The organism is Ralstonia soli, from assembly GCF_023955655.1.
GTDB classification, from domain to species: domain Bacteria; phylum Pseudomonadota; class Gammaproteobacteria; order Burkholderiales; family Burkholderiaceae; genus Ralstonia; species Ralstonia soli.
In genome coordinates, this window is the sequence record NZ_JAMXHT010000002.1 from 112,943 (window position 1) to 228,285 (window position 115,343).

The following is a 115,343-nucleotide window of genomic DNA, read 5'->3' on the forward strand; positions in this document are numbered from 1 at the left end:
TCCAGGCTGCGCGCGTAGGCAGCGTTCTCAGCCAGGTAGTCGGAGAAATCGGCGCCCAGGTGTTCGAGATAGAACTGTGCCTGCGCCAGGGTGTGGTGGCGCGCCACCAGCGCTTCGAGCCGCGTGCGGCGCGTCACCAGTACCACCTTGCGGCCGTCGGTGCTCATGATGCCGCCTTGCCACTGGTCGTTGCGTTCATCAGCCCTTGCAGCAGGTCGGGCGATACGTTGAGCTGGCCGATGCGTTCTGCGCGTTCGGCAATGCCGCCGAAGGCCTGCGCGATGAGCTGGCCAGGCTGCATGCCGGCCGTTGCCAGCGCGTTGACGATGCGCGGGTCCGTCTTGCTCAGCGCGTCCATCACCGCGGCCACGCGGTAGGCCTCGGCTTCGGCCAGCGTGCGGCTGTTGTCGGCCTGGTCGGCCACGAAGGCCTTGCGCTTGTCTTCCAGTTCGATATCGGCGGCCATCTGTTCGTTGCGCAGTGCATTTTCCTTGCGCAGAAGCGTGGCCTTGGCCTCCATCTGTGCCTCGCTGATCTGCTGCTTCTTCTGCTCGACGGCAATGTCGGTGTCCAGCTCGTTCTGGCGGATCGCGCGCTCGTTCTCCACGGCCGACATGCGCCGCAGGTAGACCGCATCGTCCGCCGCCTTGAGGTTGGATTCGCGCGCCTCGGCTTCCAGCGCGCGGGCGATGTCGGGCGTCGGCTTGACCGCCATGACCGAGACCCCCAGGATCTCCAGCCCCAGCGCGGCAATCTCGGGCTGCGCGGCCAGCTCAGCCTGCGCCGTGCGCGCGATGACGGCCGACGCACGCAGCGCCTGCTTGAGCTCCAGCGCCTGCACCGCCTGCTGCACGATCACTTCCACCTGCTGGGCCACGCGATCACCCAGGCGCTTCGGGTCTTCCGACACATAGGTCTGCCCGTTTTTCGCCAGCGAGAAATCCATCATGGCGGCGGTGCGGCGCGGGTCGCTGATGCGGTATGTCACTTGGCCCTGCACGGTCACCCTCTGGAAATCGGCCGTCACCAGTTCGAGGATGAACGGGCGGTCCTGGCTGGCCACCGGCACAGCCACCAGCGTGGCCGTGGGGCCGTAATAGAAGAACGACAGCCCCGATCCCTCGCGGACCACCTTGCCGGCGCGGAACTGCATGAGGTGAACCGTGGGCTGCGATTTGATGAAGCGGATGCCGAACATGACGCCCTCCCGTTTTCATTTGGGTTGTACAGTACAACTTGCGTGAGTTGGACAATACAACTTACTATTCGAAGCGTCAAGAAAAAATGGTGATCTGCCATGGCTGCCCGACCTTCCCCCAAGACATTCCCGTTGCCGTTTACGACGGTCGACGTGGTCATCTTCACCGTGCTGGATGACATGCTGCGCGTGCTGCTCGTGCAGCGCCCGAACGCAGAGGGCGAGCCGTTTCCTGGCGAATGGGCCTTGCCCGGCGGGTTCGTCGACGTGACGGTCGATGCCACGCTGGAAGACTGCGCGCGCCGCAAGCTGCTGGAGAAAACCGGCGTCGACAGCCCCTATCTCGAGCAACTGGGAAGCTGGGGCGGTGCCATGCGCGACCCCCGCGGCTGGTCGGCCACGCATGTCTACTTTGCGTTGATGCCCGCGCAGGGCGTGGCGCTGGCCAAGGGAGCAAACGCCGCCGACGTGGCGTGGTACGCAGTGGACGACGTCTTGCGCGCGCCCAAGCTCGCCTTCGACCATGCGGAGATCCTGCGCGCGGCGGTTGAGCGCCTGCGCAGCAAAGTCGAATACACCTCGCTGCCGGCGTTTCTGCTGGCCGAGCCGTTCTCGCTACCGCAACTGCAGCGCATGTACGAAATCGTGCTGGGCCGGCCGGTGGACAAGAGCGGCTTTCGTACCCGCATGCTGGCCGCCAACTTTCTGGAAGAAGCGGGCGTGGCCGAAGGGGATTCTTACCGCCCGGCCAAGGGCTACCGCCTGATCGACCGCAGTGCGCCGGTCGTCTTCCCGCGCACGTTCAGCCCGCGCGGCAGCGATTGACGGGGGTGATCGGGCGATCAGCGCGGCGTGTCGGGAGCGTCGTCGTCTTCCAGCGAGAAGCGCTGCGCGGCGCGCGTGCCGTTGCGCACGGTCTCGTCGACCACGCCTCGGAGCACCAGCTTGTGCCCAGCTTCCGTGGCCACCGTCGGCTGCCCGTGGCTGCGTCGGCTGTCGATGCCGGCGATGGGCGCTTCAGGGTCGGGCTCGGGATTGGCGTTCACTAGTGACGCGTTGGAGTAGATGACGTTGTCCTGCCACAGCGATGGGTCCTTGGCGGCTTCCTGGCTCTTGCCGTCGGTATCGACGGTATTGCCGGACGCTTCGGTGCCGGAGGCATCGACCGAGCGGATGCGCTGTGATGCCCGCTGCACCGGATCGGCGGAGTGGGGGCCTTCAACATAGGTGGTGCCGCTGCCTGATGACGGGGAGGGCGGGCGTGCAGAGCGGAACTTGTCGGAGTGCATGACGGGGCTCCTGAAAGAGAGCAGACGGCAAACCTGCCGCAACCGTCATGCCTGTGACCGGTTTCAGATGCGCTTGCGCGCCGGGCGCCGCCCCGCCTCCTGCAGGAATTTGAGCGCACGCGGTTCCGTCGCATAGGCGCTGTTGATGCGCACCCACGGCGACACCTCCAGGTTGGGCCGGAAGTAATGGCCCGGGGCCAGCGTCACGCCGTGCTTTTCCGCGGTGCCCGCGAAATCGCGCGAATCCTCCACATGCGGCACACGCGCCCACAGGAAATTGCCCCCCGCCGGCTGATGAAACACCTCCCAGCCCGCGTCGCTCAGCACGTTGAGCGAAGCGATGACCGAGTCGCCCGCGCGCTGACGCAGCCGCTCCACATATTTGCGATAGGCGCCGCGCTCCAGCAACGTGGTGACTACGGCCTCTGCAAAGCGCGAGCCGCCGACGCTGGTGAGCATCTTCACATTGGTCAGGTCGTGCACCAGTTCGCGCTTGGCAATCAGGTAGCCCACCGGCAGCGAGGCCGACACCGTCTTGGAGAATCCGCCCACATAGATCACGTGCTCAAGCTGGTCCAACGTGGCCAGCCGTGCTGTCGGGTCGGCCTGCAGGTCGGCAAAGATGTCGTCTTCCACAAACACGAAGCCGTGGCGCCGCGCCAATTCCAGCAACCGAAACGCAACCGGCGGCGATAGCGTGGAGCCGGTCGGGTTCTGCAGCACGCTGTTGATGAAGAACAGCTTGGGCCGGTGCTCGCGCAGCATGGCTTCGGCCACTTCCACATCGGGGCCGTCCGCCTTGCGCGGAATGCCGACCAGCTTGACACCATGCAGCCGCAGCAGGCCGAACACGGTGTAGTAACCCGGGTCTTCTACAAACACCGTGTCACCCGGCTTGAGCAGGTGACGCATGACCAGGTCGATCGCCTGGCTCGCACCTGCTGTGCTCAGCACGTTGGCCGGCTCCGCGTGGATGCCGAGCTGGCGCGCCCGCATCACGATCTGTTGGCGCAACGCCGGGTTGCCGAGCGGCATGCCGTAGTCGATCACGGCGTGTGTGTCGGTGCGCGAGACCTGGCGGATGGCTTGCGTGAGGCCGTCCACATCGCGCCAGTCGGCCGGCACGAAACCGCCGCCGAGCTTGAGCATGCCGTCGGGGTAACTGAACTGCTCGAAGATGTGCTTGGACTCGGCCTCCGCGCGGCGCGGGTCCGACCAACCGCGTCCGTCGCGCCCCGTGAGGCTGCTTTCGGCCACGTAGAAGCCCGAGCCGTGGCGTGAATCCAGCAAGCCCAGCGACACCAGCCGGTCATACGCCTCGATCACCGGGAAGCGGCTGATGCCGTATTCGGCGGCCAACTGGCGGATGGAGGGCAGCTTGGCGCCGGGTCGCACGTCGTTGTCGCCGATCCATGCCTGCACGCCGGCCACGATCTGGTCGGCAATGGGCACGCGGGTGGTGGCGTCGATCTGGAGTTTCATGGCGCGGCGTCGTGTCGGTGGGGCGGAAGACAGCGAACAGTCATCGCCAACTGTTCGGCAGTGTTCGTATTGTAGTAGCGCCGGGCCCAACGGAAAGCCGATCGCCCAAGTGCGGCGCCGGGGCTCGCTTATGCGTTCCGCAACCATCGAAGGGCGGTTTTATTCGTTTTGGCAAATATCACCCACGGCTAGAGTGGCCTTGTCCGTCACGCATTGCGCACTCGTTGCGATTCCGCTGGAGATTCGATGTCTGCCACCACCGCTCAAACTGCCCCGCGCGATCCGGCTGTGCAAGCCGTGCTCGATAGCGTGCTCTCTACACCGTCGTCAACGTTGCTGGAGCGCGCACGCAGTCACGCCGCCGAACAAGGCCTGCGCTATGCGGGCGGATTGACACCGGCGGAAGCCTGGGCGCTGGTCAGTCGTGGCGACGCTGTGCTTGTGGATGTCCGCACTGCGGAAGAGCGCAAATTTGTCGGCCGCGTGCCTGACACCCGGCACGTTGCCTGGCAGACCGGCCAGGCCATGATCAAGAATCCACGCTTTTTGCGCGAGCTGGAAAAGGCCGCCCCCAAGGATGCCGTTGTGCTGCTGCTGTGCCGTAGCGGCAAACGCTCCGCAGCGGCTGCGGAGGCGGCAGCGGCCGCGGGCTTTGCCAACGTGTTCAACGTGCTCGAAGGCTTCGAAGGCGACCTGGACGAACAACAGCAGCGCGGCGATTCCGGCGGCTGGCGCCGCTGGGGCCTGCCCTGGCAGCAGGACTAAGCGCCACCGCACCGCTAACAACCACACCAACAGAACAGGGGAGCGACGATGAGCGATCGCGTCATCGCGGGGAGGCCTGCGCCCGCGCAAGACCCGGGCTGGCAATTGGATCGCATCGTCAGCGAGTTGCGTGCGGCCCGGGCCGATTGGCGCGCCCGCAACGGCCGTACCGAAGTCACGGGCCGCGAGTTGCCCTCGCGCGAGGCTGTGCGGCAAATTCTGGAGGCGTTGCGCGGGGCACTGTTCCCCATGCGGCTGGGCCCGACGGACCTGCGTGAAGAAAGCGAAGACTTCTACGTCGGCCATACGCTCGATGCGGCACTCAATGCGCTGGTGGCACAGGTCCGGCTGGAACTGCGTCACTCGGTGCGCCAGGCGCGTGCGGTGGATCGCGATCCCGATGCCGAAGCCGTGCAACTCGTGCGCGACTTTGCTGCGGCACTCCCTGCGCTGCGTCGCCTGCTCGATACCGACGTGCTCGCCGCCTACCACGGTGATCCGGCCGCGCGCAGCGTCGACGAGGTCCTGCTGTGCTACCCCGGCATCCTCGCTGTCATCCATCACCGCATTGCGCATCACCTGTACTGCGTTGGACTGCCGTTGCTAGCGCGCATGGTGGCCGAGACCGCGCACGCTGATACCGGCATCGACATCCACCCGGGCGCGCAAATCGGCAGCGGCTTCTTCATCGACCACGGCACGGGCGTGGTGATTGGCGAGACGGCGGTGATCGGCGAACGCGTGCGCATCTATCAGGCCGTGACGCTGGGCGCCAAGCGGTTTTCTGCCGATGCCGACGGTCACCTGGAGAAAGGCGCACCGCGCCACCCGGTGGTGGAAGACGACGTCGTCATCTATGCCGGGGCGACCATCCTCGGGCGCATCACCATCGGGCGCGGCTCTTCCATTGGCGGCAACGTGTGGCTCACACGCAGCGTGCCGCCGGGTAGCAGCGTCACCCAGGCAAACGTGCAGAGCGGGGTTCAGGACGGGCTTCAGAGTCCTCAGCCGCAAGCGCGCCGCGACAGCGAGGCACACGCCGCGCGCTGATCCGCCTGACGCGTCTTTCCCACCGGTTTTTTCCACCGCACCCGCCACAGAAGCGGGGGCATTTTTTCAAGTGAAGTTGGGAGTCATTGCATGGCAGAAGCAGATACCCAGGACGTGCGCACCGCGCTAGGCGACAGCGCCGCGCGCCAGTTGGCGAACGCGACCAAGACCGTTCCGCAGTTGTCCACCATCAGCCCGCGCTGGCTGGTGCACTTGCTGCAATGGCAGCCGGTGGAGGCGGGCATCTTCCGTCTGAACCGCGTGAAGAATCCGCGCGATGTGCGCGTCGCCTGCTCGCAGCGCGATGAGGCAGAGGCAGAGCTGCCGCAAACCTTCGTCGATTACGAAGACCAGCCGCGCGAGTACTTCCTCAACGCGGTGACGACGGTGCTGGACGTGCATACCCGCGTGTCCGACCTGTACAGCAGCCCGCACGACCAGATTCAGCAGCAGCTGCGCCTGACCATCGAGACCATCAAGGAGCGTCAGGAAAGCGAGCTGATCAACAACCCCGACTATGGCCTGCTGGCCAATGTGGATGAAACGCAGCGCATCTCCACGCTCACCGGCGCGCCCACGCCGGACGATCTGGACGAGCTGATCACCAAGGTGTGGAAAGAGCCGGCGTTCTTCCTGGCGCATCCGCTGGCGATTGCCGCGTTTGGCCGCGAATGCACGCGCCGTGGCGTGCCGCCGCCCACGGTCAGCTTGTTCGGCTCCCAGTTCCTCACGTGGCGCGGCCTGCCGCTGATTCCGTCCGACAAGGTGCCCATTGACGAGAATGGCCTCACGAAGATTCTGCTGTTGCGTGTGGGTGACAAGCGCCAGGGCGTGGTCGGCCTCTACCAGCCGGGCGTGGCGGGTGAGCAGAGCCCAGGTCTGTCGGTGCGCTTCATGGGCATCAACCGGAACGCCATCGCGTCGTATCTGATTTCGCTGTATTGCTCGCTGGCCGTGCTGACTGAAGACGCGCTGGCAGTGCTCGAAGACGTGGAGATCGGCAAGTACCATGACTACCCCGACACCTACAAGTAACGCACCCAGCGTGAGCGGCCTGACGCTGCCGGTGGGCGATGTGCCGGCGGGTTTGCCAGATGCGGCTGCGCTGGCGCAACTGGCCAACGCGTTCTTCACGGCGCTGCCCGGCCACGAGCCGGAGCCCGCCATCGACCTGTCGCCGACGGGCGCCACGCCGCAATTGAGCGCGTTGCCCGTTGCGGATGCCGCACCGATTGCGCCGCAGGTGCCCGTGCTGGGCGTGCCGACGCAGTACGCGGCGGCATTGCCCCAGGCGGCATCGGGCCACGGCTTGCCGGGGCCGGCGCATGCGGTGTCGGCTCCAAGTTCGCCGTACTACTTCCTGGGTGAGGCGAGCGGCTACCAGTCCGCCGTGCCGCATGCGGGGGTAGCGGCATCGGAGGCAGGTGTGCCGGACGATCGCATCTCGGCGCAGCCGTTCCACTTGCCCGGCACCGATGCATTGGCGCGGTTGATCGATGGTGCCGCAGGCACGCCGCCCGCTGGGCCGGCTGCATTGCAGCAGCCCGGTGGTGCGGCGCAGGCAGGGCAGTTCTACTTCCTTGCGCCGCCCACAGTGCCTACGTTGGAAGCATCACGTGACACCAGCCACCAGCCGCATCGCGCCACCACGTTTGACGTGCAGGCGGTTCGGCGTGACTTTCCGATCCTGGCCGAGCGCGTCAATGGCCGGCCGCTGATCTGGCTCGATAACGCCGCCACCACGCACAAGCCGCAGGCGGTGATCGATCGGCTGGCGTATTTCTACGCGCACGAGAACTCCAACATCCACCGCGCGGCGCATGAACTCGCTGCACGTGCCACGGATGCCTACGAGGGCGCCCGCAACAAGGTCGCGCGATTCCTGGGTGCGAAGTCGTCAAGCGAAATCATCTTCGTACGTGGCGCCACGGAGGCGATCAACCTCGTCGCGCAGACATTCGGCCGTCAGCACATCGGCGCAGGGGACGAGATCGTCGTCTCGCACCTGGAGCACCACGCCAACATCGTGCCCTGGCAGCAGCTTGCCGCGCAGGTGGGCGCGCGCATCCGCGTGATTCCGGTGGACGACAGTGGGCAGATCCTGCTGGACGAATACCGCAAGCTGCTCAGCAGCCGGACGAAGCTGGTGTCCGTCACGCAGGTGTCGAATGCGCTGGGGACGGTGACGCCGGTGCAGGAGATCATTGCGCTGGCGCACGCGGCAGGCGCGCGCGTGCTGGTGGATGGCGCACAGGCGGTCTCGCACTTGCGCGTGAACGTGCAAGCGCTGGATGCGGACTTCTACGTGTTCTCCGGCCACAAGATCTTCGGGCCGACGGGCATTGGCGTGGTGTACGGCAAGCAGGATCTGCTCGACACGCTGCCGCCCTGGCAGGGTGGCGGCAACATGATCGCCGACGTCACGTTCGAGAAGACGCTGTACCAGCCCGCACCTGCCCGCTTCGAGGCCGGCACCGGCAACATTGCGGATGCGGTGGGACTGGGCGCTGCGCTCGATTACGTCGAGCGCATCGGCCTGGAGAACATCGCGCGCTATGAGCACGATTTGCTGGTGTATGCCACGCATGGGCTGTCGCGCATTCCTGGTCTGCGGCTGATCGGCACGGCCGCCAACAAGGCAAGCGTGCTGTCGTTCACGCTGGCTGGGTACCGCACGGAAGAAGTGGGTGGGGCGCTCAATCGCGAAGGCATTGCCGTGCGCTCTGGCCATCATTGCGCGCAGCCGATTCTGCGGCGCTTTGGCGTGGAGGCCACGGTGCGGCCGTCTCTGGCCTTCTACAACACGTGCGAGGAGGTGGATGAACTGGTGCGCGTGGTCGGCGCGCTGGCAAAGCGCTGAGCGACTCGGCCCATCACACAAGAACGAAGTCCCGCAGGCCCGGTGCACCCGCACCGGGCCTTTTTGTTGGAGAAACGCGCCTAACCGAGGACATATTCGGAATCCGCCCAAACGCCTGCGACTGCGGCGATACTTGCGCCTTACGTCCGGCGCACGCATGCCGGGTGAAGCAGTACACCTACAAGGAGCGGAGACCGAATGACTACATTGTTCAAGCGTCGTGGTGCGGTGATGGGGCGGCTGTTGCGGCTCGTCATCGCGGTTGTGGTGGTGCTGACCATTGTTGTGGCTGTCAACACATGGCGGCATGGCTCGCGCCAGCTCGATGTGCCTGCCGTCACTCCAGTGGCCGTCGATGGCCCGGCGGCAGCCGCACACCTGGCCGAAGCCGTGCGCGCACGCACCGTCTCCAGCGCCACCGATGCACAGTTGAACGCCGACCAGTTCCGCCAGCTTCACGCCATGCTGGAAGCGCGCTACCCCAAGGCGCACGCTGTGCTGCAGCGCGAGCAGGTGGGCGACTTTGCGCTGCTCTACACGTGGAAGGGTTCCGACGCGTCGTTGCCGCCCATCATGCTGATGGCGCATCAGGACGTTGTGCCCATCGCCCCAGGCACTGAAGGCGACTGGACCGAACCGCCGTTCGACGGCGTGGTGAAGGACGGCATGGTCTGGGGCCGCGGTGCGTGGGACGACAAGGGCAACCTGATCTCGCAGATGGAAGCCATCGAGCTGCTGGCCGCCAGCGGCTTCAAGCCGCGCCGCACCATCCACCTCGCCTTCGGCGCCGACGAGGAAGTGGGCGGCGAGCGTGGCGCCAAGCAGATCGCCGCGCTGCTCAAGTCGCGCGGCGAGCGTCTGGACTTTGTGATTGACGAAGGGCTGCTGATTACCGAGGGCGTGCTGCCAGGGCTCAACAAACCGGCTGCGTTGATCGGCGTGGCGGAGAAGGGCTTCCTCTCCGTGCAGCTCAAGGTGGGAGCCACGCCGGGGCATTCGTCGATGCCGCCGCCGCACGGCGAGAGCGCCATCGCCATGATGAGCGCCACGCTCAAGCGGCTCGATGACGATCAACTGCCCGCTGGCATCCGTGGCGTTGCGCAAGAGATGTTCGCCACGCTGGCGCCCGAGATGCACGGTTTCAGCCGCGTCGCGCTGGCCAACCTGTGGCTGTTCGGGCCGATGGTGCAGAAGCAGCTGGAGGCGTCGGCCAGTTCCAACGCCATGCTGCGCACCACCACCGCGCTGACCATCGTGCAGGCCGGCAACAAGGACAACGTGCTGCCCGGCCGTGCCGAGGCCACCGTCAACTTCCGACTGCTGCCGGGCGACACCATTGCCTCCGTCACCGCGCACGTGGAAGACGCCGCCAAGGCCGCCGCGCCCAAGGGCAAATTCGAACTGAGCAAGCTGCCTGGCTCGAGCGAGGCGTCACCTGTGTCGCCCACGGAATCGGCGTCGTATCAGCTGATCAACAAGACGGTGCGCGAGCTGTTCCCAGGAACGGTGGTGGCACCAGGGCTGATGATCGGTGCCACCGATTCACGCCACATGATCGGGATTGCCGACCACGTGTATCGCTTCTCGCCGGTGCGCGCCAAGCCGGAAGACCTGCCGCGCTTTCACGGCACCAACGAGCGGATCACCGAGGCCAACCTGGTGGAGCTGATTCGCTTCTACCACCGGCTGGTGCAGCAGGCGGCGGGCTGATTCGCTTACGGCCCGGCTTGGGGCGGCCTGTTATTGCGCCGGCCGCTCGTCGAAATATTCGATCCGGTTCCGGCCGTTCTGCTTGGCGGCGTAGAGTTGCCGGTCGACGGCCTGGATGAATGCTGTCGGGCTGCTGTCCCCCCGCGGAACGCTCGTCCCCACCCCGATGCTGACCGTGACGTTCTGGCCGTGTGGCGATTGCGAGTGTGGGATGGCCAGCTTCTCTATCAGCCGGTGGCAGCGTTCGGCCACCTTGCGTGCGCCGGCAGCGTCCGTTTCCGGCAGCATCAGGACGAATTCTTCGCCTCCGAAGCGCGCGACCACATCACGCGGGCCGATCGCGGCCAGGCTCAGCGTCTGGGCAATGTCGATCAGGCACTTGTCGCCCTGAATGTGCCCATACAGGTCGTTGTACTGCTTGAAGAAATCGACGTCGATCAGGATCAGGGACAGGGGCAAGCCGCCGTTGCGTGCGCCGGCCCATTCCCGCTCCAGGCTGACATCGAACTGGCGCCGGTTGGCGATGCCCGTCAGCCCGTCCTTGAACGACAGCGCCTCCAGTTCCTTCTGCAGGGCGATCAGCTTTTCTTCGGTCTTTTTGCGCTCACTGATGTCGAACATGAAGCCGATCAGCGATTCCACCTCGCCGCTGTCATTGCGCACCACGTGAACGACGTCGCGTATCCAGACATAGCCGTTGTCCTTGGTGAGCGCGCGGTAGTCGGCCTCGTGATCCACCCCCGCCTGGGACTGGGCAATGCAGAAGTTCACCACGTAGTCCCGGTCGTCGGGGTGAATGCGCGTGGCCCAGTCCTCGGCCGTGACCCAGCTCTCCTGGCTCCAGCCGAGCAGCGGCTCGATCTGTGGGCCGATGTAGGCAAATGACATGGTTGACCAGTCGATCTTCCACGGAATGGCCTGGGTCGATTCCAGGAGCGTCTTGTAGACCGCGCTGTCGCTGCTAAGGTCGTTGATGCCTGACATGCTGCACTCCCCAATGTAACGGTGCTTCCCCAAGGTCAGCGGGCATGGCTGCGCCGCCGCGATGGCGCCCTCATCAGATTGGCGGGCGCCTTTTTTCTTTTGCAGCAGGGCGATTCTGCTTTGGAATCGGACTGCTCTACTGCTAGGACGACCTAACGGCAGGGGGCAAGGTGCGCTTAACCCCATGGTGCAGTCAGGTTTTTGCGGGCGTTCGCCGGCTGAACTGTTCGCGAAAGATGCTGAACAGTTCAGCCAAACTGTTCGCAACTGTTCATGTCCATGGTGTCGTCCGCCGCGCAAGATGGTGTTGTGCCGATCCGCAGTCCCCATAAAAATCCACCACGAACCCCGGCACAGGAGTCTCCATCATGCGCGAAATCAGGATCTTCGAACTTGACCGGCCGGGCGTGCCGGTGAGCTGGCGGTCGGCACGGGCCCAAACCATCGCCGCTCAGGCCGGGCTGTTGTGGGTCACGCAAGAGCATCAGCGGCAGGACATCTGGCTCAAGCCGGGCCAATCGATCGACGTGCCGGCAGGCGTACGGTTCTGGCTGTCGGGTGAGCCGGTGGAAGGCACGCCGGCGCGCTTTGCCGTGACCGAAGACATCAACGCACCGCGCCGTCTGTTGCGCTTCATCGGCTTGCTGGTCAGCGCGGCGTATCGGCAGGTGCTGCGTGACGACGGGCAAGATGCAGCGCGCACGCCGTCGGCATTGCGCATTGGTACCTGAGGGCACCTGAGCGCCTAAGCCGGAAACACCAGCCGGAACTCGGTCCGCCCGGTGTTCCCCTCGGGCGGGCTGCTGGCCTGCACCCACCCCCCGTGCAGGTCCATGATGGTCTTCACGATCGCCAGTCCCAGCCCCGTGGACTGGCTCGATTGCGCCCCGGATTGTGCTCGTGAGGGGTCGCCGCGGTAGAACCGCTCGAACAGCAGCGGCACACTGCCGGCCGGAATGCCCGGCCCTGGGTTGCGCACGGCAATGGCGATGCCTTGCGGCAGGCGTTCGATCACCACGTCGATGCGCTCGCCGGTGGGCGTGTGGCGCAGCGCGTTGTCGAGCAGGTTGTTGATTGCCCGGCGCAGCAGCGTGGCATCGGCGTGCAACTGCGCATCGCCGTGCACGTCGATGGTGATGTCGCGGTCGGCGGCCACGGCTTCGAAGTAATCGACCAGCACCTGCACCTCGTGCCGCGCATCGAGCGGCGCCACGGACAGCGCCACGCGTGCGTGATCGGCGCGGGCGAGGAACAGCATGTCTTCGATCATGTGCGACAGGCGCGCGTATTCCTCCAGGTTGGATTCGAGCACGCTGCGGTATTCCTCCACCGTGCGCGGGTGAGCGAGCGTGACTTCGGTCTGGCCGACGAGATTGGCCAGCGGCGTGCGGAAGTCGTGCGCCAGGTCGGCCGAGAACTGCGACAGCCGTGCAAAGCCGTCCTGCAAACGCGTGAGCATGGCGTTGAGCGAGGCCAGCAAGTCGGCCAGTTCACGTGGCGCACCTTGCAGCGTGAGGCGCGTGTCGAGCTGACTCGGCACCACGGCCGCCGCTTGTTTGCCGATGCGCTCCAGCCCCCGCAGCGTGCTACGCACCAGCAACAGGCTCAGCAGTGCCACCGCCGCCACACCACCGATCACGGCAAACACGATGTGGCGCTGATAGTTGGCCAGCAACGCCGCGCGGCTGTCGCCGTCCTGCGCGACCAGCACGATGACCTTTGCGCTGTTCTGCCCCAGCCATGCCTGCGCCGCCACCGCCCGCGACGCCATGCCCGTCATCGACATCCACGTGTGCACCGACGCTTCCGATGGCGGCGTCTCGGCCGGCACCACGGGCGGCATCGTTACCTGTTCACCTTCGGGGTTCACCTCCACCAGCGTGCGGCCTTCGGGCGTGGCAATGCGCAGGATCAGCCCGTCGTGGCCCGACACCACATCGGTATAGCGGTGTGCGGTGCGCGCGAGGTCATCGGCGCTGAGGGCCTCGCTGGCAAGGTGGCGCAGTTGCGCGATCTTGCCGAGCAGCATGGCGTCGTCATTTGCGCGCAGTTGCGCGTTGAGCGCGTAGTACAGATACGTGCCGGCGGCCGTGAGCGTGACGGATGCCACCACCACGAACGCCAGCACCAGCCGGCCAGCAAGCGATACGGGCCAGCGCATCAGCGTGCCCATCAGCGACCCACCGGATCCAGCACGTAGCCCATGCCGCGCAGCGTGTGGATCAGCTTGTGCTCGAACGGGTCGTCCACCTTGGCGCGCAGGCGGCGGATCGACACGTCGACCACGTTGGTGTTGCTGTCGAAGTTCACGTCCCACACCTGCGAGGCGATCAGCGATCGCGACAGCACCTCGCCCGCACGCCGCGCCAGCAGGTGCAGCAGCGCGTATTCCTTGGCAGTCAGGTCGATGCGCTGCCCTGCGCGCGTGACGCGGCGCTTGATGGTGTCGATGGTGAGGTCGGCAATTTCGAGGATCTCGTTCTCGCGCAGCGGACCGCGGCGCAGGATGGTGCGCACGCGCGCCACCAGCTCGGCAAACGCGAAGGGTTTGACGAGGTAGTCGTCCGCCCCCAGTTCCAGGCCTTTGAGCCGATCGTTCAGATCGTCGCGCGCGGTCAGGAACAGCACTGGGGTGCTCTTGCGGCGGCGCAGCTCCTGCAGCAGCTGCCAGCCGTCCATGCCGGGCAGCATGACGTCGAGCACGATCAGGTCGTAGTCGTGCTCCATGGCCTGGAAGAGGCCATCGGGGCCGGTGCGGGCGAGGTCGGCCACAAAGCCGGATTCCGTCAGGCCCTTGAGCAGGTAATCGCCCGCCTTGGGCTCGTCTTCAACAATGAGCAGTCGCATGATGAAAAGAGGCGGGGCGCTTATTGCTCCGCCGTGGCTGCGGTTGTTACCGATAGCGCCACGATATGCCAAAACCCCTGAACGGGGCGCAAAGATGACAAGTTTGTCATCTTCGGGTCATGCCCCCGTGGCGCACCCCTCCCTAGACTGGCCGCACTGACATCGCCGCTCCCGGTTTGCTGATGTCAGGCCTTTCAAAGGAGATGACCATGGCGATTCGATTCCAACGTGTGCTGCCCCTGGCCGCTTTGGCCGCAATGCTGGCCACCGGTACGGCAGTGGCGGGGCAAGACCACAATGGCGACTGCTGCGTCCCGCAAGTGAAGGCGATGGCAGGACCGCAGGCCAATGCCGGGCCTCGCGACCCGCACGCAGATGGCGCCAAGGCCGGCGGGCGTGACCCGTACGCCGACGGTGCCGCGCAAGCCGTGCTTGACGCCCGCGTCGGCCCGCGTGACCCCTACACGGACGGTGGCCTGGGTGACACCCGTGGTCCGCGTGAGCGCGATCCGTACACCGACGGCGCGATCGCGTAATGCGTCGTCTCCAGCCCGTTGGGGCAGCCCTCGCGTGCCTTCTGGTGGGCCCCTTGGCTGCCGCGGCGGCGGCTGACCCTGCCGCTCCGGCGGCGCTCTCCCTGCCCGGCGAGGCCGTCGCCGCGCCGTCCGTACGCGTGACGCTGCAGCAGGCCGTCGAGCGCGCCATCCAGACGCATCCCGCGTTGGCCGCCGCTGGTTACGAAGTGGCTGCAAGCGAAGGCGCGCTCGACCAGGCGCGCCGATTGCGCAATCCCGAAGCGGCCTTCACGAACGAAGGCGTGCGCCGCGACCGCGCCACGATGACGGCACAGCTGAACATTCCCTTGGAACTCGGCGGCAAGCGAAGTGCCCGCACACGCGCCGCCGAAATCACCCGCGACGCCACCGCGCAGGATGCCGCCGTGCTGCAGGCCGAACTGCGTGCCGATGTCACGCGAGCCTTCTTCGATCTGGTGATTGCGCAGGAGCGCCTGACGCTCGCGCAGGCATCGGATACGCTGGCCGCCCAGGCGAAATCCGCCGCCGCGCGCCGCGTGCAGGCGGGCAAGGTCTCGCCGGTGGAGCAGACCAAGGCCGGCGTCGCCCGTGCCGGCGCGGCGATCGAACTGCGCGATGCGCGCGCTGAACTGCAAGTCGCGCAGCGTGCGCTGGCGGCATTCTGGGGCGGCGCATCTGCCATGCCGGAAGCCGATGGCAGCGCCGAGACCCTGCCCACGGTGCCGCCTGAGGCGCGGCAGGGTGCGGGGTTGCTCGAGAACACGCCGCGCGCCCTCCGTGCCCGGCTGGAGATCGACCGCCGCCAGGCGCTCGCCAACGTCGAGCGCAGCAAGCGCGTGCCCGACGTCACGCTCACCGTGGGGGCCAAGCGCGACAGTGCTGCGAACAACAACATGGCGGTGCTCGGCATTGCCGTGCCGCTGCCTTTGTTTGACCGCAATCAGGGCAGCCAGCTCGAAGCGCTGCGCCTGGCCGACAAGGCGTTTGAAGACTACCGCGCCCTGCAACTCGAACAGAACGCCACGCTTGCGCAGGATGTCGCGCGGCTCGATGCCGCCCGCGCGGCGGTTCAGTCGCTGCGGCAAGACGTGCTGCCCGGCGCGCAGCGCGCTTATGACGCCGCCCGCATTGGCTTTGATGCCGGCAAGTTCAACTTCCTCGATGTGCTGGACGCCCAGCGCACGCTGTTCCAGGCGCGCGCGCAGTATCTGGCTGCGCTGTCGCGCGCGCACCAGGCAGCCGCGGGGATCGATCGCATTCTCGGCCGGTAGTGCGGCCTTTTTATTTCTGCTGACATGACACTTCCACCGCAACAACGGCGCGCCATCGCGCTCATCGTCGTGCTCGGCGCGCTGGCCGCTGCCGGGCTGTGGTTCGGCATGGGCGCGCGCCAGGTGGCGACCTCTGAAGCTGAAGCCGCGCCCGCCCCGGCCGCTGCAGAGCAGGCTGAGGCGCCCCACGCCGAAACACTCGCCATGACAGCTGACGCCATCGCCAACGCAAAGATCGGAGTGGAAACCGCAGGCGCTGCCGAGCTGCGCACGGAGGTCGTCCTGCCGGGTGAGATCAAGCTGAACGAAGACCGTACTGCGCACGTGGTGCCGCGCGTGGCAGGCGTAGCGGAAAAGGTGGCCGTGGAGCTGGGCCAGCGAGTTACGCGCGGGCAGTTGCTGGCTGTACTGTCGAGCCCAGCGCTGTCGGATCAGCGCAGCGCGCTGCAGGCCGCCCAGCAGCGCCTGGCGCTTGCGCAGGAAACGCACGCGCGCGAAAAACGCCTTTGGGAGCAGGGCATCGCCGCCGAGCAGGATTACCAGCAAGCCCGCACAGCGTTGCAGGAAGCGCGTATCGCCGCCAACAACGCACGCCAGAAGCTGACGGCCATCGGTGCGGCACCCGCCGGGTCGGCGTTGAACCGCTTCGAGCTGCGCGCGCCGTTCGATGGCGTGGTGGTGGCCAAGCACTTGTCGCAAGGGGAGGCCGTGCAGGCAGAGACCGCCGTGTTTACCGTGGCCGACCTGCGCACCGTGTGGGCAGATTTCTCCGTCACTGCCAAGGATCTCGAAGCCGTCACTGCCAACGCCGCCGCTACCGTGCGCGCCACGGCCACCGGCACTGCGGTGCAGGGCAAGGTCTCGTATGTCGGCGCGTTGCTGGGCGAGCAGACGCGCACCGCACCCGCGCGCGTGACGCTCGACAACCCCAAGCTGGCGTGGCGCCCTGGCATGTTCGTCAACGTGTCGGTGGAGTCGGGCCGCGCGCAGGTGCCCGTGGCCGTACGCGCCGATGCCGTGCAGACGGTCGACGACAGACCTTCCGTATTCGTACCCGTGCCGACCGGCTTTGAAGTCCGCCCCGTCAAGACCGGCCGCACCGACGGCACCTGGACGGAAATCCTCGAAGGCCTGCCCGCCGGCACACGCTACGCCGCCGCCAACAGCTATGTGCTGAAGGCCGAAGCCGGCAAGTCCGCCGACCACGGCCACTGACGGAGGCGCCATGTTCGAACGCCTCTTGCGTACCGTCATTGCCCAACGCTGGCTGGTGCTGTTGGCCGTGCTGGCGGCCGCTGCATTCGGCGCGTATAGCTACACGCGCCTGTCCATCGATGCGGTGCCCGACATCACCAATGTGCAGGTGCAGATCAACACGCCTGCGCCGGGCTACTCGCCGCTGGAGACCGAGCAGCGCATCACCTACGCACTGGAAACCGCGATGGCCGGGCTGCCCAGGCTTGAGCAGACGCGCTCGCTGTCGCGCTACGGCCTGTCGCAGGTGACGGTGATCTTCAAGGAAGGCACCGACATCTACTTCGCTCGTCAGTTGGTGAGCGAGCGCCTGCAGGCCGCCAAGGAGCAGTTGCCTGCGGGCATTTCGCCGAGCATGGGGCCGGTCTCCACCGGCCTGGGCGAAATCTATCTGTGGACGGTCGAAGCCGACGCCAATGCGCGCAAGCCCGACGGCACGGCATACACACCTGCCGACTTGCGCGAGCTGCAGGACTGGGTCATCCGCCCGCAGATCCGCAACGTGCCGGGCGTGACGGAGGTCAACACTATCGGCGGCTTTGCCAAGGAGTTCCTGGTTGCAACGAGCCCGGAACGCTTGGCGTCATACAAGCTCACGCTGGCCGATGTGGTGGCTGCGCTGGAGCGCAACAACGCCAACGTCGGCGCCGGTTACATCGAGCGCAAGGGCGAGCAATATCTCGTGCGCGCGCCCGGCCAGTTGCGCGACGCGGCCGACATCGGCAACGTTGTGCTCGCCAGCCCGAATGGCACACCGGTGCGCCTGCGCGACGTCGCCACCATCGAGAGCGGCAGCGAATTGCGCACGGGTGCAGCCACCAGCAATGGGCGCGAAGTCGTGCTCGGCACGGCGTTCCTGCTGCTGGGCGAGAACAGCAGCACGGTCTCGCAGGCGGTGGACAAGCGCGTGCAGGAGATTCGCAAGACGCTGCCCGCAGGGATTCGCGTGGAATCGGTGTACGACCGCACAGTGCTCGTCGACAAGGCCATCGCCACCGTCAAGAAGAATCTGCTGGAAGGCGCCATTCTGGTCATGGCGGTGCTGTTCCTTTTCCTCGGCAACCTGCGCGCGGCGGTGCTCACGGCACTGGTGATTCCGCTGTCGATGCTGATGACGTTCAGCGGCATGGTGTCGGCCAAGGTGAGCGCCAACCTGATGAGCCTGGGTGCGCTGGACTTCGGCATCATCGTCGACGGCGCCGTGGTGATCGTCGAGAACTGCGTGCGGCGTCTGGCCCACGCACAGGAGGCGCGCGGCCGGCCGCTCAGCCGTGCCGAGCGCTTTGAAGAGGTGTTCGAGGCCGCCCGCGAAGCGCGTCGCCCGTTGCTGTACGGCCAGCTCATCATCATGGTGGTGTACCTGCCGATCTTTGCGCTCTCGGGTGTGGAAGGGAAGATGTTCCACCCGATGGCGACCACCGTGGTGCTGGCGCTGGCCGCGGCCATGATCCTCTCCGTCACCTTCGTGCCCGCGGCCGTGGCGCTGTTTATTGGCGAACGTGTTGCGGAGAAGGAGAACCGCCTGATGGGCTGGGCGCGCCGCATGTACGCGCCGCTGCTGGAACGCGTGCTGGCTGCGCCCGCTGTGGTGCTCACGTTTGCAGCCGTGGCGGTGACGGTGTCGCTGGTGGCGGCCACTCGCCTGGGTGCCGAGTTCGTCCCCAACCTGAACGAGGGCGATTTCTCGATCCAGGCGATGCGCGTGCCGGGCACGGGCCTGGCGCAATCGCTGGAGATGCAGATGCAGATCGAGCGCACGCTCAAGGCGAAGTTTCCCGAGATCGAGCGCGTCTTCGCGCGCACCGGCACGGCCGAGGTGGCCACCGATGTGATGCCGCCGAGCATCTCTGACGGCTACATCATGCTCAAGCCTGAAAAAGACTGGCCTGCCGGCCCCGAAGGCAAGACTCGCAATCGCGACCAATTGCTCGCCGACATACGAACCGCCGTGGAAGCGCTGCCCGGCAACGCGTACGAGTTCTCGCAGCCGATCCAGCTGCGCTTCAATGAGCTGATCTCCGGCGTGCGCAGCGATGTGGCCGTCAAGCTCTTCGGTGACGACATGAGCGTGCTGGAAGCGCAGGCCAAAGTCATCGCTGCGCAGCTCGGCAAGCTGGCCGGCGCCGCCGAGGTGAAGATCGAACAGACCGGCGGCCTGCCGTTTCTCAACGTCGATATCGACCGCGACAAGGCCGCACGTTATGGCCTCTCCATCGGCGCGATTCAGGACACGGTGTCCGCCGCCATCGGTGGCAAGGATGCGGGCACGGTGTTCCAGGGCGATCGCCGCTTCGGCATCGTCGTGCGCCTGCCGGAGGCCGCACGGAGTGACCCGGCCGCACTGGGCCGCCTGCCGCTGGCATTGCCCAACGGCCAGGGCTACGTACCCCTGTCCGACGTGGCCACGCTCAATGAAGTGACCGGCCCCAACCAGGTCAGCCGCGAAGACGGCAAGCGCCGCATCGTCGTCAGTGCCAATGTGCGTGGGCGCGACATCGCTTCGTTCGTCGAGGAGGCGCAGGCCGTGCTCGATGCGCAGTTGCGTCTGCCCGCCGGCTACTGGATGACGTGGGGCGGGCAGTTCGAGCAATTGCAGTCGGCCACCCAACGCCTGCAGATTGTGGTGCCGCTGGCGCTGGCCATGGTGCTTACGCTGCTGTTCATGATGTTCGGCAACCTGAAGGACGGCCTGCTGGTGTTCTCGGGCATTCCGTTTGCACTGTCGGGCGGCATCCTGGCGCTCGCGTTGCGCGGCATTCCGCTGTCGATCTCGGCGGCGGTGGGCTTCATTGCGCTGTCGGGCGTGGCGGTGCTCAACGGGCTGGTGATGCTGAGCTTCATCCGCAGCCTGCGTGAGGAGGGTAAGTCGGTCGATGTTGCCGTGCGCGAGGGCGCGCTCACGCGCCTGCGCCCAGTGCTGATGACTGCTCTGGTGGCGTCGCTCGGCTTCGTGCCGATGGCGCTGGCCACAGGCACGGGTGCGGAGGTGCAGCGTCCGCTGGCCACGGTGGTGATCGGGGGAATCCTGTCGTCGACAGCGCTCACGCTGCTGGTGCTGCCGGTGCTGTATCGGCTGGCGTATCGACGCGATACCGGGCGGGAAGATGCCGCGGCGCGAGCGGATTCGGCTGTGTCTTCCGCTGCGCCGTAGGGAAGGGGCTTACTGGTCGGTCTGCAGTGCGGCGATGATCTTCTCGGCGTGGGCCTTCAGCTTGTCCGTATCGGCCTGCACGCGTGCGTGCGGCTGCAACGGGGTATCGCTGTAGCGCGGCAGCACGTGGAAGTGCACGTGCGGTACGGTCTGGCCGGCGGCCGCACCGTTGAGCTGGAAGACCGCGATGCCCGGCGGCGTGAACGCGGCGCGCACGGCGCGGGCCAGCTTGCGCGTGGTGCGGATGGCGGCCGACGCGGCCTCGTCCGACAGGTCAAACAACTCCGCCGCGCCTTCCTTGGGCAATACAAGCACGTGGCCGTCGGCCTGCGGCATGATGTCCATGAAAGCGATGGTGTGGTCGTCTTCGTACACCTTGATGCAGGGCAGCTCGCCGCGCAGGATCTTGGCGAAGATGTTCTGGTTGTCGTATGTCGCGGGGGATGTTGCTTCGGGCATGGATGTCTCCGGCAAACAGGAAAAAGGCAGCGGGCAGTATATATGTGACAGGCGGTGCGCCGTGTGCCGTGGGCTTGGCGCAGGTCAAACCGGGCCGTCGTTCACTGACAGGGGCGCCGCCACATGTTCGAGTGGCTTACGCTCCGCCGCCGTGCCCCAGCAGGCTTGCACGGCGGCCGCCAGCAGCATCAGCACGGCACCGAATGCGTAGCCGCCGAACACCGCGCCGCGCGAGTGCGTATCGATCAGCCAGCCGAACAGCGCCGGCCCCGCCACACCGCCCAGGCCCGTGCCCACGGCGTAGAACAGCGCAATGGCCAGTGCGCGCACTTCCAGCGGAAAGGTTTCGCTCACCGTCAGATACGCCGAGCTGGCGGCCGCCGACGCAAAGAAGAACACCACCGTCCAAGCAATCGTCTGCGTGGTGCCGTCCAGCACGCCGGCCTTGAACAGCGCGCCGCTCGCGAGCAGCAGCACGCCACTGATCGCATACGTGGCGGCAATCATCGTGCGCCGGCCGATCACGTCGAATAGGCGCCCAAGCAAGAGCGGCCCGAGGAAGTTGCCCAATGCGAATGGCAAGAGATACGTGCCGACCTTCGTGGCGGGCACGTCGTAGAAATCGGTCAGCACCAGCGCGTAGGTGAAGAAGATCGCGTTGTAGAAGAACGCCTGCGCGACCATCAACACGAGGCCCACCAGCGCGCGACGACGGTGCTGTACGAACAGCACGCGCGCCACCTCCAGCAAGCGCGGGTGGCCACGGCTGCGCAGGCGCAGCGCGGGCAGCGGGGCGGTATCGAAGCAGTGGCCGCGTGCGGTGATCTCGCTTTCGATGTCGCACACGATGGCCTGCGCTTCCTCATGCCGGCCGCGCGTGATGAGCCAGCGTGGGCTCTCCGGAATCCAGAAACGCATCACCAGGATGACGAGCCCCAACGCCGCGCCGATGAAGAAGCACAGCCGCCAGCCGGTATCCACGCTCATGTGCGCCGGGTCCAGCAGCCATAGCGATGCGCCGGCCCCCAGCGCTGCGCCCACCCAGAACGTGCCGTTGATGGCGAGGTCCGTCCAGCCGCGCACGCGGGCTGGCGTCAACTCCTGGATGGTCGAATTGATGGCCGCGTATTCCCCGCCGATGCCCGCGCCGGTGAGTGCGCGGAAGACAACGAGGCTGGCGAAATTCCACGAGAACGCCGTCGCCAGCGTGGCCGAGATGTACACGCCGAGCGTAATGAAGAACAGCTTGCGCCGGCCCAGCCGGTCTGTCATCCAACCGAACAGCAGCGCGCCGAGCACCGCACCAACCAGATACGCGCTGCTGGCAATGCCGACCTGGGCATTGGTGAGCTGCAGCACGGGGCTCTGCTTGAGCGCACCGGCCACGGCGCCGGCCAGCGTCACCTCCAGTCCGTCGAGCAGCCACGTGATGCCCAGCGCAATGACCACGCGCGTGTGGAAGCGGCTCCAGGGCAGGCGATCGAGCCGGCTCGGCAGATCAGACGTATGGAAGGTTGCCGATTCGGGCATCGTGGCGCACTTGGGTTCGAATGCGCACGATGCAGCACGATTTATTCCTGCGCGGCGCTAGCCCTCGGTCGGCGCGCCTGCGAGCAGCGTGTCTTCAAAGAAGCGGCGGCGTGCGTCCTTGTCGGGCTTGCTGCCCTGGTGCCAGAGCGTGGCTTCGGAGAGCTGGTAGGCGTAGAGCATGAAGGCGCGCATCTTGGCGTCCTTGCGCGCAAAGCCGATCGCCTGGAAGTGCTGGACGTAGTAGTCCATGCGGTGCTCGTCCACGGTTTCAACGGCCTCTTGCGCCATCGGGTCGCGCCGCGCCCAGGCGCGGATGGCAAACTCGATCATGGCCGTGCGGCGTGCACTGCGGCCGCGAAAGGGCAGCGCGAGCAGATCGCGCACCAGGCCCTGCACCGATGGGTTCTGCCGCTCGAGCTTGGGGCCGATGCGCGTGCGTTCGCTCCAGTCCTGCAGCACCTGGTGCAGCAGGTCGTCGCGGTTCTTGAAGTGCCAGTAGAAGCTGCCGCGCGTCACGTCCAGTTGCTTGGCGAGCACATCCACGCGCACGGCGTCGATGCTCTTGGTGACGAGCAGATCGGTGGCTGCGCGCACCCAGTCGTCGGGCGTGAGCTGCGTGCGCGGCGTGGCGGTGGAGGGGGCGGAGGTGGATTCGGCGTCGACGGGTGCGTCGTGTTCGTCGATCAGCGGGGACGGCATGCGCACCTCGGGCGGCGTAGACATGAAGGCGGATTCTAGCGCTGAGGGCATGCTGAGCACCTCAGGTTTTCTCCGGTTGACATGTCAATCAACGCGCTCCTACCATGCACATACGTTTGTGTATGGAAGGATCGAGCTACCGTAAGCCTCGGTTTGCGGTTCGGTGCCAACAGGCCCCGGCAAGAACCATGCTCGACGATGCCTTCTGCACGGCGTCCGACGATAAGACATAAGACATCAGGAGACATTTGCATGAAGGCATTCCGACTCGCACTGTGCGCGGCGGCCATCACAGGCGCATTCTGCGCGAGCACTGTTCACGCCGAGACCGTCAAGATCGCATGGATCGATCCGCTGTCCGGGCTGATGGGCGCGCTGGGCCAGAACCAGCTTCGCAGCTGGCAATACGCCGCCGACCTGGCCAACCAGCAGAACTGGAGCGGCAACGGCACCAAGTTCGAAGTCGTCGGGTTTGACAACAAGGTCTCGCCGCAAGAGAGCCTGACGATCCTCAAGCAGATCACCGACCAGGGCATCCGCTATGTCGCGCAGGGCGATGGTTCCAGCGTGGGCATGGCGCTGCAGGACGCCATCGCCAAGTACAACGACCGCAACCCGGGCAAGGAGATCATCTATCTCAACTACGCGGCGGTTGATCCGGACATGACCAACAGCAAGTGCAACTACTGGCACTTCCGCCTGGACGCCAACTCCGACATGAAGATGGAGGCCCTGACCAGCTACCTGGCCAAGGACACCAACATCAAGAAGGTCTATCTGCTGAACCAGAACTACTCGTTCGGCCACCAGGTGGCACGCGCGGCCAAGGACTACCTCAAGCGCAAGCGCCCGGACATCCAGGTGGTGGGTGAAGACCTGCACCCGCTGGCGCAGGTGAAGGATTTCTCGCCGTATGTGGCGAAGATCCGCGCGTCGGGCGCCGACACCGTCATCACCGGCAACTGGGGGAGCGACCTGGCGCTGCTGGTCCGCGCTGCCAAGGATGCGGGCCTGAACACCAACTTCTACACGTACTACGCCGGCACCACCGGCGTGCCGACGGCGATGGGCGCCTCGGGTGCGGACCGCGTGAAGGTCATCAGCTACTTCGCGCCGAACGATGGCAACCCCAAGACGAATGCTGTGCTCGACGGCTTCAAGAAGAAGTACAACGACGACTTCTTCAACGCCGATGTCTACACCGGCATCGCCTTCCTGGCCAAGGCTGTGAAGACGGCGGGCTCGGCGGAACCGGCCAAGGTGGCCAAGGTAATGGAGGGGATGACGGTCGATAGCCTGAACGGCCCGGTCGAGATGCGCAAGACCGATCACCAGGCCCAGCAGACGCTGTACGTGACAACATGGGTCAAGGCCGACGGCAAGAAGATCAAGTACGACCAGGAAAACACCGGCTACGGCTGGCGTACCGACGTCACGCTCGAGCCGCACCTTGGCGCCCAGCCGACGTCGTGCCAGATGAAGCGCCCGACGTCGTGATCGCTTAGTGGACCTTAGTGGACCCGTTCCCGGCCTGAGCGCGTGCTTAGACTGGGGACACCACCCCTGTGCCCGCCAGGTGCCCGCGGGCGTTCTCCAGAAAGCGGTCCACCGTGGCCTGCACCGATTCCGGCGACCAGCCGGCAATGTGCGGCGTCAGCACGACCTGCTCTAGGTCCAACAGCCCGGCCGGCGGCTTGGGTTCGCTCTCATACACATCTAGCCCCGCGCCGCCGAGCTTGCCTGCACGGATGGCCGTTTCCAGCGCTGCCGTATCCACCACGCTGCCGCGCGCGATGTTCACGACATAACCGTTCGGGCCCAGCGCTTCCAGGATCGTCTGGTTGACGAGGTGCTTCGTCTGCGCGCCGCCCGGCGTGGCGACGATCAGGAAATCCGCCCACTCGGCCATGTCTTGGAGCGTGTCGAAGTAGCGATAGCTCACCTCCTCGCGCGGCTTGCGGTTGTGATAGCCGATCTGCATGTCGAAGCCCGCGGCGCGGCGTGCGATCTGCAGGCCGATGGTGCCCAGGCCAACAATGCCCAGACGCTTGCCGTTCACACCGGGCTGCAGCGGAATGTCGTCACGCCAGACGCCGTTACGCGTGGCGCGGTCCAGCTTGGGAATGCCGCGCGCCGCGGCCAGCAACAGGCCGAAGGCGTGGTCGGCCACGCAGGCGTCGTTGGTGCCGGCGCCGTTGGCCACCGCCACGCCGCGCGCGCGGGCGGCTTCCACGTCGATGTTTTCATAGCCGGCCCCCAGCGCGCAGGCGAGCTCCAGTTTGGGCAGGGCCGCGATCTCTTCGGCAGTCAGGCCGGTGGCACCATTTGTGAGCACGATGCGCACGTCGTCTCCGTGGCGGGTGATGGCGGCATCGCGCTCGGCGCGGGTCGGGGCGTGGATGACGTGGAAGTGTTGCGCGATCTGGGCCACGTTGTCGGGCGTCATCGCGATGAGGATCAGCAGTGTCGGTTGCATGGTGAGGAGGAGCGGGTGGCCGCGTCTTGTCAGCAGAGGTGCTTCGCACAGCGCCCGGCGATGATAGCGCGCGAGATCGGCGCATTGATGGTGGCCCTGGCCGGTGTGCGGTTACACCCCGTTACCGATGAGCAGATTTGGTTGCACGGGCCGATCGCGGCGGGGCATAGACTTTGCGGCAAGAGGCGCATGGCCGCAGGCTGCGGGACTGAACTCCGGTCCGGCCCAGACGCCTCGTTCACAAGACGGGATTCATCATGCAAGCAACGAACAGGTCAGGCCGCGCAGAGCGCGCAGCGCGGTGGGCGTCTTTGGCGGCATTGGCTGCCGTGGCAGCGGGGCTGACGGGCTGCGTGACCGCGCCGCCGTACACCGGCTACGGCGCAGGCTATGGTGCGGGCTACGCCGCAGCCAGCAGTACCTACAGCAACAGCGTCGGCCCCACGACGTACAGCAGCGGGTATGACACCACCTACAGCAACGGCTACGGCAGCTACGACCCGAACGCGCAGCAACCGTATCCGCAACAGCCCTATCCGCAACAGCCGGTGCCGGCATATTCGCAGCCGCAGCCGGCCTACTCGCAGCCCAACTATTCGCCGTACCCGAATAGTGGCGACCAGGCCTATCAGGCGCCGGCCGACAACCGCTACGGCGTGGTTGAATATGTCGAGGCCGTGCCCGTGCGCGGCCAACCGAGCGGCGTCGGCGCCGTGCTCGGCGGCGTAGTGGGCGGCTTGCTGGGCCATCAGGTGGGCGGCGGGCGTGGCAACACCGTGGCTACCATCGGCGGCGCGGTGGCGGGTGCCATGGCAGGCAATGCAGTGGAAGGCAACAACGTGGTCGGCCAGACCTATCGCGTGACGATGCGCCTGAACGACAACTCCCGCGTCACACTCACGCAGAACAACCCGAACGGCCTGCGCGCGGGCGACCGTGCGCGCATTGAGAACAACATGGCAGTGCCGTACTAGCCACATCCCGGCATGGGGGCTGCCCGCGCGCTTCAGAAAGCGCGCGGGCCAACCGATAAAGAGGTAGCGATACAACCCGCTGCCCATTCCCATGCTGAATCGACTTTCCATCCGTTTCCGACTCAACGCAGCCCTGGCGCTGCTTGCCGTACTGCTGGCCGCTACCGGCACCATCGGCGTGATCGGGATGCGCGCGTCCGACGCAAACATCAACGACATCTATACGAATCAGCTCGCCTCCACCTCGCTGGTGGGCAAGTCGCAGCTGAACGCGGCCATCGTGCGTACCACGCTCGACCGCGCTGTCTTCCACCCGGATGCGGCTGACGTGCCGGCCATCCTCGACAAGGCCAATGGCTACCGCGCCAAGTCCGACGATGCCTGGAAGCAATACAAGACGCTACCCATGAGCGCCGAGGAAGCCCGCCTGGCGGCAGACATGGAGACCAAGCGCACCGCGCTGTTCCGCGACGGCATCGAGCCGTTGATGAACGCGTTGCGCGCCCGCGATGCCGCCGCCGCTGACAAGGTGGTGATGAACACGATTCCGCCGCTGTCGGTGGCGCTGTCCGCCGCTGCGGATGCACTGGACCGCAACCAGGTCGAACAGGCCAAAGCTGCGTACCAAGGTGCGGTGGCGCGTTCTCACGCATTCCTCATGCTGATCATCGGCGCCATCGTGGTGGGCATTGGCGCGGCGCTGGGCTGCGCCTTTGGCCTGCACCGCGCGATCTCGGTGCCGCTGTCCAACATGCTGGGCTACTTCAGCGCGATCTCGAACGGCAACCTGACCGAGCGCATCACTGTCACCAGCCAGGACGAAATGGGCGCGCTGACCCGCGGCCTCATCGACATGCAACGTGGCCTGATCCGCACCATCGAGACGATGCGCGGCGGCAGCGAATCCATCGCCAGCGCCACCAAGCAGATTGCGGCCGGCAACATGGACCTGTCGCAACGCACGGAAGAGCAGGCCTCGTCGCTCGAAGAAACCGCGTCGAGCATGGAAGAGCTCACCAGCATCGTGAAACAGAACGCCGACAACGCGCGTCAGGCCAGCCAGTTAGCCGGCAGCGCATCCGACATTGCGGTCAAGGGCGGCGAGGTCGTGGGCCGCGTCATCGAGACCATGTCGGGCATCAACGACAGCAGCAAGAAGATTGCCGACATCATCGGCGTGATTGAGGGCATTGCATTCCAGACCAACATCCTTGCGCTGAACGCGGCGGTAGAGGCCGCACGCGCCGGCGAGCAGGGCCGTGGTTTTGCCGTGGTGGCGGGGGAAGTGCGCAGCCTGGCACAGCGCTCAGCCACGGCGGCCAAGGAGATCAAGGCGCTCATCAGCGATTCCGTGGGCCGTGTCGAAAACGGTTCGACGCTGGTGACCGAAGCCGGCGCGGTGATCGACGAAGTGGTGGTGGCCGTCAAGCGCGTGACCGACATCATGGGCGAGATCAGCGCGGCGTCGGAAGAGCAGAGCAGCGGTATTGAGCAGGTCAACCAAGCCGTCACGCAGATGGACGAAGTGACGCAGCAAAACGCGGCGCTGGTCGAACAAGCTGCGGCCGCTGCGCAATCGCTCGAAGAGCAAGCCGGCGTGCTGCGCGAGGCGGTGGCATCGTTCCGCCTGCCGCCGGCAGGGTCACATGCCGAGCCAGTGCCGGCTGCGGCAGCGACGGCGCAGAAGGCAGCGCCTGCTGTTCCGAGCCCGGTGGCCAAGCCTGCAGCGCGCAAGCCGACAGTCGCAACGGCGCGCGTGGCGCGCAAGCCCATTGCCGCGCCGGTCAAACCGGCCGCACCGAGCGTGGCGCCTGTCGCGGCAGCTGAGCCCAAGCCCGGCAAGCTTGCCCTGGCTGCGGCCACTAACGATGCGGACGACTGGGAACAGTTCTGACGCCCAGGCATGCACATTCCCGCTGACAAGCCGCGCCTCGTGCGCGGCTTTGTGTTTCTGCGGGCCATCGGCTGCCTCCATGCATTGATTGGCGGATTGGAAACGGCCGCCGGCCGGTGCTACGCTCCCGCTTGCCGAGCCTCCGGCTATCGATGCCATGCCAACGGATCATGAGTCGCTGGGAACTGATTAGCTTCTTTGGGGAATCCGCCTTTCTGCTGCCCTGCGCTGCATTTCTGTACGCGTGGCTGCGCTGGCGTGGCGCGGCTGAGAGCGCACGCCACTGGCTGCTGGCGTTTTCCGTGACAGCCCTCGCCGTACTGGCTTCCAAGCTGGCGTTCATGGGCTGGGGCATTGGCAGCGAAGCGTTCGATTTCACGGGAGTCTCGGGTCACGCGATGATGGCGTCGTCGATCTTGCCTGTGCTCGGCTATCTTGCGGTGCCATCGCGGTATCCCAGGTTGGGCCTGTTGGCGGCTGCAGCGGGCATGTTGCTGGCGCTGGCCGTGGGGGTGTCACGGCTTGCGCTGCATGCGCATTCGGTATCGGAAGTCGTAAGCGGCTTGGCGCTGGGGCTCTGTGTCAGCATGCCGTTCATCATGCGCCGCGCGATGCCCCGTGGGCCCAAGGCCATGCTGATTGCCTCGGCGGTACTGGCCATGCTGATGGCTTTGCCCGTCGGTGGTGTGGCTGGGGCCACCCATGGTTGGGTCCAGGACCTTGCCACCTTTCTCTCCGGCCGCGATCGCCTTTACCAGCGCGGCGAATGGACGTTCGTGCCCGGTTGCAGGACATGCACGGCCGGTGCGGCGACACGTTCGGCATGTGCGGCGCGCCTCTGCCACAGCTGATCGGCGCGTTGCCTTAGTCCCACGGGGCGCTTTGTGCGCCCGCCCACAGACGCCCCGCGACAGCTGCGCAACCATGACTGCGATAAGGTTCCCGCAAGGGCTTTGGGGCGGTCATGGCATCGAACTGGAACGTTGCCGCTGAGCGGCGCACGGCGCTTCATTACCTCTACAGACTCGGCGATGCGCTGCTGATCGGCGCGGCCGGCGTGGCCGTGGGTGCGCTCCATTTTCCCGGCGGGATTCGCGAAGAAGCGCCGGTGCACGGCTTCTTGACCATGCTGTGCGCGTTGGGCGCGCTGGTGGTGTTTCCCGCATTCGGCATCTACGACTCGTGGCGCGGGCGCAGTCGTGCGGTACTGATCCTGCGCATCTGGGCCGCATGGACCACGGTCTTCATCACCGGCCTGCTGGGCACGTTTCTGATTCACCAGATCGCCATCGTCTCGCGTGTCTGGTCGATGGGCTGGTTTGTCAGCGCCGCACTGGCTTTGGCTGCGGCGCGCGTCGTCATGTTCCGCATGCTGGCCAATGTGCGCGAGCAGGGCATCAACGCCAAGCGCGTATTGATTTTCGGCTACGGGCCGCTGGGCCGCGAGATGTACCTGCGCGTGCACCGGTTCCGCGGCACCGGTTACCGCGTGGTGGGCATCTACGATGAGACGTCGGCCACCATTCCGTCCGATGTCGTGCCGCTGCGCACGATGGAGGAAGTCACTGTGTTCGTGCACAACCAGGGTGTGCGCGAAATCTGGCTGACGCTCCCGATGGCAGCGTGCCGCGACCTGTCCAGCGTCGTGCGCCAGTTTCGCAATGAGCTGATCGACATCCGCTGGGTGCCCGACGTGTCCTCGGTCGAGCTGCTCGGTCATCGCTTCAGCGAATTCATGGGTTTGCCGGTTATCGACCTGAATGCCCCGCCCGTATCGGGCATCACGGGGCTGCTCAAGGCCAGCTTTGACCGCGTGTTCTCATGCGCGGTGCTGATCGGCCTGAGCCCGCTGCTGTTGACGATCGCCTTGCTGGTGAAATGGACGTCGCCGGGCCCGGTGCTGTTCCGGCAGCAGCGGCTGGGGATCGATGGGCAGCCGTTCGACGTGCTCAAGTTCCGCACCATGCGTGTGCACCAGGAGGACGGCGTGCTTCAGGCCGTGCCTGGCGATACGCGCGTGACACGCGTCGGTGCGTTCCTGCGCCGTACCAGCCTGGATGAACTGCCGCAGTTCATCAATGTGCTGCGCGGCGAGATGTCGGTGGTCGGCCCACGTCCGCACGCGATGGAACACAACGCGATCTACAAGGAGCTGATCGACCGCTACATGCTGCGTCATCGCGTCAAGCCGGGCATCACGGGCTGGGCACAGATCAACGGCTTGCGCGGCCAGACAGACACGGTCGAGAAGATGCGCAAGCGCATCCAGTTCGACATCTATTACATCCAGCACTGGTCATTCGTGCTCGACCTTCGGATCATTTTGCGCACGGCGCTGCACGGCTGGACTGGCGCCTCCGCCTACTGAAGCACAGGCGTCATCACGCGCATCGGCCCATGGATGGGTGCGCGGTTTGGTGGGATATCGCACCGAGCGGACCACCAAAAACCCATTGCAATGGAGCCCGTCAACGCAAACGGAGATCACACATGAAAGAGACCATCCGCAACATCCTGGGGGAAGTGGCCCGGCTTGACGTGCCACTGGCCTCCCTGGCGGACAATGACGATCTCTATGCGGCGGGGCTGTCGTCGCTGGCGACCGTGCACGTGATGCTCGCGCTGGAAAATGCCTTCGATATCGAGATCCCTGATCAGATGCTGACGCGCCAGCTGTTCCGCAGCGTTGACTCACTGGCGGCGGCTGTCCAAACCATTCGCGAACGGCAGGAGGCAGCATGAACTCCGGAGCGAAGGTCACGCTGGCGCATGCGAATTCCGATACCGGCACCGCCATGGCCGGTGATGCATTGCTGGCCGCCGCGCGCGAAGCGGCAACGGTGGCGCAGCGCTTTGCCGATGCGGTCGACCAGGAAGCACGGTTCCCGCACGAGGCGTTCGAGGTGCTGCGCGAGCGCGGTTTGCTCGGTGCGATGGTGCCAGCCGTACTCGGTGGCAGCGGCGCAACGCTGGCGACGGTCGCGTCGATCTGCAAGGTGCTGGGCGAGTCGTGCGCTTCCACGGCCATGATCTACGCGATGCACCAGATCCAGGTGGCGTGCATGCTCGACCATGGCGCCGGAAGCCCGTGGCACCAGCAGATGCTCGCCCGGCTTGCCAGCGAGCAGCTGCTGCTGGCGTCCGCGACGTCCGAGGAGGCAATTGGCGGCGCGCTGCGCAGCAGCGGTTGCGCAGTCAACGTGGAGGGTGATCGCTTCCATGTGCTGAAGATGGCGCCCACGATCTCCTACGGCGCCCATGCCGACGCCATCATGATCACCGCGCGCCGGCATGCGGATGCGTCGCCCTCCGATCAGGTCCTGGTTTGCGCGCTGAAGGCCGACTACACGCTGCAGAATCCCACGGCGTGGGACACGCTCGGCATGCGCGGCACCTGCAGCAACGGCTTCCGGCTGGAGGCCACGGGGCAGGTGGATCAAGTGCTGCCGGTACCGTTTGGCGAAATTGCGGATGCCACCATGACGCCGGTCTCGCACATCCTGTGGAGCTCGCTGTGGCTTGGCATCGCTAGCGATGCGGTATCGCGTGCCAAGACGTTCTTCCAGGGCCAGGCGCGTGCGCGCCCTGGGCAGTTGCCGCCTTCTGCGCCGCGTGTGGCGGAGGCGGTGAGCATGCTGCAAATGATGGAAGGGCGTCTCGACCTGGCGTTGGCGCACCAGCGCAGCCGCCATGCGGGCGCTTCGGTGTCGGCCGCGTTTGCCCTGGCCGCCGAGATGAACGGCTTGAAGACCGCCATGTCGACGATGGCGCTTGAGGCCGTGCAGCAGGCACTGCTGGTGTGCGGGATGGCCGGCTACAAGCAGGGCACGCCGTTCAGCCTTGGCCGCCACCTGCGGGATCTGTGGTCGGCGCCGCTGATGATCAACAACGATCGCATCCAGACCAACACAGCCAACCTGCTGCTGGCCGATCGCTCCTGAAGGAGGCATCCATGGATGCGCACGTGCTTACAGAGGAACGCCCGGCCGGCGGCGCGGCGGCCAGTCCGGCCGCACTGCCGCCAACGTATCTCGAGTCGCTGCTGGCTGCGGGGCTGCTGATCGAAACCGGCGTACGCGGCTTGTACGGCCGCAGTGCGGTATTCGAGGGCATTGCCGACGCCCTGAACGCCGTCATCACGCGGATCGGTGTGGACCAGCAGGCCGAAGTGCTGCGTTTTCCGCCGGCCCTGGGCCAGACGGATTTCGAGACGAGCGAGTACCTCAACAGCTTTCCGCAACTCGCGGGCACGATCCATAGCTTCTGCGGTGACGAGCGGGCGCATCGCCGGCTGCTGGCACGGCTCGAAGACAAGCAGGACTGGACTGACCAGCAAGAGCCCACGGGCCTTGTGCTGACCCCCGCAGCCTGCTACCCCATCTATCCGGTCATCGCGAAACGCGGCCCGCTGCCCCAGGCCGGGAAGGTGGTGGATGTGCTGTCCTACTGCTACCGGCACGAGCCGTCGCTGGAGCCGACGCGCATGCAGCTGTTCCGCCAGCGCGAGTACGTCTGCCTGGGTTCGCCCGAACGCATCGTGGCGTTCCGCCAGCTCTGGATGGAGCGCGGACAGCAGCTGGGCCGCGACCTGCAGCTTCCGCTGGAGGTGGACATTGCCAATGACCCGTTCTTTGGCCGCGGCGGCAAGATCGTGGCGGACAGCCAGCGCGAGCAAAAGCTCAAGTTCGAGCTGCTGATCCCGGTCAATGACGGAGCGCCGCCCACGGCCTGCATGAGCTTCAACTACCACATGGACCACTTCGGTTCACTGTGGCACATCGCGCTGGAGGATGGCAGCACCGCACACACGGGCTGCGTCGGCTTCGGCATCGAACGGCTGGTGCTGGCATTGCTCAAGCACCATGGGCTCGATCCCGCAAACTGGCCTCAGGGGGTGCGGGATACGCTCGGAGACGTGTAAATGTACGGGGACGGCAAGGCACGCACGCGCGGTGGAGTCTATGCGCTGCACGGGGGCAACCCCGTGTGGTCGCACGCCAACCGCCATATCGACCTGTGGGTCGAGCTGCTGCATGGCTGGGAGCTCGAACCCATTGCCGCATTGCCGTTCACCGTCACATTGGATTTCGTGGGCGACCAGTTCACTTCGTCGAATATTCCGTCGGCCGATCTGGAGTTGCTCTACGGCATCGTGAAGGACGAGCTCGCGACGTACGGCAGGCTCGAGGCCCACGTGGCCGCGCAGACCAACCGCGGCAATGTCGTGCTGCTGGAGGTCGACAACTACCAGTTGCCGGCGCCCCCGGGCGGATACCGCAGGCAGCATGCCCGCTCGTGCATCGCGATCGATGTGCTGGTGCCGGAGGCCACGGCCGTGGGCTACTACCACCACGACGGCTATCACACGGCCAGCGGCGGCGACTATGCGTCCATTTTCCGTGCATCCGGTGGCGATATGTCGTGGAGCGCCACGTCGTTCCCGCAGGCGGAGGTCGTGCGCCGCCGCTTTGACGCGCTGGCGGGCGATGCGCTGCTGCGCGCGTCGATCGACCTGCTGCGCGGCCACTTGGCGCGACGTCCGCGTAAGAACCCGATCGAGGCATTTCGCGCTGCCTTTCCCGCCCACCTTGAGCAGCTGATGGCGCGCGGCGAACCGAATTTCCAGGTCTATGCGGCGAGCGTGCTGCGCCAGCTCGGTGCCAATTTCGAGTTGATGGGCCGCTACGTGCGCTGGCTCGTGATGAACGGTCAGGTCCTGCCCGACACCGTCGCCGAAGCCTGCTACACGATGGCTTCCGAAGCAATGGTGATGCAGTTCCGTCTGATGCGCGCCGTGATGAGCCATAAGCCGGACGGATGCCAGGATTGCCTGGAGCAACTCGAGCTGACCTATCAGGGAACGGTCCCCGCGCTTGCCGCGCACTTTGGAGAGACCGTCACATGACGGCGCGCGATCCGGAAGTGGCCCTTCAACGCGTTCCGTGCCCCGGCGTGTCTGTCGGTAACGCCAGGCTCGAAGGTGACTGGACGCTCCTGCAGACCCCTGCCAACGCCGTCGCGCATCCCGGCGAACTCTCCGACAGCGGCCCCTGGCTGCCGGCGATCGTGCCGGGCACGGTGGCGAGCGCACTGCGGACTGCCGGCCGCTGGGATGACGCAGCGCCGCTGCCGCTGCATCAGTACGATTTCTGGTACCGGCTGCAGTTCCTGGGCAGCGGGCGCCGGTTGCTGCGTTTCAATGGCCTGGCCACGCTGGCCGAGGTCTGGCTGAACGGCGCAAAGGTGCTGACCGTGCGGCACATGTTTGCCGCGCATCAGGTCGATGTGGAGCTCGCCGGCAACAACGTGCTGTACATCTGTTTTCGCGCCATGCATCCGTGGCTGCGGTCGCAGCGCGGGCCGGTTCGCTGGAAGCCGCGCATGATCGTTCCGCCGACGCTGCGCGCTGTGCGCACCACGCTGCTGGGCCACATGCCGGGCTGGTGTCCGACGGTGCATGCGGTCGGGCCGTGGCGCGATATCGAACTGCTTGATCCGGTGGGTGCCGACATCACGCATGGCGCGCGTGCCGAGCTGTCGAGCCGTCTCGATGGCGAGGACGGCGAGGTGGTGTTGCAGCTCCATTTTCCCGGAGCGCTGCCCGCAGCGGGCACGTTTTCGGCGACTGGCCCGGACAATGCAATCTGGCGTGACGAGCTGCGGCGTACCGATGCGCATACGCTGGCCGGTACGCTGCGCGTCGCCCATGCGCAGCGCTGGTGGCCACACACGCACGGCGACACGGCGCTGTATCGCATTGATGCCAGTGTCGGCGGGCAGGTGATCGCCTGCGGCCACACGGGCTTTCGCACGATCGTTGAGGACCGCGACGGCGAGCCCGGTGCGTTCGCGTTGCGTGTCAACGGCGAGCGCGTATTCTGCCGCGGCGCTTGTGTCTCGAGCCACGATCTGCTTGGCCTGGCAGATACAGACGAGGCCGTGATGCGCTGGCTGCAGCTTGCGCGCGATGCCGGCGCAAACATGGTGCGTGTCAGCGGTGTCACGTGCTACCCGGGCGAGGCGTTCTATCGGCAGTGCGATGCGCTGGGCCTGATGGTGTGGCAGGACTTCATGTTTGCCAATTTCGACTATGGGAGCGACGCCACCACCAATGCGGCCCTGATGGATGACGCGGCGCGCGAGGTGACGCAATGGCTGACGTCCACACGCGCCCACGCCAGTCTGGCAGTGCTGTGCGGCGGCAGCGAAGCCGAACAGCAGGCCGCGATGATGGGCGTGCCGCGCCACGCGTGGCGGCAGCCACTGTTCGACGAGCTGATTCCTTCACTGGTGCGTGAGTACCGGCCCGACGTGGTCTACGTGCGCAATTCACCGAGCGAGGGTGCGTGGCCGTTCCAGCCGGATACCGGTGTCAGCCACTACTACGGGGTGGGTGCCTACCAGCGCCCGCTCTCGGATGCGCGCCTGGCCAAGGTCCGCTTTACATCGGAGTGCCTGGCCTTTGCCAACGTGCCGTGTGCGCGCACGCTGGCCGAGGCGGGGCTGTCCCAGCCGCTGCACGACCCGCGCTGGAAGGCCCGCGTGCCACGCGACGCTGGCGCGCCGTGGGATTTCGAGGACATCCGCGACTTCTACCTGCGCGCGCTCTACGACGTGGACCCGCCAAGGCTGCGATACGAACAGCCCGCACGCTACCTGACGCTGTCACGAGCCGTAGTGGCCGAGATCATGACCGACGTCTTCGGGGAATGGCGCCGCGCCGGTTCCACGTGCCAAGGTGGATTGGTCTGGCAACTGCAGGACCTGATGCCTGGTGCCGGGTGGGGCATCGTCGACGCCCACGCGCGGCCGAAGTCCGCCTGGCATGCCTTGCGCCAGGTGTGGCAGCCGCTGCAGGTCATCCTGACGGACGAGGGGCTGAACGGGCTCCATGTGCACGTGATCAACGAAACCGCGCTGCCGTGCACCGTACTCGTCACGTTGCGCTGCCTGCGTGATGGTGAAGCCGTGGCGGAACAGGCCGCACAAACGCTGACGCTGGCGCCCCGCGAGACGCGCCGGCTCGTGGCGGCGGACATGCTCGATCACTTCTTCGATTTCACCTATGCGTACCGGTTCGGTCCGCCTGCGCATGACGTCGTCATCGCCACGCTGCATCAGGCTGGCGAAGACAAGGCGTTGATCAGCCAGTCGGTGTACCTGCCGGATCGGCGCGCCGCCGCGCTGTGCGAGCCTGGACTGCGCGCCAGCGTGGCGCACGAGGACGATGCGTGGTGGCTCACGGTCAGCACGCAGCGCTTCGCACGCTGGGTCCATATCGACGACCACGCCTTCCGGCCGGAGGCTGATTGGTTCCACCTCGGGCCCGGCGAATCACGTCGCTTACGCCTGATGCACGAGGCGCCCGGTGCGGCAGGTGCCAACGCCATCCCTTCGGGCGAAGTTTCCGCGCTCAACGCCCACCGTTCGGTTAGCTACGACGGCTGACCTCCGCCCATGCGATGTTCCCTCGGGCTGCCCGCCGGCCCAACGCGGGCGCGGCTGGCGTTGCTCAGATCTTGCGCGTCTCCGTCGTTTGCTGCATCGCGCAGGTCCTCCGTTTTCCTCCATCCAACCTACCAAAGCATGACCAACCAACCCAACCGTTAGCCCACTGTCGGTTCTGTGCGGTATGGCACTTAATAAATCCAACAACAGAACAAGAACAGAACAAGAACAGAACAAGAACAGAACAAGCCAAGAAGCAGTCCTGGTGGGCATAACGGGTGACAGCGGCAAGGCTGCTGGCCTTCGCCAGCCATCTCGTCCGGAGATGGCGCGGCGAATCGGGCCACGCGTCCTTGTGCAGGCAGGATTCCTGTGCGGTGTGTATCGGCGCCGCTTTGGGGTGAGAGGGAGGGGTACCAACATGGTCACGAATCGGTCGGACTTGCACGTCAATCACTTGCTCTACACGTTGCCGCGTCAGGAATGGGAGGCGCTTTCACAATACTTCGAACTCGTTCGCCTGCGTGCGGGCGAGTTGCTGACTGATTCGGGTCAGCGCATCGTCCACGTCTACTTTCCGACCACGTCCGTCGTGTCACTGCTGTCGTTGCTCGAAGATGGCGCGACCGTGGAGTTTGCGGAAGTCGGCAATGAAGGCCTGGTCGGCATTCCGGTGGTGACCGGCGGCGAAACGATGCCGAGCCGCGTCGAGGTGCGCAGCCCCGGCTTCGCGTATCGCATTCCGGCGCGGGTACTGCGCTCCGAATTGAGCCACCTGCCCGCGCTGCAGCGCGTGACACTGCTCTACGTGCAGGCTGTGCTTACGCAGATCGCGCAGACGGCCGCCTGCAATCGCCATCACTCATTGAACGAGCAGCTTTGCCGCTGGCTGTTGCTCGCCATTGACCGCATGAGCTCCAACGAACTGGTGATCACGCAGCAGGTGATTGCCAATATGCTCGGCGTGCGCCGCGAAGGCGTGACCGAAGCAGCGGGCAAGCTGGAAGACCTGGGGCTGATCCACCACAGCCGGGGGCACATCACCGTGCTCGATCGCTCCGGCCTGGAGCGGCATTCCTGCGAGTGCTACAAGCTGGTCAAGCGCGAGTATGACCGCCTGCTGCCTGCGCTGGCCGAAGTCCACGTTTAAAGCGTTGTACGGGGAAGGGGTGAAGGCCGGTGTGCAATGCGCGCCGGCCTTCTCCATTGAGCGGGCCGAGTGGGGCTCAGATGAAGTGCCAGTTAACCATGCACCGGATCCACGCTGCCGAACGTGTGCAGCAATCCATCGATGACCTCGTCGTAGGCGGCTTCCAGCGTGCCGAGCGTCTCCGTGCACAGGTCTGGCCGGCCACGAGCGACTGCGCGCGCCAGCCGGAACTGCACCACCTTGGTCTCCGACGCGATCGTCGCTGCGCCGCTGGTGGCCGAGGCGGGCACGTGGTGCCCATGCTCGCCCAGCCACGTCAGGCAGTGGCCGAGCATCTCGAAATTGGCGCCGAGCTGGCGCGGGAGATTGAAACCATAGTGGTGGAAGTAGGCATCGCCGCGCACCAGAACATGGCTGACCTGGTCGCCAAACACCTCCCGCCACCGAGACACCGGATTGCGCTGCGGACGCCGGCCCAGATGCCGGCGCATCTGCGACACCACCGCATCCGACAGGGCCACACCCTGCAGCGGCGGTCGCACGCGCTTGGCGCATTCGGCATACGGGAACAGCAGATCGCCGTTGTCGCGCAACGCCGGCTCGAGCCGCATGAGCCCGCGATAGTCCTCGCCGTCGACCGTGTAGTAACCGACGCTGTGGTAGTACGACAGCCGTTGCGCCGCTGTGTCGATGCGGTCGATCGCGATCGTGGTCTTGACGTGTCCGCGCCGGTAGGCCGTGGCCCGCGTATCGGGCAGGTAATAGCTGTCCACTTCGACCAGCACGGTATGGCCGCGTCCGACCTGTTCGGCGACATGCGCTTCGAGCGTGTCGTAGACGGCCATCTCCTGGACGATGGTGCCGTAGAGCTGTTCGATGTCGGCCTGCGGATACTTGAAGAACGTGAAGTGGTCGCCCTCGAAATCCTGTGTCACGGAGAAGGCCAGCGCCGCGCGCGGATCCAGCCCCCAGCCGTAGAGCAGTTCGATCCACAGATCCATGTAGCAGTTGGTCTCTTGCCAGATCGCTTCTTCGCCGTGCAGTTCGCCCGGCCGAGCGCCAGTGGCGATGGCCAGGGCAGCCGATCCGCCACCGCCGGTGAGCGTGCCCAGCACAGATTCAGTACCCCGCTCCATGTTGTTTCTCCGCAAGATTCGCACGCCTGCCGTTCACGGCGCGTCGTGAACGGTCCGGGCCCAGCCGTTGCTATTGAAGCCTCCCCGCGCCGCGTTCATCGGTACGGTGGGCAACAGAAGCACCGCGCCGGCAAGCATGTGCGGAATCGAACAGATGGCTGTTTGGGCACGTTCATACACTGGCGCGTACCAGCCGGGCATTTGTCCTGAATCGTCTTGCGGACGCATGTCTGCACAGTGGCAGGAGGCATGATGAGAACACGGAGTCGGGAGAGGATCCTGCCGTCGATCACGGTGCGGGCGATGGCCAAGGACGCGCCGGTCGTCGCCAAGCCCGTTCGGACGATGCTGCAGCCCGTGATTCTTGCGGGCGGTTCCGGCACGCGGCTCTGGCCGTTGTCGCGCGAGCAATATCCCAAGCAATTGCTCAACCTGGTGGCGGACGACACGCTGTTGGAAGCTACGGCGCATCGCCTTGAAGGCGTGGCCGTCCGCACGGGCCGCGCCGCCGCGCTGGAGGCGCCGCAGATCGTGGTGTGCGGCGAGGAACATCGCTTCATGGTGGCGGACATGCTCAAGCGCAAAGGCAAGCGCGCGCGCATCGTGTCTGAACCGTGCGGCCGCAATACGGCTCCGGCGCTGACCGTGGCGGCGCTGCACGCGCTGGCCTGCGCAGGCCCGTGCGACGACGCAGTTCTGGTCGCCACGCCGGCCGACCACAGCGTGGCCGATACCGAAGCCTTCCGGGAGGCCATTGCCACGGCGGTGCAGCACGCCGAGCGCGGGGCGATCGTCACGCTTGGCGTGCGGCCCACCGTGCCCGAAACCGGTTTCGGCTACATCCGCGCGGCCGAGCCCGTGTACCCCGGCGGCTTCGTCATCGATCGCTTTGTCGAAAAACCGCATCTGGAACTGGCCCGCCACTATGTGGATTGCGGTGAGTACTGGTGGAACTGCGGCATCTTCGTGGTGCTCGCATCGGTGTGGCTCAAGGCCGTGAGCCAGTTGCAGCCCGAGATCTACAAGCAATGCCGCGCCGCCTACGAGGCCGGGGAGGCAACAGAGGCCACCGGCCAGGGCGAGGTGTATCGGGTCGGGCGCGAGGCGTTCGATGCATGCCCGTCCGATTCGATCGACTACGCGGTGATGGAAAAGCTCGACGCGCTGACCGGCAATCGGGGCATCCAGGGCATGCTCGTGCCGCTTGATGCCGGGTGGTCTGACGTCGGCTCGTGGGCGGCCATCTGGGATATCGCGGTGAAGGACAACGCCGGCAACGCCGGACGCGGCCGCGTGCTCTTCGATGGCGCGACGTCGTGCCTGGCCCACTCGGAAGGCCGGCTGATTGCGTGCGTTGGTGTGCAGGACGTGGTGGTGGTGGAGACAGCCGATGCGGTGCTCGTGGTCGACAAGGCCCATGTGCAGGACGTGAAGAACGTCGTGCAGCGCCTGCGCTCCGAGCACGGCGCGGAGGTGGTCAACCATCGCAAGGTGCATCGCCCTTGGGGCTGCTACGACTCGATCGACCACGGAGACCGCTTCCAGGTCAAACGCATCATCGTCGAGCCGGGTGCGAGCCTGTCGCTGCAGATGCACTACCACCGCGCCGAGCACTGGGTCGTGGTGCGCGGCACCGCGCGGGTGACCTGCGGTGAGACCGTCAGCATCCTGACGGAGAACCAGTCGACCTACATCCCGATCGGGACGCTGCATCGGCTGGAGAACCCGGGCAAGACGCCGCTGGAGATCATCGAAGTGCAATCGGGCTCGTACCTGTGCGAAGACGACATCGTCAGGTTTGAAGACAACTACGGGCGCAAGTAGACCCCAATGGGGAAGTGCTGGCTGAGGGAAAAGGGGGACGTGGTGAACAACATGTTCTTTGCAGGAGCCGGGGGCGCCGCGCACATGATGCCCTCGGCCAGTGGTACGCGGCGCGCATTGCTGGATCACGCAGGTTGGATCATTGGCGCTGGCGTGGCCGGAGCTGTCATTGCGTGGCTCGTCGCCATCGGCCGGCCCGAGGTCTACAGCGCCAGCGCGTTGGTTCAGGTGCTTCAGCCGGGCGAGAGCGGTGCGCAACGTGTCGCAGCTTTGGCCTCGCCGGCAGGCAATGCGTCGCCAGCCGTGTCGATCGATACGGGCATGCTGCGCAGCCGCGCGGTGGTGGCGCCTGTGGTGGAGCGGTTGCATCTCGACATCAGTGCCGTACCGGTGCGGGCGCCGTTTCTGGGGGCGATGGCCGCGCGCTTCGCCACACCCGGGAGGCTCGCGGGTCCGTGGCCTGCCAGCCTGGGTTATGCCTGGGGCGGCGAGCAGATCGCCGTGGAAAGACTGACCGTGCCGGCACGCCTGATCAACGTACCGCTCACACTCGAGGTGTTGCCCGGCAACGCCTATCGCATCGAGGATCAGGACAGGCCGCTTCTGGAAGGCGTAGTGGGCACCAAGGCAGAGTCCAACGGTATCAGCATGCTTGTGGCGCGCATCGACGCGCGTCCCGGCACACGGTTCACGGTGACCCGCCATGACCTGCTGCAGACCGTCGACTCGGTGGCCGACACATTGCGCATCGACACAGGGAGCAAGAACACCGGTACGGTGGGCATTGCGTGGGTGGGCCCGGACGCCGCGGTGGCGGCCGCGCTGGTCAATGGCATCACGCAGTCCTTCATCGACGCCCAGGCCGCACAACGGCGAGACGACACAGCCGCGACACAGGCCTATCTTTTGAGCGAGATGCCGCGCGTGAAGGCCGAACTGGAGCGTGCCGAAGCTGCGCTCACGCGTTACCGCTCGCATAGCGGATCGATGCAACCGAGCCAGGATGCGCAGTCGTACCTGACCGGCAGCATGGACTACCAGCGCCAGATCGCATTGCTCAAACTGGAGCGCACCAAGCTGCTGCAGCGCTTCACCGAAGAGGCCAACGAGGTCAAGACGGTTGATAGCCAGATCCAACAGATGATCCGCGAGCGCCGCGACATGGATGCGCGCCTGCAGAGCATGCCGGCAACGGAGCGGGAGTCGGTCGCGTTGACGCGCGACGTCAAGGTCGCCGAAGACATGTACATGACCCTGCGCAACAAGGCCGAGCAGCTTTCGCTGTCGCAGCTCGACCGCACCGGGCAGGTGCGCGTGCTGGATGCCGCACTGGTGCCTGTGCAGCCAGTGGGCATGGGCCCGTGGCCGATGACATCCGGCGGTGGGCTGATCGGGATCTGCCTGGCGATGGCCTGCATCACCGTGCGTCAGCGCATGAAGCCGACGCTGGATACCGTCAACGATGCGGAACTGCGGCTTGGGTTGCCGATGCTCGGCGACGTCGTCTTCAGCCAGGAGCAGGCGGAACTGGAGCGCCTGGTGGATGCGCGGCAGCACTCGGTGTACGGCCAACTGAATGCGGCGGGCTTGCTGGAGCGCCCCGGCCCTGGTCACGCGGTGGTTACCCATGGCGAACGGGCCGGAAGCAACGAACAGGATCCCGACAGTGCAGAGCGCCTGCTGCGGCTCGGGCTGCACGATCAGTTCCTGCTCGCGCGCAACGCGCCTCATTCGATGGCGGTGGAGGAGTTGCGTAGCGTGCGTGCGGCGTTGCACTTCACGTTGCGCGGGACGCGGGACAAGGTGCTGGCCATCACCAGCCCGACGGCGGGCGCCGGCAAGACGTTCGTTTCGGTGAACCTGGCCGTGCTGTTTGCCGAGGCAGGCCAGCGCGTGCTGCTGGTGGATGCCGATCTGCGCAGGGGCAAGGTGGCGAGCTGGTTCGACCTGCCGGCTGATGTGGGGCTGGCCGAGGTCCTGGCCGGTCATGCGCCCCTGTCGGAGGCCATGCAGCCCACCGTCGTCCCCGGCCTGTCGGTGCTGCCGGCTGGCACGCACCCGACCAACCCTTCCGAGCTGCTGATGCACCCGGCCATGGAGGCCTGCATGCAGGCATGCAAGGAGCGTTTCGATCTGGTGCTGTTCGATACGTCTCCGGTACTGGCCGTGGCCGACGCGACGTTCGTGGCCAACCTGGCAGGCGCAACCTTGCTGGTGCTGCGTGCGGATACCACGCTGCCGGCGCAGGTGGACGAAACACTCAAGCGCCTGGGCCGGGCCGACGCGCGCATGCTGGGCGGCATTCTCAATGGCGTGCGGCCCAGACGCAGCAATCAGGCGGACTATCGCAACATGAATCCGTATCTGGGCATGCCGCTGGCAGCCACCCCGGTGCCGAGGCTCGAACGTACCGTGGCTGCCGAGAGCGGCCACGCATAGATCCTGGGTGTACCCGCCCGCGCCTCGCGTTTGCGCGGGCAAAGCAGCACTTGGGACGCACGGTATGGGCGCCGTGCCCCGTTTCCATCCCACCGGAGACGCCAACATGAAGCGGCTGATGTTCGACGGATGCGCGGGCTGGCTGCACGAGGCGGCCGGCAAGTCCGGGGCCACCGGCGTGGTTCTGTGCGCTGCGCATATGCATGAAGCGATGTGGACGCACCGCGGCATGCGTCATCTGGCGGACGACCTTGCCGCGGCGGACGTTCCTGTGTTGCGCTTCGACTACTACGGCACCGGCGATTCCGCCGGGGATGGTGGCGAACCCGATTTCGTGCCGCGCGCCGTGCAGAGCATGGTGACAGCCGCGGCGCAACTGCGCGCACTCACCGGCGTGGAGAACGTAGTGCTGTGCGGATTGCGCCTGGGCGCGTCGCTGGCCGTATTGGCATCCGAAGCCATGATTGCGGGCGCCGGCAAACCGCCTGCTGCGCTGGTGCTGATGGCACCGGTTGTCAACGGGCGCGCCTACCTGCGCGAACTGCGTGCGCTCGGTGCGTTCTACGAACCCGAAGATGGCGCCGGGCTTGCCAGCACACCGCAACCGCCGGCAGCTGAAGTCGACGGTCTGGAGATCCTGTCGTATCGGCTTTCTGCAGAGGCCATGCAAGAGATCGGCGCACTGCGCCTGGACCGGCGGCCCGGCATTCCTGCGCCGCGCATCTTGCTGCTGGATGACATGTCCGGCAGCACATCCGCCGTGGCATCGCTCGCGCGGCATTACCAGCAGGCGGGCGCCCGTGTGGACGTCGTGGAGTTTCTCGACAGCCGATTGATGATGAAATCGCCTGAAGTGTCGGCGGTACCCGAGGCGTCGTGGCGTCGGATCGTCGAGTGGCTGGCGCCGGACTCTGCCGTGACGTTCGCGGTGCCTCGGCCGGCTGAAAAGCGCGACACCGCATTCGAGGTGGACGGCGTGATCGAGCATTCGCTCTGGATCGACGATGGCCGGCAGTTTGGCGTGCTCTGCGTGCCCATGGGCCAGTCACCGCGAGCGATCGTGATCTTCCCGAACACGGGCGGCAGCCACCACGTGGGGGATGGACGCGCCTTCGTGCTGCTTTCGCGCACGCTGGCCAGGCGCGGATTCGCCGCACTGAGGCTCGACGTTTCAACACTCGGCGACAGCCCTGGCGCAGCGCGCGAGATGGCGGTGTCGCGCGCCTATGCGCTTCACCCGCGCGCTGACGTGAGCGCGGTGGTGGACTGGACGCGTGCGCGAGGCTATGCCCGCATCGTCATGGCGGGTGTCTGCTCGGGCGCCTATCTGAGCCTGCAAGCCGCGCTGGCAAACGAGCATGTGACGGGCGTTGTCATGGCCAATGCACTGAAATACCTGTGGCGTGACCAGGACGAGACGGCCTGTCACGCCTCCCCTCAACGGCTGCGCGATTACCTGTACGCCGCAGGCAACCTGCGCAATTGGCAGCGGCTCCTGCGCGGGGAGTTTCCGGTGAAGGCGATTGTCAACACCCTGGCGCGGGCTGCACATGGTGCCGCGCGCAAGCTCGCCGGAGGGGGGCACGGCCAGCAGCCGACCGCGTCGGACGACGTCGAGCGGGAATATGCGCGCGGCGCAATGACGAAGCTGAGCCGGCGCCGGGTGCAACTGGACCTGCTCTATGGTGTCGGTGATCCTGGCCTGGCGTTGGCGGGCCGCTGCTTTGGCGACGATTTCTCGCAGTTGCGCGACCTGCCGGGCATCAGTGCGCACCGCTGCGCAAACCTTGACCACGCCATGATTCTGCGGTCGAGTTGCGACACGTTCCTGGCGTTTCTTGTGCAGAACCTGCGGCGCCAGTTGGTGCCTGCCGATGCTGCAAGCGCGCAGGCGGTGGCGGGGGCAGAGCCTGCCGCATCGGCTTCACCGGCCACGGCAGCACGCTAACGGATCTCCAGCACGAGGTCTCCTCGGGCGTGGCCGGGCTCCACCTCACTTAGCGCATAGGTGTAGCCGTCGGACAGTGCGAATGCCGCCAGCTTCAGAAGCCGAGGCCAGCGGTCGCCATAGTGCTTGTGCAGCCGGATCTTCCATAGCGCGGCCCGGTCTGCCAGCGGTGCCAGCAGCCGCGCTATATCGAGTTGCTCGTTCCAGCATTCGAACACGATCATGGTGCGAACATCGCGCGGGAGCGTGCGAGCGATCGCGTTGATGATCACCGGCTCATAGCCCTCCACATCAATCTTGATTACCCCTGACGTGCACCCGGATGCCTTCAGGCGCTCAAACAGCCGGTTCAGCGTTTCACATGCATCGTTGATCTGGATATCGACTTGCAGATAGCGGCGTGGATCGAACTCGCTGAAGCCGTCCTTGGCGGCCAACACTTCGTCGGGGTAGCTGTTGTGCGCATCATGCACGAATGCGCCGCCCCAGTTGTGGCGCGGCACGAAGAGTGTGCGGCGCTCGGTGGCATTGCCCAGGCCGTATGGGTGCAGGTGATAGTCGCATCCCGCCAGAGAAATCCGCGCATTCACCTGCAGGATCGAAAAGCAGTCGGGGTTCGGCTCGAACATGTGGACCTGGCGGAAACGTTGCCCGGACTGACACGACGTCAGGCCGATGTTGGCACCGATGTCGATCAGGAAATCGCCGTAGCCAGAGTCGGCAAAATGCTCGATGAAGCGGCGGATGTGCGGTTCATGCACACCGGTCACTTGCGGCGCAACCGAGATCAAGTCCGAGCCGCGCAGGAACAGATTCTGGCTGTGCTGGGTCAGCCTGCGGAACAGCGCGAAGCGGCATTCCTGCATCAGCAGGCTCAAGGGAGATTGCCGGTACCTGTAGGAAGTTGTGGGCTCCGCCGGCATGGCTTCTCTTGGCATCGCAACGTGCTCCTTGCGCACCCCGCGCGGGTAGGTGGTCCACGGTCGAGCGTGCCACGGCTGTGGCAGGAGACTCTGTGCACCAGCGCACGAAGCGTGGCCGGTGCGCTCCGGCATGTGACACAGCGAACAGATACCGGTTGTGCCGCCGCGCATGCTGTGTCCGAGGGCTGGTCCGCTGCGCGGGCCGGAATCCAACCAGATGAACCGGACCGATGTCTCCCATAGTCAAACGCGTGATCGCCGGCGTTGGCGCCAACACCTATGAGCAAGTGGCGAACATCGTCATCCAGCTCGTATCGCTGCCGATCTACCTGAGCCACTGGGATGTGAAGGCCTATGGAACGTGGCTGGTGATTACCGCCATTCCATCGTATCTGTCGATGGCCGACGTCGGCATGGTGACGGTGGCGGGCAACCGCATGACGATGCTGGCCGGAGCCGGCGACATGGTCGGCGCGAACCGCGTGTTCCAGAGCGCCCAGATGTTCATCCTGCTGGCCTGTGGCGCGGTCGCTGTGCTGGTGATACCTGCGGCGCTGTGCTTGCCCGTGGCGCTGCTGGCCAGCCTCGACATGCGGGTGGCGCTCGCAGCGCAGTTGGCCGCCGTGTTGCTTTCCCTGGCGGCCGGATTGTCGAGCGTGGCATTTCGTTCCACCAACCGCTATGCGTTGGGGACGTCGGTGGGCGTGACCGTCCGCCTGATGGAGTGGCTCGGTGGCGTCGCCGGGCTGGTGCTGGTCGGCACCTTCGCAGCGGTGGCGTGCGGCATGTTGGTGGTGCGGGTGAGCACGCTGCTTTGGCAAAGCTGGCTCAGCACACGCACGGGCGAGGGGCTGGCATGGGGCATGCGCGATGCGCGATGGAGCGAAATCGTGGCAATGCTCAAGCCGTCGTTCGGCTTCATGGCATTCCCGATCGCCAACGCCATCACCTTCCAGGGTTTCACGCTGTTGACTGCGCATCTGCTCGGGCCGGCGGCGGTGGCCGTGTTCAACACCTATCGCACGGTGGCGCGTGTGGCGGTCCAGGTCACTTCCACGTTGAGCCACGCGCTGTGGCCCGAGTTTGCGCGTCTGTTCGGCAGCGGCGAGCATCGCAGCCTGCGCACGTTGCTGCTGGGTTCGTCGCTGCTTGGCGCACTGGGTGCGATTACGCTGAGCGTGCTGCTGTATTTTTGCGCGCCGCTGCTGCTGCGTATCTGGACCAAGGGGCATATCCCCTTCTATCCGGGGCCGATGAGTGCGTTCCTGCTGTACGCGGCGATTGCCGGAGCCTGGCACATCCCGCGCGTCATCTTGATGGCGACCAACCAGCATAGCCGCCTGGGCATCGTTTTTCTCGTGCTCAGCGTACTGGCGCTGCTTAGCGCTGACGTGTTGGGCACCCGCCACCAGATCATGGGGCTGGTTGTGGCGATGGTTCTTGGCGAACTGCTGGCGATGGTGGCGTGCTTCTGGATTGCGGCAACCACTTTCCTGTCTGGGGACAATGAGGCTCAGGAGGCGCTTGATGAAGATCGTGCTGTCCACTATCGGTAAGTTCCATACCTTCGATCTGGCGCGGGAACTGTACGCCAGAGGGCATGAACTGACGGTGTTCACGGGCTATCCACGCTTCAAGCTCAGGGGCGAGCAGCTTCCGCAAGCGTCGATCAGGACCTTCCCATGGCTGCAGGTGCCATACGTGGGTATCGGTTCGCGGTGCGGATTCGATTGGAATTTCATGCGCGAGTTCGGCCACTGGAACCTGGAGACTTTCGGCCAGCACGTTTCGCGCAATATCCCGGAGTGCGATGTGTACTCCGGCCTGTCTTCCTCCGCGGGCGACGCGGGTCGCATCGTCAAGGCGCGCGGGGGGCGCTATGTCTGTGACAGAGGCTCCTCGCACGTCCGCATCCAGGACGAGATCGTCGCGCACGAGCACGACATCTGGGGCTGGCCGGTCAAGCGCATGGACCCACGCATCGTCGCGCGGGAGGAGCGTGAGTACGCGCAGGCAGACATGGTGACCGTCCCATCGAGCTTCAGCTACCGGTCTTTCATCCAGGCGGGATTGCCTGCGGCGAAGCTGCGACTGATTCCGTATGGCGTCAACCTGGGGCGTTTCCAGAAAGTTGCAGACCCCGACCCGTCCTCGTTCGACGTGCTGTTTGTCGGCGGCGTCAACCTTCGCAAGGGGGTTCCATATCTGCTGCAGGCATTCTCCCGACTCCTCCATCGGAACAAGCGCCTGATGATTGTGGGGCACTGTGATCCGTCGATGATGCGGTGGCTGCGCAAACGCGGCCTGCTCACGGACCACGATGCCGTGACGTTCACGGGTGCCATGCCACAGCCGGAGCTCAAGAACGTCATGAGCCGGTCGCACGTTCTGGTCCTGCCGAGCGTGGAGGAAGGATTTGGTCTGGTCATGGCTGAAGCGATGGCCTGCGGTTGCCCGGTCATCGCGACATGCAACACCGGTGGCGAAGACCTGTTCACGAACGCGGTGGAAGGTTTCACAGTACCGATTCGCGACGTCGATGTGCTCGTCGCACGCATGCAGGCGCTCGCCGACGATCCGTCGCTGCAACAGCGCATGAGCGCGGCGGCGCTAGCGAGGGTCAGGTGTCTGGGTGGATGGTCCACCTATGGCGAGCGCGTTGCGGGGCTGATGGAAGAGCTTGTGACACGCTCGGTGCGCGCGATGCATGCCGGGAGGCCTGTGCCGAACTTGCCGGGAGCCAGCCATGAACATGCTGATTGCCAAGGATGACCCGTCAGTCGGGCCCTCGTTCTCGTTGCAGAACCGCCTGATGCGCCAACTGTGGAATTGGACCTGGCTGATGCTCTTCCGCCCCAGCCCACGGCCCCTGCATGCCTGGCGCAATTGGCTGCTGCGCGCCTTCGGTGCACGCATCGGCCAGCATGTGCATGTCTATCCGGCGGTGAAGATCTGGGCGCCCTGGCAACTTACGATCGACGACTATGTCGGCGTGGCAGATGGGGTCACGCTGTACAACATCGAGCGCATCCACATTGGGGAGCGCTGCGTGGTGTCGCAGGGCTCGCATCTGTGCACGGGCTCCCACGATTACAACAGCCGCAGCTTCCGGCTCATCGCCGCGCCGATCGTGCTGGAGCCGAGTGTGTGGGTCTGTGCTGAAGCGTTCATTTCACCCGGCGTTACGTTGCCCATGGGCGCGGTCATTGCACCGCGCTCGGTGGTGGCGAAATCGCTCGGCACGCCATGGTCGGTGTACGCCGGCGTCCCGGCGCGTATCGTTGGCAAGCGCACGCAGCAGACTTACTAGACGTCGGCCCCACGTGGCGCCGGATATGTCGGCCGGCTCGCGTGCGCATCCAGGCGTTGCCGTGTGGGAGATATCCCGCGAATTGTGCGGTTGCGCACGGCCGAGACGGGACAGGGGGCGTACGGTAGCACGATGTGCATGCGCCATCTCAAGGGTGGGTTACCGTGGATATCAGACGCAAGCTGAAGGCAGATCGATACCAGGCCGTTGTGGCGGAGTTCTCTCCCAGTCTCGACCAATGCCCGGCCGAATGCGTATCGCATTTTTGCAGTATCGGCGGGGCAGCCGAGCAGGCATTGCTGGTGGGCAAGCTGATTGGCGATGGCCGAAAGCGCGTCTTGGTGGTTGGGGTGTTCGGCGGCCGGGATTATTGGTGGATGAAAGTGCTGGGCCACGACGTCACGGGCCTGAACCTGACGCCCGATGCCCATTGTCCGGATTGCGCCATCGGTAATGCGGAAGACCCGTGGCCGTTCGATGACGAGTCCTTCGACGTCATCATCCTGGGCGAAATTCTGGAGCATCTGGTCAAGGATCATCTGGCGCTTCAGCAGGCGTATCGCGTGCTGGCCAGCGATGGCAAGTTGATCGTGACCGTGCCGTTTCTGCATGACGAGCCGGATTATCACATCCGCGTTCACACACCGGCGTCTGTCAAGCGGCTGGTCGAACAGTTCCAGTTCAGCATTGACAGCTACGTTGAGCGGCCTGGCATTCCGTTCAAGGGTGCAGCCAATGTGGCCATCAACGCCTACATGATGCTCATGCTGAAGATGACGCATCGGACGCATTACCGCTCGATGCTGCGCGCGTTGGCATCGGCGGAATACTCGCTTGGCAGCGGCTTTTCGACGCTTCGCGCGATTGCTGGCAAAGCGAGAATCACGAACTGGGGCTGCACGATTGCCGCGTCAAAGTCTGCGACGCCAAAGGCGTCCTACTTGTCGCTGAATCAGACTGAATTCGGCCGCGGTGGAGCCGGAGCCGTGCAGCGCGATTGATAGTGCCAGTGCGCCACAGACGTCAGCCCGCTCGGGATCGAGCCGCCAACGCGCAGTCAATCGCCTGCACGGGCCTGTCGTTCTCGGTCTATCTGTTCCATACGATTCCACTGACGGCGTTGAACCGCTTCCTGCCGGGCATGTTCACACTGCCTGCACCGTGGCGGCTTGCGTACACGGTCGGCGCGATCGTGCTCACCTATCTGGCGGCCGCGGCACTGACGACGTACTGGGATTGGCCGCTGAACCGGAGGCGAGCCGAATTCTTGTTGCGGCGACAGCTGCCGGACAACATGACAACCGGCTGACGGCACGCACGGCCACCGCATGTGTTCACTCCGGCGCCTTCGTGGCCATGTCCCTGTAGCCAACGTCGATCCTTGATGTGCGGCGGACTGCATGGGGCCGGATCCCAGGGCCGTCAGGAAAGAGCCGGCAGGACTGCGCGCATGGTGTGTTATCCAACAGACCCCCGGCGGTCCTGACCCGATACTCCAATCGTCGGGAGATTGGCCGGACGGCGTATGCCTCGGCCGTTTTCCGCCCCTGCAGTGCCGACCGGAACCGCCAAGGAGAGACGCCGTGCTGCCCATCCTGAATGCGAACGACGCCGCGCAGGCGGAAACGCTCGACGCAGGCGCACGCATCCATTCACTGGCCCGCATGCTGCCCATCGGTTATGTGCTGGTCTGCGTGCTCTATGGCGTCGTCGCGTATGTGTCGATGGGCTACGACGACGAATTCACCAACATGGCCCTGGTGGAGCAGCGCGGCCTGGGCGTGGTGTCGCTGACGCAGGCGGAGGATGTCCATCCGCCCGGTCAGTACCTCATCAATTGGCTACTGCACGCACTGACCGGCGACTGGTCGCTGGTGCGGCTGGTCACGGCGCTGCTGACCGCGCTGTCGCTGATCTATGCAACCGAAGCCGTCCGCCAGCGTTATGGCGACCGCGCGGCGGGCATGCTGTTTGTGCTGCTGTGCCTGAATCCGGCCATCCTGATGTGGTGCACCGGCGTGCGCTGGTATGCGTACTTCGTGCCGGTGCTGGTCTGGCTCAGCATCACGCCGCAGCGCAATGACTGGCGCTACTGGGCCAAATGTTTCGGCGGCCTGGCGCTGCTCGGCTATATCGGCTATGCGGTGTTCGTGGTGGCCCTGCCTGTGCTGCTGCTGTACTGGACGGGGGCACGCCAGGGCATTCGCGAAAAGACTGTGGGCATGTTCTGGGGGGCGCTGGCTGGGGCACTGCTGTATGCCTATCAATTCCACATATTCCTGACAGTACATTTGCAGGCGAAAGGCTCGCAGGTGTCGTCGATGGCCAAGAGCCTGATGGGATTCGCCATTGCGCAGGTTTCCAACCAGGGTGTGTTTCCGGTGTCGGTGCCGGCCCTGCTATCTGCGTCGGGTATCGCGGGCATGGTGTGGCTGGCGTTTCGCGCCGATGCGCGCGGCAATCTGCGCAATCGCTATCTGCTGGCCTACGGAACGGGTTCCGTCATTGCCATCGTGCTTGGCATTGCCGGCAAGTTCCGCAATCTGGTGATCGCCTCGCCGTGGCAAGCCATGTGGCTGGCGACGCTGCGGGTGCCCGCGCAGCGGTTGAACGCGTTCCTGATCTGCTTTGCCGCGCTGGCTGGAGGCAATATCTGGGGAGCGTTCAATGTGGCTACGCACCAGAACACCACCAAGAACAGTTGGGACTTGCAATTGCCGCCGGTCATGGCAGCGCTGGCACGCAGTAACGCGGCCTGCGGGGGTGATCTCGTGGTCCTGGCGCATGACCCGGCGCTGAACTGGCATGTCGATCAGGCGGGCTATCCGCAGTTGGGGCCGTTCTCGCGTCAAACCTTGTCGGGTGACGTGCTCAACGCCACGCATCGTTGTGTTGCCGTAGTGCGCAGCTATGCGGGCATGTTCGACACCGTTGCGATCGACCAGATGTATGGGCAGGTGAACGGCCTGCAGCGCGGTGCCGAATCGCGCCAGCAGTTCGGTCGCGACAGCAACTATCGCATCAAGCAGCGGCTGGACGCGCGCTACCCGGAATACCAGTTCGATATCACCCTGTACCACGACGTGTCGGGGCTGGCTGGGCTGACCGCGTGGCAACCGATCGCGCAGCGGCAGCCCTGACGGAGTGGGCCGTGGACGCCAGTGCAACCCGTCTCGCCGCAATCTACATCGGGCTCGCCGTGATCGCGATCAGCGCCAATATCGGCGCGCAGGATCTGTTTCTGCGCGTGTATGCCGGCGCCTACGAGACGCTGCTGTCGGTGGCGGCCGGAACCGGCGTGGGTCTGGTCGTGAAATACCTGCTCGATAAGCGGTTCATCTTCGATTTCCAGGCAGACAATGCGGCGCACGATGCCCGCGTGTTCATGCTCTACACGGTGATGGGCCTGGCCACCACGGCCATCTTCTGGGCGTTCGAATTCGGCTTTGGCCATGTCTTCGGCAACCGCGCAATGCGCTATGTGGGCGGCGTGCTGGGTCTGGCGCTCGGTTACTACACCAAGTACCAACTCGATAAACGCTTCGTTTTCAGACGCAGCTGGAGCCAGCAGCCTGTTCGCATGGGAGAGGGGAAATGAGCCGCGATGCCGTTCCGCTGTGTGTCGACCTCGACGGCACGCTGATCCATGGAGACCTGCTGGTGGAGACCTGTGTGGCCTTGCTGCACAAGAATCCGCTCTACCTTTTCCTGCTGCCGTGGTGGCTGCTGCATGGCAAGGCTCACCTGAAGGCGCAGGTAGCCAGCCGAGTGTTGCTCAATCATGCGGCTCTGCCGTTCCATCGTGAACTGTTGCAATGGCTGGCCGATGAAAAGCGCGATGGGCGCCAGATCTGGCTGTGCACGGCATCGAACCAACGCTTGGCCGAAGCCGTGGCGCTGCACCTGCAGCTGTTCAACGGCGTGCTGGCCAGCACCGATACGCTGAACCTGTCCGGCAAGCAGAAGGCCGAGATGCTGGTGGCCAAGTTCGGCAACCGCGCATTTGACTACTGCGGCAACGATCACGTCGATCTGTACGTGTGGTCGGTCAGCCGTGGCGGCGTGGTAGTCAACCCGCACGGCAACCTGGAGCAGCGCGCACGCCAGGTCACCCACGTCTATCGAACCTTCGGATCGCCCGAGCACCATGCGCGCGCTATCTGCGCGCTGCTCCGTCCGCACCAGTGGGCCAAGAATGTGCTGCTGTTCGTGCCCATGGCCGCCGCACACCGCGTGCTGGACCCCATTGCACTGGGCCATGCGGCGCTCGGTTTCCTGGCCTTCTGCCTGTGCGCGTCGTCGGTCTACGTCCTCAACGACATGCTCGATGTGGAGGCCGACCGCCAGCACCCGCGCAAGGCGCTGCGACCTTTTGCCAGCGGCGTGCTGCCGCTGACGGCAGGTTTTGCGCTGATTCCGCTGCTGCTGCTGGGCACGGCTGGCATCGCCTGGCTGCTGCCGATCCAGTTCGGCTTGGCACTGGCCGGCTATTACCTGCTGACGCTGGCCTATACCCTGGGCGTCAAGCAGGTGGTGATCGTCGACGTGTTGTTCCTGGCGGGGCTCTATACGACACGCATCATCGCGGGCGCGGCCGCCGTGGCCGTGCCGCTGTCGCTGTGGCTGCTGCTGTTTTCGATGTTCCTGTTCCTAAGTCTGGCACTGGTCAAGCGCTTTGCCGAACTGCAGGTGATGCAGCGCCAGGGCAAGCTGGAGGCCGCGGGGCGTGGCTATCGGCTGGACGATCTGGCGCTCCTCGAAAGCCTCGGCACCGGCGCAGGCTACATGTGCGTGCTGGTGCTGGCGCTGTATATCAACAACCCCGTGGTGGAAATGCTCTATCGGCGCCCCGAGGTGCTCTGGGGCCTGTGTCCGCTCATGCTGTACTGGATTACGCGCGTATGGGTGGTGTCGCATCGCGGGCAGATGCTTGATGACCCGGTCATGTTCGCACTGCGCGATCGTGCCAGCCTGGTCATCGGAGTGCTGGCGGCAGTCGTGATTTACTTGGCCACCTGAAATGATGCGAGAGACGGTGTTTTCCTGGGGCCGCACCACCGCAAGTGACAGCGACGTGCAGGCCCTGCCGAGTCGCTTCGACAGGCTACCGCTGCCTGTCGATGGCCAGACCATGCTGCCGTTTGGCAATGGCCGCAGTTATGGCGATAGTTGCCTGAATCCTGGCGGCATCCTGCTATCGACGCGGTACCTCGACCATTTCATGGCATTCGATGCCGCCACTGGCGTGCTGCGCTGTGAGGCCGGTGTCCTGCTTTCCGACCTCCTGAAGTTGACGGTGCCCCAAGGCTGGTTCGTGCCGGTCACGCCGGGCACACGCTTTGTCACCGTGGGCGGCGCCATCGCCAACGACGTGCACGGCAAGAACCACCTGACTCACGGCACGTTCGGCCGCCACGTTCGTGTGCTGTTGCTGCGTCGGTCCGACGGCATGCTGCTGCAGTGTTCGCCACGCGAAAACACTGAATGGTTCGAGGCCACCATCGGCGGGCTTGGTCTTACGGGCGTCGTGCTCTGGGCCGAAATCCAGTTGCGACAGATCGCATCGCCGTGGGTCGAGGAGCAGACTGAACGCTTTGCCAACCTCGACGAGTTCTTCGCACTATGCAAGGCATCGGCGACCACGCACGAGTACACCGTGGCCTGGATCGACTGCTCGGGCGGTGCGCATCGCGTGGGGCGCGGCCTGTTTACCCGCGCCAATCATGCGGCAGCCGGTGCGTATCCGGGGCGGGACAGCCATGCGCCGGCATCGCGCAAGATGCCGTTCACGCCGCCGTTTTCGCTGGTCAACCGGCTCAGCGTGAGCGCGTTCAATGCGCTGCACTATCACCGCGTCGGCCGCAACGAACCCGGGCATCTGACCCATTGCGATACGTTCTTCTATCCGCTCGACCATATCCTGCAGTGGCACCGCATGTACGGGCCAAAAGGGTTCTACCAGTACCAGTGTGCGGTTCCACCTGACGATGCGCCCCGGATCCTCAGCGCGCTGCTGACCGAGATCGGCCGCAGCCGCGCGGCATCTTTCCTGGGCGTGCTCAAGCAGTTCGGCACACTGGCATCGCCCGGGCTGCTGTCGTTTCCACGCCCCGGTTTCACGCTGGCGATTGATTTTCCAAATGCGGGGCCCGAGCTACACGCTCTATTCGAACGCCTGGATGCCATCGTGATGGGCGCAGGCGGCCGGTTGTATCCGGCCAAGGACGGACGGATGAGCGGCGCATGCTTTCGCGCCGGCTTTCCACAATGGGAACGGCTGACGCCCTATATCGATCCGGCGTTCTCGTCGGGGTTCTGGCGTCGCGTGACGACCGGGTAACGAGTGGAGAGGATCCCATGAAGAAGGTTCTGATCATCGGCGCAACGTCGGCCATGGCCGAAGCCACGGCGCGACGCATGGCCCAACGCGGCGACGCGCTGTTCCTGGTGGGCCGCAGCGCGCCGCGCCTGCAGTCCATGATCGACGATCTGCGCACGCGTGGCGCGCCGCACGTGCATATGGCCGTCATGGACGCCAATGACTTCAATGCCCATGCCGCCGTCATCCATGAAGCCGATGCGGCGCTCGGCGGCATCGATACGGTGCTGATCTCGCACGGCACGTTATCTGATCAGGCCGCATGCGCGCGGTCGGTGGAGCTGACCATGGCCGAGTTGCGCACGAACGCGTTGTCGGTCGTGGCCATGCTGACGCTGCTGGCCAACCTGTTCGAACAGCGGCGCACCGGCACCATTGCGGTGATTTCCTCGGTGGCCGGCGAGCGCGGCCGCCAGAGCAACTATGTCTACGGCAGCGCCAAGGCCATGGTCACCGCGTTCATGTCCGGCCTGCGGCAACGGCTCGCCAAGGCGGGTGTGTCTGTCGTCACGATCAAGCCTGGCTTTGTGGATACGCCGATGACCAGCGCCTTCCGCAAGAACGCGCTGTGGATCAGCCCGGACGCCGCCGCCGGCCATATTCTCAATGCCATCGATCGTGGTACTGCCGTCGCCTATGTGCCAGGATTCTGGCGGCTCATCATGTTGATCATCCGCGCCTTGCCGGATGCGGTGTTCCGCCGCCTGGCGCTCTAGGGGCGATTCGCCATGCCCGCATAAACATATGGACTTTTCTCTTGGTTCTTAAGGCATGGATTTTGGCTCCGTTTTTTTCTCGTAATCATGGGTCATGTCAAGGAGAGAAGGTTTTTTTGAAATATTAGGCGAACACTTTTTGGTAAAACTCATGCTTGTTGGGGTTTGCTAAGTTTTTTGCAGCACGTTCATATTAGGGGGCTTTGTATTTTCTTCTTGCGGTGCTATTTTTTGTATGAAGATTTCAGCGGTAAATCGGGGGAATACGCGTATTCAACGCGAAGGGGCCACTGATGTGCGGAATTGCTGGGCTACTGGCATATGGGACTCTCGATGGTTTGACAGAGTGTGTCGGCAGTATGTTGACATCGTTGGCTCACCGCGGCCCGGATGATTGCGGTGTCTGGGGAGACGCCGAGCATGGGGTCGTGCTTGGTCATCGACGTCTGGCAATTCTTGATCTGTCGCCCGCGGGGCATCAACCCATGCCCTCGGCCAGTGGGCGCTATCACCTTGTCTACAACGGTGAAATCTACAATTTCGAGGCACTTCGCAAGACGCTTGAGGCCGAGGGCGACGTGGCCGCATGGCGAGGGCATTCTGACACCGAGGTGCTCTTGGCCGCGTTTGAAGTATGGGGGGTTGAGGCAACGCTGCGTCGACTCGTGGGAATGTTCGCCATTGCGGTGTGGGACAAGGCAGATCGTACGCTGACACTTGCGCGAGACCGGATGGGTGAGAAGCCTCTTTATTATGGTTTCGTTGGCGAGCGATTCGTTTTTGCTTCGGAGCAGAAAGCAATTCACGCAGTGTTCGGTGATCAGCTTCAGATCGACCGGGACGCGCTGGGCGAATTCATGCGATTCGGCTACATACCTGCCCCGAAATCCATCTATCGCGGTATCTCAAAGCTGCTGCCCGGACATTTTTTGCGGCTGAAGGCGCGAAACTCACCGGAAGCGCAACCGCAAGTATTTTGGGAGATCGGCGATGCATCCCAGGCGGAATTGCGTACGCAACTGTCACATTGCGACGATGCGCAACTGACCGAGCGTGTTGATCAGGCGCTTCGCGAGGCGGTGCGTCTACAGATGGTTTCGGATGTGCCGCTCGGTGCGTTTCTGTCGGGGGGGATCGACTCCAGCGCTGTCGTTTCCCTGATGCAAGCACAAAGCTCGCAGCGCGTTCGCACATTTACGATCGGGTTTGCTGAGGATGGCTTTAATGAAGCCCCTTATGCGCAGGCGGTGGCAAAGCATCTTGGCACAGACCATACGGAAATGTATGTCAGCGCCGATATTGCCGCATCCGTCATTCCGGAGCTTCCTCGCGTCTATGACGAACCGTTCGCGGATTCTTCGCAAATCCCCACCATGTTGGTGTCGAGGCTGACGCGCCAACATGTCACGGTGTCGTTATCCGGGGATGGCGGGGACGAGTTGTTTGCGGGCTATCCACGCTATCAAATGACAGAATCCCTGTGGCGACGCGTCAGCCGTCAACCCAAGGCACTACGTCGCTCGGTTGCGGCGGGGTTGGCATGCTTACCCGCACGCGATTGGGATCGCATCCTGAGCGTGATGCCGGCCCGCTTGCGGAACCGCGTCAACGGACATCAGGTTCATCGGGCAGCCCAATTAATGACCTCATCGACGCTGGCCGAGATGTACGTTCGGCTGAGGTCGCAATGGCAACCGGAGGATAGTGTTGTCCTAGGGAGCACTCGCCCTGAAGTGTTCGCACCCAGATGGAGGGATGACGAAGATCCGATACTTGCCATGCGGCAGTGGGATTTGAATCAATATCTTCCGGATGATCTTCTTGTCAAGGCTGACAGGGCGACCATGAGTGTAAGTCTGGAAGCGCGAGCCCCAATGCTTGACCACCGATTGGTTGAGCTTGCCGTTGCGCTTCCTCGGCACGCCCTGGTGCGCGACGGCGTTGGTAAATGGGTGCTTCGCCGAGTGTTGGATCGCTACGTACCCCGTAACCTGATTGAGCGCCCCAAAGTGGGGTTTTCCATTCCGTTGGCGCAATGGTTGCGCGGCCCATTGCGCGATTGGGCGGAGTCCCTGTTGGATCCGGCAACGTTGAATCGGCAGGGGTTCCTCGACGCCAAAAAGATCACGGAAATGTGGCAACAGCACGTAGGCGGTTTGTATGATCGGAACCTTTCTCTATGGAACGTATTGATGTTCCAGGCGTGGCTGGCGGCACAGGATAACGCGGGCAAGTAAGCCGCCTGCGTTGCCATCGGGTTACCACATCCCCTACGCGTTTTGCCTGAAAAGGCACGACGTGGCTGGGGCGCACGACCTCGGCACGGCCGTCGCCTATGTGCCCGGGTTCTGGCGGTTCATCATGCTGGTGATTCGCGCGCTGCCGGAGGCGATGTTCCGCCGCCTAGCGCGCTAGACGTCCGCAGCACGGGCTGGACGGATGTCATCGTCCTGCACGGCGGGGTGCTCCAGCTCGCGCACCTTCAGCACGATCATGTACTCATAGATGCACTGCAGAAGCGAGTAGTGCAGGCCGATCCATCCGTCCAACCATGCGCGGCGACACCCCATCATGTAGAAAAATTTCAGCAGTGGCCGGCCCGGCATGCGGTAGAACAGGCGCTTCTGGTGCAAGCGGCGCTCATTTGGATCGCGTCCGAACAACGCTGTGCCGATGGACGGCTTGCCGACGCGATTGGAGACAATCAGCTCCGCTTCCATCGTCGAATACATGTTGTGCTTGCTGAGCCAATGCGCCATCCCCTTGGAGAAGGAGAAGTGATCAAAGTGGTGGGATAGGTCGACGATGGTCCCATCCACGACCAGGACCTCGTTGATTTCGCGCTCATAGTGAACGCGTGTTCGCCGAACCAGCCGGATAAACAGCGGCGAAATGACGGATCGTTTCAGGTGCTTGCCCATCCAATAGTCATCCCGCCGCAGGCGCCCGGCCGCCACGTGGTCGGGGGCGCCGGCTGCGAGCGCCAGGCATTCCTGGATCAGCTCGGGTGAGGCACGTTCGTCCGCATCGAGAATCAGCACCCAATCGTTCTCGAACGGAAGCGTGTGCAGGCCAAAATTGCGCTGCGCCGCATAGTTGTCAAACGGGCGGATCGAGACCTTGGCACCGTGTGCGGCGGCGATTTCGCGCGTATTGTCCGTGCTCTGGGAATCGAGCACATGGATGTCCGACAGACCCGACAACGCGCGCAGGCAGCCGGCAATATCCAGCGCCTCGTTCTTTGTCAGGATCAGTACAGAGACACCGCTCATGCGCTCTCCCCGCGGCTGGTGCGTTCACACGTGCTCGCCCTGCGTTCGGCCGTATTGGCTCATGTACCGGTACTTGCCATACAGATAGTGCGGGCGGTACCAGCGGCCTTCCACATGCAGGCCGTTGAACAGGACGCCCTTGATGTCGCTGCCGACTTGCTTCAGCGCCCGCTGTGCCGCCACCAGTTCGCGCGCGGTGGTGACATCCGCGCGTGCAACCGCGAAAACCACGCCTGCGTGCTTGGCCAGCACGGTGGCATCGCTTGCGGCCAGCACTGGCGGTGTATCGAGCAGAACCAGGTCGTAGCGCTCTTTCAACGCGTCAAGCACGCTCTCCATGTTGGGATGTTCCAGCAGGTCCGCAGCCCGCGGCGGTTGCGTGCCCGTGGAGATGAAGTCCATGCCGGGCATGACGTCGCGCCGGATCGCCTCGTCCAGCGGAGAGCCCGTCAGGATCTCGGTCAGGCCCGGCTTGCGCGGGCGATCCAGGTCGCGGTTCAGCTTGCCGCGGCGCAAGTCGGCGTCGACCAGGACCACCTTGCGCCCCGCCTGCGCGGCCACTGCCGCAAAGTTGAGGCTGACGAAGGACTTGCCGACACCCGGCGCGGGGCCTGTGATGATCACCACGCGGTTGGGGCTGTTCAACAGCGCAAACTGCAGCGCGGTGCGGAACGCACGCAGGTTTTCAATGGCAGGGTCCTCAGGCTGGTCATTCGCCAGCAGTGTCACATGGGACTCTGGCGAGGGCGCGATATGCGCCTGCGCGTTGCTGAACGGAATCGTGGCGTACACGGTCAGGCCGGTCTGCTGCTCGACTTCGTCCGCATCGGCCAGGCCACCGTCCAGCACGTGCCGCAGCATCACGACCAGCAGCGCCACGATCAGGCCCAGCACGCCAGCCACCGCGGAGATCATCGGCCGGTTCGGGCGAACGGGTACAAGCGGAATGTCGGCCGAGTCGATCAGGCGCGCCGTGCCCACCTTGCTGGCCTTGGCCAGCTTCAGCTCCTGCGTATCGTTGAGCAGCGTCTGGTAGAGCTCGGTGCTGACCTTCACGTCGCGCATCAGGCGCAGCACGTTCTGCTCGACCTCAGGCAGCTTCTGGATTTTGGACGAAACGCCGCCCAGCTGCGCAGAGAGGCTGCCGATCTGGCTATCGATGATGGCCACGCTGGGATGGTTGGGCGTGAAGCGCGCCACGAGCTCTTCGCGCTTCTGGCGCAGTTCCTGCAGCCGGGTCTGAATCTGCACGGACTGTGACAGGATCAGCTTCGACTCCTCGCTCAGGTCGATGGTGCCGCGCTGGTTGCGCATGGCGTTGTACCGGGTCTCCGCGGTTTCCACCTGCTGCTTGAGTTGCGGCATCTGGCTTTCGAGGAACTTCAGCGATTTCTCCGCTTCTTCCGCCTTGCGGTGGACGTTCTGGTCGACATATTCCTGGGCAATGGCATTGAGGATGGCCGCCGCATGAACGGGTGAGTTGTCCTCCAGCGCCACGCCGATCACACCGCTCTGCTTGCCGCGCTCGGCAATCATCAGCCGTGACTGCAGGGCGCTGATCGCTGCGCCGCGCGGAAGGTGCAGCACGGTGTAGACCGCGCCGGGGTTACCGGCCAACTGACTGATCTCAAGCTGCATCGGCCCGCTGCGGGTGGTAATCGTCAGCGGTGTGCCGACGGTGCCGCGCGCGACGGTGTCCTCCTTGGCGAACGTGGCCTCATAGGTGTTGCCATCCAGCTTGGTGATGCGGATGGGGCTGCCTTCCAGGCCGGGCGGCACCGTCATGCTGGCGACTTTGATCGATTCGCTGCCCCATGCAAAGCCGCCCCAGCCGAACAGGCCCGGTGATGACAGTGCGCGGTTGTGTGATGCGATCGTGCTGCCGATCACGGGGAAGTAGCGCGGCGCGGCTGCGATATCGAGGTGCAGCGTGTCGACCGCCTTGCCTACCACCATGCGCGAGCGCAGCAGTTCCATTTCGGCCGAGGCAGCCGGCTTCACGTCGAACATCGGAGACAGGCTGGCGGCCAGCTTGGAGCTGGCGCCACCGGTGCTCATGTCTTCCACCTGCACGACAATGTCGGCCCGGTACACCGGCTTGCTGAGCATGGCGTAGGCAATGCCCATCAGCAGGATGAAGCCGGCGACGAGTATGAAGGTCCTTTTGTAGCGGACCAGGGTGTCCAGGATGGCGGTCAGATCCAGCGGCGCTTCGCCACCTTCCTCGATCTCCGTTACATGGTCCCGAAAATCCCTGACATTGCTCATGATGCCTCCTCGTACCCGCTTTCGTTCTCAAGTTGCTGCACTCTTGCCGACCACGATTCGACCCCGAACCGGATCATTCCAAGAACGACTGCAAACATGCCGTGTGTGCTGGCGACTGGGTCCGGCACATCGGCATCGATCGATTCGCAAAGGCGATAAGTCTTGCCCTGTGCGTCCGCATAGGTAGCTTCCAGTTGCTGGCGCTGGTCGCTCTCCATGACCAGGATCAGGTCGGCATCGCTGATCAGCGCCAAGTCGATGGGGCGCGCGCGATGAGGACGCAGGTCCAGCCCCTCCTGTGCCAGAAGCCGGATGGCACGTGGATCGGCGCCGGCCCCTTCTGGTGGGGAGATGCCCGCCGACACGATGCGGCGGTCAGGCAGCGCGCGGCGCAGCAGCTGTTCCGCCATCGGACTGCGGCAGCGGTTGCCAAGACAGACCACGAGGATCGAACGTATTTTCGGCACAGGCGTGTCCTATGGGAGGGGGCGAATCAAGGCCGGCACGCCCGTGATCGGCTGGAACAGCAGAGACATCACACGGCTCCAGCGCACCACCTCACGCGCATCCACGTAGACCACGTCCTTGGGCTGCAGGTCGAACCCCTCGGCCACGGCCATCGCGGCCGGCGTCGAGCCATCGAGATGGAAGATCTCCGGGTTGCCGGAGTCCTTCTTGCGAATGACGTAGATCTGGCCCGCGTTCGCCGTGGTGGGATTGACGCCACCGGCTTCCCCCAGCGCCTCGTTCAGCGACATGCGGCCATCGCGCATCAGCAGCGAGACGGGTTTCACCACTTCGCCGCTCACGAAGATCTTGCTGGCTTCGCGCTGCTCCACGCGGACCATGTCGCCATTGCGCAGTAGGATGCGGGCCGGATCGATGCCCTTGGACAGCAACGCCGGCATGTCGACATACCAGGTGCGGTCGCCGCGTGTGACACGAATGCGGCTGTTGTCGCCCGTCAGGTTGACCACGCCACCGGCGCGGTTCAGTGCCTCGACCAGCGTCATCGGTGCGTCATCGATCGCCAGCGTCCCGGGCAGCTTGACTTCACCGTCCACGTAGACGCGCTGGCTGCGGAAGCCCAGTACGCGCACCGTCATCTGCGGATCACGCACCACGCGGGAGATGATGCGCGTCATCTCCGTGCGCAGTTCGTTGGTGGTCTTGCCCGCAACACGCATCACGCCGGCGTAGGGGAACTGGATATCGCCGCTGGGGCTGACCACATAGCCCGGCATGTTGGATCCGTTGCCGGTTTGCGGGATCTCCGCTGCGCTGGTCACGCTGTAGGTTTGCGTCGGAAACACCAACTCGGGGTGGTCCCACACCACCACGGAGATGATGTCGCCCGGGCCGATGCGGTAGGGCTCCGGCGTGGCGAAGAGTTCTTCCACACCGAGGTTGTGGGGTTTCGCGTCACGGCGAAGCTCGTCATTGAGCTGCGGCGTGATCATGGTGACCTTGGGGGGCGTTTCTCCGGGCCTGCCGGTCGCAGCCATGGCTTGCTCGGAAATGTGCATGCCTGGCGCCCCCGCACAAGCCGATAGCAGCACTGCCGCGCACAGTGCGATCAGGAGGGACGGACGCGGTCCGCAGGTAATCACAGAACGACCGGATGACATCGTCGACCTCCCTTCGCTGTCCACGGGACGCTTGGCGCACCGCACAAGGCACAGTGACGCCTCTCGATGGTGCGAGAGTAGGTCTGCGCGATAGGGTTTTCGGTACGTTTCACCACATTGCGGAGGCAACGGCAGGGCGCCAACTCTTTTGTGGCGCAACGTACGGAGCATTGCCGGGCACCGGAATTAGCCTGCCGGAACCATCTGTCCCATGCAAAAAGAGGGCTCTGTTTCATGCGGCTGCTACATGTCATTGCTTCCATCAATCCGGCGGCCGGCGGCCCGATCGAAGGCTTGCGCCAGTTCAGCGCCAACGTGGCCACGCATGGCGCCCGGGTGACGGTGTGCTGCAACGATCCGCCCGATGCGCCGCATGTGGCGCAAAGCGGACTCGATGTGGTTGCGCTAGGGCCAGGCAGGCTTCGCTATGGCTTCAACTGGCGGCTCGTGACCTGGCTGCGGGCGCACTGTCACGCATACGATGTGGTGGTGATTCACGGCATCTGGCAGTTTCACAGCCTTGCAGCGTGGCTGGCGCTGCGCGGGCGGCGTACACCGTACTTCGTCTTTACGCACGGCATGCTCGACCCGTGGTTCAAGCAGCGCTACCCGCTCAAGCATTTCAAGAAGTGCCTGTACTGGCTGGTTGGCGACTACTGGGTCCTGCGTGATGCCCGCGCGGTACTTTTCACCTCGGAAGAGGAGCGGCTGCGCGCGCGCGAATCGTTCGGGATTTATCGATGCCGCGAGCGGGTGGTCACCTACGGCACGTCGTCGCCGCCGTCCGACCGGGCATCGATGCGCCAGCAGTTCGCGCTCGCGTTTCCCGCTACGCAGGGCCGCCGCAATCTGCTGTATCTGGGCCGGATTCACGAAAAGAAGGGTTGCGATTTGCTGATCCGTGCCTTTGGCGAGGTGGCGGCACTCGATCCTGGTCTGCACCTGATCATGGCCGGCCCGTGCGATGCGGCGCTGCGCGAGACGCTCGACCGCATCGCGGTACGTGCCGGCGTGGCCGATCGCATCACCTGGACGGGTCTGTTGCGCGGCGACCTCAAGTGGGGCGCGTTTGAAGTCGCTGAAGCCTTCTGCCTGCCGTCGCACCAGGAGAACTTCGGCATTGCCGTGGCCGAATCGCTCGCCTGCGGGGTGCCTGTGCTGATTTCCGACAAGATCAACATCTGGCGCGAAATCCAGGCGGACGGCGCGGGGCTGGTCTGTGACGATTCGGCGCAAGGCGCCGAGCAGGTGCTGCGTGACTGGATCGATACATCGGACCGTGATCGCGCGCAGATGCGTGAACGGGCGCAGGCCTGCTTCGAGCAACGCTTCCAGGGCGCTCGGTTTGCCAAATGCCTGCTCGACATTGTCGGCGAGGCACGTGCCATGGCGTGAGCGCCTCAGGTGTCCGGCCCAGGCGTTGGCCGGACCGGAATTATCCGGAAACGGCCTCTAAGTCGCCTGACTGCGCGGACGGGCTTTGCGATGGCGCCGTGGCCTGTCCGCGCACCCGCAGCGCCGCATCGACCACGCGTGCGCAGATGTCCTGGTTACCTACGCGATTGGCGCGTATGCGACGCATCCCGGCCAGGCGGATCGATTCACGGCGTGGGGCATCGTTAAGCAGCGCGCGGCACCAGAGCGCGCACTCGTCGACATCGTCCCAGAACACGGCTTCGCGGCCCTCATTGAACATGGCCAGATGTTCTGTGGTGCGTTGGGCGCAGAGCAGCCCGCCTGCGTAAGGAATCTCCATCGTGCGCGTGGTGTGCCGGTCGCGGTTGCCGCTGGAAAGCAGGCCAATGCACAGCTTGCTGCCCTGGATGGCGGCAACGTACTCGCGGCCGCTCAGGGCGCCGCCGCGATAGTAGGGGCGCAGCGCGGGCCAGAGCGGCGACAGCTCCCACCGGCCGCCCCACACCGAGACGGGAACGCCGCGTGCGGCCAGATCGACGATGAAGCGATCGCGCTGCTCGTTGCGCATCCAGGTGCCGATGAAGGCCACCTCGGAGCGCAGCGATGGCGGGATTGCGGCGGGATCGTCGAACGGTGCGTGCATGACCTCGTCGTAGCTACGGTCGACGCGCAGGATCTGTGGCGCGCCCAGTGCCTGGAGTTCCTCAATGTTCTCGTCACGCACAACCACGCAGATGTCGTAGGCGGAGACGGCGTCGCGCAGGGTGCCAAAACGCTGACCATCACGCGGCCCGGTAGGATCGTCGTGGTTGTAGAGCACGGTCGTGGCGCCGGTACTCCTGAGAAGTTCCAGGCATTCGAACCCGATCAGCTCGCCGCTGTCGACCCACACGATCTCCGGGGCATCCTGGTCCGTGACCGTGGCGCACAGGTGTGCCACCCAGTCTTGCATGGCCCACTGCAGGGCCCGGTAGCCGGTATGGTAGTGCAGGGCGTTCAGCCATCGATGGCCGAGTTGCCGGTCCATGGGCCGGAACGGGTCTGCGATCGTCACCGCGTGTCCCAGGCGGCGCAGCGCCTGCCCTCGGCACAGGGCGGTGCCGCCCTGCTGTGTCGCGCCCAGATAGAGGATGCGGGCCATAGTGTCAGGCAGCTCCCCGGCCAAGAATGCGCAGGATCACCCGCGAGATCCAGTACGTGAATGCGTAGACCACTGCGGCCTCGATCCAGCCGCGCATGATGAACACCATCAGACCGGAGAGCGATTCCACGCCGGTAGCGGCGCTGGTCAGATAGAAGACCCACGTGTAATAACGGGTGACCGCCAACGGGCTGAACACTGGTGCCCACCGAGGCGGCCCCGCGACTGGTGATGGGATGATGCGCCGCGTGGTCTGTGCATCCGCCAGTACAAAGATGAGGAATGCCAGGATGGCCAGTACGCCGGTGTACAGCCAACCGAACAGCGCGTATCCGCTGCCGAAGATGGAGCCGGTGCGGAAGCCGCCGAGGGCGTCATAGTCACCTGTGACGGTGAACAGCATCAGGTCGCCCACCGATGATGTGGTCACGAGGGCTTTGTTCACCGGCAGGCCGAGTGCGTCGATCAAGGGTGTGGGGAAGACGCTCAGCACGCGTTGCCATTCAATGTTGCGCAGGTCCGATTGGGCGGTGCTATCCAGACGCAGCGCCAGATCGAGGGTGGCATCGGCGAACTTCATGTTGGCCAGTCGCGCCAGGAACAGGTTGTCGAGGTAACGCTCGTCCCAGGTCTGGTTGTTGTCGGTGGCGTCGGCGATCCGGCGTTCGCGGATCGCATCTTTGTTCTGCATGGCTTCGATCGTGGCCGACAGGAGTTGGCCGGCCGATACGTCGTTGCGCTGCGATCGGGCGATCACCATGCTGGTGGCAAGATCCGCGGCCGGCCCCTGCAACAGCAGCATCACGATCAGTGCCGGCACCAGCCGGCGCATGCGGAACAGGTGCCTCGGCAGTGTGTTTGTCACCAGGCCATAGCCCGCCAGCAGGCACAGCGAGATGATGCCGATCAGCACCAATGCACGGCTGTTGCTGCCGATCGATACAGCGGCCAGGACCACCGTATAGCCCGCCAGCATGAGCTTCCAGCGCGTATCGAGCGGCACCCAGACACGCGCACCGATCAGCGGCCGAACCAGCATGCAATAAGGCAAGTAGGCCAGCGGGTACATCGCCTGCATGAACCGGTTGAGCGCACCGCCACCGCCGCCCTCCGCTGAACCAACCAGGAACACCTGGTACATCATTGCGCACAGGCCGATGCCGCCCATGATCACGAGCTGCAGGTTGCCGGGCGTACGAAAGAAGCCGAGCGGCCGGTAGACACCATTGACGATTAGCAGGCGCACGCGCATGGCCAGCGCACTCTTGCGATACAGCTTGTGCGTCCCGAGCAGTACGAGCAGGCACACGAGGGCGTGCCAGAACCCGAGTACCGGATGCATGAGGTTGTAGGTCAGCGGTTTCCACTCGAGCAGCGTTGCCACGGGCGGTAGCAGGAAGTAGGAGGTGACGTAGCCGAACAGGATCGAGGTGGAGATCGGATAGGCACGCAGCCGTGCCGCGCGGCCTAGGATATGCACACCAAGTGCGCCACCGGCGATGACGACCAATGCGGCCGCTACGTTCTCGGCAGAAAGCCAGAGCAGCGATTGCATGGCCGCCACCGCCGACCAGCAAAGCAGGAATGCGGTGCGCCAGCGCCGGAAACGCATCGGCCGCGTCGCGGTGACGCTGCGCAAGGCGATTGTGGTCATGGAGGCTTCCCCGTGTCGATATCCGAAAGCCTAGCGGGGTCGCCCTGCGATGGATGTGGGATAGCGCACCTAGGCAGCGCGCCCGAACGCTATGTGGGATAACGCACGCAATGCAGCGTGGCGAAAATCTTTTCAAAAGATAAGGTGGGCTGCCGAACGGTGGCGGCCCCAGGCCGGTACCATGCTTGGCGGCATCCCCAGAGCGGAGTGGAGCGTGAAGATCATTGTGTTCGGTCATCCGGCCTATATGGGCAGCCCCAGCATGAATGGCTTCGCGACGATGGTGGCCGACGGCATGCGCTCGCGGGGGCACGATGTGGAACTGTGGCGCCCGGAGGGGTTGGTGCGCCGCCTGGGTTTCGGGGCCCGCACGCGCAAATGGTTCGGCTACGTCGACCAGTATCTGGTGTTTCCCGTGGTGGCGTCGTTGCGGCTGCAGCGTGTGGGGCCGCAGGCGCTTGTCGTGCTCTGCGATCATGCGCTGGGCATGTGGATGCCGTTGCTGTTCCGCCGCCCGCATGTCATTCACAGTCACGACTTCAATCCGCAGCGCGAGTTGGCCGGCGATTTTCCAAGCCGCAGGTTGAGATGGAGCGGGCGCCTGTACCAGCGGCTGATCCGCAAGGGGTTCGGCCTGGGCAGGACCTTCATCGCTGTTTCGCAGGCCACCGCCCGCGATCTGGCCCGATTTCACCCAGGGCCGCCACCACATTGCGAGGTCGTCTACAACGGCCTGAACTATCCCTACCATCCGCTTGACGAGGCACAAGCGCTGGACACCTTGCAAGGGCTGATTGCGCCGCCCGTCGCGCGGGGTATGCTGCTGCATGTCGGCGGCAACCCTTGGTACAAGAATCGGCTCGGTGTGCTGTCCCTATACCTCGCCTATTGTCGGCTGGTGACGGCACCGCGGCCACTCTGGATGATCGGGGCGGAGCCCACGGCGCAGATGCGCGCGCTTGCGGCCGGTGCGGCGCATGCGGGCGGTGAAGTGCGCTGGCTCGTCGGGTTGCCCACGGAGGCCGTGCACGCGGCATACGCACTGGCTTCCGTGTTCGTCTTCCCGAGCCTGGAGGAAGGCTTCGGCTGGCCCATCATTGAGGCGATGGCTTGCGGCACCCCTGTGCTGACCACTGACCGCGCGCCGATGAGCGAGATCAGCGGCGGGGTGGCGCGCCTGATCGAACGCATGCCCGAGAACGACCGCGACGCATGGGCAACGCGCCATGCGCCGGTGCTCGCGGAAATGGCGTCGTGGCCGGCATCGACGCGCCAGGCCGCGGCCGCGCGAGGATTGGCGCACGCCGCAGGGTTTTCTGCGCAGCACGCGCTGGATCAGTACGAGCGCATCTATCTTGACGTATTGCAGGAGCACATCGGGACGCAAGTTCCGCGGCCGGCGAGGGAGTAGCCCCACCGGCACCAGATGAGCACGTCATGTCCGAGAGCGAACTCAAGTCCGCCCGCCCGACGTGCCATACGTTCGGCATCGATGCTCGCTGGCCGGAAGTCTCATCATCCGAGTCACGGTTTCCGAGGCCTGACTTTTAAGTATCTTCGGGAAAACCTGATCATGATGACGCAGACCGTGCAAGATGAAATCAACCGCAAGGCGTGGCGAAGCGGCGGTGCCCGGCGGCTCTTCGGGGCGCTGTCGGGCTATACCGACCCTGGCGAGGCCGGAGCGCTGGCGTATATCGCCGACGAGGTGAGGGGCAAGCCGCTGCTCGACGTCGGTGTGGGTGGCGGGCGCACCGTGCCGCTGCTCATGAGCCTGAGCGAGGACTACACGGCTGTCGACTACACGTCTGAGTTGGTCGATATCTGCCGGCACAATCACCCCGAGGCGCGGGTGCTCCACGCCGATGCGCGCGATCTGACACTCTTTGAAGACAACAGCTTTGCGCTGGTGATGTTCAGCTGGAACGGCATCGATGCGGTGGACCCGGTGGGACGCCAGGCGATTCTGCGCGAGTTTGCGCGCGTGCTTCGTCCCGGCGGCATCCTGCTGTTCTCGAGCCACAACATGCTCGGGCCCGGGTATCGAGAGAACCTGCTGAACATGCTGCACTGGCCGCGCGACTCACGCAATGCGCTGGATTTCGGGCTGAAGACGGCGCGGGTGATTGCCCGCCTGCCCAGCAGCGCCTTCAATTTCGTGCGGTATTCCCGGCTGAACCGCCAATACGATGGCTTTGGCCTGCGTGTTTGCGCCGCACACCGGTTCGGCATCGTCATCTACTACACCGAGCTGGAAACGCAGAAGCGCGCGCTCTCGCATCTTGGCCTGACGACTGAGGCTGTGTTCTGCAATCTGCACGACCACCAACTCAGCGAGACAGACGATATGCGCAGCGTGTTCTGGTTCCACTTCGTGGCGCGCAAGCCGCTCGCGACCTGATGCAGACTTGGCCTCTGAAGCGCTGCGGAGCAGGCGCAGGCAGCCGCGGCGGAAATGCTGTCAGGAGCGCCAGCTTTCCAGCGCGCCCCCGCACGTATCGGCGCTCGCGCCGTCCTTGATGTTTGCGCGCACCGCGCGCAGCGATTGCTCGAATCGGGTGAGAACGACATCACGTTCCAGATGCCGCTGCGCCCATGCCTGCCCCGCCATGCCAAGCGCTGTGCGTTGCGCGGGGTCAGCCGCCAGCACGGTAATCGCTTGTGCAAAGGCTTGCACGTCGCCAGGTGCGACCACGACGCCGCACCGGTCAACCACATCGGCCAGCGCAGAACCCGGGACGGCTGTGGCGACGACCGGCCGGCCGCTGGCCAGCATGCCCGTCAGTTTTGACGGCATGACCAGATCGCTGACATCCGCGCGTTGCGGTAGCAGGTGAATGTCGGCGGCAGCGAGCAGCGCCTGAAACCGTTCCGTGTCTTGCACGGGCAGAAACTGCACGCGCGCCCGGCCGGCACATGCGGCTTCGAGCTCCGGGCGACCGGCGCCATCGCCGCAGAACACGAAATGGATGTCGGCCTGATCGCGTAACAGGGCTGCCGCGGCCGACAGCTGTTCGAGCCCCTGCTTGGCGCCCATGTTGCCCGCGTAGAGCACCAGCACCGTGTCTCGCGGGATACCTAATTCATCGCGCATTGCCGCGGCAGATTCTGCGGGGGTGTCGTGCAACACCGCCCAGTTGGGTAACAGGATTGCGCGCGATGGATGGCTCCCTTTCTTGATGGCCAGCGCGACCATCGGTGGCGAGACCGATGACACCCGGTCTTGCTGCTTCAACAGGAATCGTTCAAAGCGCATGGCAAGCCATCGCAGCCAGGGGCGCCGCAGCATGCCAAGCGCAAATGCGGCATCGACTTCGTAATCCTGGATATGGAGCCACGCTTTGCTGCCGCAGCAGCGGCTGAGCAAGGTTCCGGCGGGGGCACACATCAGTGGCGGCTCGACCATGAAGACCACATCGGGACGCCACCAGAGTTGACGGGCCAGCACGGGCAGGCTGGACAGCGCAAAGCTGGCCAGATGCAGCAGCCGCAGCAGCCCAGACCGGTGCGCGGGAATCCAGATCGGCGTGCGCCAGACGTCCACGCCGTGAATGTGCTCGCGCCGGTATTGCCAGGCGCGATAGCCGTCTCCAATCTTCCACGCAGGATAGTAGGGGGGCGCCGCGATGACGCGCACTTCATGTCCGCGCCCCGCGAGCCATTCCGCCTGCTCGGTGGTGTACTTGCCGATACCCGTGAGTTCCGGCGCGTAGTTGAGGCAGTACATCAGGATTTTCATCTTGCGCGCGTGGTCGTGCAGGGTGGCCCTTCGAGTGTGGTCAAGCTGCCGGCGCTGGCTCGTGCGTGCTCAGCAGTCCGTTGGATAGTGCGTTGCGATAGGTGTCGAGCAAGCCTTGGCGCAGCGCAATGCGCGGGTGCCAGCCCGTGGCGGCGATGGCGCTACAGTCCAGCCGCTTGCGCGGCGTGCCGTCGGGCCGGCTCGCGTCGAATCCGATCGTGCCGCGGAAGCCCGTGGCCTCGGCAACCAGTGCTGCCAGCGCCGCGATGCTCACTTCGTCGTCGCTACCGACATTGAGCAAGCCGTGCGGCGCCGCACGCCGATACTGCGCCTCGGGCAGGGCCATCAGGTGCAAGCAAGCCGCTGCCAGGTCGTCGACATGCAGGAACTCGCGCAGTGGCCGCCCGCTGCCCCACACGGACACGTGGGCGTCGCCATGCTCGGTGGCGTCGTGGAAGCGGCGCAGCAGGCCCGGAATGACATGGCTGTTTTCCGGGTGGTAGTTGTCGCCTGGGCCGTAAAGGTTGGTGGGCATCGCGCAGCGGTAGTCGGTACCGTACTGGCGGTTGTAGGTGTTGCACAGCATGATGCCGGCGATCTTGGCCAGCGCGTAGGGCGCATTGGTGGGCTCCAGGGCGCCTGTGAGCAGCGCGTCTTCGCGTATCGGTTGCTCGGCCAGTCTCGGATAGATGCAGCTCGAGCCGAGGAACAGCAACTGGCGCACGCCGCTCTGCCATGCCGCGTGAATGACGTTGGTGGCAATCGCGAGATTCTGATGGATGAACTCGGCTGGGAACGTGTCGTTGGCATGGATGCCGCCCACGCGTGCGGCTGCCAGATAGACCTGGTCGATGCGCTGCGCGGCAAAGAAGGCGCGGGTTTGCTGCTGATCGCACAGGTCCAGCTCCGTATGCGTGCGCGTGATGATCTGCGCGTCGCCGCGTGCGTGCAGGGCGCGGACAATGGCGGAGCCGACCATGCCGCGATGGCCGGCCACATAGATGCGGGGCCGGGTGTCAGTCATGATGGTCATAGGCGCGGAAGCCCGCCAGGCGCACCAGTGCATCGCGCCGGGCGGCGGCGTAATCGGATTCGATCATCTCGCGCACCAGTGCCTCGAAGCCGATGCGCGGGGTCCAGCCGAGGCGCACGCGCGCACGGCTGGCATCGCCCAGCAGGGTCTCCACTTCCGTGGGGCGGAAGTAGCGCGGGTCCACGCGCACGATCACGTCGCCAACCTTGCAGGCGGGTCTTGCCTGGCCAGCGGTCTCGATGGCGGTAACCACGCCAACCTCTTCGGTGCCGCTGCCGCAGAAGCTGATCGAGATGCCGAGCGTATGCGCCGCAAGTTCGACGAACTCCCGCACGCTGTGTTGCACGCCGCTGGCGATGACATAGTCCTCGGGTTGCGGCTGCTGCAGCATCAGCCATTGCATCTCGACATAGTCGCGCGCGTGTCCCCAATCCCGCAGCGCAGACAGGTTGCCCAGGTACAGCGTGTCCTGCAGACCGAGCGCGATGCGCGCGAGTGCACGCGTGATCTTGCGCGTGACGAAGGTCTCGCCGCGGATGGGGCTCTCGTGATTGAACAGGATGCCGTTGCACGCGTACATGCCGTACGCCTCGCGATAGTTCACGGTGATCCAGTACGCGTACAGCTTGGCCGCCGCGTAGGGGCTGCGCGGATAGAAAGGTGTCGATTCCTTCTGCGGAATCTCCTGCACGAGCCCGTAGAGCTCGGATGTCGAGGCCTGATAGAAGCGTGTGGTGCGCTCCATGCCCAGGATGCGCAGCGCTTCCAGCATGCGCAGCGTACCGAGCGCATCGGTATTGGCCGTGTATTCCGGTTCTTCGAACGACACCTGCACGTGGCTTTGCGCGGCCAGGTTGTAGACCTCGTCGGGCTGCGACTGCTGCACGATGCGCATCAGGCTTGCCGTATCGGTCATGTCGCCGTGGTGAAGGAACAGACGGCGATCGGGCTGCTGCGGATCCTCGTACAGATGGTCGATGCGCTCGGTGTTGAACTGCGAGCTGCGGCGCTTGATGCCGTGGACTTCATAGCCCTTGTCGAGCAGAAGCTCGCACAGATAGGCGCCGTCCTGACCGGTGATGCCGGTGATCAGCGCCCGCCGGGGGCGCGCGTTGTGCGTCAAGTCTGCTTCGCCGAGTTTGCTCACCGGTTGGAGGTCGTAGGCACCCATTTCGTCCGTCGCTCCTGGCTTGTGTGTCCGCAAGCTGCACGTTGTTGACGTTGCGCGCCCCAGGCGGGGCGTGCATACCCGTCAGGCGACTGTATGCCGTGATGCCGCATGGCACTGTTGGATAGCCCACAGAGAGACTGGCTTGAGAGACGTCGGCACCGGCACGGACCGGCGTCGCAGTGAAGGCGGTGCGTTGGCGGGCGTGCAAGGACGCCCGCGTGAGGATCAGAGCGAGGCGGAACCTACGCCGGATGGGTAGTGCGGCTCGTCCCGGCAGACTGCCTGATTGCGAGCCGGCGGCTCGTCACCGCTGACCCACTCGAACGTTGCGCCGCGCTGAAGCGCGGCGTAGACCGCCTCGCCTTTGTTCCGCACTTTCAGCCGTGCGTACAGCGTGCAGGCATGGCTCTTGACCGTGGCCACGGAGATATTGAGCATGCGGCTGACCGTCTTGATCGGATAGCCGCGCGCCAGCAGCACCAGCACTTCGTATTGACGCGGCGTGATCTGCAGCATCTCAGCCTCGGCATAATTCGGCTCCTCCCCGGGCTGGGGCGGGGCCGCCGCGGGTGGCATAGACATCGGCTGCCCGGGGCGAAGGCGGGTGAGGTCGTGCACCGCCACCGTGGAGCGCATGGCCCTCGCACACGTGCTGGGCGAAGCCGGTTCCTGCACGGATAGCGAGGGTGGCAACGCAGTTGCCGAGGCCAACGATTGCGTTGCAGGCATGGCCGAGCGCGATGCCGAAGGCGTGGTGCCGACTGCGCCGACGAAGGTCAGGCCCTGCACGCTGGAGATTACCAACCGGATGGCGGCTTCGATCACCGCGAGCGAGGCAGACAAGGGCAAGCAGCCGCAAATGCCGCGCGCTGCGTCAGGGCTGGGCACGTGCACCGGCAGCGTATCGGCCAGCATCAAGATGCGTTGCGGTGCCAGGTGCTCGCGTGCCTGCTCAAGCTGGGCCCAGCCTGAGGCCGTGTCGGCCGGCATGCCAAACACCAGCAACTCAGCGTTTCGGTGTGGGACTTCGAGCCGGGCAACCTCGGCCGGCGACATCGCCAGCACGTATTCGAACTCCTCAATGGTTTGGAGCATCTGCAAAAGCCCCAGCCGGAGCAGAGGATGCTCCTCGATCAGCAAGGCGTTCATTCTTCTTCACTCCCCGTTCGTGGACGAGCTGCGGGACGCTTTGCGTGTGGGTGTGAATGCTGCGTCAGGACAGGCGGCACCTCCTCGGCGGTGCCGTGATACTGCGTCAGCTCCCGTGCTTCCGTGTCAGTGGATGTCCAAGAGTGGGATGGACTTGCTCGCGCGACCAGAAGGATGACCCGAACCAAACCCGAAGAAAAAATCTCGCTCCAGAATGGAGCTTAAAACCATCTTATGGGCTGGTTGGTTTGAATTCAAGCGACCGTATTTGCCCCAGCTGTGGGCGGAGAAAAAGCCCTACCTCATATTCTCTAAGCGGATCGTTCATTGGCGGAAAAAAAGCGCGCACGGCCTTCATATAGGCTGCGCGGCGAGGGTTTCATGGATGATGCACTGACACTCCTCACATGTTTCACGCGTGCAACCTATTGGAATGAAAGCAGGCCGCCGAGTATTAAAAATTCATCCGCTTGGGGGATGAGATTAAAGAAACATCGTGTGGCATGGCGCAATAGTGAAACCAAAAAGAAAGGGCTTTTTATTGCGCGGGTGATGCAGCGATCCGGCACGAATCCGTCTGACTCGTGCAAATGGATGAGTGCATTGCTGTTCTTTAGCAGGAGGGGCGCCATGTTGCCGTGACGCCTGCCGCGTAGGTTCCCACCACCCTCCGGTGGATGTAGGCGCGCATCTGCGGGCCCGGTTCATTCTTGCGCGCGATACGCCCTCGCGGCCAGCCCCCGTAATCCGTCAGGCATTGGCGCGCAGGCGCTGCGAGCCTTCTGTCTGTTTTCTGCCCGCCACGTCTTCCGGCTCGACGGGTTCGCCATCGCGGCGCACCAGTTGGATGGTGCGGGTGGGCAGTGCGAACGATGTGCCCAGGTTCTCCAACCCTTCCAGGATCGTCAGGTTGATGCGTTGCTGGATATCCATGTAGAGGTTGAAGTCGGGATCGGTCACGAAGTACACCACCTCGAAGTTCAGTGCGTTCTCGCCAAACTCTTTGAAGTGCGCACGATCGAAGCGCGTATTGCCGGCGGCTTCCACCGCGTGGCGAACGATGTCCGGAATTTTCTGCAACTGCGCCGCACGCGCATCGTAGGTCACGCCGAAGTTAAAGACGATACGTCGTTCCGACATTCTTTTGTAATTGTGGATCGTGCTCTTGAGCAGCGCCGTGTTGGACGCGACGATCTCTTCGCCTGACAGGCTGCGGATGCGCGTGGTCTTCAGTCCCACGTGCTGCACCGTGCCGGCAATCGATTCGAACACGATGAAGTCGCCAATCTCGAACGGTTTGTCCAAGCCGATGGCGAGCGAGGCAAACAAGTCGCTGAGGATGTTCTGCACCGCCAGCGCCACGGCCACGCCCCCAACACCCAGGCTGGCGACAAAGGCCGTGATGTTCACGCCCACGTTGGCCAGGATGGCGAGCAGCAGCATCGACCACAGCGCAAACCGCAGTACCCAGGCCGTCATCGACGTGATCACGGGGTTACGTGTGGCGTGGCTCTGTGCCGAGAGCCGATCGCGTGCCCACAGCTTCACGCCGCGGTTGAGCCACAGCGCAATCTGAAAGCCGATGATGACGAACCAGATGTGATCCAGCTTGTTGGCAATGCGGGTGGGCAGTTCGATGAAGTACGAGCCGGCCAGCAGCGCGGCCAGTGCGATGAACAGCGGATGTGTATCGCGCAGCACTGCCGTGACAAGAATGTCGAAGCGATGGCCGGTGCGACGGGCACGCGCATCGAGCCGGCTGCAGATCAGGCGCAGCACGCTCGACAGCGCGGCATACGCAGCGATGACGGTTAGCGCTGCCGCAGCCCAATCGCGGGCCGGTACGCGCAGGAAGGTGTGGGCGTGGAGCCACTCCATGGGCATCTCCGTGCAAGAACACGGATGCTGCACCGCACATAACGTGCCTGGCCTACTGGCGCGTCTGCTCCGCGCCCTGCAGATCCGCAGGCACGCACACGCGGTTGCGGCCCCGGCGCTTGGCTTCCATCAGCCCGATGTCGGCATCGGCCAAGAGGCGCGCAAGGTCCTGCGTCGGGCGCAGCGGCGCCGCCCCCACGCTGACCGTCAATGGGCCCACCGGTGTTTGCGTGTCGGCCACCGCAGTCTTGAGCCGTTCGACCACCGCAAGCGCATCGACCAGGCCGCAGGCTGGCAGCAGCACGGCAAATTCATCACCGCCGAGCCGGCCGAATAGATCATGCGGGCGCAGCACGCGCGCCAGCGCCTCGGACAGCGCGACGAGCGCTTCGTCGCCCGCCGCATGCCCCCAGGTGTCGTTGATGGACTTGAAGTGATCCACGTCGAGGTACAGCGCACAGAGCGGCTCGGCGTGGTGCTGGGCACGCTCCACGGCAAAGCTGCCGAGTTCAAAGAAACGCTGGCGCGCGAGCATGCCGGTCAGGTGGTCGGTGTTGGCGCGGTCGGCCAGGCTGCGCTCGGCCGCAAAGTGCCGCGCCATGGCACGCAACAGGTAGCGGTGGATGACGGCGGCCGCCGCAATGCAGATGGGCAGATACAGCATGAGCCCCAGCCAACCGTGGTGGACCGTGGTGACGGCGTCGGGCGCAAGGAGAAGCGCGGTAACGGGCCCGGCAATACACAGGCTCATCGCTAGGCAGAAATCACGCCGCGTGAGCCATGCCGGGCTGGTGGCGAGCGGCATCAGGTAGAACGCCGGCAGCACCCATTCCAGGCCGGCCTGATAACCGAATGCGATGATGGCCACCTCTTCGGCCAGCAGGTGGGTGAGCGCCAATGGCCCCCACAGACCGGTATGCCGGTGCCGTTGCGCGGTCAGCACGATGGCCACCAGCAGCACGAGCAGTGCAAGCAACGGTGCGGGCTGATGCAACAACCCGACTGACCAGCCCAGCGCGATCGCAAAGCCGTAGCCGAGCACGCCGCATTTGCTCAGCGCCAGGATCATCGGCACGAAGTGGCGCGCCTGGTAGTCGCGCGAAGGCGTACGTGCGTCGGGCAGGTCGGAGGGGGATCGGAAATTCGCGCTCAAGGCAGGCAGAGGGGGGCCTTCTGGCGCGACGGAATGATGCGGGCGCGGGCAAGGCCGAATTGCGCAGCAAAGAGCACATTCTAATCGGGCGCGCCCGCTGTGCACGGATTTTTTGCACAGAGGGAGCGGCTGCCACCTGCCACCGCGGCCCGGCATAGGTCATGTCCGAGGGGCTTTCCTGGTCACATCGCTCCACACATTTAAGGTAAAGCTCAGTCCATTGCGGTAGATTTCGGCGTTTGCCGGCGCCGATGTTTGAAGCGCCGGCTGTTCGTTTACCGTCGACCCGCGAGATTGCCGCGCATGAACGCCATCCTCCTCATCGAAGACGACTTGCCGCTGGGCACCGCGCTGGCGCGCGCCCTGCGTCAGGCCGGTTACAACGCGACCTGGGTGCGCCGCCTGGTCGATGCGCAGAAGTGGATGACCACCAACACCTTCGAGGCCATCGTGCTCGACCTCGGCTTGCCCGACGGCGAGGGGCACGTGTTCCTGGAAGAACTGCGTGCCGCGCACAGCGACGTGCCGGTCATCATTGCGAGTGCGCGCGATGCATTGTCGGAACGCCTCAAGGGGCTGGACGCCGGTGCGGACGACTTTCTCGTCAAACCGTTTCCGGTGGATGAGTTGATCGCCCGCCTGCGCGCGGTGTTGCGCCGCCATGCGGGGCAGAGCACGAACCAGTGGAACGTCGGCAACCTGGTCGTGGAGCCTTCGCAGAAGCGCGTGACGCAAGACGGCCAGATCATCGAGCTGACCCCGCGCGAATACCAACTGCTGCTCGAACTCGTGCGCCGTGCCCACCGGTGGGTCCCGCGCGAAACGCTCATGGACGCGCTCTACCGCGAAGGTGACAGCGTCAGCGCCAACGCGCTCGAAGTCGTCATCCACCATCTGCGCCGCAAGCTCGGCAACGAGACCATCCAGACCATTCGCGGCGTTGGCTACATGGTCGGCGGCAATCGCGGGGGCAGCCAATGAAGCTGGCGGTTCCGGCCATCCTGCGGGTTCGCTCGCTGTCGTTCCGCATGTATGTGCTGATTCTGCTGGCGCTCGTGTTGATGCTGCTGGTGCAGCTCGTCATCGCGCATCTGGAAATTTCCCGCACCAACAGCCGCCAGGTGGTGAGCGATCTGCGTATGTCCGCGCAGGCCTATGCCGACCTCACCGCGCTCAACATGGGCGACGTGCCGCGCCGCGAAGAATTCCTGCGCCGCCTCACCGACATCAAGCTGGGCCTGTCGTTGCCCAACATCCTGCCCGGCGAATTCCGCTACGTGCTGTGCGACCGCGCCGGCCATGTCATCACGGCGTTCCCGGGCGCGCCCACCATGCCATGCGGCAAGGCGCACGACGCCGTGGTCGAGATCATGCTTGAGGGCAAACCGTGGCGCAGCTATACGGTCGACAGCATCGACGGCAAGCTATCGGCCACCGTGGCGCAGCCGCTGGCCGCGTATGAGCGCGCCATTCGCGACCTTTTCCAGGAAGTGGCAATTGCGCTGGCCATTCTGGCGATCGCGCTGATGGTGATGGTCGGCTGGGCCGCGCATCAGGGCCTCAAGCCGCTGCGCACGCTCACACGGCAGGTCGAGTCGCGCGATTCTGCCGATCTCGACCCCGTGCAAAGCGTGGAGCATGCTGAGCTGAAGCCGCTGGTCGACGCCCTGAACGGCCTATTCGCACGCGTGCGCCGCAGCATTGAAGCCGATCGGCGTTTTTTTGCCGATGCCGCGCATGAACTGCGTACGCCGTTGGCGGCCATTCAGGCGCAGGCCTATGTTGTGTCGCACTCCGATAGCGAGGACGACCGTTCGACCGCGCTGCGCGAGTTCGATCGCGGCATCTCGCGTGCGACGCAGTCCCTGGCCAAGCTGCTCGCCATTGCGCGGCTCGACGCACGCCGTGTCGAAGCGCAACTGGCACAGGGCGCGCTGTCCGACTTGGCCGGCTGTGCGCGCAGTGGCGTGATCCAGCAGGCTTCGCGCGCGGAGCGTCGCAACATCACGCTGTCGTACGAGGGGGCCAATCAGGCGTGGGTCGCGGTGTCCCACGAGGATGCCGCCACGCTGGTGGAAAACGTGCTCGACAATGCCGTGCGCGAAACGCCCAACGGTGGCGAGGTGCGCGTGGCCGTGAAGCGGATCGAGCCGGGCAAGGATGGCGCGACGGTGCCGATGGTCGAACTGCGTATTGAAGACACCGGCCCAGGCATCCCGCCTGACGAACGCGAGCGCGTGTTCGAGCGTTTCTACCGGCCGCGCGAGAGCCAGTCGCAGGGCAGTGGCCTGGGGCTGGCCATCGTGCGCCGCATCGTCGAGCTGGGGAACGGCTCGGTCGCCATCGAAGACGGTCTGCCTCATGCAGGCGGCAGGGGGTGCGCGATCGTGATTCGCCTGCCGGCGCTGGATGCCGCGCCCGAGCTGATCGAGCCCGACGACGTTCCGCCGGGCATGGCCGATACCCCACGCAGCCACTGACTCATACCGCCCTGTCGGTCGTCGATCAGTAGCCGACTGTGAAGCGCTGGCGCGGGTGCGCCGGCGTTTCGGTTTCATCCAGGAAGGCGATGGCGAAGTCTTCCATCGATACCCAGCTCTTGCCGTTGGCATCGACCAGCAGCGTGTCCTTGCCGACGCGGAAGTGCCCCGTGCGCTCGCCCGGCTCGAAGATGGCCGACGGCGATACGAACGTCCAGTTCAGTTCCGTTTCCCCCCGCAGTGCGTTGAGGAAGTCGCGGCCGGCCGAGGCTTCGGCAAAGTATTCCTTCGGAAACTGCGGCGTATCGATCAGCGCCTTGCCGGGGGCAACCTCCAGGCTGCCTGCGCCGCCCACCACCAGCAGGCGCGACACACCGGCTTTCTTCACCGCACTGACGATCTGCTCGGCAGTTGCCTGCTGGAAGCGCACCGTGCTGTAAGCCACATCGTTGCCTGCCAGCGCGGCGGCCAGCGCCGCCTGGTCTGCCACATCGACATCCTTGGCAGTCAGGCCGGCACGTGCCGGCAGCTTGGACGCGGTGCGCGCAATGGCCGTCACCTGATGGCCGCGGCGCAGCGCTTCGTCGATCAGGCGGGTACCCACGCGCCCCGTGGCGCCGATGATTGCGATCTTCATGGTCAAACTCCTATGGAATGGTTTGAGTTGTTGAAACGGAACTGTAATTATTTCAGTTACATATAAGGGCAAAAAAAACGCACCGAGATCCTACGCCCTACGGCGACGGCGCTGCGCGTGTCCTACTTCACCGAGGATGCTCGCGATGGTTTGCGCGGCGAGTTCCGCTTCCAGCGCGGCCTGGGCCCGCTCGGTCACGCGCTCCAGCACACCGGTGATCTCACGGCCGACGGTGCATGCGGGGTTTGGCGCATTGGGCGGCAAGGCGATCAGTACCGGAGATTCCACCGTGCGAAACACATCGAGCAGCGTGATGCGATCGGCCGGCCGTGCCAGCGTTGCGCCGCCCGTCACCCCCATCTGCGAGGTTACGAAGCCCGCGTCAGCCAATTGCGCCACCAGGCGGCGAATCAGTGCCGGGTTGGTCCCCACGCTGCCGGCTATGAGCGACGATGGCACCGGCCCTTCCGCACTGGCGAGCAGGGTCAGGATGTGCACGGCGACGGCGAAGCGGCTACTGGTAGACATGGTGATCGACGTAAACTGTAACTAGTGTAGGAACAGTTTGCGTTGCAGTCAACCCGCTGAGTGTCGTCCGGCTCCGAAGTCAGCCGCGGCCGCCGGCCGATGCTGAAACGCACGCTTTACGTCCCAGTTATTCGTACTCTTACGTCCCCGAGGGGGGAGGGAATACCCTGTCTTTCCATTCTTTGTCATCATTGCATAACATTATCATTGTGTTCTACAAGAGACGAAGGTGAGAAACCCCATGCTTGAGATGACAAGGCTCTCCGGCCAGGCAGCCACAGCCCAAGACGTGATCGCTGCGCTTGAGCGGGATGGCGGGGTGATTGTCGAAGACTTTCTTGCAAGCGAGACCCTCGATGGGCTGCGCAACGATCTGCTCCCGCTCATCGAGCGCCAAGCGGTGGGGCGGGACAGCTTCTCGGGTAACTGCACCCGGCGCCTGTCGCGCCTTTTCAGCCGGACCCGTCATTGCGCGGCGCTCGCCACGCATCCGCTCTACCTGCCGGTGGCCGAGCATTTTCTGGGTAAGCCGCGCGAAGTGTGGGTGGGCGACCGACGCGTGACGCTCACTGCGGGCGTGCGGATTGGGGTGACCCAGGCGATCCAGATCGGCCCTGGCCAGGCCGCGCAGCCTTTGCATCGCGACGACACCGCCTTCATGTGGCGTCACCCCACCGCCGGCCGGGAAGGGCGCGTGCAGATCATTTGCGCGGTCTCGGATTTCACTGCGGAGAATGGCGGTACCCTCGTCATTCCGGGCAGCCATCTTTGGGACGACGATCGCAAGCCCGAACTATCGGAAGCGCAGCCGACCATCATGAAGGCCGGGTCGGCGCTGATCTTTCTCGGCTCGACGTTTCATGCGGGCGGCGCGAATACCACGCAAGGCGAGTACCGGACCGCCGTGGGCATCGCGCTCGACGCGGCGAACGTGCGCCAGGAAGAAAACATGTACCTGTCGATGACACCCGAAGACGTGGCGAGCTACCCCGAGCAGATCCAGCGGCTGCTGGGTTGGTCTGCCGGTGACAACCACATGGGCTGGGTCGAGGTGGATGGACAGATGATCGACCCGATCCATCTGCTGGGCGATCTGGACAGCGCAGCGGTCCGCGGCGTCGGCGCGCGTCGCGATTGATCTCCGGCGCGCGTACCGGCAAAAGCGGCGCGCGCCAATTCAGCGCGTGCGGCGCGCCGCATCCGCCAGCGGCTTCCAGTGCAGGAACCCGAACAGCAGGGTCAGCAGGACGCTATCGAACAGCGGGCCCTTGTGCAGGGCCACCTTCTTGAAGCAGAAGACCACCTCCAGCGCATGTACCGCCAGCAACACCGCCGCCACACTGCGTACCCAGTGGGTGACGTTCGTGTCTAGCGGCAGTGCCGTCAGGTCGCTGCCGATGGCGATGCCGTACACCACAAGCAGCAGCAACTTGTTGGGAAGGTAGAACACGTTGGATTGCCTCTGGAAATGGGAGGGTGTTGATTGGCCCGCCGGCTCAGCGCGCCGCCTTCGCGGCTTCCTGATCCTGAAGCAGACGCCACATGATCTTGCCGGTGCCCGACTTCGGCAGCGATTCGACAAACTCAACGATGCGCGGTGCCTTGTACGCAGCCATGTTCTCGCGCGCCCAGGTGATGATGTCGTCCTCGGTCACGGTTCCCGCGTGTCTTGCGTTACGCACAACGAATGCCTTCACCGTTTCGCCCCGGTGGGCGTCTCGCGCCGCAATCACACAGACTTCCTGAATCGCGGGGTGGTAATACATCATGGTCTCGACCTCCGCCGGCCACACTTTGTAGCCCGACGCGTTGATCATCCGCTTCAGGCGGTCGGCCATGAAGAAGTAGCCGTCCTCGTCCTTTCTTGCCAGATCGCCGGTGCGCAGGAAGCGCTTGCCATCGATCTCGATGAAAGCGTCGTGCGTTGCCTGGGGATTGCGCCAGTACCCTTGCATCAGTTGCGGGCCGTGCGTCACGATCTCGCCAGTCTGGCCGACCGGCATTTCAACAAGCGTCTCCGGATCAACGATCCGGGCGTCGACGTCGAACATGGGAATGCCGAGGCAACTCGACTTCGGCCGTTGCGGCGGGTTGATGTGCGTCGGGGCGATGGTCTCCGACAAGCCGTAGCCTTCGATGTACTCGATGCCGGTCTTGTCCTGCAGCTTCCGTGCGACGGCGTCGGGCATCGCGGCGCCGCCACCGGCCATGACGCGCAGGCTCGACAGATCGTAGTCGTCGAGCTGCGGGTTCGAGAGGAAATCGACGGCCATGGTCGAAATCGACCACCACTCCGTGACACGATGCTGCCCGATCGCGCGCGCGGCGGCGTCGCGGTCCCAGCGCGGTAGTACCACGACGGTTGCCCCGCTGAAGAGCGGCGCGTTCAGTCCGGTCTGCATGCCCGTCACATGGAACAGCGGCAAGACGGACAGCATGATCGAGTCCTGTCTGCCGCCAAACCAATTGACCAATCCGACCGCCGTGCACATCACGCTGCGATGCGTGTGCATGCAGCCCTTCGGCTTGCCGGTCGTGCCGGAGGTGTACGGCATCACGCACAGGTCATCGGGGCCTGCGGTCAACGGGCCCGGCTCCAGGCGCGCGTCGAGCACGTCGGCCCAGTGTGCGATGCCATTGTTGCCTCCGTTGTCGACACGGCGCGGCGCACCGACAAATGCCGGCGGCGTAATGCATGACGGTCGCTTCAGGTAATCGCTGTAGGTCGCGACGATGACGTGCGCGAGCTGTCCATCGGCTTCGCCGGCGAGTGGCGCGATACGTTCGTACAGATCCTGTGCGACGAACGCGGTGCGTGCGCCGCTGTCTTCCACGTAGTGGCGCAGCTCGTCCGTCATGTTCATCGGATTGATGGGCACGACGACCGCATTGGCGCGCAGGATGCCGTAGTAGGCGATCATCCATTGCGGGCTGTTCTGCATGTAGAGCAGGACGCGATCGCCCGCCTTCACACCGCAGCATTGCTGCAGATAGCCGGCGACACGTTCGGTCTCGTCCTTGAATTCAGCGAACGTGACGGGCGTGTCATAGAAGACGATGAACGGCTTGTCGGGGTACCGGGCCGCCGACACCTCCGCGTTGTAGTACAGATTTGTCGCCGGCAACGTCAGATGCGTGGGCAGGTGTGCGGGCCAGTAGGGGGAATGTTCCTGGGTCATGTCTCGACTTCAAAATCGGTATGAATGATCGGTAACGCGATAGGCGCGCCTTATCCCGCAAGGCTTGGGCTCGACAGGGCGCGTGCTGGCGCACGGCGCAGCAACTGCCACCCGAACAGCAGCATCCAGAGCGGCAGAGCGAGAACGACGACTGTCTCGCACGCACTCGCGAGCGCATTGAGGCCCGGGAAGAAGCCGAACATGAAGAACAGGCCGAAGAACCAACCCACGATTCTCAAGAGGATCGTCCCGCCAAAGCCCGCTGCCTTGAGCAGCCGGGCCGCAATCGGCGTCCAGAAGAACACGGAAGGCCCTTCAACCCACCACAGACCGTACTGCGTCGCATGGGCGATGGCCGACCAGACGGTCGCCGCAGCGACCTTCGTGGTCTCGTCCCCTCCTGCATAGATCTGCGCGAGCGGATGGAGGGTCGCCATCTGGAGCACTGCGCCGGTGATGCCGGAGATGACATAGAGCCCAACGGCGAGCGTCACCATGTTGCCGAGCGCACCTAGCTCATCACGGAAGGTATGCAGGAAGTAGCCGCCGATGACGATGAACGGCAGATAGAAACCGAAGACATCGGCAAGCATCCACCAGCGGAACAGGTCGCGCGTTTCCGTGGGCAGCCCCAGCATCGAGGGGCCGTGAAACACCATCTCCATGTCCGAGCCGGCCACGGACAGCGACAAGCCGACGGTGGCATAAGCGACCAGACCGCCGATGATGGAGGTCCAGGCCGTGAAGCGTAAAGCGTTGTTCGATTGCGTGTTCATCGTTCTCAAGGCATGCGGGTTGTCAGGTGGCCGCAGTTGCATGCGCGTTGGCCGCTTCGGCCTGTGCGCGAACCTGGGGCGTGACACGGCTGACGCCGCGAATCAGATCGACGGCTTTCTCGCCGATCATGATGGTGGGCGCGTTGGTGTTGCCGCCGATCAGTGTCGGCATGATCGACGCATCGACAATCCGCAGCCCCTCCAGGCCGTGCACGCGCAGTTGCGCATCGACCACAGCCATGTCGTCCTGGCCCATGCGGCAGGTACCGACGGGGTGGTAGACGGTATCGGTGCGTTGCCGCAGCGTTGCGCGGATGTCGTCGTCGGTCTTCACGTGCGACGTGAAGAGGTCGCGCTTGGCCCATTTGGCGAGGGCGGGTGTCTGCATGAGACCACGCGTGATCTTGAAGCCGGCCACCATGTCCTCCACATCGCGCGGATCGGCGAAGAAGGCCGGGTCGATCACCGGTGCGGCGAGCGGATCGTTGCTGCGCAGCGTGACCGTACCGCGGCTGCGCGGGCGCAGCAGACACACGTGGCAGGAGAACCCGTGGCCCAGATGCATGCGGCGTGCGTGGTTGTCGACCAGCGCCACCACGAAATGCAACTGGATGTCGGGCGCCTCAAGATCAGGGCGCGTCTTCAGGAAGCCGCCACCTTCAGCAAAGTTCGTCGTCAACATGCCGCGCCGCTCGCTTCGGAAGCGCAGGATTTCGCTCAGCATGCGCACGCTGCCGCGCAGCGAGACGCCCAGCGTGTCGAGACTGCTTGTGCTGTAGCCGAAGACGAAGTCGGGGTGGTCCTGCAGATTGCGGCCCACGCCGGGCAGATGCTGCACGGTCTGGATGCCGACGCTTGCGAGCTCTTGCGCCGGGCCGACGCCCGACAACATCAGTAACTGCGGCGTCTGCAACGCGCCGGCGGCCAGCACGACTTCACGGCGCACACGCAGCGTGCGTACCGTGCCGTTCTGCAGCACCTCCACGCCCACGGCGCGCTTGCCTTCGAACAGGATGCGCCGGACCTGCGCGTGGGTTTCCACGGTGAGGTTGGCTCGTTGGCCGATGTGCGGGTGCAGGTACCCTCGCGCCGCGCTCCAGCGTTCGCCCTGCTTTTGCGTGACCTGGTAGATGCCGATCCCTTCCTGCTGCGCGCCGTTGAAATCGTCCGTGATCGGCAGGCCGGCCTGGCGGGCGGCTTCCAGATAGCGCGCCTGGAACGGGTTGTCGGTGCGCAAATCGCTGACATTGAGCGGGCCGTTGCGGCCGTGCCAGGCGTTGTCAAAGCGCTCGTTGTGCTCAGACAAACGGAAGTAGGGCAGCACATCGTCATACGACCAACCGCTGTTGCCGAGCGATGCCCAGTGGTCGTAGTCGCTGCGGTGGCCGCGAATGTAGACCATCGCGTTGATGGCGGAGGAGCCGCCCAGCGCCTTGCCGCGCGGCTGGTAGCCAACGCGGCCGTTCAGCCCTGCTTGCGGCACGGTATCGAACGCCCAGTTGTTGAGCTTGGTCGGCATCATGGCGACCGCGCCCGCCGGCACCTTTACGACCATGCTGTCGCCACGGCCGCCCGCCTCCAGCACGCAGACCGAGACGTTCGGATCTTCGGACAGACGGCCCGCAACCACGGAGCCGCCGGAGCCGCCACCAACGATGATGTAATCGAACTGTTGACTCATGATGTTTCTCTCGACAAGCAGTTGGCGGTCACGCAATGCGTGACAGCACGCGCAGCAACCAGTTGAAGGTGCGACCGTAGGGCGGATGAAACAGCCCTGTGCCGTTCAGGCGGGCCTGGTGGAAGATCGGCTTGAGCTTGCTGAAGGTGTCGAAGCCCCATTTGCCGTGGTAAGCGCCCATGCCGCTCGGGCCCACGCCGCCAAACGGCTGGTCTTCCTGCACCAGATGCCACAGACAGTCGTTGACGGTGACGCCACCCGATACGGTCTCTTGCAGCGCGCGATGGCAGCGCGATGCTTCGTCGCCAAACCAGTACAGCGCGAGCGGGCGGGCGTTGCGCTGGATGTACGCCAGCGCGTCATCGAAGTTCGCGTATTCGACGATCGGCAGTATGGGCCCGAAGATTTCTTCGCGCATGAGCCGTGTGTCGGCTGGCGCGCCAATCACGAGCGTGGGCGGAAACTTGCGGGACGCCGCGTTGAACGGCTCGCCCGCCGGGTTGACTTCGACCACGCGCGCGCCCGCTGCACGCGCTTCGCTGACCATCTCGGCCAGGCGCGCGCGATGGCGTTCACTGATGACGGCCGAGTAGTCCGGGTTGGAGACCAGTCGCGGATAGAGCTTCGCGATGGCCTGCACCAGATGCGAGGCGGTCTTCTCGGCGGTGCCGGCCGGGACCAGCAGATAGTCGGGCGCGACGCAGGTCTGTCCCGCATTCAGTAGCTTGCCGAACGCGATGCGCTGCGCCGCGACGGCCACATTGCACGACGCGTCGAGAATCGCCGGCGATTTGCCGCCGAGTTCCAGCGTGACCGGCGTCAGGTTGGCCGCGGCTGCTTGTGCCACCTGGTACCCCACCTGCGTCGACCCGGTGAAGAACAGATGATCGAACGGCAGGCTGGCAAAGGCCCTGCCGAGTTCGATATCGCCGACCGCGACATCGAGTTCGTCCGGGTTGAACATCTCGCGCGCCATCGAGGCGAGCAGATCGGACAGCCGGGGCGTGAGCTCCGACGGCTTGATCAAGACCCGGTTGCCGGCCGCAAGTGCAGCCAGCGCCGGCGCCAGCGAAAGCTGCAACGGATAGTTCCACGGAGAGATGATCCCCACCACGCCCAACGGCTGCGGCATGAGGCGGTTATGGCCGGGACGGAAATGCAGTGCGGTCGGCACGCGGCGCGTGCGCATCCATTGCTTCAGATGCCGGCGCGCATGCCGGATGCCCGCGCGCACGATAAACACTTCAGTCAGGCGCGTTTCATGCACCGAGCGGCCCTGAAAATCGGCGTCGATGGCGCGCACGATGTCCGTCTCGTGCGTATCGATCCAGGCCGCCAGCCGGTCGAGGCGGGACAGCCGGGTCGCTAGCGTCGGGTAGGGGTCCAACGCAAACGCATGGCGCTGGCGTTCAAAGCTGGCGACAAGCTCGGTCGGGGAGCCTTGCAGCATGGTGTCTCCTATGGACGAGCGTCGTGTATCGCGCGCTCGGTTTTGACGCCGTTGCGGAACGGCGTGTTTTTGTTGTGTTCATGCATGGCCTGCAGCTCGGCGTGGCCGCCGATCCTTGTCGCTGCAGGCCAAAAAAAATGCAGATCAGGCGGAATGCCTGCCGACGCTTGCAAGCTCCGCTGTCGGGCGTGCTGCGTTGCGTCTCGCATGCCCGTCGATCAGGTTGATCAGCAGCGGCACGACGCCATCGGGGATGTCGTGGCCCATGCCGCGGATGGTGACCATCTCTGCGCCGGGAATGGCGGCAGCGGTTGCGGTACCGCCGCTGGGCGATACCATCAGGTCCCGATCGCCGTGCACCACCAGCGTTGGTACCTGGATCCGCTGGATTGCCGCTGTTCTGTCTCCGGACTTGATGATCGCGCCAATCTGGCGGGCCATGCCTTCGTGATCGCGCGCCTGCTGGCCTCTGTCCCACGCATCGGCGGCGTAGGCGCGTCGCGCTGCGTCATTCACGGGATACGTCTGCGTGCCGATGTGGGCCATGATCTGGCTGTAGCGCTGGACGGCTTCGTCACGCGTGCGCGCGGGCGGCTTGGTCAGCATCGACATGCTGGACATGGCCGGCTGGCCGACCTTCCTGGAACCTGTAGTGGAGAAGATCGACGTGAGCGACAGCGTGCGCTGCGGATGGGTGCCAGCAATGATCTGCCCGATCATGCCGCCCATGGACATGCCCACGACGTGCGCGCGTGGCACACGCAGATGGTCGAGTAGGCCCACCGTGTCGGCAGCCATGTCTTCGAGGTCGTAGGCAGAGGGAATGGGCCGTCGCAGAATCTGCCGGAGCAGCCCCGGCGGTTCCTGCGGAATGCGCGACGAGCGGCCCACGTCGCGGTTGTCGAAAACGATGACGCGAAAGCCGCATCGCACCAGGCCGTCGATCAGGCTGGCTGGCCACGATGTCAATTGCAGGCTCAGGCCCGCAATCAGCAGCAGGGGTTCTCCGCTCTCGGGGCCGTACGTGCGGTAGCACAGGCGCACGCCGCTCGGCACATCGCAGAAGGCATCGCGCACTTCATCCATTGCATGGATCGACATGATCAGGCTCCAACGGCGCGACGCGCCTGGGTGGTGCCCACGCCGGTCGCTTGCTGCGCGTGCTGGAAGCGCAGGTACGGGTTTTCGACTGCACCGTCTCGCAGATTCACAACATCGATGTTGTAGTCCTGGGACATGAGCCAGGGCGAGTCCGGACCCTGGCAAGGCAGGCTGTCGATGGAGCGCTTCACGTAGCCGGCGCCGAAATCGAGCAGCGGACGCTTGGGCATGTCAGCGTCAGGAAACTGGGGCGTACAGATGGCGAAACCCGTGCGATCCATGTAGTCGAGCACGCGGCAGAAATGCTGCGCCAGCAACCCCAGCTTGAGCGTCCACGACGAATTCGTATAACCGATGGAAAAGGCGTAGTTCGGTACGCCGCTGAGCATCATGCCTTTGAAGGTCACCGTGCTATGCAGGTCGACAGGCTCGCCATCGACGATCAGCTTGATGCCGCCGAACAGCCGGAGGTTGAGCCCGGTGGCCGTCACGACAATGTCGGCCGGCAGCTCTTGGCCCGATTCGAGCAGGATGCCCGTTTCGGTAAACGTCTTGATACGGTCCGTCACCACCGATGCGCTACCTTCGCGGATGCACTTGAACAGGTCGCCATCGGGCACGGCGCACAGGCGCTGGTCCCACGGGTCGTATGGCGGATTGAAGTGGATGTCGACCGGATAGCCCTTGGGCAGCTGGCGCTTGTTGAGGAAGCGGATGAGGCTGCGCGCGAATTTGGGGCGCGTCTTGCACAGGTGCCAGATGCCGCGCGCAATGGCGATGTTCTTGCGCCGCACGAGCGCATAGGCCCAGGTGTGCGGCATCACCTTGCGCAGCGTGTTGGCGATGATGTCTTCCGAGGGCAGGCTCGCGATATAGGTGGGCGTGCGCTGGAGCATCGTCACGTGCTTGGCCTTCTCGGCCATGGCCGGCAACAGTGTGACGGCGGTGGCGCCGCTGCCGATCACCACGACGTGCTTGCCGGTGTAATCGAGATCTTCCGGCCAGTGCTGCGGATGGACCGTTTGGCCCTGGAAGCGTTCGATCCCTTCCAGCTTGGGGGTGAAACCCTGATCGTGGTGATAGTAGCCAGCGGCACTGAAGAACCATTTGGCCAGAATCGTCCGGCGTTCACCCGTATCAGTGCGCTCGACTTCCACCGTCCACAGCGCTTGCGCGCTCGACCACGATGCCTGAATCACCTTGTGGTTCACGCGGATGTGGCGATCGATCCCATATTCGGCGGCGGTCTCCCGCAGGTAGGAAAGAATCTCCTTGGCCCCGGCAATCGATTTTTTGTACGGCCACGGTTTGAACTCGTAGCCGTAGGTATGCATGTCCGAATCGGACCGGATGCCGGGATAGCGGAACAGGTCCCAGGTGCCCCCGGTTGCCGCACGCGATTCCAGAAGCACGTATGACGTACCCGGGCGTTCAGTCTCCAGGTAACGCGCGACGCCAATGCCGGACAGGCCGGCGCCAGCGATCAGAACGTCCACATGCTCGGTGGGCGGAAGGTGGTGTACGGTCACAGCGTGTCTCCAAATCGCGTCGAATTGCGCGAGCTGGAAGGTATTTTCGTTGGCGGAATCTGGCTAAACAAGGTATGAAGCGCACCATGTTCTATGTGAATTGGTGCAGAATGCACTGAATCTTGTTTTGGGAACGGTCTTGTCATGCCTCAGAATCCAGTCCCGTCCGGTCGGACAAGCTGGCCGCTGCCTTCGCCACGCGTTCAGGAATTGATTCGGCAGGGCGCGGAAATCGCCCTCAATGTGCAGGCGGCGTGGCTGCAGGAGCTGGACCAGGTGAACGTGGCCAGCAGTGAGGTGATGAGCGACCCCGTGGTGGCGGCGGCCATCCGCAGAATCAACCGCAACGCACTGACGCAATGGGTGACCGCCAACATGGAAAACCCCGGCGCACCCGTGCCTCGCTACGAGTCGGCCGATATGCAGAGCACCGCCAGGGAGCTGGTGCGGCGTGGCTTGACCGACCTGGTGTTCGCATCGGCCCGTTCGTCGCAGAGCATGTTGTGGCAACGCTGGATGGAGCTGGCTTTCACCTTGACCGACGATCCCCAGGAGCTGCATGAGCTCCTGATGGTGACATCACGCTCAAGCTTGGCGTTTGTCGACGCCAACATGGAGGGCATGGCCGAACTCCTCCGGGCCGAACGCGAGGCGTATCTGAGGGGCACACATGCCGACCGGCGCGAACTGATCACGCTCATCGTGGAAGGGACGGCCATCGGCGCGCAGGAGGCCAGCAGGCGTTTGGGTTATGCGCTGGATCAACCTCACCATGCGGCCGTCATCTGGAGCGAGGAGGCGGAGGCCGAATCGGGTCTTCTGGAGCAGGCCGCTGAGGCGCTGGCCCAGTGCGCGGACACACGTAACTTGCTCGTCGTCGTCGCGAACACGGCCACGCTGTGGGTCTGGGTCCATGGTGGCGAGCCGGTGGACATGGAATCCTTGCGACGCCGGATCAAGGCCCTGCCGGGTGTGCATATGACCGTGGCGACGGCAGGGCGCGGCATCGAAGGATTCCGTCACGGACACCTGGACGCGCTGGCAACGCAGCGCCTGCTGGGCCGACTGCACACGGGCGCTGGCGTGGTGCATGCGGACGGTATGAGCCTGATCGCGCTGATGACGCAGCACATGGAGTCCGTGCAGCAGTTCATCACGCGCACCCTGGGCGATCTGGCCACCGCCGACAAATCGCTGCGCCAGGCGCTTCGCGTGTTCCTGGCTGAAGGTTGCAACGTCACGGAAGCTGCGGAAAAGGCGCATGTCCACCGCAATACGCTGCTGCGCCGGCTGGAGCGTGCCGAATCGCTCCTGCCTCGCTCGTTGGCGCAGCAGCGGCTGCATGTTGCGGCGGCACTGGAGGTGCTCTATTGGACCGCGGGCGATTACGATTGATCGCCCCACAAGGCGAGGTGTGGCGAACGCGTCGTCCCAACGCCGGAATCGAAGCGCTGGGGCACGTGTTCACCGAGGCAGGGAAATCCCTGCCTTTTTCTTTGCGTCAATCTTTGTCACGATTGCCTAATATTGGTGTTTCGTTCTAAAAAACTGCCGAGCGCTGTCGGGTTCGCTAGTTGGGCGATCTGGACGGCCTGACGGGCAGAAGCGTCGGCGCCCGTACCATTGAAGCGGACGGAAGGCAGTCGATTTGACGATGTATTCCTTTGAAGGGTTACCATGACAACAACACCGCCGTCGGCACGTAAATCCAGTGGTGTTGCGTTTGCCTGTGCAGGCCTTCTGTGGTCGCTCGGGACGCTGATCGTCAATATTCTGCCGGTGGTGTTTCAGGCCCTGCACCAGAGCCGTGGTCTGAGCGAAGACCAGCTTGGTGCGCTGGGTACGGCCTTCGTGCTGGGATCGGGTTTGACCTCTGCGAGCGGCCCCTTCTGGGTGTTCCGCTCAAACATCACGTGGGTGAGCATCGGGGCACTGTTCGCGGCGGCTCTCGGACTGCTGGGCGTCGCCTTCTTGTCGGATGCCAGCAACCAGACGCAGTGGTGGTTCGTCGTCGGCCTGGCAAGCGGTTGTATTTCGACGCCGTCGTTCACGGCGCTCGGTTATGCCGCGAACCCGCTGCGAGCCTATAGCCTTGCGATCTTTGCATCGATTGTGATCGCGGCGCTGGCTTCTTTCGGCTTGCCATTTCTTGCGGTGCCGCCATCTGGAGATCGGGGTGTACTGATGGCAATCGCAGCGGTGTTTGTTCTGGCCACGCCCTGTGCGTTTGCGCTGAGCAAGGTGCGGCTCCAGGCGGCATCTGCGTCGAGCGCGCGTGCGGATACGCCGCGCAATCCGGCGCGCTCCGCCGGATATCGCCTGGCGCTTGCCGCGCCGATCCTGACCGCCGTGGCGGGTTCTGTCTTCACCGGCGTGTTCATGGGTGGCATCTACAACTTTGCCGACGCGATCGCCACGGCCGGCGGCGTCCAAGCGCAAGCGGTGGGTGCGATTGTCGCTATGTCTCTCATCAGTTCGCTTGTCGGGTCGGTCCTGCCGTCGATTCTGGGGGATCGGATTCCCGCCACGGTGCTCATTGGTGTGGCAAGCACCCTTGTCGTCTTGATGTATCCGCTCATGGCAAGCCATTCGGCGACGGCTTTCGGCATCGGCTTCATCATCCACGGGCTGATCGCAACCATGGTCTACACGTACTACCTTGGCGCGGTACGGCGCCTCGATTTCACCGACCGCATCTACGTTGCCTATCCGGCAATGCAAGCGCTTGGCCTTGCCGGCGGAACCGCGTTTGCCGGCTTTCTGCTGGCGCGTTCCACGCCAGCGATGTTGTTTGGCGTGGCATCGGTCCTGGTCATGCTGTCCTGGCTGGCCCTGATTGCCGCCGAGCGGCTTTCGGCACGCTTCTCCGCCCCTTTCAGCAACCATCGTCCACCGAACGCGGCCGAGGTGGTTCCCCAGCATTGAAACAGTCTCAGCACAGAGGATCCGCATGGTAGTGGCCTCTGGCAACGCTGCTGGCTGATTGTTAGTCATGGTTGGCTAGATCGGCCTATATGTCTCGCTTGGTGCGTGGCGAAGGGCGCGCGCCAAGCCGGGGCCATTTCATATCAACTTCAACACCGTGCATCATGAAAACCAAGATCACCGAACTTTTGGGCATCGCGTATCCGATCATCCAGGGGGGGCATGCACCATGTCGGGCTTGCCGAACTGGCAGCAGCCGTTTCCAACGCGGGCGGGCTCGGCATCATCACCGGCCTTACGCAGAGAACACCGCAGGATCTGGCCGCCGAAATCCGGCGTTGCCGCGAAATGACCGACAAGCCGTTCGGCGTGAATCTGACCTTCCTGCCCACAGTCAACTCGCCTGACTATCCCGGCTATATCCGTGCCATCGTCGAAGGCGGGGTGAAGGTGGTGGAAACCGCAGGCAACAATCCGGCGCCCTACCTGGCCTCACTCAAGGAGGCGGGCATCAAGGTGATCCACAAATGCACGTCGGTGCGTCATGCGCTGAAGGCGGAGTCGATCGGTTGCGATGCCGTCAGCGTGGATGGATTTGAATGCGGCGGTCACCCCGGCGAAGACGACATTCCAAACTTCATCCTGCTGCCGCGTGCTGCTGAAGCGCTCAAGATTCCGTTTGTGGCTTCAGGCGGCATGGCGGATGGCCGGTCGCTGGCGGCGGCACTGTCGCTCGGAGCGGATGGCATCAACATGGGCACGCGCTTCGTCGCCACGCAGGAGGCGCCGGTGCACGAGAACGTGAAGCAGGCGCTGGTGGCCGCCACCGAACTGGACACCCGCCTGGTCATGCGTCCGCTGCGCAATACCGAGCGCGTGCTGCGCAATGCTGCGGTCGACCGCATCCTGGAAAAGGAGCGCGCACTGGGCACGGGTGTCAAGTTCGAAGATATCGTCGACGAGGTCGCGGGCGTGTACCCGAAGATCATGAAAGACGGCGCGCTCGACGCAGGCGCGTGGTCGTGCGGTCTGGTCGTCGGCCTCATCAAGGACATCCCGACGGTGAAGGAGCTGGTCGATCGCATTGTGCGCGAGGCGACTGACATCATCAGCGGCCGTCTGGCGCGCATGGTCGTGTGACGACGGGAGTGCGAGATGCCACAGAATTCCGTCCTGCTTGATATTGACACCGAGAGCGGCGTTGCGACCGTTACACTCAATCGGCCCGAAGCCCTCAATGTGCTGGACGACACGCTCTGCGCGCATCTGCACGACGCATTGAGCCAGGTCGAATCGAACAGCGATGTGCGTGCCGTCGTCTTGCAAGGCGCCGGGCCGCACTTCATGGCCGGTGGCGACATCAAGAGCTTTCACGTCACGCTTGACCAGGCGCCCGCCGAACGCCGGCAATGGTTCGAGCAGCTCCTTGCCAGCGCGCATGAATCGATCATCCGGATCCGGCACATGGAGAAGCCGGTGCTTGCCAGCGTGCGGGGGGCGGTTGCCGGTTTTGGGTTGTCGCTGATGAACAGTTGCGATCTGGCCGTCGCGGCGGACGATGCCTACTTCACGATGGCCTACTGCAACATCGGCACCAGCCCGGATGGCAGCGGCACCTATGGCCTGCCGCGCATCGTCGGCCTGAAGCGGGCCATGGAGATCGCGCTGTTGGGCGAGCGTTTCGACGCGCGGCAGGCGTTTGAACTGGGTCTGGTCAATCGCATCGTGCCCGCGACGGCATTGGCAGACACCACCCGCTCGCTTGCGGTGCGTCTTGCCGCGGGGCCGACGCGGGCGCTGGGCCGGACCAAGCGGCTGCTGAATGAATCGCTCAGCCGCACGCTCATCGAGCAATTGCTGGCGGAACAGGTGAGTTTTGCCCGCTGCGCGATGGAGCCGGATTTCGAATGCGGCGTGCGTGCGTTCGTCGAGAGGCGCAAACCGGTGTTCAACGGCCGGTGAGTGTCTCCGCAGGATTGCTCCCAATGTGAACCGAGTCTGGAAAAGACAGATCACGGTTCGAAAATGACAAGTCTTGGCATGGGCGCCCTCTACAGAATAAGCCCCCAGGAGGCGACCTTTATCCGCCACGGATGAAGGTACGAAAGAGGGCATGCCCGTGTCGCTCCAACCGAGCGGCGCCCGCGCATGGGCAGCAGCAAGACATGCTGAGTGCCCCATGCGCCGAGCTGGTTGGCCCCCCCTTCGAAATCAGAGCCTGCAGTGCTCGTCTGTCAAAGAGCGAGTTGGCGTCTTGCGCTCAAATTCGTGGCACCGGGCATGACGAGCACAAAGACATGATCTGCCGTACGAGGAGCATTCGATGATGACGCAGGGCGAGATGAACGCAGCACCACTGGCATCGAGATTCTGGAACCGTGAACTCACGGTGTATCCCGATCAGACAGCGCGCCGTTTGTATCTGCTGTTGGTCGTGCTCATTACGGTTGTCTTGTATTACGAGCTCTACGTTGGCGGCGGTGTGGCCACCCTGATGATGGCCGACCTCAATATCCCGTTTGAAGTCTTCGTGTATGTGACGGCGATCAGCAACCTGCTGGGCGCTTTCGCATCGTTGGTTGCCGGTCTTGCCGATCGCTTCGGGCGTGCCAATCTGGTGATCTACGGACAATTGCTTGCGGCGTTGATCACGCTCTTTTGGATGCCGAATGTCACCAGCATGGTGAGTTGGGGAATCGCGCTTTCTGCAGTCGCTTTTGTCGAGGGCATTGTACTGGTGGCCACGCCGGCGCTGGTTCGGGATTTCTCCCCGCAGGTGGGGCGCGCTGCCGCCATGGGCTTCTGGACGATCGGGCCCGTGCTCGGCAGCCTGGCGGTGAGCGGGGTGGTCACGCTGACCTTGCCGCACTACCGCACCTGGCAGAGCCAGTACATCATCGCCGGCGCGCTTGGGCTTGTCCTTTTTGTACTTTCGCTGCTGTTTCTCAGGGAGTTGACCCCGAGCTTGCGCGATCAATTGATGGTGAGCGAGCGTGACCGCATGCTGGTGGAGCTGAAGGCCAAGGGCCTGAATGTCGCCGCGTCGCTGGCGCATCCGTGGCGCCAGGTCTTGCGCGTGGACATCATCGCTTCGGCATTGGGTGTGTCGATGCTGCTGTTCTTCTACTACACGATGGTGGGTTTCGGGGTGATCTACCTCGTCACGATCTTCCAGTACAGCGTGGACGAGGCCAATGCGCTCTTCAATTGGACCTGGGCAACGGAAGGGGCTGCGCTTGTCGCCGCGGGGCTGTTGTCCGATCGGCTGCGAGTCCGCAAGCCGTTCATGCTGGTGGGGGCCATCGGCTTCTGTGCGCTGGTGTGGCTGTGGCTTCAGATGCTCCAGGCAGCCGAAAAGCCGTCGATCGGCACGTTGACCGTGATCTCCAGTTGCCTGATCTCGTTCTCGGCCATGGCCTACGTGACATGGATGGCCAGCTTCACTGAGACGATCGAGGCACACAACCCAGCGCTCACGGCGATTGGGCTCGCACTCTGGGGCTGGATTATCCGCGTTGCCGTCAGCGCATGCTTTGTGCTGCTGCCCTCGGTCGTGACGTCGATGAACCCCTTGCTCGGGGCCGGCCCTGTCCTTGCTGCCTATGAGAAGGCCGTGGCAGACAAGGTGCCGCCGTCAGCGGAGCTATTGGCAGCGCTCGGTCAGGTGAAGCAAGCGGCTGTCGCCGCACCCGCCGAATGGCGAACCTGGTATTGGATCTGCATCGGAGCGGGACTGTTCTTTACTGCGACGATTTCTGTGATGCGAGGCCGCTGGAGCCCGGTTGCTGCCAAACGCGACCAGGAAGCGCATGACGCTGTGGTTGCACGGGAGCTTGCGAAGCTGCGCGAATCGTCGGGGCTCGCGCAGCAAGACGCAGCGTAATGGCGCCAGCCGCCACCCGCGCGCGTACGTTGTCTGCCGGATGCGCCTGTCACACACATCGCCACCCTCCAGGAAGCAGGGGGCCTCAATGGAATCCCCGTTCTTGCTGATGGACAAGGCGCTCACGCAGATGCAACGGTGGACATGCAGCCAAACAGCCGAAGCGAGGAAGCGCGGCGACTACTCCCCCGCGTTGGCGGCACGGCGATAGTCGGATGGGCTGACCCCGTTGGCCCGACGAAACGCGCGGCTAAAATTCGCCACATCAGTAAAGCCGAGCCGGTACGCAATCTGCGAGATCGGGAGCGTTTCATCGAGGAGAAGTTCGCGGGCGCGCCCGTTGCGCACATCGGTGGCTAGGTCGCGAAGGCTGCTTCCTTCTTTCTTCAGCTGGCGGTCCAGCGTGCGCGGCGAGATGCCGAGGAACCTTGCCAGGTCCTCCAGCGTGGGTTGGTTGTCTTCCGCTTCGCGCAGCATCATGAGGACCCAGTTGGTCCAGCCGAGCTGGTCGCCAGACTGCTGCAGCAGTGCCTCGCATCGCTCTTCGGCCATGCGCACGGCGTGCTCGTTGGCCATCGGAAGCCGCGCGTCGAGGCTCCATGTATCTGCCACCAGGCGGACTTCGGGTAATGGCGAGGCGCCGAAATGCACACGGGCGGGTGCCAGTTCCCGATAGCGCTCGACATGCGCCGGCGCCTCCATCGACAGGTAAATGTCGTACACCGGTGAAGGGTTCTGCAACAGCGGCGTGCATTGGAAGTGGGTCGCCACAGCCATGAGTTCCTGCAGCAGATTGAGGGTCTGCGCGCCCATGGGCTGCGCCGGTCTGTAGATGATCTCCATGCGATTGCCGGTGCGCTGGTAAATCATCCGGAACATCGGCGTGAGCAGCTTGAAATAGCGGGCACACTGGCGCAGTGACTGATCGAGCGTCGCGTACGACAGCATCGCGTAGCCGAGGATGCCATGCGAATTCTGCGTGATGCGCCGTCCCCATTCGAAGCCGATATCGGTACGCCCAGTCAGGCGGAAGGCTTCCGAGAGCAAGCGCTCATATTGCTGCGTATTGAGGGCGAAATCCGTTTCCCTGAAACGCTCAGAATCGATATCGGCCGCGTGCAGCAGCGCATCGAGCGATGTGCCGGCGGATTTCAGGTAATCCCCCATCAGCAGCCAGTAGCGGGCCGGTATCAAAGGGCGAAGGGTGGGTTTCATTGTCCGTTGCTCTGTCATGCGTTGACGCACGAGTCCACAGCCACAGCGGTGTCTATAAAGGACAAGTCATGGTTTGAAAATGACAAGCCCGCGCGCGGGCTGTCCTCGCAGAATGGGTGCACACAGAAGCGTTCCATCCAGTCCGGATGAGAGCACTCGAAAGGAGACGGTCCATGTTGCTTCAACCCATCAGCGCTGATTCCATGCTCTGCGGCGACACCCGCTGGGCGCGCCTTGCGCCGCGTGCCAATCACGCGATGATCCCGGATTTCAAAGCCCGTCTGGTACGGGGAGAAACCACTACCTAGCCGAAGTCGCGTGCCGAATTGCAAATGAGGCGCCTTCCTCTCGCGTATGCGATGCGGTGGAGGGCCTCCATGGCCAAGTCTTCCCACGCCACGTCGATGCCATCGATAGAGCGGCAAGACGCAGGCGCTGAACGTGCATCCGCGTTCTCTCTCGCCATTTGCAACGGCGCACGCGATCTGTCGCCAAATCGCCCAGAAAACTTAACAGCCACGGCTCGCCGCGTGCGGTGGGCTACGTGTGGTGTGGCTCAAGGAGTGGTAAGCATGCATGAATGGATGAATGACAATCGACGCGCAGCACTACGTGCAATCTGCGACACAGTGGTCCCGGCAATTGAACATGCCGATGACGCGGACGGCTTCTGGGCGCGTCGTGCCACCGACGTCGGCGCCGATCAGGCGATCGTCGCGATGCTGGCAGCGATGCCGCCCGATGCACGCAATGGCTTGCTGGGCTTGATCGACGGCCTGGCTGCGCAGGGCATTGTTAGCGCATCACAACTGTCGCGCGAACAGATCCTGTCCCGTACGGCGATGCTCGGCGCAATGGCGATGGTCGGCATCAACGCGCTGACGGCGCTTGTGCGCTACGCGACGTATGGCTTGCCAGACGCCTCGGGAAAAAACCCGTTCTGGAAACATTGGGGGTACCCGGGCCCGGTCAGCGCGCCTGTGCAGGCAGAAAAGCCGATCCGGCCGGTCGTGCCCAAGGGCGACGTCACCGTCCACGCAGATGTGGTTGTGGTCGGCTCGGGAGCGGGCGGCGGCGTGATGGCGGGCAAGCTGACGCAGGCCGGTCTGAAGGTGGTCGTGCTCGAAGCCGGCGGCTACTTCAATGAATCGGATTTCAATCAGAGCGAACCCTGGGCACTCCAGAACCTCTATTGGCGCGGTGGTTCCACGTCGACTGCGGACATGAACGTCTCGATGCTGGCTGCTGCGACGCTCGGCGGAGGCACCACGGTCAACTGGAGCAATTGTCTGCGCACGCGTGCCTGGGTGCGCGATGAGTGGGCGCGCGAGCATGGGTTGGACGGTGTAGATGGACCGGATTTCGAGCGGCATCTTGACGCGGTTTCACAGCGTATTGGGGTCAACGACCAGTGTTCCGATCTGAATGGCCCAAACCAGCGGGTCAAGGACGGCGCGGACAAGCTCGGGTGGTCCTTCAAGCTGCTGTCGCGCAACGCGGACAAGGCAACGTACGATCCGGAAAACGCCGGCTACATGGCCTTCGGAGACCAGTCGGGCTCCAAGCTTGGGACCATGAGGACCTATCTGCAGGATGCGTTCGACGGCGGCGCCGACATCATCGTGCGCTGCCGTGCCGACCGCGTGCTCGTGGAAGGTGGCCGCGCCGCGGGTGTCGATGCCACGTACCGCGATCCGGCAACCGGCGCGACCGCCAAGGTCACCGTGCGGGCGCCGCGTGTGGTGGTTGCGGGCGGAACGCTCGAATCGCCGGCGTTGCTGCTGCGTTCCGGCATCGGCGGTCCGGCTGTCGGCAACTACTTGCGGCTGCATCCCGTTGCCATTATTTCGGCTGAATACCAGGCGCCGCAGAACGCGTGGTGGGGCGCACCAATGACCGGCATGATCAACGAGTTCGAGCATCCGGAGAACGGTTATGGCTTCCTGATCCAAACGCCGTTTTTCGGCGCGGGCACGACAGCCGCCTCCATGCCGTTCACGACGGCTGCCGCGCACAAGGCGGCGATGCACCGGGTGGGTTACAGCTCGGCCACCATCGGCCTGACGCGTGATCACGGGCACGGCCGGATCACGATCGACGCGAACGGCGAGGCCGTACCGACCTACGCGGTGACGGACTCGCTGGACATTGCCAACCTGCGCAAGGGCGTGGAAACACAGGTCCGCATGCACCACGCGGCCGGCGCACTCAAGATCACCGCGCTGGCTGCAGGGGCGCCAGCCTGGCGCTGGGGCGACGACCTCGAGGCCTACATCGCCAGGCTTCAACGTATCCCGTTCCGCCTGGGCGGATTCCAACTGTTTTCTGCGCACCAGATGGGTACCTGCCGCATGGGCAAGGACCCGAGGACCAGCGTGGCTGGCCCGTTTGGTGAGTTGCACGATACGCCCGGCGTGTGGATCGGCGATGCCAGCGCGTTCCCCACCTCATCCGGAACCAATCCGATGCTTTCAACGATGGCGCTTGCCCATCGCACTGCCGAAGCGATCATTGCGGCCCGCATTCCGGCGGCCAGCACGCTCGGCACGGTACAGGCCTGAAGGAGACCACCCCATGGATGCAACCACTGCCAACGTCCGCCACAACCGCTTCTACATCGGCGGCGAATGGGTCGACCCCGCACCGGGCTATGCAGCACACGACGTGATCAATGCTTCGACAGAAGACATCATCGCCACGATTCCGCTCGGAACCGCGGCGGACGTGGACCGCGCTGTCGCCGCGGCCCGCAAGGGTTTCGAGGTGTGGTCGCAATCTGACCTGAAAACCCGCTCCGAGGCGTTGACGGGGATTCACGCCAAGCTGGCCGAACGCAGCAACGAGATTGCGACCGTGATCTCGCGTGAGATGGGCATGCCGTTGCCCGTGTCGGGCCTGCTCCAGGCGGGTCTTCCGCAGTGGTCCTTCGCAACGATGGCCAAGCTCGTGCACGAGTTTGACTGGGAGGAAACCGTCGGCAATTCGCTGATCGTGCGCGAGCCGATCGGCGTGGTTGGAGCGATCACGCCGTGGAACTATCCGCTGCACCAGGTGGCCGCGAAGGTCGCGCCCGCCATTGCGGCCGGTTGCGCGATCGTACTGAAGCCCAGCGAAGTGGCGCCGCTGTCGTCGTTCCTGCTTGCAGAGATCATCGACTCGGTCGGACTGCCGGCTGGCGTGTTCAACCTGGTGACGGGAGCGGGGCCCGTGGTGGGGGAGGCACTCGCCATGCACCCAGACGTCGACTGATTTCGCTCACAGGCTCGACGCGTGCGGGCCGGCGCGTGAGCGAGCTTGCCGCGCACACCATCAAGCGGGTGTCGCTGGAGCTGGGTGGAAAATCAGCGAACATCATTCTGGATGACGTGGGTGAAGACCTGCAGGCGGCCGTCATCGATGGCATCCAGAAGTGCTTCCTCAACTCCGGCCAGACCTGCACGGCGTTCACGCGCATGCTGGTGCCCCGCCGCCTGTTGACCGATGTGGAGGCGATCGCGAAGGCAGCCGCCGAGTCCGCCAAGCTCGGGGATCCGTTTGCCCCGGGCACGGATCTTGGCCCGATGGTGACGCGGGGCCATCTTGAAACCGTGCGCAGCTACATTCGCAAGGGTATTGAAGAAGGTGCGCGGCTGATCTGCGGCGGCCCGGAGCCGGTGGAAGGGCTGGGCAAGGGCTGGTTCGTCAAGCCGACCGTTTTCTCCGCTGTCGAACCCGGCATGACGATCGAGCAGGAAGAGATCTTCGGTCCCGTGCTGGCGATCATTCCCTACGACCGTGAGGAAGACGCGATCCGCATTGCGAACGACTCGATCTATGGTCTTTCGGGCGGCGTCTGGAGCCGAGACCCCGCACGCGCTGAACGGGTAGCTCGCCGCATGCGCACGGGCATGGTCGATATCAACGGCGCAGCGTTCAATCCGATGCAGCCATTCGGCGGCTACCGGCAATCAGGCAATGGCCGCGAACTCGGCACGCATGGGCTGGCGGAGTTCACGGAAATCAAGGCGATCCAGCGCTGACGGGGCCAACCCGTCCTGAGTATTCCAAGCCAAACACAACAAAAGATAGACCGACGGCGCAGGCCTCAAGCCACGCGCCGCGGCCTGTCGCGTCTTTTCTACTCAAGGAGTCATGCGTGGCACTGCCCAACGTTAACCATCAGTCGTTTCTACTGACCATCAATCGTCACCGGGACGGCGAAATCAAGAATGCAGCCCCTGGCTTGCACATCACACCGTGCTTCCTCGATGCCGAGAACGGCGTCTGGGTGCTGTACGCGCGCTTTGATGCCGGCACTCTCCTGCCGAAGCATTTCCATACCGGAACGGTGCACTTCTATACGACGGCCGGTGCCTGGAACTATGTGGAGTATCCGGACGACGTGCAGACCGCTGGTTCGTACCTCTTTGAGCCGGGCGGTTCCGTCCATACCTTCTCGAGCAAAGACGGCGCTGAGGGTTTCATGGTCGTGCACGGCGCGAACGTGAACTTCGACCAGGACGACAACTACATGGACATCATGGACGCTGGTGTCATCGAGCAGGCGCTGCATGAAGTGGCCAAGGCCACCGGGCAAACCATGCCGCGCTACATCCGCCCAGGCGGCGGTGCCCGATTCAGCAAGTGAGGAGCGGTGGTGGGAGCGCTTCGTGATAGCCGGTGTCCAGCGAACCCGCATGGTGTGAATCCCACTCGCGAGTGTGGTTTTGCACCAGTTCAACGAAAGCGGTTGTTCCGACACGGAATTGGCTGGCGTCTACGGAACCAGAACGGGGAACTTAAGTGCTGCAATCGTTTGCGACGAGGCCTCTTCTGCTCTTCTTTGGCGCATGCAAAAAAGGCAGGGAAATCCCTGTCTTTTTCTTTTGTCATATCTTTATCATAGTTGCCTAACTTTGGTGATTTGTTCTACAGAGTGTGCGATGCGGAAGCACTCGTGGTCCGCCGCCGCGCAATCGACTAATCAGGAGATCGTTGATGGATGAATCTAAGCGCAAGGCCTTCGCAGAAGATGGCGCCATTCTCATGGAAGGCTGTCTGAACAAGGAGCAACTGCAGCTGTGCAGGGACGTCTTCGACTGGGGCATCGAAAATCCAGGCCCTGGCGCCAGTTCCATGTTCGACGGCACCGAGCAGCGATCGCACGTCGACAACGCCAATCCGTTTGCCAAGGCGCGGCTGGACGAACTGGTCGGTAAGCTGCCGTTGGGCCAGATGTTTGCAGACCTGTGGGGCTCCAAGCACGTGTGGTATTTCGCCGAGGAACTCTTTCTCAAGACGGGTGGCAAGGCAGCGCGTTCGTCCTGGCACCAGGACACCTCGTACCTGCCATGGGCCGGGTCGCACTGGGGTAACGCGTGGATAACCTTCGAAGCCGTTCCGAAGCGCAATGCGCTGGAGGTCGTGCGCGGATCGCACCACGGCACGCAGTATGACGGCACCACGTTCAAGAGCGTCGACGACCCGACCGATCCGCTGCACGGTGACGCTGCTGTGCCGTTCTGGCCGCGGATGCCGGATATCGAGGCCGAGCGCAGCGCCAATCCGAACGCCTACGACATCCTCTCGTGGGCGATCAATCCGGGGGACGTCCTTGTCCTGCATCCGGGCACGCTGCATGGCGGCGCCCCCACCGACGCAGACTTTCCCGATCGCCACACGCTCGTGCTGCGTTTCTTTGGCGACGATGCCACGTTCAGGCCGTTGCCTGAAAACAGCCGCTCGGGCTACAGCAAAGCAGGCGTCCTGTTCGCCGACGAGATCGCGCATTTGAAGTCGGGTGATCCGTTCCGTGCGCCCTGCTTCCGTCAAGTTGTTTAAGCAAACACAGAGAGGTACACACCATGACTGCCAAACGTCAATCGATTGTTCCGGCGCCGTTCCAGACCTACTACGACGCCTACCACTTCTCGCCCGCCACGCGCGTGGGCGACATCATCTGGGTGTCCGGCCAGGTCGGGATCGGTGCGGATGCGAAACCCGCCGAGGGTATGCGGGCACAGGCGCAGATTGCGTTCGAGTGCCTGAAGGGCGTGCTCGAAACGGCCGGCGCCAGCTTGGCTGACGTGGTTGAGCTGACGACCTTCCATACCGACCTGCGGGGCGAGATGGCGGAATTCACGCCGGTCAAGGATGCGTACTTCCCGGATCGCTATCCGTCGTGGACGGCAGTCGGGGTGACGCAGTTGGCGCTTCCCGAGCTGTGTGTCGAAATTCGCGCGGTGGCGGTGGCAGGGTCCGGCAAAGACTGAGCTGGGGGCTCGAAGCGCTTCTGAGTACCGGTGCGTGTGTGCTGTGACTACCGCGCGTTCGCAAGTCGTCAACGATGGATGAGCACGGATTCGCTGAACAGGGAATACCCGAGCTTTTTTTTAGCTTACGTCTTTGTCATCATTTACTAAGATTGCTAGTGTGTTCTACACAGTCAACATGACCGGTGTGTGAAGGCGGAGTCGGAAGGAGAACCATGATGAAGAAGTACGGAATCGAAGCCGTGTCCGCTATCGCGGCGGCAGTGTGTCTTGTGATCGGAACCGCTGCCATGGCGGAAGACCTCACGCCGGAAGGTGGTGATCGTGCGGCCAGCAAGGATGGTGCGGTGCCTGCCTATGCAGGCAAGCAGGCGGCCGAGGCAGGCTGGGAATGGGGCAAGTACCGCGGTGACTTCTGGAAGCACAAGAACGAGAAGCCGCTCTATTCGATCGACGCATCGAATGTCGATAAGTACGCCGCGCAGCTGACGCCGGGCCAGATCGCGCTGGTCAAGCAGAAGAAGGGCTACCGGATGGACGTGTATCCGTCGCATCGCGAGTGCCAAGTGCCCGACTTCGTTGCGCAGAACTCCAAGGCGAACCTGACGGGCGCGAAGCTCGATTCCACCGGCGAACAGTTGGAGACCGCAGCCCTCCCAGGCGTTGCATTTCCGCAGCCGAAGAACGGTGCAGAAGCAATCCTGAACTACATCTACCGTTACCGTGGTGAAGGCCTGGAATGGCCGAAGATGGCGACCGTGGTGTCTCCGCGTCCGGGGAGCAACGAGTGGATCGACGCGATCGCTCCGCAGCATGCGTTCTTCCCATGGGGCAAGCAGGGCAAGGCGACGCCGCAAGAAGTCGATCAGGTCAGCAACGCCGCCTTCTTCAAGGTTGAGTCGCCGCCGGCGCTGGCGGGCCAAGCCTTTGTGCAGCGCCAGTTCTTCAACAAGCCATCGGAGACGTTCTACTACTTCCCGGGGCAGCGCCGTGTGCGCCGCATGCCGGCCTATACGCACGATGCGCCGATCATCGGCATGGAGAACCAGTATCTGATCGATGAGGCCAACATGTTCTACGGCACCATCGACCGCTTCAACTGGAAGCTCGTCGGCAAGAAGGAAATGATCGTGCCGTACAACGCGTTCGGCATGTACAAGTTCAAGGCCAACCTGCACGACGTTGCCACGCCTGAGGGCATCGCTTCCGCCAACCGTCGCTACGAGATGCACCGCGTCTGGGTGGTCGAGGCAACGGTCAAGCCCAGTGCACGCCACGTTGACTCCAAGAAGGTCTTCTACCTGGATGAAGACAGCTGGTTGGCGCTCGTCGGCGAGGACTACGACGCCCAAGGCAAGCTGTGGAAGGTACGCGAGAGCTACCCGATTCCGGTGTGGGAGCTGGGCGGCACGTGCGATAACGAGCCGTTCGTGCAGTACGACGTGATTAACGGGCGTTACGTCATGGACCAGGCGACCTTCGGCCAGGGTCAGGACATTCGCTGGTACCAGCACATCAACGATCCGCGTTTCAAGACGGACTTCTTCACCGCAGAAACGCTGCGCGCGGTGAGCGAGCGCTGAAGATAGCCGCATGGGCGGGGGCCGGCGTGCGCTTGAGGAGGGGCGCGCCGGCATTCAACGGGATGGAGGAAGGGCGATGAAAACAACGAAGATGTTCCGGCGCAGCGCGATATCGCTGGCCGTTCTGGGGGCGACTGCGTCCAACGCATATGCCTACGATTTCACGTTGGGCGCGGACGATGCGGTCAAGGGTTCGCTGGTCAGCAACATCACGGCTGGCGTGGCGTCCCGGACCAAGAGCCCGAGCTGCGCGCTCACGGGGGACCCGAACGCGAACGGCTGCGGGGCAGCAGCCAACACCGACCAGTGGGGCGCGGGCGACAACGGCGACCTGAACTATCGCAAGTGGAAGCCGTACAGCGCGTACCTGAGCGCGACCAGCGAACTGCTGCTGACCATGCCAACCCAGGGCCTGAAGTTCATGGCGCGCGGTACCGGCATGTACGACTTCATGGCCAAGAACACGGAGCGCACGCCGCTGTCGAGCGACGCGAAGGCGCAACTCGTGTACGACGCCCACGTGCTCGACCTGTGGGGCCAGAAAGATTTCACGATCGCTGACCGCAACGCGCACGTACGTGTCGGTAACCAGGTCATCAACTGGGGCGAGAGCATGTTCGCCATGGGCGGCATCAACGCCACCAACTCGCTCGACATCCAGAAGCTGCTGATTCCGGGCTCGCAGCTCAAGCAAGCGCTGCTGCCGGCCCCGATGGTGAGCTTTGCCTCCGACCTTTCGAATGGGTTCAGCACCGAGGCCTACTACCAGTTCATCTGGAACGGCAACCGCATGCCGCCGGTGGGCTCGTTCTGGTCGGTGTCGAACGCGGTTGGTCGCGGCGCGGAGCCCTTCACGGTCAACACGAACAACTTCAACGCGAACGGCCCGAGTGCGGGTACGGTCGCGGGCCAGAACGGGCTGAACAGCCGTGATCCGGGCACCATCGCCGCGATCAACAATGGTCTGGTCAATGGCGACTTTGCGGGGCCGCCGTCATCGGATTTTGGTCTTCCGATCTCGAGCAAGCTGCCTTCCAAATACAAGCCGCAGTTCGGCGTGAAGTTCAACTACGTGCCGAAGACCATCGATGCGAACTTCGCGTTCTACTACGAGAACTACACCGACAAGTCGCCGGTGCTGACGTCCTTTGCGAACAACACGCTGCAGTGGTCGTATCCGCAGAACCGCCAGCTGTTTGGCGTGAGCGCGAACTTCCCGGTCGGGCCGTGGGCGGTGGGCACCGAGCTGTCGTATCGCCCGCGTGATGCGGTGTCGCTTTCGAGCTGCTACGGTGCCGGCGGCCCGATGGACTTGAACGTGAACCCGGCCGGTGTCGACTGCCAGCAGTGGGTGGATCGCAAGAAGCTGCAGTTCGGCATCAACGGCATTCTGGCGCTCACGCGCAGCGAGTACCCGTTCCTCAAGATGATCGGTGCGGATTCGGCCACGCTGACCGCCGAGGCGACGATGGTCTATTACCCGGGCTTGGGCGGAAGCGTGACGCGCACGGTCAACGGTGTGGACGTCATGCAGGCGCCCCAGGCCGGTTATCTGACCTGGTTGAACAACAACTCGGGCTCGGGCTACCCCATCGGCATGCGCCAGGGTACGGCGGCGTCCGGCGGTGTGACGGTTGACTTCAACTGGACGTATGACGGCACGCTGATCCCAGGCTGGCAGGTGACACCGGGGGTGACGGTCAACGCGGGCCTGTACGGCTACACCCCGACGTTCAACGCGAACTACATGCAGGGCGCCAAGTCGGCCAACTTCTACGTGTTGTTCAACCAGAACCCGACGGTGTGGCAGGCGGGCATCAACTTCACGGCGTTCTGGGGTGGGCACAACACCGTGGGCAATCCGTACTCGGACCGGAATTTCATCGGGGCATTTGTCACGCGAAATTTCTGACGGGTGACATGGCTGGAAGCGGCGCACGTTGTGCGCCGCCGGAATACTTGAAGGGGTAGTGTCGTGTTGAATCGTCTTGTTGCGGGGCTGGAAAAAGCCTTCTTCGGCCACCGCGCAATCGTGCTTGTGGTGATCGGTTTGTTTACTGCCGTGATGGCCGTCTTCGCCGTACAGCTGCGCATGGATGCGGGCTTCGAGAAGCAGATGCCAATTGGCCATGAGTACATCCAAACGTTCCAGAAGTACCGGAATGACTTGCTGGGCGCGAACCGCATCACCGTGGTCGTGCGCGCGAAGAAGGGTTCCATCTGGACGCCCGAAGGGCTGACGCGCCTGTACAACGTAACGCAGGCGGTGACGTACCTGCCGAATGTTGACCGGATCGGGGTCCGCTCGCTGTGGACGCCGAACTCGTTCGTCAATGAGATCACCGAAGAAGGCTTCCGCGCCGAGCCCATTATTTCGGGCTCGATCACGCCGGATCAACTGACGCCCGAAGTCGTCTCGCAGATTCGCCGCGCGACCACGTTGGGTGGCTACGTCGGCACGCTGGTCTCGCACAACGAAGACAGCGCGATGATCACCGCCGAGCTGAACGAACGCGACAGCAGCGGCAAGGTGCTCGACTACGTGGCGTTCAACCACACGCTTGAAGAGAAGATCCGCAAGCCGTTCGAAGATGCCGGCTACGAAATCCAGATCATCGGTTTCGCCAAGCAGATCGGTGACATTGCCGACGGCGCGACCGCTGTGCTGGGCTTCTGCGCGATCGCATTGCTGCTGACAGCACTCGCTGTGTACTGGTACTGCCACTCGGTGCGCTTCACGGTACTGCTGATCGTCTGCTCGCTGACCTCGCTGGTTTGGCAGTTTGGCACGTTGAAGCTGCTGGGCTTTGGCTTGGACCCGCTGGCCGTGCTGGTGCCGTTCCTGGTGTTTGCCATTGGCGTGTCGCACGGCGTGCAGCAGGTCAACTTCATCGTGCGTGAGATCGCACGCGGGAACAACTCGTTCGATGCAGCACGCCATAGCTTCACCGGCCTGCTGATCCCCGGCGTGCTGGCGCTTGTGACGGCTTTCGTCTCGTTCATCACGCTGCTGCTGATCCCGATTCCGATGGTGCGTGAGCTGGCAATCACGGCTTCGCTCGGTGTGGGCTACAAGATCATCACGAACCTGATCCTGCTGCCGGTGGCCGCATCGTGCTTCAACTTCACCAAGGAATACGCGGAAAGCGCGCTCAAGCGCAGCGGTCGGCGCGCGGTGCTGTTGCGTCCGCTGGCCAAGGTTGCCCAACCGAAATATGCAGGAGCCACGGTCGCCCTGACTTGCGTGGTCTTTGCGCTGGCGGCGTGGCAGAGCCGTGACCGCGTGATCGGCACCCTGCAGCCGGGCGCGCCGGAGTTGCGTGAGGAAGCGCGCTTCAACCGTGATGCAACGTCCATCGCGGGCAACTACGACATGGGCCTGGACTGGCTGTCGGTGGCGATCGAGTCGACCGGCAAGGCGTGCGACAACCCGGCCGTCGGCCTGTATGAGAACGAATTCACCGCGGCCATGCGCACCGAGCCGGGTGTGGTGTCGGTCCAGTCGTACTCGTCCATGCTGCGCACCTATAACGCGGGCTACAACGAGGACTATCCAAAGATGAACGTCGTGCCGATCGACCCAGACAACTACGGGGCGGTGTCGGTGGATGTGGCGCGCCTCAAGGGCTTCATGACGGCCGATTGCAGTATGACTGCCGTTCATCTGTACCTAGCCGACCACAAGGCGACGACCATCAACCGGGTTCTGGATGACATCAAGCACTACCGCACTTCGCATCCGTTCCCCGGCATCAACATCCGCCTGGCGGCTGGCAATGCGGGCGTGCTCGCTGCCACCAATGACGAAGTCGAGAGAAGCGAACTGCCGATGATGCTGTACGTGTACGCAGCCATCGTGATCCTCGTGTTCCTGGCCTACCGCGACTGGCGCTCGATGCTGGCCTGCTGCGTGCCGCTCACGGTGGCGACCTTCATCGGCTACTGGTTTATGAAGGAACTCAAGATCGGCCTGACGGTGGCCACACTGCCGGTCATGGTGCTGGCGGTGGGGATCGGCGTGGACTACGCGCTTTACATCTACAACCGGCTGCAGCGGCACCTGGCCGAAGGCGATCCGATTCTCAAGGCCATGGAGCGTGCGTTGGAGTTCGAGTGCGTGGCGACGATCTTTACGGCGATCACGCTGGCGGTTGGAGTGGTGACGTGGAGCTTCTCGGCGCTCAAGTTCCAGGCCGACATGGGCAAGCTGCTGGCGTTCATGTTCATCGTCAACCTGGTGATGGCCATGACGGCACTGCCTGCGCTGGCCTCGGTGCTGGAGCGCTGGTTTCCGCGTCGCAAACCGGCACGGGTGCCGGGCCTGCTCAGCCACTGATCCGGAGACACAGACATGATCAAGACTCTTGTGGCCGGCATTGCGCTGTGCGTGGCCTCAACGGCGTTCGCCCAATCCAAAGGAACGGTCGCCACCTGGAGCGCCAAGCCGGCGCATGCGTGGGCCGCGCCGACGCACATGATGCTGCTGGACGCGACGCACGCCGGCAAACGCATCGTCGCCGTGGGTGAGAGCGGCATCGTTCTGCTCTCCGACGACGAAGGCAAGACCTACCGGCAAGCCCGCAGCGTGCCGGTCTCGGCCACGCTGTCCGCTGTCAACTTCATCGATGACATGCGTGGATGGGTGGTCGGGCAGTGGGGCGTGATTCTCGCGACCACCGATGGCGGAGAAACCTGGACCAAGCAGCGCATGGACACGGCGGTCGATCAGCCGTTGTTCTCGGTGCTCTTTACGAACGACCACGATGGGATTGCCGTTGGCCTGTGGTCATTGATGCTGCAGACGCATGACGGCGGCAAGACGTGGACCCGCACCACGCTGCCCAAACCGCCCAACGGCGGCAAGGCGGACCGCAACCTGTACCACGTGTTTGCGGATGGCAAGGGCGCGCTCTACATCTCCGCAGAACAAGGGACCGTACTCAAGTCGACCGACGGCGGCGCCAACTGGGATTACCTCGCCACGGGCGGCAAGGGCTCGTTGTGGTCGGGTGTGGCAATGCCTGACGGCCGGGTCGTGGTGGGCGGGTTGCTCGGCAGCCTGTTCCAAAGCAGCGACGGCGGGGCGAACTGGCAACCGTTGACGGCCGAGACCAAAAGCTCGATCACCAATCTTGTGGCAACCGGCAAGGGGCTGATGGCGGTGGGGCTCGATGGGCTGGTGCTGAAGCAGCGTGAAGACGGGGCGCCGTTCGATATCGCGCAACGCCCGGACCGTGCTGCGCTGACCGCTGCCGTGATCGATGCCGGCGGCAAGCCGATTCTGTTTTCAAAAGAGGGAGTGCTGGCCGAACGCTAAGCCGGGCTAGTCGTCGTTAGAGGAACAAAAAACATGACAAACGAAAAAGGGGCATCCAAGATGGCCCCGGAGAGTGGACCGGCAGTACCAAGCCGGCGCCGGCTCCTTGGTGTTGCTGCAGCAGCGGGCGCGGCGTCGCTGGCGGCAGGGGCAGCATCGCGCGCGGTGGCTGCTACGGCCTCGGCGCAGCCTGACGTGCTGGACGTCGCGATCATCGGCGCAGGGCTGGCGGGGCTCACCGCCGCGCGCGATCTGAAGCGCGCGGGGTGCGAATCATTCGTCGTGCTGGAGGCGCGTAACCGCGTTGGCGGCCGCACATACAACCACGACATCGGAAACGGTGTCGTTTCTGAAGCGGGTGGCCAGTGGATCGGCCCCGGGCAGACCGCAATTTCCGATCTGGCGCGCGAGCTTGAAGTCGACACCTTCCCGACCTACTACGCCGGCAAGACCGTGATCCTGGCAGGCGATACCAAGGTGGCGCAGGATCTGCAAGGCGGCAGCTCCGGTGACGAGAAGATTGCGGCCAAACTCAACGAACTGGCGCGCGGTGTGCCATCGGCTGCACCCTGGAAAGCCAAGAACGCGGCGGAGCTCGACAAGCTGTCGTATGGCGAGTGGCTGCGGCAGCAAGGCGTGCAGTATCAGGACGGATACTTTCTTGCCATTGCGGCGAAGCTGTCGCTCGGCGGAGCGCCCGCGCAACTGGGTCTCTTGCAATACCTGCAGGCGATTGCCAGTGCCGAGAACAGTGTCGAAAGGCTCGAATCCATCAAGGGCGGCGCGCAGGAAACGCGCTTCGTCGGCGGCTCGCAAATCCTCAGCATCAAGATGGCGAAGGACCTGGGCGACAAGGTCAAGCTGTCTCGCCCGGTGCGCAAGATTGTCGGCTGGAACCGCGACGTCGTCGAGTTGCACACCGATCAGGGCATCGTGCGCGCACGCCACGTGATCGTGGCGCTCAACCCGGCGCTCTGCAACCAGATCGCCTTTGACCCGCCGCTGCCCGCAGGGCGTTCGCAACTACAGCAGCGTTGGCCCGCGAATGCGCCAATGCGCAAGACCGTGCATGTCTACGACAAACCGTTTTGGCGGGAAGACGGCAACAGCGGGCAGATCTTTCAGGTCGGTGGTCCGGTGTTCATGTCCTATGACAACTCGCCGCCTGACGGCTCCATCGGCGTGCTCAGCGCGTTTGTAGCACCCGGTGCATTGCCCTCGAACCCGAAAGCCGCCGAGCAGGCGCTGACGGCCATCTACGTGCAGGCGTTTGGCGAGAAGGCACGGCATCCGGCGCAGTTTCATGACTTCGACTGGGGCCGCGTTGATCCGTGGACATTGCAGTGCATCCATCCGATTCCGCCAGGCTTCTGGACAAAGTGGGGCGAGTTCCTGCGCCCCGCCGTGGGGCGGTTGATCTGGTCGGGCACCGAGACTGCCGACATCTGGCCCGGCGCGATGGACGGCGCTGTGCGCTCCGGACATCGGGCGGCCCTGCAGGCGCTGGGTGACATGGCGCAGCGCGCTCGGGAGGTCTGAATGAAACGAGCAAAGATTCTTGGTATCACTGTGGCAGTTGCGCTGGCCGCCGCGATCGGCGCGGGCGCGCTTTACGGGCGCGATATCGTGGACGGCATGCGCTTCGAGAAGGCGATGCACGAGATTGGCGAAGCGGAGAAAACCGGCCCCTGGCCGCAGCCGCACGAGACGTGCTTCGTTTGCCATGGGCCGCGTGGCCAATCGCTGAACGCGTGGTATCCGGCTCTGACCGGTCAGCCGAAGACGTACATCGCTGCCCAATTGCACGCGTTCGCCAGCGACCATCGTTCCAATCCCTACATGGGGCCGCTCGCCAAAGACCTCACCAATGCGCAGATCGATGCATTGGCTGACTACTTCGCCCAGCAGGCGCCCGCACGCAACGAAGAGGTCACAGCCGACGCAACGCTCGAAAAGCGCGGGCTGGCATTGGTGCAGGCCCGGAGTTGCCAAGCCTGCCACGGCGAGAAACTGATGGGCAAGGATCAGGCGCCGCGCCTGGCGGGGCAAGGCGAAGACTATCTCGCCAAGCAGCTCGCCGACTTCAAGGCCGGCGCACGCAAGGACCCGACGGGCGCCATGAACGGGATTGCCGCAACGCTGTCGAGCGACGATGTCCCGGCGGTCGCACGCTATCTCGCCGGTATGTCGCCAGGACGATAACGCCAACATCCACACTCGCCAGGCTTGCGCATCCGTCGATCGTAAAGGCGCAGCATCGTCGTTGATGCTGCCGACCCGGTGCGCAGGTCACGCCTCCTAGATCCCTGGTCTTTTGGTCTCCTCTGGGGTCTTTTCATGCCGTGTTCGCACGGCATTCTTTTTTTTTCAGAGACAGGGTATTCCCCGTCTTTTTTTTCCTACCAATGATTGTCATCATGACCTAACTTTATATACGTGTTCTAAGAGATGGCGATCGAAGTCTCCAGTCTCTTGCTCCCGTATCTGAAGGGAGCCCGCAAGAGGCAGGCGATTTTTCTGGCGCTCAGTCGAACGCGGCTCAGAGGTTCGGGCCTGTTTCTGCCCATCCTCCTGGAGCAACGCAGGTTGACCAGCGCGGCGTGA

General features: G+C 64.4%; 94 protein-coding genes and 2 pseudogenes (1 of these 96 cut by a window edge). 61 read left to right on the forward strand and 35 right to left on the reverse strand.

Translation table 11 applies throughout. The features are described 5' to 3' along the window. Both NG900_RS04405 and NG900_RS04410 read right to left on the reverse strand, forming a co-directional pair. Positions 1-167, reverse strand: the start of a protein-coding gene (locus NG900_RS04405; protein ID WP_252677142.1) for a diacylglycerol kinase catalytic domain-containing protein. Its footprint begins 766 nt before the window's first position; the window shows 167 of its 933 coding nt (coding positions 1-167); the start codon lies at positions 165-167; its stop codon lies beyond the left edge, outside the window. After that, positions 164-1,198, reverse strand: coding sequence for an SPFH domain-containing protein (locus NG900_RS04410; protein WP_252677143.1), 1,035 nt, complete (start codon positions 1,196-1,198; stop codon positions 164-166). The genes NG900_RS04405 and NG900_RS04410 overlap by 4 nt, the downstream gene beginning before the upstream one ends. Positions 1,199-1,297: 99 nt before the next feature. Here NG900_RS04410 and NG900_RS04415 point away from each other — a divergent pair, with 99 nt between their 5' ends. Beyond that, positions 1,298-2,023 carry an NUDIX hydrolase gene (locus tag NG900_RS04415; protein WP_252677146.1) on the forward strand — a complete coding sequence of 242 codons (726 nt, stop codon included), beginning with the start codon at positions 1,298-1,300 and terminating at the stop codon, positions 2,021-2,023. A gap of 17 nt (positions 2,024-2,040) precedes the next feature. On the opposite strand, the gene NG900_RS04420 is transcribed toward NG900_RS04415, so the two are convergent. Together NG900_RS04420 and NG900_RS04425 are read right to left on the reverse strand one after the other, a co-directional pair. Continuing rightward, positions 2,041-2,487: a DUF3005 domain-containing protein gene (locus NG900_RS04420; protein WP_252677148.1), complete on the reverse strand. Its 447-nt coding sequence runs from the start codon at positions 2,485-2,487 to the stop codon at positions 2,041-2,043. Positions 2,488-2,550: 63 nt separating this feature from the next. Continuing rightward, positions 2,551-3,969 carry an aminotransferase-like domain-containing protein gene (locus NG900_RS04425; RefSeq protein WP_252677150.1) on the reverse strand — a complete coding sequence of 473 codons (1,419 nt, stop codon included), beginning with the start codon at positions 3,967-3,969 and terminating at the stop codon, positions 2,551-2,553. Between the two features lie 246 nt (positions 3,970-4,215). On the opposite strand from NG900_RS04425, the gene NG900_RS04430 reads away from it, so the two are divergent. The 5 genes from NG900_RS04430 (at position 4,216) to NG900_RS04450 (ending at position 10,354) form a co-directional block, all read left to right on the forward strand. Next, positions 4,216-4,734, forward strand: coding sequence for a rhodanese-like domain-containing protein (locus NG900_RS04430; protein WP_252677152.1), 519 nt, complete (start codon positions 4,216-4,218; stop codon positions 4,732-4,734). A gap of 48 nt (positions 4,735-4,782) precedes the next feature. Then, entirely contained in the window at positions 4,783-5,784 is a 1,002-nt protein-coding gene (gene epsC, locus NG900_RS04435) for a serine O-acetyltransferase EpsC (protein ID WP_252677154.1), read from the forward strand. Positions 5,785-5,874: 90 nt separating this feature from the next. After that, entirely contained in the window at positions 5,875-6,819 is a 945-nt protein-coding gene (locus NG900_RS04440) for a family 2A encapsulin nanocompartment shell protein (protein ID WP_252677156.1), read from the forward strand. After that, on the forward strand, positions 6,794-8,644 hold the full coding sequence (locus tag NG900_RS04445) for a family 2A encapsulin nanocompartment cargo protein cysteine desulfurase (RefSeq protein ID WP_252677158.1): 1,851 nt from the start codon (positions 6,794-6,796) through the stop codon (positions 8,642-8,644). Before NG900_RS04440 ends, NG900_RS04445 begins: the two co-directional genes overlap by 26 nt. A 198-nt stretch (positions 8,645-8,842) precedes the next feature. Next, positions 8,843-10,354 (forward strand): M20 family peptidase, encoded by a 1,512-nt coding sequence (locus NG900_RS04450; protein WP_252677160.1) that lies wholly within the window; start codon positions 8,843-8,845, stop codon positions 10,352-10,354. A 30-nt stretch (positions 10,355-10,384) separates the two neighbouring features. Here NG900_RS04450 and NG900_RS04455 read toward each other — a convergent pair whose 3' ends face one another. Then, positions 10,385-11,338 (reverse strand): GGDEF domain-containing protein, encoded by a 954-nt coding sequence (locus tag NG900_RS04455; protein ID WP_252677162.1) that lies wholly within the window; start codon positions 11,336-11,338, stop codon positions 10,385-10,387. 368 nt (positions 11,339-11,706) lie between these two features. On the opposite strand from NG900_RS04455, the gene NG900_RS04460 reads away from it, so the two are divergent. Next, complete coding sequence (locus NG900_RS04460) at positions 11,707-12,069, forward strand: DUF2917 domain-containing protein (RefSeq protein ID WP_252677164.1); 363 nt, start codon at positions 11,707-11,709, stop codon at positions 12,067-12,069. 14 nt (positions 12,070-12,083) lie between these two features. On the opposite strand, the gene NG900_RS04465 is transcribed toward NG900_RS04460, so the two are convergent. After that, positions 12,084-13,502 (reverse strand): heavy metal sensor histidine kinase, encoded by a 1,419-nt coding sequence (locus NG900_RS04465; protein WP_252678419.1) that lies wholly within the window; start codon positions 13,500-13,502, stop codon positions 12,084-12,086. An 8-nt stretch (positions 13,503-13,510) separates the two neighbouring features. Next, positions 13,511-14,185 carry a heavy metal response regulator transcription factor gene (locus NG900_RS04470; protein ID WP_252677166.1) on the reverse strand — a complete coding sequence of 225 codons (675 nt, stop codon included), beginning with the start codon at positions 14,183-14,185 and terminating at the stop codon, positions 13,511-13,513. 209 nt (positions 14,186-14,394) lie between these two features. On the opposite strand from NG900_RS04470, the gene NG900_RS04475 reads away from it, so the two are divergent. The 4 genes from NG900_RS04475 to NG900_RS04490 are packed head-to-tail and all read left to right on the forward strand — an operon-like array spanning position 14,395 to position 20,397. Then, positions 14,395-14,721: a hypothetical protein gene (locus NG900_RS04475; RefSeq protein WP_252677168.1), complete on the forward strand. Its 327-nt coding sequence runs from the start codon at positions 14,395-14,397 to the stop codon at positions 14,719-14,721. Next, positions 14,721-15,992 carry a TolC family protein gene (locus tag NG900_RS04480; protein ID WP_252677170.1) on the forward strand — a complete coding sequence of 424 codons (1,272 nt, stop codon included), beginning with the start codon at positions 14,721-14,723 and terminating at the stop codon, positions 15,990-15,992. Before NG900_RS04475 ends, NG900_RS04480 begins: the two co-directional genes overlap by 1 nt. Before the next feature lie 24 nt (positions 15,993-16,016). After that, a complete protein-coding gene (locus NG900_RS04485) occupies positions 16,017-17,207 on the forward strand; it encodes an efflux RND transporter periplasmic adaptor subunit (protein WP_252677172.1) in 1,191 nt (396 codons plus the stop codon). A gap of 10 nt (positions 17,208-17,217) precedes the next feature. Beyond that, positions 17,218-20,397 carry an efflux RND transporter permease subunit gene (locus NG900_RS04490; RefSeq protein WP_252677174.1) on the forward strand — a complete coding sequence of 1,060 codons (3,180 nt, stop codon included), beginning with the start codon at positions 17,218-17,220 and terminating at the stop codon, positions 20,395-20,397. 9 nt (positions 20,398-20,406) lie between these two features. Here NG900_RS04490 and NG900_RS04495 read toward each other — a convergent pair whose 3' ends face one another. From NG900_RS04495 to NG900_RS04505, 3 genes are all read right to left on the reverse strand, one after another. Further along, positions 20,407-20,856, reverse strand: coding sequence for an HIT family protein (locus tag NG900_RS04495; RefSeq protein WP_252677176.1), 450 nt, complete (start codon positions 20,854-20,856; stop codon positions 20,407-20,409). A gap of 84 nt (positions 20,857-20,940) precedes the next feature. Beyond that, entirely contained in the window at positions 20,941-22,386 is a 1,446-nt protein-coding gene (locus NG900_RS04500; RefSeq protein WP_252677178.1) for an MFS transporter, read from the reverse strand. A 57-nt stretch (positions 22,387-22,443) separates the two neighbouring features. After that, the gene (locus NG900_RS04505; RefSeq protein WP_315862366.1) at positions 22,444-23,085 is read right to left on the reverse strand and encodes a TetR/AcrR family transcriptional regulator; all 642 of its coding nucleotides are present in this window, start codon (positions 23,083-23,085) and stop codon (positions 22,444-22,446) included. Between the two features lie 252 nt (positions 23,086-23,337). Here NG900_RS04505 and NG900_RS04510 point away from each other — a divergent pair, with 252 nt between their 5' ends. Then, a complete protein-coding gene (locus tag NG900_RS04510; RefSeq protein WP_252677182.1) occupies positions 23,338-24,582 on the forward strand; it encodes a branched-chain amino acid ABC transporter substrate-binding protein in 1,245 nt (414 codons plus the stop codon). Positions 24,583-24,628: 46 nt separating this feature from the next. On the opposite strand, the gene NG900_RS04515 is transcribed toward NG900_RS04510, so the two are convergent. Beyond that, positions 24,629-25,561: a 2-hydroxyacid dehydrogenase gene (locus NG900_RS04515; protein WP_252677185.1), complete on the reverse strand. Its 933-nt coding sequence runs from the start codon at positions 25,559-25,561 to the stop codon at positions 24,629-24,631. A 257-nt stretch (positions 25,562-25,818) separates the two neighbouring features. On the opposite strand from NG900_RS04515, the gene NG900_RS04520 reads away from it, so the two are divergent. The 10 genes from NG900_RS04520 to NG900_RS04565 all read left to right on the forward strand — a co-directional run bounded on the left by NG900_RS04520 (position 25,819) and on the right by NG900_RS04565 (position 38,027). After that, a complete protein-coding gene (locus tag NG900_RS04520; RefSeq protein ID WP_252677187.1) occupies positions 25,819-26,535 on the forward strand; it encodes a glycine zipper 2TM domain-containing protein in 717 nt (238 codons plus the stop codon). A 91-nt stretch (positions 26,536-26,626) separates the two neighbouring features. Next, complete coding sequence (locus NG900_RS04525; RefSeq protein ID WP_252677189.1) at positions 26,627-28,429, forward strand: methyl-accepting chemotaxis protein; 1,803 nt, start codon at positions 26,627-26,629, stop codon at positions 28,427-28,429. 170 nt (positions 28,430-28,599) lie between these two features. After that, positions 28,600-29,280 (forward strand): phosphatase PAP2 family protein, encoded by a 681-nt coding sequence (locus tag NG900_RS04530; RefSeq protein ID WP_252677191.1) that lies wholly within the window; start codon positions 28,600-28,602, stop codon positions 29,278-29,280. 113 nt (positions 29,281-29,393) lie between these two features. Further along, complete coding sequence (locus tag NG900_RS04535) at positions 29,394-30,797, forward strand: undecaprenyl-phosphate glucose phosphotransferase (protein ID WP_252677192.1); 1,404 nt, start codon at positions 29,394-29,396, stop codon at positions 30,795-30,797. Between the two features lie 122 nt (positions 30,798-30,919). Further along, positions 30,920-31,171 (forward strand): acyl carrier protein, encoded by a 252-nt coding sequence (locus NG900_RS04540; protein ID WP_252677194.1) that lies wholly within the window; start codon positions 30,920-30,922, stop codon positions 31,169-31,171. After that, the gene (locus NG900_RS04545; protein WP_252677196.1) at positions 31,168-32,370 is read left to right on the forward strand and encodes an acyl-CoA dehydrogenase family protein; all 1,203 of its coding nucleotides are present in this window, start codon (positions 31,168-31,170) and stop codon (positions 32,368-32,370) included. The genes NG900_RS04540 and NG900_RS04545 overlap by 4 nt, the downstream gene beginning before the upstream one ends. A gap of 11 nt (positions 32,371-32,381) precedes the next feature. Next, positions 32,382-33,350, forward strand: coding sequence for an amino acid--[acyl-carrier-protein] ligase (locus tag NG900_RS04550; protein ID WP_252677198.1), 969 nt, complete (start codon positions 32,382-32,384; stop codon positions 33,348-33,350). Beyond that, the gene (locus tag NG900_RS04555) at positions 33,351-34,334 is read left to right on the forward strand and encodes a DUF1839 family protein (protein WP_252677200.1); all 984 of its coding nucleotides are present in this window, start codon (positions 33,351-33,353) and stop codon (positions 34,332-34,334) included. Continuing rightward, positions 34,331-36,877, forward strand: a complete 2,547-nt coding sequence (locus NG900_RS04560; protein WP_252677202.1) for a glycoside hydrolase family 2 protein — start codon at positions 34,331-34,333, stop codon at positions 36,875-36,877. Before NG900_RS04555 ends, NG900_RS04560 begins: the two co-directional genes overlap by 4 nt. Before the next feature lie 421 nt (positions 36,878-37,298). Next, positions 37,299-38,027, forward strand: a complete 729-nt coding sequence (locus tag NG900_RS04565; RefSeq protein WP_252677204.1) for a Crp/Fnr family transcriptional regulator — start codon at positions 37,299-37,301, stop codon at positions 38,025-38,027. 92 nt (positions 38,028-38,119) lie between these two features. On the opposite strand, the gene NG900_RS04570 is transcribed toward NG900_RS04565, so the two are convergent. Continuing rightward, positions 38,120-39,163 (reverse strand): DUF1839 family protein, encoded by a 1,044-nt coding sequence (locus tag NG900_RS04570; RefSeq protein ID WP_252677206.1) that lies wholly within the window; start codon positions 39,161-39,163, stop codon positions 38,120-38,122. A gap of 249 nt (positions 39,164-39,412) precedes the next feature. Here NG900_RS04570 and NG900_RS04575 point away from each other — a divergent pair, with 249 nt between their 5' ends. The 3 genes from NG900_RS04575 (at position 39,413) to NG900_RS04585 (ending at position 45,374) form a co-directional block, all read left to right on the forward strand. Continuing rightward, positions 39,413-40,987 (forward strand): mannose-1-phosphate guanylyltransferase/mannose-6-phosphate isomerase, encoded by a 1,575-nt coding sequence (locus NG900_RS04575; RefSeq protein WP_420804118.1) that lies wholly within the window; start codon positions 39,413-39,415, stop codon positions 40,985-40,987. Positions 40,988-41,038: 51 nt separating this feature from the next. After that, complete coding sequence (locus NG900_RS04580; RefSeq protein ID WP_252677208.1) at positions 41,039-43,426, forward strand: polysaccharide biosynthesis tyrosine autokinase; 2,388 nt, start codon at positions 41,039-41,041, stop codon at positions 43,424-43,426. A gap of 106 nt (positions 43,427-43,532) precedes the next feature. After that, entirely contained in the window at positions 43,533-45,374 is a 1,842-nt protein-coding gene (locus NG900_RS04585) for a serine aminopeptidase domain-containing protein (RefSeq protein WP_252677210.1), read from the forward strand. Here NG900_RS04585 and NG900_RS04590 read toward each other — a convergent pair. Next, positions 45,371-46,297, reverse strand: a complete 927-nt coding sequence (locus tag NG900_RS04590) for an FkbM family methyltransferase (protein WP_252677211.1) — start codon at positions 46,295-46,297, stop codon at positions 45,371-45,373. The genes NG900_RS04585 and NG900_RS04590 overlap by 4 nt on opposite strands. A gap of 230 nt (positions 46,298-46,527) precedes the next feature. Here NG900_RS04590 and NG900_RS04595 point away from each other — a divergent pair, with 230 nt between their 5' ends. From NG900_RS04595 to asnB, 11 genes are all read left to right on the forward strand, one after another. Continuing rightward, complete coding sequence (locus tag NG900_RS04595; RefSeq protein WP_252677212.1) at positions 46,528-47,853, forward strand: lipopolysaccharide biosynthesis protein; 1,326 nt, start codon at positions 46,528-46,530, stop codon at positions 47,851-47,853. After that, a complete protein-coding gene (locus NG900_RS04600; protein WP_252677213.1) occupies positions 47,825-49,069 on the forward strand; it encodes a glycosyltransferase family 4 protein in 1,245 nt (414 codons plus the stop codon). Before NG900_RS04595 ends, NG900_RS04600 begins: the two co-directional genes overlap by 29 nt. Then, the gene (locus NG900_RS04605; protein ID WP_252678423.1) at positions 49,050-49,607 is read left to right on the forward strand and encodes an LbetaH domain-containing protein; all 558 of its coding nucleotides are present in this window, start codon (positions 49,050-49,052) and stop codon (positions 49,605-49,607) included. Before NG900_RS04600 ends, NG900_RS04605 begins: the two co-directional genes overlap by 20 nt. A gap of 134 nt (positions 49,608-49,741) precedes the next feature. Further along, positions 49,742-50,608 carry a class I SAM-dependent methyltransferase gene (locus NG900_RS04610; RefSeq protein WP_252677215.1) on the forward strand — a complete coding sequence of 289 codons (867 nt, stop codon included), beginning with the start codon at positions 49,742-49,744 and terminating at the stop codon, positions 50,606-50,608. Positions 50,609-50,616: 8 nt separating this feature from the next. Continuing rightward, positions 50,617-50,916: an acyltransferase family protein gene (locus NG900_RS04615; protein WP_252677217.1), complete on the forward strand. Its 300-nt coding sequence runs from the start codon at positions 50,617-50,619 to the stop codon at positions 50,914-50,916. A gap of 274 nt (positions 50,917-51,190) precedes the next feature. Next, positions 51,191-52,747, forward strand: coding sequence for an ArnT family glycosyltransferase (locus NG900_RS04620; protein ID WP_252677219.1), 1,557 nt, complete (start codon positions 51,191-51,193; stop codon positions 52,745-52,747). A gap of 11 nt (positions 52,748-52,758) precedes the next feature. After that, positions 52,759-53,205, forward strand: a complete 447-nt coding sequence (locus NG900_RS04625; RefSeq protein WP_252677221.1) for a GtrA family protein — start codon at positions 52,759-52,761, stop codon at positions 53,203-53,205. Then, a complete protein-coding gene (locus NG900_RS04630) occupies positions 53,202-54,626 on the forward strand; it encodes a UbiA family prenyltransferase (protein WP_252677223.1) in 1,425 nt (474 codons plus the stop codon). Before NG900_RS04625 ends, NG900_RS04630 begins: the two co-directional genes overlap by 4 nt. Position 54,627: 1 nt before the next feature. Next, a complete protein-coding gene (locus tag NG900_RS04635; protein WP_252677225.1) occupies positions 54,628-55,947 on the forward strand; it encodes an FAD-binding oxidoreductase in 1,320 nt (439 codons plus the stop codon). Positions 55,948-55,964: 17 nt separating this feature from the next. Then, on the forward strand, positions 55,965-56,702 hold the full coding sequence (locus NG900_RS04640; RefSeq protein WP_252677232.1) for an SDR family oxidoreductase: 738 nt from the start codon (positions 55,965-55,967) through the stop codon (positions 56,700-56,702). Between the two features lie 293 nt (positions 56,703-56,995). Continuing rightward, positions 56,996-58,939, forward strand: coding sequence for an asparagine synthase (glutamine-hydrolyzing) (asnB, locus tag NG900_RS04645; protein ID WP_252677234.1), 1,944 nt, complete (start codon positions 56,996-56,998; stop codon positions 58,937-58,939). Positions 58,940-59,113: 174 nt separating this feature from the next. Here the strand turns inward: asnB and NG900_RS04650 are convergent, their stop codons facing one another. Genes NG900_RS04650 through NG900_RS04665 form a run of 4 tightly spaced genes read right to left on the reverse strand, consistent with a single transcriptional unit; the run spans position 59,114 to position 63,870 of the window. After that, on the reverse strand, positions 59,114-59,974 hold the full coding sequence (locus NG900_RS04650; RefSeq protein WP_252677236.1) for a glycosyltransferase family 2 protein: 861 nt from the start codon (positions 59,972-59,974) through the stop codon (positions 59,114-59,116). A gap of 24 nt (positions 59,975-59,998) precedes the next feature. Then, positions 59,999-62,242, reverse strand: a complete 2,244-nt coding sequence (locus tag NG900_RS04655; protein WP_252677238.1) for a polysaccharide biosynthesis tyrosine autokinase — start codon at positions 62,240-62,242, stop codon at positions 59,999-60,001. Further along, positions 62,239-62,709, reverse strand: a complete 471-nt coding sequence (locus tag NG900_RS04660; protein WP_315862362.1) for a low molecular weight protein-tyrosine-phosphatase — start codon at positions 62,707-62,709, stop codon at positions 62,239-62,241. Before NG900_RS04660 ends, NG900_RS04655 begins: the two co-directional genes overlap by 4 nt. 9 nt (positions 62,710-62,718) lie before the next feature. After that, entirely contained in the window at positions 62,719-63,870 is a 1,152-nt protein-coding gene (locus tag NG900_RS04665; protein WP_252677242.1) for a polysaccharide biosynthesis/export family protein, read from the reverse strand. A gap of 234 nt (positions 63,871-64,104) precedes the next feature. Here NG900_RS04665 and NG900_RS04670 point away from each other — a divergent pair, with 234 nt between their 5' ends. After that, positions 64,105-65,265: a glycosyltransferase gene (locus NG900_RS04670; protein WP_252677244.1), complete on the forward strand. Its 1,161-nt coding sequence runs from the start codon at positions 64,105-64,107 to the stop codon at positions 65,263-65,265. A 40-nt stretch (positions 65,266-65,305) separates the two neighbouring features. On the opposite strand, the gene NG900_RS04675 is transcribed toward NG900_RS04670, so the two are convergent. Next, on the reverse strand, positions 65,306-66,427 hold the full coding sequence (locus NG900_RS04675) for a CgeB family protein (RefSeq protein ID WP_252677247.1): 1,122 nt from the start codon (positions 66,425-66,427) through the stop codon (positions 65,306-65,308). Between the two features lie 4 nt (positions 66,428-66,431). Then, on the reverse strand, positions 66,432-67,982 hold the full coding sequence (locus NG900_RS04680) for a hypothetical protein (protein WP_252677249.1): 1,551 nt from the start codon (positions 67,980-67,982) through the stop codon (positions 66,432-66,434). On the opposite strand from NG900_RS04680, the gene NG900_RS26580 reads away from it, so the two are divergent. From NG900_RS26580 to NG900_RS04690, 3 genes are all read left to right on the forward strand, one after another. Next, on the forward strand, positions 67,981-68,115 hold the full coding sequence (locus NG900_RS26580; RefSeq protein WP_289813668.1) for a hypothetical protein: 135 nt from the start codon (positions 67,981-67,983) through the stop codon (positions 68,113-68,115). The two genes, NG900_RS04680 and NG900_RS26580, sit on opposite strands and share 2 nt — an antisense overlap. 180 nt (positions 68,116-68,295) lie before the next feature. Beyond that, positions 68,296-69,492 carry a glycosyltransferase gene (locus NG900_RS04685; RefSeq protein WP_252677251.1) on the forward strand — a complete coding sequence of 399 codons (1,197 nt, stop codon included), beginning with the start codon at positions 68,296-68,298 and terminating at the stop codon, positions 69,490-69,492. Positions 69,493-69,654: 162 nt separating this feature from the next. Further along, a complete protein-coding gene (locus tag NG900_RS04690; protein WP_252677254.1) occupies positions 69,655-70,482 on the forward strand; it encodes a class I SAM-dependent methyltransferase in 828 nt (275 codons plus the stop codon). 60 nt (positions 70,483-70,542) lie between these two features. Here NG900_RS04690 and NG900_RS04695 read toward each other — a convergent pair whose 3' ends face one another. From NG900_RS04695 to NG900_RS04710, 4 genes are all read right to left on the reverse strand, one after another. After that, a complete protein-coding gene (locus NG900_RS04695) occupies positions 70,543-71,820 on the reverse strand; it encodes a glycosyltransferase WbuB (protein ID WP_252677256.1) in 1,278 nt (425 codons plus the stop codon). 40 nt (positions 71,821-71,860) lie between these two features. Then, a complete protein-coding gene (locus tag NG900_RS04700) occupies positions 71,861-72,844 on the reverse strand; it encodes a GDP-L-fucose synthase family protein (RefSeq protein WP_252677258.1) in 984 nt (327 codons plus the stop codon). Next, entirely contained in the window at positions 72,837-74,024 is a 1,188-nt protein-coding gene (gene gmd / locus NG900_RS04705) for a GDP-mannose 4,6-dehydratase (protein ID WP_252677260.1), read from the reverse strand. Before gmd ends, NG900_RS04700 begins: the two co-directional genes overlap by 8 nt. A 225-nt stretch (positions 74,025-74,249) precedes the next feature. Then, positions 74,250-75,173, reverse strand: coding sequence for a helix-turn-helix transcriptional regulator (locus tag NG900_RS04710; RefSeq protein WP_252677262.1), 924 nt, complete (start codon positions 75,171-75,173; stop codon positions 74,250-74,252). 381 nt (positions 75,174-75,554) lie between these two features. Here NG900_RS04710 and NG900_RS04715 point away from each other — a divergent pair, with 381 nt between their 5' ends. Next, the gene (locus NG900_RS04715) at positions 75,555-75,815 is read left to right on the forward strand and encodes a hypothetical protein (RefSeq protein ID WP_252677264.1); all 261 of its coding nucleotides are present in this window, start codon (positions 75,555-75,557) and stop codon (positions 75,813-75,815) included. A 108-nt stretch (positions 75,816-75,923) separates the two neighbouring features. Here the strand turns inward: NG900_RS04715 and NG900_RS04720 are convergent, their stop codons facing one another. Both NG900_RS04720 and NG900_RS04725 read right to left on the reverse strand, forming a co-directional pair. Then, the gene (locus tag NG900_RS04720; RefSeq protein WP_252677266.1) at positions 75,924-77,051 is read right to left on the reverse strand and encodes a mechanosensitive ion channel family protein; all 1,128 of its coding nucleotides are present in this window, start codon (positions 77,049-77,051) and stop codon (positions 75,924-75,926) included. Between the two features lie 52 nt (positions 77,052-77,103). Continuing rightward, entirely contained in the window at positions 77,104-78,120 is a 1,017-nt protein-coding gene (locus NG900_RS04725; protein WP_420804125.1) for a GGDEF domain-containing protein, read from the reverse strand. Between the two features lie 387 nt (positions 78,121-78,507). Here NG900_RS04725 and NG900_RS04730 point away from each other — a divergent pair, with 387 nt between their 5' ends. Further along, entirely contained in the window at positions 78,508-79,185 is a 678-nt protein-coding gene (locus NG900_RS04730) for a response regulator (protein ID WP_252677270.1), read from the forward strand. Beyond that, a complete protein-coding gene (locus NG900_RS04735) occupies positions 79,182-80,684 on the forward strand; it encodes an ATP-binding protein (protein WP_252677272.1) in 1,503 nt (500 codons plus the stop codon). The genes NG900_RS04730 and NG900_RS04735 overlap by 4 nt, the downstream gene beginning before the upstream one ends. A gap of 25 nt (positions 80,685-80,709) precedes the next feature. On the opposite strand, the gene NG900_RS04740 is transcribed toward NG900_RS04735, so the two are convergent. Together NG900_RS04740 and NG900_RS04745 are read right to left on the reverse strand one after the other, a co-directional pair. Beyond that, entirely contained in the window at positions 80,710-81,321 is a 612-nt protein-coding gene (locus tag NG900_RS04740) for an NAD(P)-dependent oxidoreductase (RefSeq protein ID WP_252677274.1), read from the reverse strand. 90 nt (positions 81,322-81,411) lie between these two features. Then, positions 81,412-81,849, reverse strand: coding sequence for an Rrf2 family transcriptional regulator (locus tag NG900_RS04745; RefSeq protein WP_252677276.1), 438 nt, complete (start codon positions 81,847-81,849; stop codon positions 81,412-81,414). 241 nt (positions 81,850-82,090) lie between these two features. Between NG900_RS04745 and NG900_RS04750 the strand changes: the two genes are divergently transcribed. Beyond that, positions 82,091-82,987 (forward strand): phytanoyl-CoA dioxygenase family protein, encoded by an 897-nt coding sequence (locus tag NG900_RS04750; RefSeq protein WP_252677277.1) that lies wholly within the window; start codon positions 82,091-82,093, stop codon positions 82,985-82,987. A gap of 39 nt (positions 82,988-83,026) precedes the next feature. Here the strand turns inward: NG900_RS04750 and NG900_RS04755 are convergent, their stop codons facing one another. The 7 genes from NG900_RS04755 to NG900_RS04785 form a co-directional block, all read right to left on the reverse strand. Then, positions 83,027-83,299, reverse strand: a complete 273-nt coding sequence (locus NG900_RS04755; protein ID WP_252677279.1) for a hypothetical protein — start codon at positions 83,297-83,299, stop codon at positions 83,027-83,029. A gap of 46 nt (positions 83,300-83,345) precedes the next feature. Further along, positions 83,346-85,028 (reverse strand): long-chain fatty acid--CoA ligase, encoded by a 1,683-nt coding sequence (locus tag NG900_RS04760; protein WP_252677281.1) that lies wholly within the window; start codon positions 85,026-85,028, stop codon positions 83,346-83,348. A 50-nt stretch (positions 85,029-85,078) separates the two neighbouring features. Further along, positions 85,079-85,804 (reverse strand): hypothetical protein, encoded by a 726-nt coding sequence (locus tag NG900_RS04765; RefSeq protein ID WP_252677283.1) that lies wholly within the window; start codon positions 85,802-85,804, stop codon positions 85,079-85,081. 22 nt (positions 85,805-85,826) lie between these two features. Beyond that, the gene (locus tag NG900_RS04770; protein ID WP_252677285.1) at positions 85,827-87,485 is read right to left on the reverse strand and encodes a GMC family oxidoreductase; all 1,659 of its coding nucleotides are present in this window, start codon (positions 87,483-87,485) and stop codon (positions 85,827-85,829) included. A 28-nt stretch (positions 87,486-87,513) separates the two neighbouring features. Continuing rightward, complete coding sequence (locus tag NG900_RS04775) at positions 87,514-88,935, reverse strand: coniferyl aldehyde dehydrogenase (RefSeq protein ID WP_252677287.1); 1,422 nt, start codon at positions 88,933-88,935, stop codon at positions 87,514-87,516. A 144-nt stretch (positions 88,936-89,079) separates the two neighbouring features. Beyond that, entirely contained in the window at positions 89,080-90,036 is a 957-nt protein-coding gene (locus NG900_RS04780) for an alpha/beta fold hydrolase (protein ID WP_252677289.1), read from the reverse strand. A gap of 2 nt (positions 90,037-90,038) precedes the next feature. After that, positions 90,039-91,565 (reverse strand): flavin-containing monooxygenase, encoded by a 1,527-nt coding sequence (locus tag NG900_RS04785; protein ID WP_252677290.1) that lies wholly within the window; start codon positions 91,563-91,565, stop codon positions 90,039-90,041. Positions 91,566-91,709: 144 nt separating this feature from the next. On the opposite strand from NG900_RS04785, the gene NG900_RS04790 reads away from it, so the two are divergent. The 5 genes and pseudogenes from NG900_RS04790 to NG900_RS04810 all read left to right on the forward strand — a co-directional run bounded on the left by NG900_RS04790 (position 91,710) and on the right by NG900_RS04810 (position 98,373). Continuing rightward, positions 91,710-92,960: a PucR family transcriptional regulator gene (locus NG900_RS04790; protein WP_252677292.1), complete on the forward strand. Its 1,251-nt coding sequence runs from the start codon at positions 91,710-91,712 to the stop codon at positions 92,958-92,960. A gap of 282 nt (positions 92,961-93,242) precedes the next feature. Continuing rightward, complete coding sequence (locus NG900_RS04795; RefSeq protein WP_252677294.1) at positions 93,243-94,490, forward strand: hypothetical protein; 1,248 nt, start codon at positions 93,243-93,245, stop codon at positions 94,488-94,490. Between the two features lie 164 nt (positions 94,491-94,654). Next, a pseudogene (locus NG900_RS04800) lies at positions 94,655-95,630 on the forward strand (NAD(P)H-dependent flavin oxidoreductase). Positions 95,631-95,645: 15 nt separating this feature from the next. Then, entirely contained in the window at positions 95,646-96,452 is an 807-nt protein-coding gene (locus NG900_RS04805) for an enoyl-CoA hydratase (protein ID WP_252677296.1), read from the forward strand. Between the two features lie 361 nt (positions 96,453-96,813). Further along, positions 96,814-98,373 (forward strand): MFS transporter, encoded by a 1,560-nt coding sequence (locus tag NG900_RS04810; protein WP_252677298.1) that lies wholly within the window; start codon positions 96,814-96,816, stop codon positions 98,371-98,373. A 180-nt stretch (positions 98,374-98,553) separates the two neighbouring features. Here the strand turns inward: NG900_RS04810 and NG900_RS04815 are convergent, their stop codons facing one another. Beyond that, positions 98,554-99,588, reverse strand: a complete 1,035-nt coding sequence (locus tag NG900_RS04815) for an AraC family transcriptional regulator (RefSeq protein ID WP_252677300.1) — start codon at positions 99,586-99,588, stop codon at positions 98,554-98,556. A gap of 173 nt (positions 99,589-99,761) precedes the next feature. Here NG900_RS04815 and NG900_RS26585 point away from each other — a divergent pair, with 173 nt between their 5' ends. The 12 genes and pseudogenes from NG900_RS26585 to NG900_RS04870 all read left to right on the forward strand — a co-directional run bounded on the left by NG900_RS26585 (position 99,762) and on the right by NG900_RS04870 (position 114,941). Further along, the gene (locus tag NG900_RS26585) at positions 99,762-99,896 is read left to right on the forward strand and encodes a hypothetical protein (RefSeq protein WP_289813669.1); all 135 of its coding nucleotides are present in this window, start codon (positions 99,762-99,764) and stop codon (positions 99,894-99,896) included. A gap of 264 nt (positions 99,897-100,160) precedes the next feature. Then, entirely contained in the window at positions 100,161-102,149 is a 1,989-nt protein-coding gene (locus NG900_RS04820) for an FAD-dependent oxidoreductase (RefSeq protein WP_252677301.1), read from the forward strand. A gap of 13 nt (positions 102,150-102,162) precedes the next feature. Further along, positions 102,163-103,607: pseudogene (locus NG900_RS04825) on the forward strand (aldehyde dehydrogenase family protein). Between the two features lie 116 nt (positions 103,608-103,723). Next, positions 103,724-104,215, forward strand: a complete 492-nt coding sequence (locus tag NG900_RS04830) for a 2,4'-dihydroxyacetophenone dioxygenase family protein (RefSeq protein WP_252677303.1) — start codon at positions 103,724-103,726, stop codon at positions 104,213-104,215. A 350-nt stretch (positions 104,216-104,565) separates the two neighbouring features. After that, positions 104,566-105,408, forward strand: coding sequence for a phytanoyl-CoA dioxygenase family protein (locus tag NG900_RS04835; RefSeq protein WP_252677305.1), 843 nt, complete (start codon positions 104,566-104,568; stop codon positions 105,406-105,408). Between the two features lie 23 nt (positions 105,409-105,431). Next, positions 105,432-105,839, forward strand: coding sequence for a RidA family protein (locus tag NG900_RS04840; RefSeq protein WP_252677313.1), 408 nt, complete (start codon positions 105,432-105,434; stop codon positions 105,837-105,839). Positions 105,840-106,054: 215 nt separating this feature from the next. Beyond that, positions 106,055-107,422 carry a DUF1329 domain-containing protein gene (locus tag NG900_RS04845; protein WP_252677314.1) on the forward strand — a complete coding sequence of 456 codons (1,368 nt, stop codon included), beginning with the start codon at positions 106,055-106,057 and terminating at the stop codon, positions 107,420-107,422. Between the two features lie 76 nt (positions 107,423-107,498). Further along, positions 107,499-109,334 (forward strand): DUF1302 domain-containing protein, encoded by a 1,836-nt coding sequence (locus tag NG900_RS04850; RefSeq protein WP_252677316.1) that lies wholly within the window; start codon positions 107,499-107,501, stop codon positions 109,332-109,334. A gap of 63 nt (positions 109,335-109,397) precedes the next feature. Continuing rightward, a complete protein-coding gene (locus NG900_RS04855; RefSeq protein WP_252677318.1) occupies positions 109,398-111,758 on the forward strand; it encodes an efflux RND transporter permease subunit in 2,361 nt (786 codons plus the stop codon). A gap of 15 nt (positions 111,759-111,773) precedes the next feature. Continuing rightward, positions 111,774-112,739, forward strand: a complete 966-nt coding sequence (locus NG900_RS04860; RefSeq protein ID WP_252677320.1) for a WD40/YVTN/BNR-like repeat-containing protein — start codon at positions 111,774-111,776, stop codon at positions 112,737-112,739. 33 nt (positions 112,740-112,772) lie between these two features. Next, the gene (locus tag NG900_RS04865) at positions 112,773-114,278 is read left to right on the forward strand and encodes a flavin monoamine oxidase family protein (protein WP_420804119.1); all 1,506 of its coding nucleotides are present in this window, start codon (positions 112,773-112,775) and stop codon (positions 114,276-114,278) included. Continuing rightward, a complete protein-coding gene (locus NG900_RS04870) occupies positions 114,279-114,941 on the forward strand; it encodes a c-type cytochrome (protein WP_252677321.1) in 663 nt (220 codons plus the stop codon). It begins immediately after the preceding gene. Positions 114,942-115,343: the final 402 nt, after the last annotated feature.

Coding starts and splice junctions, on each gene's coding strand:
- NG900_RS04690 (WP_252677254.1), top strand. CDS start 69,655: ATGATGACGCAGACCGTGCAAGATGAAATCAACCGCAAGGCGTGGCGA.
- NG900_RS04695 (WP_252677256.1), bottom strand. CDS start 71,820: ATGAAAATCCTGATGTACTGCCTCAACTACGCGCCGGAACTCACGGGT.
- NG900_RS04820 (WP_252677301.1), top strand. CDS start 100,161: ATGCATGAATGGATGAATGACAATCGACGCGCAGCACTACGTGCAATC.
- NG900_RS04720 (WP_252677266.1), bottom strand. CDS start 77,051: ATGGAGTGGCTCCACGCCCACACCTTCCTGCGCGTACCGGCCCGCGAT.
- NG900_RS04865 (WP_420804119.1), top strand. CDS start 112,773: ATGACAAACGAAAAAGGGGCATCCAAGATGGCCCCGGAGAGTGGACCG.
- NG900_RS04480 (WP_252677170.1), top strand. CDS start 14,721: ATGCGTCGTCTCCAGCCCGTTGGGGCAGCCCTCGCGTGCCTTCTGGTG.
- NG900_RS04440 (WP_252677156.1), top strand. CDS start 5,875: ATGGCAGAAGCAGATACCCAGGACGTGCGCACCGCGCTAGGCGACAGC.
- NG900_RS04850 (WP_252677316.1), top strand. CDS start 107,499: ATGAAAACAACGAAGATGTTCCGGCGCAGCGCGATATCGCTGGCCGTT.
- NG900_RS04675 (WP_252677247.1), bottom strand. CDS start 66,427: ATGGCCCGCATCCTCTATCTGGGCGCGACACAGCAGGGCGGCACCGCC.
- NG900_RS04545 (WP_252677196.1), top strand. CDS start 31,168: ATGAACTCCGGAGCGAAGGTCACGCTGGCGCATGCGAATTCCGATACC.
- NG900_RS04740 (WP_252677274.1), bottom strand. CDS start 81,321: ATGAAGATCGCAATCATCGGCGCCACGGGGCGCGTGGGTACCCGCCTG.
- NG900_RS04430 (WP_252677152.1), top strand. CDS start 4,216: ATGTCTGCCACCACCGCTCAAACTGCCCCGCGCGATCCGGCTGTGCAA.
- NG900_RS04770 (WP_252677285.1), bottom strand. CDS start 87,485: ATGAGTCAACAGTTCGATTACATCATCGTTGGTGGCGGCTCCGGCGGC.
- NG900_RS04495 (WP_252677176.1), bottom strand. CDS start 20,856: ATGCCCGAAGCAACATCCCCCGCGACATACGACAACCAGAACATCTTC.
- NG900_RS04555 (WP_252677200.1), top strand. CDS start 33,351: ATGTACGGGGACGGCAAGGCACGCACGCGCGGTGGAGTCTATGCGCTG.
- NG900_RS04870 (WP_252677321.1), top strand. CDS start 114,279: ATGAAACGAGCAAAGATTCTTGGTATCACTGTGGCAGTTGCGCTGGCC.
- NG900_RS04470 (WP_252677166.1), bottom strand. CDS start 14,185: ATGCGACTGCTCATTGTTGAAGACGAGCCCAAGGCGGGCGATTACCTG.
- NG900_RS04780 (WP_252677289.1), bottom strand. CDS start 90,036: ATGTCGATCCATGCAATGGATGAAGTGCGCGATGCCTTCTGCGATGTG.
- NG900_RS04795 (WP_252677294.1), top strand. CDS start 93,243: ATGACAACAACACCGCCGTCGGCACGTAAATCCAGTGGTGTTGCGTTT.
- NG900_RS04860 (WP_252677320.1), top strand. CDS start 111,774: ATGATCAAGACTCTTGTGGCCGGCATTGCGCTGTGCGTGGCCTCAACG.
- NG900_RS04735 (WP_252677272.1), top strand. CDS start 79,182: ATGAAGCTGGCGGTTCCGGCCATCCTGCGGGTTCGCTCGCTGTCGTTC.
- gmd (WP_252677260.1), bottom strand. CDS start 74,024: ATGGGTGCCTACGACCTCCAACCGGTGAGCAAACTCGGCGAAGCAGAC.
- NG900_RS04810 (WP_252677298.1), top strand. CDS start 96,814: ATGATGACGCAGGGCGAGATGAACGCAGCACCACTGGCATCGAGATTC.
- NG900_RS04725 (WP_420804125.1), bottom strand. CDS start 78,120: ATGATCCTGGCGCTGAGCAAATGCGGCGTGCTCGGCTACGGCTTTGCG.
- NG900_RS04530 (WP_252677191.1), top strand. CDS start 28,600: ATGAGTCGCTGGGAACTGATTAGCTTCTTTGGGGAATCCGCCTTTCTG.
- NG900_RS04585 (WP_252677210.1), top strand. CDS start 43,533: ATGAAGCGGCTGATGTTCGACGGATGCGCGGGCTGGCTGCACGAGGCG.
- NG900_RS04845 (WP_252677314.1), top strand. CDS start 106,055: ATGATGAAGAAGTACGGAATCGAAGCCGTGTCCGCTATCGCGGCGGCA.
- NG900_RS04655 (WP_252677238.1), bottom strand. CDS start 62,242: ATGAGCAATGTCAGGGATTTTCGGGACCATGTAACGGAGATCGAGGAA.
- NG900_RS04790 (WP_252677292.1), top strand. CDS start 91,710: ATGCCTCAGAATCCAGTCCCGTCCGGTCGGACAAGCTGGCCGCTGCCT.
- NG900_RS04540 (WP_252677194.1), top strand. CDS start 30,920: ATGAAAGAGACCATCCGCAACATCCTGGGGGAAGTGGCCCGGCTTGAC.
- NG900_RS04700 (WP_252677258.1), bottom strand. CDS start 72,844: ATGACTGACACCCGGCCCCGCATCTATGTGGCCGGCCATCGCGGCATG.
- NG900_RS04750 (WP_252677277.1), top strand. CDS start 82,091: ATGCTTGAGATGACAAGGCTCTCCGGCCAGGCAGCCACAGCCCAAGAC.
- NG900_RS04590 (WP_252677211.1), bottom strand. CDS start 46,297: ATGCCGGCGGAGCCCACAACTTCCTACAGGTACCGGCAATCTCCCTTG.
- NG900_RS04775 (WP_252677287.1), bottom strand. CDS start 88,935: ATGCTGCAAGGCTCCCCGACCGAGCTTGTCGCCAGCTTTGAACGCCAG.
- NG900_RS04815 (WP_252677300.1), bottom strand. CDS start 99,588: ATGAAACCCACCCTTCGCCCTTTGATACCGGCCCGCTACTGGCTGCTG.
- NG900_RS04580 (WP_252677208.1), top strand. CDS start 41,039: ATGTTCTTTGCAGGAGCCGGGGGCGCCGCGCACATGATGCCCTCGGCC.
- NG900_RS04605 (WP_252678423.1), top strand. CDS start 49,050: ATGCTGATTGCCAAGGATGACCCGTCAGTCGGGCCCTCGTTCTCGTTG.
- NG900_RS04600 (WP_252677213.1), top strand. CDS start 47,825: ATGAAGATCGTGCTGTCCACTATCGGTAAGTTCCATACCTTCGATCTG.
- NG900_RS04805 (WP_252677296.1), top strand. CDS start 95,646: ATGCCACAGAATTCCGTCCTGCTTGATATTGACACCGAGAGCGGCGTT.
- NG900_RS04745 (WP_252677276.1), bottom strand. CDS start 81,849: ATGTCTACCAGTAGCCGCTTCGCCGTCGCCGTGCACATCCTGACCCTG.
- NG900_RS04525 (WP_252677189.1), top strand. CDS start 26,627: ATGCTGAATCGACTTTCCATCCGTTTCCGACTCAACGCAGCCCTGGCG.
- NG900_RS04550 (WP_252677198.1), top strand. CDS start 32,382: ATGGATGCGCACGTGCTTACAGAGGAACGCCCGGCCGGCGGCGCGGCG.
- NG900_RS04630 (WP_252677223.1), top strand. CDS start 53,202: ATGAGCCGCGATGCCGTTCCGCTGTGTGTCGACCTCGACGGCACGCTG.
- NG900_RS04650 (WP_252677236.1), bottom strand. CDS start 59,974: ATGAGCGGTGTCTCTGTACTGATCCTGACAAAGAACGAGGCGCTGGAT.
- NG900_RS04595 (WP_252677212.1), top strand. CDS start 46,528: ATGTCTCCCATAGTCAAACGCGTGATCGCCGGCGTTGGCGCCAACACC.
- NG900_RS04715 (WP_252677264.1), top strand. CDS start 75,555: ATGGATGATGCACTGACACTCCTCACATGTTTCACGCGTGCAACCTAT.
- NG900_RS04445 (WP_252677158.1), top strand. CDS start 6,794: ATGACTACCCCGACACCTACAAGTAACGCACCCAGCGTGAGCGGCCTG.
- NG900_RS04460 (WP_252677164.1), top strand. CDS start 11,707: ATGCGCGAAATCAGGATCTTCGAACTTGACCGGCCGGGCGTGCCGGTG.
- NG900_RS04420 (WP_252677148.1), bottom strand. CDS start 2,487: ATGCACTCCGACAAGTTCCGCTCTGCACGCCCGCCCTCCCCGTCATCA.
- NG900_RS04670 (WP_252677244.1), top strand. CDS start 64,105: ATGCGGCTGCTACATGTCATTGCTTCCATCAATCCGGCGGCCGGCGGC.
- NG900_RS26585 (WP_289813669.1), top strand. CDS start 99,762: ATGTTGCTTCAACCCATCAGCGCTGATTCCATGCTCTGCGGCGACACC.
- NG900_RS04415 (WP_252677146.1), top strand. CDS start 1,298: ATGGCTGCCCGACCTTCCCCCAAGACATTCCCGTTGCCGTTTACGACG.
- NG900_RS04575 (WP_420804118.1), top strand. CDS start 39,413: ATGATGAGAACACGGAGTCGGGAGAGGATCCTGCCGTCGATCACGGTG.
- NG900_RS04515 (WP_252677185.1), bottom strand. CDS start 25,561: ATGCAACCGACACTGCTGATCCTCATCGCGATGACGCCCGACAACGTG.
- NG900_RS04425 (WP_252677150.1), bottom strand. CDS start 3,969: ATGAAACTCCAGATCGACGCCACCACCCGCGTGCCCATTGCCGACCAG.
- NG900_RS04835 (WP_252677305.1), top strand. CDS start 104,566: ATGGATGAATCTAAGCGCAAGGCCTTCGCAGAAGATGGCGCCATTCTC.
- NG900_RS04450 (WP_252677160.1), top strand. CDS start 8,843: ATGACTACATTGTTCAAGCGTCGTGGTGCGGTGATGGGGCGGCTGTTG.
- NG900_RS04840 (WP_252677313.1), top strand. CDS start 105,432: ATGACTGCCAAACGTCAATCGATTGTTCCGGCGCCGTTCCAGACCTAC.
- NG900_RS04760 (WP_252677281.1), bottom strand. CDS start 85,028: ATGACCCAGGAACATTCCCCCTACTGGCCCGCACACCTGCCCACGCAT.
- NG900_RS04485 (WP_252677172.1), top strand. CDS start 16,017: ATGACACTTCCACCGCAACAACGGCGCGCCATCGCGCTCATCGTCGTG.
- NG900_RS04500 (WP_252677178.1), bottom strand. CDS start 22,386: ATGCCCGAATCGGCAACCTTCCATACGTCTGATCTGCCGAGCCGGCTC.
- NG900_RS04455 (WP_252677162.1), bottom strand. CDS start 11,338: ATGTCAGGCATCAACGACCTTAGCAGCGACAGCGCGGTCTACAAGACG.
- NG900_RS04635 (WP_252677225.1), top strand. CDS start 54,628: ATGATGCGAGAGACGGTGTTTTCCTGGGGCCGCACCACCGCAAGTGAC.
- NG900_RS04765 (WP_252677283.1), bottom strand. CDS start 85,804: ATGAACACGCAATCGAACAACGCTTTACGCTTCACGGCCTGGACCTCC.
- NG900_RS26580 (WP_289813668.1), top strand. CDS start 67,981: ATGGCCGCCACCGCCGACCAGCAAAGCAGGAATGCGGTGCGCCAGCGC.
- NG900_RS04640 (WP_252677232.1), top strand. CDS start 55,965: ATGAAGAAGGTTCTGATCATCGGCGCAACGTCGGCCATGGCCGAAGCC.
- NG900_RS04535 (WP_252677192.1), top strand. CDS start 29,394: ATGGCATCGAACTGGAACGTTGCCGCTGAGCGGCGCACGGCGCTTCAT.
- NG900_RS04505 (WP_315862366.1), bottom strand. CDS start 23,085: ATGCCGTCCCCGCTGATCGACGAACACGACGCACCCGTCGACGCCGAA.
- NG900_RS04475 (WP_252677168.1), top strand. CDS start 14,395: ATGGCGATTCGATTCCAACGTGTGCTGCCCCTGGCCGCTTTGGCCGCA.
- NG900_RS04680 (WP_252677249.1), bottom strand. CDS start 67,982: ATGCAATCGCTGCTCTGGCTTTCTGCCGAGAACGTAGCGGCCGCATTG.
- asnB (WP_252677234.1), top strand. CDS start 56,996: ATGTGCGGAATTGCTGGGCTACTGGCATATGGGACTCTCGATGGTTTG.
- NG900_RS04490 (WP_252677174.1), top strand. CDS start 17,218: ATGTTCGAACGCCTCTTGCGTACCGTCATTGCCCAACGCTGGCTGGTG.
- NG900_RS04560 (WP_252677202.1), top strand. CDS start 34,331: ATGACGGCGCGCGATCCGGAAGTGGCCCTTCAACGCGTTCCGTGCCCC.
- NG900_RS04520 (WP_252677187.1), top strand. CDS start 25,819: ATGCAAGCAACGAACAGGTCAGGCCGCGCAGAGCGCGCAGCGCGGTGG.
- epsC (WP_252677154.1), top strand. CDS start 4,783: ATGAGCGATCGCGTCATCGCGGGGAGGCCTGCGCCCGCGCAAGACCCG.
- NG900_RS04565 (WP_252677204.1), top strand. CDS start 37,299: ATGGTCACGAATCGGTCGGACTTGCACGTCAATCACTTGCTCTACACG.
- NG900_RS04570 (WP_252677206.1), bottom strand. CDS start 39,163: ATGGAGCGGGGTACTGAATCTGTGCTGGGCACGCTCACCGGCGGTGGC.
- NG900_RS04665 (WP_252677242.1), bottom strand. CDS start 63,870: ATGTCATCCGGTCGTTCTGTGATTACCTGCGGACCGCGTCCGTCCCTC.
- NG900_RS04710 (WP_252677262.1), bottom strand. CDS start 75,173: ATGAACGCCTTGCTGATCGAGGAGCATCCTCTGCTCCGGCTGGGGCTT.
- NG900_RS04510 (WP_252677182.1), top strand. CDS start 23,338: ATGAAGGCATTCCGACTCGCACTGTGCGCGGCGGCCATCACAGGCGCA.
- NG900_RS04730 (WP_252677270.1), top strand. CDS start 78,508: ATGAACGCCATCCTCCTCATCGAAGACGACTTGCCGCTGGGCACCGCG.
- NG900_RS04410 (WP_252677143.1), bottom strand. CDS start 1,198: ATGTTCGGCATCCGCTTCATCAAATCGCAGCCCACGGTTCACCTCATG.